The 115,343-nt window shown below is 40.6% G+C and carries 90 protein-coding genes and 4 pseudogenes (1 of these 94 running past the window's edge); 86 read left to right on the forward strand and 8 right to left on the reverse strand.

The window, feature by feature from the left end:
• The first annotated feature begins 147 nt into the window (after positions 1–147).
• The 6 genes from A6J31_RS03070 to A6J31_RS03095 all read left to right on the forward strand — a co-directional run bounded on the left by A6J31_RS03070 (position 148) and on the right by A6J31_RS03095 (position 6,742).
• Complete coding sequence (locus A6J31_RS03070; RefSeq protein WP_002884015.1) at positions 148–411, forward strand: phosphocarrier protein HPr; 264 nt, start codon at positions 148–150, stop codon at positions 409–411.
• A gap of 4 nt (positions 412–415) precedes the next feature.
• On the forward strand, positions 416–2,149 hold the full coding sequence (gene ptsP, locus A6J31_RS03075; RefSeq protein WP_080610417.1) for a phosphoenolpyruvate--protein phosphotransferase: 1,734 nt from the start codon (positions 416–418) through the stop codon (positions 2,147–2,149).
• 218 nt (positions 2,150–2,367) lie between these two features.
• Positions 2,368–3,801: an NADP-dependent glyceraldehyde-3-phosphate dehydrogenase gene (locus A6J31_RS03080; protein ID WP_002890682.1), complete on the forward strand. Its 1,434-nt coding sequence runs from the start codon at positions 2,368–2,370 to the stop codon at positions 3,799–3,801.
• A 115-nt stretch (positions 3,802–3,916) separates the two neighbouring features.
• Entirely contained in the window at positions 3,917–4,744 is an 828-nt protein-coding gene (locus A6J31_RS03085; protein WP_002884105.1) for an alpha/beta hydrolase, read from the forward strand.
• A 47-nt stretch (positions 4,745–4,791) separates the two neighbouring features.
• Positions 4,792–5,532: an esterase family protein gene (locus A6J31_RS03090; protein WP_002884014.1), complete on the forward strand. Its 741-nt coding sequence runs from the start codon at positions 4,792–4,794 to the stop codon at positions 5,530–5,532.
• Positions 5,533–5,578: 46 nt separating this feature from the next.
• On the forward strand, positions 5,579–6,742 hold the full coding sequence (locus A6J31_RS03095) for an ATP-grasp domain-containing protein (protein WP_048790747.1): 1,164 nt from the start codon (positions 5,579–5,581) through the stop codon (positions 6,740–6,742).
• Between the two features lie 52 nt (positions 6,743–6,794).
• Here A6J31_RS03095 and A6J31_RS03100 read toward each other — a convergent pair whose 3' ends face one another.
• On the reverse strand, positions 6,795–7,877 hold the full coding sequence (locus A6J31_RS03100) for a DEAD/DEAH box helicase (RefSeq protein WP_080610418.1): 1,083 nt from the start codon (positions 7,875–7,877) through the stop codon (positions 6,795–6,797).
• 91 nt (positions 7,878–7,968) lie between these two features.
• Between A6J31_RS03100 and udk the strand changes: the two genes are divergently transcribed.
• From udk to mprF, 5 genes are all read left to right on the forward strand, one after another.
• On the forward strand, positions 7,969–8,604 hold the full coding sequence (udk, locus tag A6J31_RS03105) for a uridine kinase (protein WP_002890688.1): 636 nt from the start codon (positions 7,969–7,971) through the stop codon (positions 8,602–8,604).
• A gap of 36 nt (positions 8,605–8,640) precedes the next feature.
• Positions 8,641–10,560: an ABC-F family ATP-binding cassette domain-containing protein gene (locus tag A6J31_RS03110; protein WP_048790749.1), complete on the forward strand. Its 1,920-nt coding sequence runs from the start codon at positions 8,641–8,643 to the stop codon at positions 10,558–10,560.
• A gap of 89 nt (positions 10,561–10,649) precedes the next feature.
• A complete protein-coding gene (locus A6J31_RS03115; protein ID WP_002883990.1) occupies positions 10,650–10,910 on the forward strand; it encodes a YiaA/YiaB family inner membrane protein in 261 nt (86 codons plus the stop codon).
• Between the two features lie 195 nt (positions 10,911–11,105).
• Entirely contained in the window at positions 11,106–11,825 is a 720-nt protein-coding gene (locus tag A6J31_RS03120) for an alpha/beta fold hydrolase (RefSeq protein WP_022495803.1), read from the forward strand.
• Positions 11,822–14,377 (forward strand): bifunctional lysylphosphatidylglycerol flippase/synthetase MprF, encoded by a 2,556-nt coding sequence (mprF, locus tag A6J31_RS03125; RefSeq protein ID WP_080610419.1) that lies wholly within the window; start codon positions 11,822–11,824, stop codon positions 14,375–14,377. The genes A6J31_RS03120 and mprF overlap by 4 nt, the downstream gene beginning before the upstream one ends.
• Positions 14,378–14,429: 52 nt before the next feature.
• Here mprF and gatD read toward each other — a convergent pair whose 3' ends face one another.
• Entirely contained in the window at positions 14,430–15,218 is a 789-nt protein-coding gene (gene gatD, locus A6J31_RS03130; protein WP_080610420.1) for a lipid II isoglutaminyl synthase subunit GatD, read from the reverse strand.
• Entirely contained in the window at positions 15,218–16,561 is a 1,344-nt protein-coding gene (murT, locus tag A6J31_RS03135; protein WP_013990772.1) for a lipid II isoglutaminyl synthase subunit MurT, read from the reverse strand. The genes gatD and murT overlap by 1 nt, the downstream gene beginning before the upstream one ends.
• A 101-nt stretch (positions 16,562–16,662) precedes the next feature.
• Between murT and cdaA the strand changes: the two genes are divergently transcribed.
• From cdaA to A6J31_RS03295, 32 genes are all read left to right on the forward strand, one after another.
• A complete protein-coding gene (gene cdaA, locus A6J31_RS03140; RefSeq protein ID WP_080610421.1) occupies positions 16,663–17,514 on the forward strand; it encodes a diadenylate cyclase CdaA in 852 nt (283 codons plus the stop codon).
• Complete coding sequence (locus A6J31_RS03145; protein ID WP_080610422.1) at positions 17,511–18,476, forward strand: YbbR-like domain-containing protein; 966 nt, start codon at positions 17,511–17,513, stop codon at positions 18,474–18,476. Before cdaA ends, A6J31_RS03145 begins: the two co-directional genes overlap by 4 nt.
• A 222-nt stretch (positions 18,477–18,698) precedes the next feature.
• Positions 18,699–20,051: a phosphoglucosamine mutase gene (gene glmM, locus A6J31_RS03150; RefSeq protein WP_013990769.1), complete on the forward strand. Its 1,353-nt coding sequence runs from the start codon at positions 18,699–18,701 to the stop codon at positions 20,049–20,051.
• A gap of 2 nt (positions 20,052–20,053) precedes the next feature.
• Complete coding sequence (locus tag A6J31_RS03155; RefSeq protein WP_013990768.1) at positions 20,054–20,494, forward strand: GtrA family protein; 441 nt, start codon at positions 20,054–20,056, stop codon at positions 20,492–20,494.
• A 98-nt stretch (positions 20,495–20,592) separates the two neighbouring features.
• Positions 20,593–21,279 carry a tRNA (adenine(22)-N(1))-methyltransferase gene (locus tag A6J31_RS03160; RefSeq protein ID WP_080610423.1) on the forward strand — a complete coding sequence of 229 codons (687 nt, stop codon included), beginning with the start codon at positions 20,593–20,595 and terminating at the stop codon, positions 21,277–21,279.
• Positions 21,269–22,057, forward strand: a complete 789-nt coding sequence (locus A6J31_RS03165; protein ID WP_080610424.1) for a Nif3-like dinuclear metal center hexameric protein — start codon at positions 21,269–21,271, stop codon at positions 22,055–22,057. The genes A6J31_RS03160 and A6J31_RS03165 overlap by 11 nt, the downstream gene beginning before the upstream one ends.
• A 12-nt stretch (positions 22,058–22,069) precedes the next feature.
• Positions 22,070–22,897 carry a ZIP family metal transporter gene (locus A6J31_RS03170; protein ID WP_080610425.1) on the forward strand — a complete coding sequence of 276 codons (828 nt, stop codon included), beginning with the start codon at positions 22,070–22,072 and terminating at the stop codon, positions 22,895–22,897.
• 64 nt (positions 22,898–22,961) lie between these two features.
• Complete coding sequence (locus A6J31_RS03175) at positions 22,962–24,050, forward strand: NAD(P)/FAD-dependent oxidoreductase (protein WP_080610426.1); 1,089 nt, start codon at positions 22,962–22,964, stop codon at positions 24,048–24,050.
• 184 nt (positions 24,051–24,234) lie between these two features.
• Positions 24,235–25,581 carry an acyl-CoA thioester hydrolase/BAAT C-terminal domain-containing protein gene (locus tag A6J31_RS03180; RefSeq protein ID WP_080610427.1) on the forward strand — a complete coding sequence of 449 codons (1,347 nt, stop codon included), beginning with the start codon at positions 24,235–24,237 and terminating at the stop codon, positions 25,579–25,581.
• A 213-nt stretch (positions 25,582–25,794) separates the two neighbouring features.
• The gene (gene rfbA, locus A6J31_RS03185; protein ID WP_002883992.1) at positions 25,795–26,664 is read left to right on the forward strand and encodes a glucose-1-phosphate thymidylyltransferase RfbA; all 870 of its coding nucleotides are present in this window, start codon (positions 25,795–25,797) and stop codon (positions 26,662–26,664) included.
• Positions 26,664–27,257 carry a dTDP-4-dehydrorhamnose 3,5-epimerase family protein gene (locus tag A6J31_RS03190; RefSeq protein WP_013990761.1) on the forward strand — a complete coding sequence of 198 codons (594 nt, stop codon included), beginning with the start codon at positions 26,664–26,666 and terminating at the stop codon, positions 27,255–27,257. Before rfbA ends, A6J31_RS03190 begins: the two co-directional genes overlap by 1 nt.
• Before the next feature lie 203 nt (positions 27,258–27,460).
• Positions 27,461–28,507, forward strand: coding sequence for a dTDP-glucose 4,6-dehydratase (gene rfbB / locus A6J31_RS03195; protein ID WP_080610428.1), 1,047 nt, complete (start codon positions 27,461–27,463; stop codon positions 28,505–28,507).
• Positions 28,508–28,571: 64 nt separating this feature from the next.
• Positions 28,572–29,687, forward strand: a complete 1,116-nt coding sequence (locus A6J31_RS03200; RefSeq protein WP_037600546.1) for a hypothetical protein — start codon at positions 28,572–28,574, stop codon at positions 29,685–29,687.
• A 208-nt stretch (positions 29,688–29,895) separates the two neighbouring features.
• Complete coding sequence (locus tag A6J31_RS03205; protein ID WP_080610429.1) at positions 29,896–30,636, forward strand: hypothetical protein; 741 nt, start codon at positions 29,896–29,898, stop codon at positions 30,634–30,636.
• A 96-nt stretch (positions 30,637–30,732) separates the two neighbouring features.
• Positions 30,733–31,869, forward strand: coding sequence for a radical SAM family heme chaperone HemW (hemW, locus tag A6J31_RS03210; RefSeq protein ID WP_080610430.1), 1,137 nt, complete (start codon positions 30,733–30,735; stop codon positions 31,867–31,869).
• The gene (locus tag A6J31_RS03215; protein WP_080610431.1) at positions 31,870–32,613 is read left to right on the forward strand and encodes an acyl-ACP thioesterase domain-containing protein; all 744 of its coding nucleotides are present in this window, start codon (positions 31,870–31,872) and stop codon (positions 32,611–32,613) included.
• Between the two features lies 1 nt (position 32,614).
• A complete protein-coding gene (locus A6J31_RS03220; RefSeq protein ID WP_070575028.1) occupies positions 32,615–33,388 on the forward strand; it encodes a TIGR01457 family HAD-type hydrolase in 774 nt (257 codons plus the stop codon).
• Entirely contained in the window at positions 33,378–34,022 is a 645-nt protein-coding gene (locus A6J31_RS03225; RefSeq protein ID WP_070575029.1) for a TIGR01906 family membrane protein, read from the forward strand. The genes A6J31_RS03220 and A6J31_RS03225 overlap by 11 nt, the downstream gene beginning before the upstream one ends.
• 8 nt (positions 34,023–34,030) lie before the next feature.
• Positions 34,031–34,765, forward strand: coding sequence for a PHP domain-containing protein (locus A6J31_RS03230; RefSeq protein ID WP_070575123.1), 735 nt, complete (start codon positions 34,031–34,033; stop codon positions 34,763–34,765).
• Positions 34,766–34,925: 160 nt separating this feature from the next.
• On the forward strand, positions 34,926–35,849 hold the full coding sequence (locus A6J31_RS03235) for a phosphodiester glycosidase family protein (protein ID WP_070575032.1): 924 nt from the start codon (positions 34,926–34,928) through the stop codon (positions 35,847–35,849).
• Positions 35,830–36,219 carry a hypothetical protein gene (locus A6J31_RS03240; protein WP_070575035.1) on the forward strand — a complete coding sequence of 130 codons (390 nt, stop codon included), beginning with the start codon at positions 35,830–35,832 and terminating at the stop codon, positions 36,217–36,219. Before A6J31_RS03235 ends, A6J31_RS03240 begins: the two co-directional genes overlap by 20 nt.
• A 749-nt stretch (positions 36,220–36,968) precedes the next feature.
• Positions 36,969–38,021, forward strand: a complete 1,053-nt coding sequence (gene hisC / locus A6J31_RS03245) for a histidinol-phosphate transaminase (RefSeq protein WP_080610432.1) — start codon at positions 36,969–36,971, stop codon at positions 38,019–38,021.
• On the forward strand, positions 38,018–39,037 hold the full coding sequence (locus A6J31_RS03250) for an ATP phosphoribosyltransferase regulatory subunit (protein ID WP_080610433.1): 1,020 nt from the start codon (positions 38,018–38,020) through the stop codon (positions 39,035–39,037). Before hisC ends, A6J31_RS03250 begins: the two co-directional genes overlap by 4 nt.
• Positions 38,991–39,641 carry an ATP phosphoribosyltransferase gene (hisG, locus tag A6J31_RS03255; protein WP_021144333.1) on the forward strand — a complete coding sequence of 217 codons (651 nt, stop codon included), beginning with the start codon at positions 38,991–38,993 and terminating at the stop codon, positions 39,639–39,641. Before A6J31_RS03250 ends, hisG begins: the two co-directional genes overlap by 47 nt.
• Positions 39,638–40,921: a histidinol dehydrogenase gene (gene hisD, locus A6J31_RS03260; RefSeq protein ID WP_080610434.1), complete on the forward strand. Its 1,284-nt coding sequence runs from the start codon at positions 39,638–39,640 to the stop codon at positions 40,919–40,921. Before hisG ends, hisD begins: the two co-directional genes overlap by 4 nt.
• A gap of 19 nt (positions 40,922–40,940) precedes the next feature.
• Positions 40,941–41,525 (forward strand): imidazoleglycerol-phosphate dehydratase HisB, encoded by a 585-nt coding sequence (gene hisB / locus A6J31_RS03265; protein WP_002884025.1) that lies wholly within the window; start codon positions 40,941–40,943, stop codon positions 41,523–41,525.
• Complete coding sequence (gene hisH, locus A6J31_RS03270) at positions 41,522–42,130, forward strand: imidazole glycerol phosphate synthase subunit HisH (protein WP_080610435.1); 609 nt, start codon at positions 41,522–41,524, stop codon at positions 42,128–42,130. The genes hisB and hisH overlap by 4 nt, the downstream gene beginning before the upstream one ends.
• A 48-nt stretch (positions 42,131–42,178) precedes the next feature.
• Complete coding sequence (gene hisA, locus A6J31_RS03275) at positions 42,179–42,898, forward strand: 1-(5-phosphoribosyl)-5-[(5-phosphoribosylamino)methylideneamino]imidazole-4-carboxamide isomerase (RefSeq protein ID WP_080610436.1); 720 nt, start codon at positions 42,179–42,181, stop codon at positions 42,896–42,898.
• A 1-nt stretch (position 42,899) separates the two neighbouring features.
• Positions 42,900–43,658: an imidazole glycerol phosphate synthase subunit HisF gene (hisF, locus tag A6J31_RS03280; protein ID WP_073689296.1), complete on the forward strand. Its 759-nt coding sequence runs from the start codon at positions 42,900–42,902 to the stop codon at positions 43,656–43,658.
• Positions 43,655–43,993, forward strand: a complete 339-nt coding sequence (gene hisI, locus A6J31_RS03285) for a phosphoribosyl-AMP cyclohydrolase (protein ID WP_073689295.1) — start codon at positions 43,655–43,657, stop codon at positions 43,991–43,993. Before hisF ends, hisI begins: the two co-directional genes overlap by 4 nt.
• Before the next feature lie 8 nt (positions 43,994–44,001).
• Entirely contained in the window at positions 44,002–44,316 is a 315-nt protein-coding gene (hisE, locus tag A6J31_RS03290; protein ID WP_002884043.1) for a phosphoribosyl-ATP diphosphatase, read from the forward strand.
• Between the two features lie 213 nt (positions 44,317–44,529).
• Positions 44,530–45,324, forward strand: a complete 795-nt coding sequence (locus tag A6J31_RS03295) for a hypothetical protein (protein ID WP_080610437.1) — start codon at positions 44,530–44,532, stop codon at positions 45,322–45,324.
• A 134-nt stretch (positions 45,325–45,458) separates the two neighbouring features.
• On the opposite strand, the gene A6J31_RS03300 is transcribed toward A6J31_RS03295, so the two are convergent.
• Complete coding sequence (locus tag A6J31_RS03300) at positions 45,459–46,142, reverse strand: DUF4956 domain-containing protein (protein WP_048790767.1); 684 nt, start codon at positions 46,140–46,142, stop codon at positions 45,459–45,461.
• Positions 46,135–46,914: a polyphosphate polymerase domain-containing protein gene (locus A6J31_RS03305; protein ID WP_080610438.1), complete on the reverse strand. Its 780-nt coding sequence runs from the start codon at positions 46,912–46,914 to the stop codon at positions 46,135–46,137. The genes A6J31_RS03300 and A6J31_RS03305 overlap by 8 nt, the downstream gene beginning before the upstream one ends.
• Positions 46,915–47,235: 321 nt before the next feature.
• Between A6J31_RS03305 and A6J31_RS03310 the strand changes: the two genes are divergently transcribed.
• The 4 genes from A6J31_RS03310 to A6J31_RS03325 all read left to right on the forward strand — a co-directional run bounded on the left by A6J31_RS03310 (position 47,236) and on the right by A6J31_RS03325 (position 59,286).
• Entirely contained in the window at positions 47,236–48,495 is a 1,260-nt protein-coding gene (locus A6J31_RS03310) for a carbohydrate-binding domain-containing protein (protein WP_073685408.1), read from the forward strand.
• Between the two features lie 33 nt (positions 48,496–48,528).
• Entirely contained in the window at positions 48,529–49,551 is a 1,023-nt protein-coding gene (locus A6J31_RS03315) for a glycosyltransferase (protein ID WP_080610439.1), read from the forward strand.
• 273 nt (positions 49,552–49,824) lie between these two features.
• A complete protein-coding gene (locus A6J31_RS03320) occupies positions 49,825–54,306 on the forward strand; it encodes a glycoside hydrolase family 70 protein (RefSeq protein ID WP_080610440.1) in 4,482 nt (1,493 codons plus the stop codon).
• A 426-nt stretch (positions 54,307–54,732) separates the two neighbouring features.
• Positions 54,733–59,286 (forward strand): glycoside hydrolase family 70 protein, encoded by a 4,554-nt coding sequence (locus tag A6J31_RS03325; protein ID WP_080610441.1) that lies wholly within the window; start codon positions 54,733–54,735, stop codon positions 59,284–59,286.
• Positions 59,287–59,396: 110 nt separating this feature from the next.
• Here the strand turns inward: A6J31_RS03325 and A6J31_RS03330 are convergent.
• A pseudogene (locus tag A6J31_RS03330) lies at positions 59,397–60,527 on the reverse strand (ISL3 family transposase); the annotation flags it as partial.
• Here A6J31_RS03330 and A6J31_RS03335 point away from each other — a divergent pair.
• Both A6J31_RS03335 and A6J31_RS03340 read left to right on the forward strand, forming a co-directional pair.
• Positions 60,512–60,634: pseudogene (locus A6J31_RS03335) on the forward strand (Holliday junction branch migration protein RuvA); the annotation flags it as partial. The pseudogenes A6J31_RS03330 and A6J31_RS03335 sit on opposite strands and share 16 nt — an antisense overlap.
• Positions 60,635–60,641: 7 nt before the next feature.
• Positions 60,642–61,190, forward strand: a complete 549-nt coding sequence (locus A6J31_RS03340) for a DNA-3-methyladenine glycosylase I (protein WP_064521287.1) — start codon at positions 60,642–60,644, stop codon at positions 61,188–61,190.
• Between the two features lie 96 nt (positions 61,191–61,286).
• On the opposite strand, the gene A6J31_RS03345 is transcribed toward A6J31_RS03340, so the two are convergent.
• Positions 61,287–61,550 (reverse strand): SemiSWEET family transporter, encoded by a 264-nt coding sequence (locus A6J31_RS03345; RefSeq protein WP_064521289.1) that lies wholly within the window; start codon positions 61,548–61,550, stop codon positions 61,287–61,289.
• 131 nt (positions 61,551–61,681) lie between these two features.
• On the opposite strand from A6J31_RS03345, the pseudogene A6J31_RS03355 reads away from it, so the two are divergent.
• The 24 genes and pseudogenes from A6J31_RS03355 (at position 61,682) to A6J31_RS03470 (ending at position 87,215) form a co-directional block, all read left to right on the forward strand.
• Positions 61,682–62,105 (forward strand): annotated as a pseudogene (locus A6J31_RS03355) (transposase).
• A gap of 208 nt (positions 62,106–62,313) precedes the next feature.
• A complete protein-coding gene (locus A6J31_RS03360) occupies positions 62,314–67,113 on the forward strand; it encodes a glycoside hydrolase family 70 protein (protein ID WP_080610442.1) in 4,800 nt (1,599 codons plus the stop codon).
• A 140-nt stretch (positions 67,114–67,253) separates the two neighbouring features.
• Positions 67,254–68,423 (forward strand): annotated as a pseudogene (locus A6J31_RS03365) (FtsW/RodA/SpoVE family cell cycle protein); the annotation flags it as partial.
• Positions 68,424–68,801: 378 nt separating this feature from the next.
• Positions 68,802–70,040, forward strand: coding sequence for a GTPase HflX (hflX, locus tag A6J31_RS03370; RefSeq protein WP_080610444.1), 1,239 nt, complete (start codon positions 68,802–68,804; stop codon positions 70,038–70,040).
• A complete protein-coding gene (locus tag A6J31_RS03375) occupies positions 70,033–70,674 on the forward strand; it encodes a hypothetical protein (protein WP_021144310.1) in 642 nt (213 codons plus the stop codon). The genes hflX and A6J31_RS03375 overlap by 8 nt, the downstream gene beginning before the upstream one ends.
• Before the next feature lie 31 nt (positions 70,675–70,705).
• Complete coding sequence (gene rnz / locus A6J31_RS03380) at positions 70,706–71,635, forward strand: ribonuclease Z (protein ID WP_002884122.1); 930 nt, start codon at positions 70,706–70,708, stop codon at positions 71,633–71,635.
• The gene (locus A6J31_RS03385; RefSeq protein ID WP_080610445.1) at positions 71,635–72,402 is read left to right on the forward strand and encodes an SDR family NAD(P)-dependent oxidoreductase; all 768 of its coding nucleotides are present in this window, start codon (positions 71,635–71,637) and stop codon (positions 72,400–72,402) included. The genes rnz and A6J31_RS03385 overlap by 1 nt, the downstream gene beginning before the upstream one ends.
• A 12-nt stretch (positions 72,403–72,414) precedes the next feature.
• Positions 72,415–74,616 carry a single-stranded-DNA-specific exonuclease RecJ gene (recJ, locus tag A6J31_RS03390; protein ID WP_080610446.1) on the forward strand — a complete coding sequence of 734 codons (2,202 nt, stop codon included), beginning with the start codon at positions 72,415–72,417 and terminating at the stop codon, positions 74,614–74,616.
• A gap of 118 nt (positions 74,617–74,734) precedes the next feature.
• Positions 74,735–75,253, forward strand: coding sequence for an adenine phosphoribosyltransferase (locus A6J31_RS03395; protein ID WP_048790968.1), 519 nt, complete (start codon positions 74,735–74,737; stop codon positions 75,251–75,253).
• Between the two features lie 172 nt (positions 75,254–75,425).
• Positions 75,426–76,370, forward strand: a complete 945-nt coding sequence (gene metA / locus A6J31_RS03400) for a homoserine O-acetyltransferase MetA (RefSeq protein WP_080610447.1) — start codon at positions 75,426–75,428, stop codon at positions 76,368–76,370.
• A 72-nt stretch (positions 76,371–76,442) separates the two neighbouring features.
• Positions 76,443–77,141, forward strand: a complete 699-nt coding sequence (locus A6J31_RS03405; protein WP_014634316.1) for a DnaD domain-containing protein — start codon at positions 76,443–76,445, stop codon at positions 77,139–77,141.
• Positions 77,141–77,785: an endonuclease III gene (gene nth / locus A6J31_RS03410; protein WP_080610448.1), complete on the forward strand. Its 645-nt coding sequence runs from the start codon at positions 77,141–77,143 to the stop codon at positions 77,783–77,785. The genes A6J31_RS03405 and nth overlap by 1 nt, the downstream gene beginning before the upstream one ends.
• 127 nt (positions 77,786–77,912) lie before the next feature.
• On the forward strand, positions 77,913–78,674 hold the full coding sequence (locus tag A6J31_RS03415) for a hypothetical protein (RefSeq protein WP_080610449.1): 762 nt from the start codon (positions 77,913–77,915) through the stop codon (positions 78,672–78,674).
• A gap of 186 nt (positions 78,675–78,860) precedes the next feature.
• Positions 78,861–80,189: an exodeoxyribonuclease VII large subunit gene (xseA, locus tag A6J31_RS03420; protein WP_080610450.1), complete on the forward strand. Its 1,329-nt coding sequence runs from the start codon at positions 78,861–78,863 to the stop codon at positions 80,187–80,189.
• The gene (locus tag A6J31_RS03425; RefSeq protein ID WP_080610451.1) at positions 80,179–80,394 is read left to right on the forward strand and encodes an exodeoxyribonuclease VII small subunit; all 216 of its coding nucleotides are present in this window, start codon (positions 80,179–80,181) and stop codon (positions 80,392–80,394) included. The genes xseA and A6J31_RS03425 overlap by 11 nt, the downstream gene beginning before the upstream one ends.
• Positions 80,394–81,266 carry a polyprenyl synthetase family protein gene (locus A6J31_RS03430; RefSeq protein ID WP_080610452.1) on the forward strand — a complete coding sequence of 291 codons (873 nt, stop codon included), beginning with the start codon at positions 80,394–80,396 and terminating at the stop codon, positions 81,264–81,266. The genes A6J31_RS03425 and A6J31_RS03430 overlap by 1 nt, the downstream gene beginning before the upstream one ends.
• Positions 81,259–82,086 (forward strand): TlyA family RNA methyltransferase, encoded by an 828-nt coding sequence (locus A6J31_RS03435; RefSeq protein ID WP_080610453.1) that lies wholly within the window; start codon positions 81,259–81,261, stop codon positions 82,084–82,086. The genes A6J31_RS03430 and A6J31_RS03435 overlap by 8 nt, the downstream gene beginning before the upstream one ends.
• Positions 82,073–82,519, forward strand: a complete 447-nt coding sequence (locus A6J31_RS03440; protein ID WP_080610454.1) for an arginine repressor — start codon at positions 82,073–82,075, stop codon at positions 82,517–82,519. The genes A6J31_RS03435 and A6J31_RS03440 overlap by 14 nt, the downstream gene beginning before the upstream one ends.
• 8 nt (positions 82,520–82,527) lie before the next feature.
• Complete coding sequence (gene recN / locus A6J31_RS03445; RefSeq protein WP_004182651.1) at positions 82,528–84,198, forward strand: DNA repair protein RecN; 1,671 nt, start codon at positions 82,528–82,530, stop codon at positions 84,196–84,198.
• A gap of 69 nt (positions 84,199–84,267) precedes the next feature.
• Complete coding sequence (locus tag A6J31_RS03450; RefSeq protein WP_021144300.1) at positions 84,268–85,110, forward strand: DegV family protein; 843 nt, start codon at positions 84,268–84,270, stop codon at positions 85,108–85,110.
• The gene (locus A6J31_RS03455) at positions 85,103–85,978 is read left to right on the forward strand and encodes an SGNH/GDSL hydrolase family protein (protein ID WP_080610455.1); all 876 of its coding nucleotides are present in this window, start codon (positions 85,103–85,105) and stop codon (positions 85,976–85,978) included. The genes A6J31_RS03450 and A6J31_RS03455 overlap by 8 nt, the downstream gene beginning before the upstream one ends.
• Entirely contained in the window at positions 85,971–86,543 is a 573-nt protein-coding gene (locus tag A6J31_RS03460) for a YpmS family protein (RefSeq protein ID WP_080610456.1), read from the forward strand. The genes A6J31_RS03455 and A6J31_RS03460 overlap by 8 nt, the downstream gene beginning before the upstream one ends.
• Before the next feature lie 136 nt (positions 86,544–86,679).
• A complete protein-coding gene (locus tag A6J31_RS03465) occupies positions 86,680–86,955 on the forward strand; it encodes an HU family DNA-binding protein (RefSeq protein ID WP_002884048.1) in 276 nt (91 codons plus the stop codon).
• A gap of 59 nt (positions 86,956–87,014) precedes the next feature.
• Complete coding sequence (locus A6J31_RS03470; protein WP_002883994.1) at positions 87,015–87,215, forward strand: hypothetical protein; 201 nt, start codon at positions 87,015–87,017, stop codon at positions 87,213–87,215.
• Between the two features lie 61 nt (positions 87,216–87,276).
• Here A6J31_RS03470 and A6J31_RS03475 read toward each other — a convergent pair whose 3' ends face one another.
• Entirely contained in the window at positions 87,277–88,212 is a 936-nt protein-coding gene (locus A6J31_RS03475; protein WP_021144297.1) for a dihydroorotate oxidase, read from the reverse strand.
• A 255-nt stretch (positions 88,213–88,467) separates the two neighbouring features.
• On the opposite strand from A6J31_RS03475, the gene A6J31_RS03480 reads away from it, so the two are divergent.
• From A6J31_RS03480 to A6J31_RS03540, 13 genes are all read left to right on the forward strand, one after another.
• Positions 88,468–89,160 carry a phosphoglycerate mutase gene (locus A6J31_RS03480; protein WP_002884137.1) on the forward strand — a complete coding sequence of 231 codons (693 nt, stop codon included), beginning with the start codon at positions 88,468–88,470 and terminating at the stop codon, positions 89,158–89,160.
• A 346-nt stretch (positions 89,161–89,506) separates the two neighbouring features.
• Positions 89,507–91,063: a 2-isopropylmalate synthase gene (locus A6J31_RS03485; protein WP_014634328.1), complete on the forward strand. Its 1,557-nt coding sequence runs from the start codon at positions 89,507–89,509 to the stop codon at positions 91,061–91,063.
• A gap of 18 nt (positions 91,064–91,081) precedes the next feature.
• The gene (leuB, locus tag A6J31_RS03490) at positions 91,082–92,119 is read left to right on the forward strand and encodes a 3-isopropylmalate dehydrogenase (protein ID WP_014634329.1); all 1,038 of its coding nucleotides are present in this window, start codon (positions 91,082–91,084) and stop codon (positions 92,117–92,119) included.
• Positions 92,120–92,123: 4 nt separating this feature from the next.
• Complete coding sequence (locus A6J31_RS03495) at positions 92,124–92,405, forward strand: DUF1294 domain-containing protein (protein WP_037601120.1); 282 nt, start codon at positions 92,124–92,126, stop codon at positions 92,403–92,405.
• Positions 92,406–92,435: 30 nt separating this feature from the next.
• Positions 92,436–93,827: a 3-isopropylmalate dehydratase large subunit gene (gene leuC / locus A6J31_RS03500; protein ID WP_013990716.1), complete on the forward strand. Its 1,392-nt coding sequence runs from the start codon at positions 92,436–92,438 to the stop codon at positions 93,825–93,827.
• 11 nt (positions 93,828–93,838) lie between these two features.
• Positions 93,839–94,429, forward strand: coding sequence for a 3-isopropylmalate dehydratase small subunit (gene leuD, locus A6J31_RS03505; protein WP_002884116.1), 591 nt, complete (start codon positions 93,839–93,841; stop codon positions 94,427–94,429).
• A gap of 214 nt (positions 94,430–94,643) precedes the next feature.
• Positions 94,644–97,754 carry a DNA polymerase III subunit alpha gene (locus A6J31_RS03510; protein WP_080610457.1) on the forward strand — a complete coding sequence of 1,037 codons (3,111 nt, stop codon included), beginning with the start codon at positions 94,644–94,646 and terminating at the stop codon, positions 97,752–97,754.
• Positions 97,755–97,845: 91 nt separating this feature from the next.
• Entirely contained in the window at positions 97,846–98,865 is a 1,020-nt protein-coding gene (gene pfkA / locus A6J31_RS03515; RefSeq protein WP_014634333.1) for a 6-phosphofructokinase, read from the forward strand.
• Positions 98,866–98,935: 70 nt separating this feature from the next.
• Entirely contained in the window at positions 98,936–100,438 is a 1,503-nt protein-coding gene (pyk, locus tag A6J31_RS03520; protein WP_080610458.1) for a pyruvate kinase, read from the forward strand.
• 738 nt (positions 100,439–101,176) lie between these two features.
• Positions 101,177–113,266 (forward strand): GEVED domain-containing protein, encoded by a 12,090-nt coding sequence (locus tag A6J31_RS03525; RefSeq protein ID WP_080610459.1) that lies wholly within the window; start codon positions 101,177–101,179, stop codon positions 113,264–113,266.
• 183 nt (positions 113,267–113,449) lie between these two features.
• Positions 113,450–113,671, forward strand: coding sequence for a DUF4649 family protein (locus A6J31_RS03530; RefSeq protein ID WP_002890796.1), 222 nt, complete (start codon positions 113,450–113,452; stop codon positions 113,669–113,671).
• A gap of 136 nt (positions 113,672–113,807) precedes the next feature.
• Positions 113,808–114,809, forward strand: a complete 1,002-nt coding sequence (trpX, locus tag A6J31_RS03535) for a tryptophan ABC transporter substrate-binding protein (RefSeq protein WP_037601128.1) — start codon at positions 113,808–113,810, stop codon at positions 114,807–114,809.
• A 9-nt stretch (positions 114,810–114,818) separates the two neighbouring features.
• A protein-coding gene (locus A6J31_RS03540; RefSeq protein WP_002883493.1) for an ABC transporter permease crosses the window boundary here: on the forward strand, positions 114,819–115,343 show its 5' portion. It continues 345 nt past the right edge of the window; only the first 525 of its 870 coding nucleotides appear in the window; its start codon is at positions 114,819–114,821; its stop codon lies beyond the right edge, outside the window.

Below are 115,343 nucleotides of genomic sequence, written 5' to 3' on the forward strand. Positions count from 1 at the left end.
GAGCAGTAAAATGAGAGACAGGCTTTTGAAAAACTTGTAGAAAGTACGTTTTAACCTTGATAATCTCAATTAGCTATGTTATAATTCTAAATTGTAAGGGTTATCATTGATAACTCAAATATTCCAAACTAAGAAGGAGAATCCATTATGGCTTCTAAAGATTTCCACATTGTTGCAGAAACAGGTATCCACGCACGTCCAGCTACTTTGCTTGTTCAAACAGCTAGCAAATTTGCTTCAGATATCACTCTTGACTACAAAGGTAAAGCAGTTAACCTTAAATCTATCATGGGTGTTATGAGCCTTGGTGTTGGTCAAGGTGCTGACGTAACTATCTCTGCAGAAGGTGCTGATGCTGATGATGCAATCGCAGCAATCGCAGAAACAATGACAAAAGAAGGATTGGCATAAGAATATGACAGAAATGCTTAAAGGAATCGCAGCATCTGATGGTGTTGCAGTTGCTAAGGCATATCTGCTTGTTCAACCGGACTTGTCATTTGAAACTGTAACAGTTGAAGATACAAGTGCAGAAGAGGCTCGTCTAGATGCTGCTCTAGCGGCGTCACAAGACGAGCTTTCTGTTATCCGTGAAAAAGCAGTTGAAAGCCTTGGTGAAGAAGCGGCAGCCGTTTTTGATGCTCACTTGATGGTTCTTGCTGACCCAGAAATGACTGGTCAAATTAAAGAAACTATCCGTGCTAAACAAGTTAATGCTGAAGCTGCTTTGACAGAAGTAACAGACATGTTTATCGCTATTTTTGAAGGTATGGAAGATAACCCATACATGCAAGAACGTGCAGCGGATATTCGTGACGTTACAAAACGTGTGCTTGCTAACTTGCTTGGTAAGAAATTGCCTAACCCAGCAACAATTAACGAAGAATCAATCGTTGTTGCTCATGACTTGACACCATCTGATACAGCTCAGTTGAACAAAAAGTACGTAAAAGCTTTTGTTACTAATATCGGTGGACGTACTAGTCACTCTGCAATCATGGCTCGTACACTTGAAATCGCAGCCGTTCTTGGTACAAATAACATCACAGAACTTGTCAAAGATGGCGACATTTTGGCGGTTTCAGGTATTACTGGTGAAGTTGTTATCAACCCAACTGAAGAGCAAATTGCTGAGTTTAAAGCAGCTGGTGAAGCTTACGCTAAACAAAAAGCTGAATGGGCTCTCCTTAAAGATGCTCAAACAGTTACTGCTGATGGAAAACATTTCGAATTGGCTGCTAACATCGGTACACCTAAAGACGTTGAAGGTGTAAATGATAACGGTGCAGAAGCAGTTGGTCTTTATCGTACGGAATTCTTGTATATGGATTCTCAAGACTTCCCAACTGAAGATGACCAATATGAAGCATACAAAGCAGTTCTTGAAGGTATGAACGGTAAACCTGTTGTCGTTCGTACAATGGATATCGGTGGGGATAAAGAACTCCCTTACTTCGATCTTCCTAAAGAAATGAACCCATTCTTGGGTTACCGTGCTTTGCGTATTTCTATCTCTGAAACTGGTAACCAAATGTTCCGTACACAATTGCGTGCTTTGCTTCGTGCATCTGTTCACGGTAAATTGCGTATCATGTTCCCAATGGTTGCTTTGTTAACTGAGTTCCGTACTGCCAAAGGTATTCTTGAAGAAGAAAAAGCTAAATTGGTTGCTGAAGGTGTTGCCGTTGCAGACGATATCGAAGTAGGTATCATGATTGAAATCCCTGCTACAGCTATGCTTGCTGACCAATTTGCTAAAGAAGTTGATTTCTTCTCAATTGGTACAAACGACCTTATCCAATACACTATGGCTGCTGACCGTATGAACGAACAAGTTTCATACCTTTACCAACCATATAACCCATCAATCCTTCGTTTGATTAACAATGTTATCAAAGCGGCTCATGCTGAAGGTAAATGGGCTGGTATGTGTGGTGAAATGGCCGGTGACCAAACTGCTGTTCCACTTCTTGTCGGAATGGGCTTGGATGAGTTCTCAATGTCAGCGACATCTGTTCTTCGTACACGTAGCTTGATGAAGAAACTTGACACAGCTAAAATGGAAGAATACGCTAACCGTGCGCTTACTGAATGTTCAACAATGGAAGAAGTTCTTGAACTTTCAAAAGAATACGTTAACGTAGACTAATCATAAAAAGTGGAGGCTTAGGCTTTCACTTTTTTTATAGCTAAACAGAGACAAAATAATTGACTCATTCTTTGCTTAGGAGTAGAATACGGCTAACCTAGGTTAATAATTAAAACTATTTTTTGTCAAAATTTTCTGAATAATTCTCGTTTAAATCTTGGATTATTTCTAAAAAAATGATAAAATAGGTCTTATAATAGATAAAAGGAGTTACTATCTTGGCTAAACAATACAAAAACTATGTCAATGGTGAGTGGAAAACATCTGAAAACGAAATTACTATCTACGCACCTGCAAACGGTGAGGAACTTGGATCAGTTCCAGCGATGAGCCAAGCTGAAGTAGACGAAGTCTACGCAGCAGCTAAAGCAGCACTTCCAGCATGGCGCGCGCTTTCATATGCTGAACGTGCAGCTTACCTTCATAAAGCAGCAGATATCTTGGAACGTGATGCAGAAAAAATCGGTCAAGTTCTTTCTAAAGAAATCTCTAAAGGTTTGAAATCTGCAATCGGTGAAGTTGTTCGTACTGCTGAAATCATCCACTATGCAGCTGAAGAAGGTTTGCGTTTGGAAGGTGAAGTGCTTGAAGGTGGTGCATTTGACGCTGGTAGCAAGAAAAAAATCGCTGTTGTTCGTCGCGAACCAGTAGGTCTTGTCCTTGCTATCTCTCCATTTAACTACCCAGTAAACTTGGCTGGTTCTAAAATTGCTCCTGCCTTGATTGCTGGTGACGTTGTTGCCTTCAAACCACCTACACAAGGTTCTATCTCAGGTCTTCTTTTGGTTGAAGCATTTGTTGAAGCTGGTATCCCTGCAGGTGTCTTGAACTCTATCACAGGTCGTGGTTCTGTTATCGGTGACTATATCGTTGAACACAAAGCAGTTGATTTCATCAACTTCACAGGTTCAACACCAGTTGGTGAAAACATCGGTCGTTTGGCAGCTATGCGTCCAATCATGCTTGAACTTGGTGGTAAAGATGCCGCTATCGTTCTTGAAGATGCTGATCTTGACTTGACTGCTAAAAACATTGTTGCTGGTGCCTTTGACTATTCAGGTCAACGTTGTACAGCTATCAAACGTGTCCTTGTAATGGATAGCGTTGCAGATGAATTGGTAGAAAAAGTAACTGCTTTGGTAGGTAATATCACTGTTGGTATGCCTGAAGAAAGTGCAAGCGTTACACCACTTATCGATACAAAAGCAGCTGACTTCGTTCAAGGTTTGATTGATGATGCCGTTGAACAAGGTGCTACTGCTAAAACTGAATTGAAACGTGAAGGTAACCTTATCTACCCAGCTGTCTTTGACCATGTAACAACTGACATGCGTCTTGCTTGGGAAGAACCATTTGGTCCAGTATTGCCATTCATCCGTGTATCTTCAGTTGAAGAAGCAATCAAGATTTCTAACGAATCCGAATTTGGTCTTCAAGGTGCAGTCTTCACTCAAGACTACCCACGTGCGTTTGCAATTGCTGAACAACTTGAAGTTGGTACAGTTCACATCAACAACAAAACACAACGTGGTACAGATAACTTCCCATTCCTTGGTGTTAAAGGATCTGGTGCCGGAACTCAAGGTGTGAAATACTCTATCGAAGCTATGACTCGTGTGAAATCAACAGTATTTGATATCGCAAACTACTAAGAGTTTAGCTATTCAATCATTAAAAAAGTGTAAAGAGTCCCCATTATAGGGGCTCTTTTTCTTTTAAAATATGGTATAATAGAACTAAATTTCGAATATAGAGAGTTTTCTGACAATGAATAAATCTTATTTTTACTTGGTTATGAAGACGCATGAGTTAGAGGTGCCATACACTGGGAAACTTCGTCGTGTGCGTGTTCTTCTACCTAAGAACTATGAAACGGATACAGATCGTTCTTACCCTGTCGTGTATTTCCATGATGGTCAGAATGTTCTTTATAGTAAGGAGTCATTTTCTGGCTATTCTTGGAAGATTATCCCAACAATCAAGCGTAATCCTGATATTTCGCGCATGATTGTTGTAGCCATCGATAATGATGGCCCTGGCCGTATGAATGAGTATTCTGCGTGGAAGTACCAAGAATCGAATATTCCTGGTGTTCAGTTCGGAGGCAAGGGAGTAGAGTATGCGGAGTTTGTCATGGATGTGGTTAAACCCTTTATTGACAAGGAGTACCGTACCCTCTCAGATCGTCAGCATACAGCTATGATTGGATCATCTCTTGGTGGTAATATCACTCAGTTTATGGGGCTTGATTATAAGGAGCAGATTGGTTGTCTTGGGGTATTTTCTTCAGCTAACTGGTTGCATCAAGATGCCTTTGATCGTTACATGTCGCGTCAAAAGCTCGATGCAGATCAACGTGTCTACATTTATGTAGGGACTGAGGAAGCTGATGATACTGACAAGACCTTGATGGCTGGTAACATTAAGCAGGCTTACATTGACTCTTCATTGAGCTATTACCATGATTTGATTGCTCGTGGGGTTGATTTGGAAAATATCAAGATTCACATTCAATCTGGCGCTGAACACAATGAAGAAGCTTGGGCTGAGAATTTACCAGACTGTCTTCGCTTTTTCGCTGAAAAGTGGGACTAGTCTATATTAACGCAAAATATTTTTAATTTAGGAAAAGGAATATAAATATGAATATCGAACATCTTAGCCACTGGAGTGGTCAACTTAATCGTGAAATGTATGTTAACCGTTACGGGCACGCTGGTATCCCTGTTGTGGTTTTTGCCTCATCAGGTGGTAGCCATAACGAATACTATGACTTTGGTATGATTGATGCTTGTGCACGTTTTATCGAAGAAGGACGCGTACAATTCTTTACGCTTTCAAGTGTGGACAGTGAAAGCTGGCTTTGTGATTGGAAAAATCCACACGATCGTGCTGAAATGCATCGTGCTTATGAACGTTATGTTATTGAAGAAGCTATTCCATTTATCAAACACAAAACTGGTTGGTTTGATCCAATGATGACAACAGGATGTTCAATGGGTGCTTACCATGCGCTTAATTTCTTCTTGCAACACCCTGATGTTTTCAATAAAGTAGTAGCCCTTAGTGGTGTCTACGATGCTCGTTTCTTTGTGGGTGAGTTTGGAGGGGATGAAGCTATTTACCAAAATTCCCCATCAGATTATATCTGGAACCAAAATGATGGTTGGTTCATCGACCGTTACCGTCAAGCTGAGATCATCGTATGTACAGGTCTTGGTGCTTGGGAACAAGATGGTCTTCCTTCTTACTATAAACTTAAGGAAGCCTTTGAACAAAAGAATATTCCAGCTTGGTTCTCTGAGTGGGGCCATGATGTCGCTCACGATTGGGAATGGTGGCGTAAACAAATGCCTTATTTCCTTGACAATATGAACCTATAATTTCTTTGTCTATCCTATCTAAATAACTATAAAAGAGGAATCACTAATGAATTATCTTGTTATTTCACCATACTATCCACAAAACTTCCAACAGTTTACAGTTGAACTTGCAAATAAGGGTATTAACGTTCTTGGTATTGGTCAAGAGCCTTATGAACAGTTAGATCAACCTTTGAAAGATGCTTTGACAGAGTACTTCCGTGTAGATAATCTGGAAAACTTGGATGAAGTTAAACGTGCGGTAGCCTTTCTTTTCTACAAACATGGCCCAATCGACCGCATCGAATCTCATAACGAATACTGGTTGGAATTAGATGCTGCACTTCGTGAACAGTTCAATGTTTTTGGTGCTAAGCCAGAAGATCTTAAGAAGACTAAATTCAAGTCTGAAATGAAGAAACTCTTCCAAAAAGCTGGTGTTCCAGTTGTGCCAGGTGCTGTCATTAAAACTGACAAAGATGTGGATAAAGCTGTGAAAGAAATCGGTCTTCCAATGATTGCTAAGCCAGATAATGGGGTTGGTGCAGCTGCAACCTTCAAACTTGAAACAGAAGATGATATCAATCATTTCAAGGCTGAGTGGGATCATGAAACAGTTTATTTCTTTGAAAAATTTGTAACTTCAAGTGAAATCTGTACTTTCGATGGTTTGATTGATCATGATGGTAATATTGTCTTCTCAACAACTTTCGATTATGCCCACACTCCACTTGACTTGATGATTTACAAGATGGACAATTCTTACTACGTTCTTAAGGATATGGATCCTAAGTTACGTAAGTATGGTGAGGCAATTGTCAAAGAATTTGGTATGAAGGAACGTTTCTTCCATATTGAGTTCTTCCGTGATGGTGATGATTATATTGCTATTGAATATAACAACCGACCAGCAGGTGGCTTCACAATCGATGTCTATAACTATGCTCATTCGTTTGATTTGTACAAGGGCTATGCGGATATCGTTGCTGGTGAACCATTCCCAGCTTCTCAGTTTGAGCCACTTTACTGTTTGGCAACTTCACGTCGTGCAAGCTCTCACTATGCTTACTCAGAAGAAGAACTTTTCGATAAGTATCGTGAACAACTTAAAGTTAAGAAAATCATGCCTGCAGCCTTTGCAGAGTTGCAAGGTGACTTCCTTTATATGTTGACAACTCCAAGTCGTGAGGAAATGGAACAAATGATTGAGGACTTTGGTAAAAAAGCCTAATCTGTATATGTTAAAAGCACTTCAGAGTAAACTGAAGTGCTTTTGTCGTGCCTTATTTTTCGTAGAGTTCTTGGTTTTTAAGAACCAGTTCTGATACTTTAGCGAATTTTTTAAGTTTTTTGAGGTCTTCTGGATGGGTTACCAAGCTAATGACGCTACCTTCATTTCCCATACGGCCGGTACGACCTGCACGGTGAGTGTAGGCTTCACGGTCTCGAGGAATATCGAAGTTGATGACCACTTCCAGATTTTCAATATCGATGCCTCGTGCCAAGAGGTCAGTACCTAGTAAGAGTGAAATCTCATGGTTCTTGAATTTTTCCAAGATAACCTTACGGAATTTGACGTTGATGTCACTAGCCAATGATACTGCTGAAGCTCCGTTAAATTGGAGGCGCTCTTCAGTAGCACCAAGGTCAGAAAGAATGTTGAAAAAGACAAGGCCACGGAAGTCAGGAATATTGGAGAACTTACGGAGAAGTTCGACACGGTTACGTTTATCAACACTGATATAATAATGTTTAATGGTGTCTAGTTCCTGATCAGATAGGTCATAAACGATAGTATTTTCGACAAGAACTTGATCGTCAATTTTGTTGGTTGCTGAAATATAGATCATTTGATGATCACGAGGAACATGGTGGCTGATTTTTGTCACAAAGTGGTATTGGCTATCACTGAGAAGCTCATCAAATTCATCGAGGACGATAGTATTGACGTTCATCATCTTGATCTTTTTGAGTTTAATCAGCTCAAAGACACGGCCAGGGGTTCCGATGAGAATTTCTGGTCCTTTCTTCAGGCGTTCAATTTGTCGCTTTTGACTAGAGCCAGAAAGGAAGAGCTGGGCAGTAAGTCCTAGTGGCTCAGCCCACTGTTTGGTTACGTCGAAAATCTGTCCAGCAAGTTCAGAATTAGGTGCTAGGATAAGCAATTGCTGAGCTTTTTTTGGCTTGAGTGTGAGGAGCAGTGGAAGAAGGTAGGCAAGGGTCTTACCTGTTCCTGTAGGACTGATACCTAGGACATTGTCTCCTTCAGTGATTGGTGCAAACAGTTCTTTTTGAATGGCAGTCTCTGTAGTGATTCCTTTTTCTTTAAGGAGGTCTTGCCATTGTTCAGGAAAGTTTTTAAACATAAAAGTCTCATTTTCTATATGGATTTGCTTTTATTATATCATGATTTAGTGTAGAATAGATGAGAAAGACTATATTAGATAGGAATTTACCATGCCTAAAAAACCGATTATTATTGGGGTTACGGGTGGCTCTGGTGGTGGTAAAACCAGTGTTTCTCGTGCCATTCTATCAAATTTTCCAGATGAGAAAATTGCCATGATTGAGCATGATTCTTATTATAAGGATCAGTCACATTTGACTTTTGAAGAGCGTGTGTCAACGAACTACGACCATCCCTTTGCCTTCGATACAGATCTTATGATTGAACACATCAATGAGCTGATTGCTGGGCGTCCTGTGGATATTCCGATTTATGACTACACCCAACACACACGTAGTGAAAAGACTTATCGTCAGGAACCACAGGATGTCTTCATTGTTGAAGGGATTTTGGTACTTGAGGATAAACGTTTGCGAGATTTGATGGATATCAAGCTTTTTGTAGATACTGATGATGACATTCGTATTATTCGTCGTATCAAACGTGATATGGAAGAGCGTGGCCGTAGCTTGGATAGTATCATTGAGCAATATATCAGTGTGGTTAAACCTATGTACCACCAGTTTATCGAACCTACGAAACGCTACGCAGATGTGGTGATTCCTGAAGGTGTCACAAATACTGTTGCTATCGATTTGATTAATACTAAGGTAGCAAGCATTTTGAAAGAAAGTCAGAAAGCCTAAGCAGGAGCTTGGCTTTTTTGGTATAATTGAAACGTTATGATTATTTTACAAGGAAACAAGATTGAGCGCTCTTTCTCAGGAGATGTGCTCTTTGATAATATTAATATTCAGGTAGATGAACGCGATCGTATTGCATTGGTTGGCCGTAACGGTGCTGGAAAATCAACCTTATTGAAAATCTTGGTTGGAGAGGAAGCGCCGACGAGTGGTGAAATCAACACAAAACGTGATTTGAATTTGTCTTACTTGGCTCAGGATAGTCGATTTGAGTCTAGCAATACCATCTATGCGGAAATGTTAAATGTCTTTGCAGACCTACGTGCAGATGAAAAACGTCTACGTGACATGGAAATGAAGATGGCCGAGTTGACTGGGGCTGATTTGGACAAGTTAATGACTGACTACGATCGACTTTCCGAGGATTTCAGACAGCGAGGTGGATTTACCTATGAATCTGATATCAGAGCTATTCTCAATGGTTTTAAGTTTGATGAAAGCATGTGGGAGATGCCTATTTCAGATCTTTCTGGAGGGCAAAACACGCGCCTGGCTTTGGCGAAAATGCTGCTTGAGAAGCCTGAGCTCTTGGTACTGGACGAACCGACCAACCACTTGGATATCGAGACCATTGCCTGGTTGGAAAATTACTTGGTCAATTATCAGGGAGCTCTAATCATTGTCAGTCACGACCGTTATTTTTTGGACAAGGTGGCGACAGTGACCCTGGATTTGACCAAACATAGTTTAGATCGTTATGTCGGAAACTATTCAAAATTCATGGACCTTAAGGCTGAAAAGTTGGCCACTGAAGCAAAGAACTTCGAAAAGCAACAAAAGGAAATTGCTAAGCTGGAGGATTTTGTTAATCGTAATATTGTTCGTGCTTCTACAACTAAGCGTGCTCAAGCCCGTCGCAAACAGCTAGAGAAAATGGAACGCCTGGATAAGCCAACAGAAGGCCAGAAGTCAGCCAATATGACTTTCCATGCAGACAAGGTCTCTGGAAATGTAGTTTTGACTGTTAGGGATGCTGCTATTGGTTATGACGATGAGATTCTCTCAGAGCCTATTTCTCTCGATGTTAAGAAGATGGATGCCATTGCCATTGTGGGACCTAATGGTATCGGAAAAACAACCTTTATCAAGTCGGTAGTAGGTAAACTGCCATTTATCAAGGGAACATCAACTTATGGTGCCAATGTTGAAGTGGGTTACTATGACCAAACCCAATCTGCCTTGACACCGTCAAACACTGTTCTTGATGAGTTGTGGAATGATTTTGCGACAACTCCAGAAGTTGAGATTCGTAACCGTCTGGGGGCCTTTCTCTTCTCAGGTGATGATGTCAAAAAGTCGGTTTCCATGCTTTCGGGTGGTGAGAAGGCTCGCTTGCTCCTAGCTAAATTATCAATGGAAAACAACAACTTCCTCATCCTAGATGAGCCGACCAACCACTTGGACATTGATAGTAAGGAAGTCTTGGAAAATGCCCTCATCGACTTTGATGGAACGCTTCTTTTTGTCAGCCACGACCGTTACTTTATCAACCGAGTGGCAACCAAAGTGATGGAAATTTCTGAGGATGGAGCGACCATTTATCTTGGAGACTACGATTACTACCTTGAGAAGAAAGCGGAGCTTGAAGAGTTAGCACGTCTTGAGGCAGAGGAAAATCAAGTTTCAGAGGAAGTCCAAGTAGCTTCAGCGGGAGCTAGTGATTATCAAGCTCAAAAAGCCAATCAAAAAGAGATGCGTAAACTAAGTCGACGCATTGAGCAAATTGAAAATGAGCTAGAGACGATTGAAGAACGCTTGGAGGAAATCTCTGCTGCCATGCTTGAAACAAATGATGTGGCAGAATTGTCTGACTTGCAAAAAGAGCTCGATGACTTATCAGTTTCTCAAGAAGCTCTGATGGAAGAGTGGAGTGACTTATCAGAACAAATGGAAGGTTAAGGGATGATGAGAACCTTTTCATGTTTTGAGTTGTGAAAGGCTTACATTGTTGGTATAATAGTCTTAGTATATAAAAGGAGACTAACTTTATGAACAAAGTAAAGAAAAAAGTGTATCGTAACACAACATCTTTCAACATGATGGCATGGGGATCATTTGCCTTCTTCGTAATCTTGATGTTGGTAGGCCTCTATACCCTTAAAGAGCCTTTGATGGTTAAGGGTTACTACCTCATGGGATGTGTTGGCTTGATTTCATCTTCCTTTACAGTATCTAAGGTTGTCCGTGATAATCAAGAAGATGAAGAAAACTATAACAAACTCATCGCTCAACAAACTTTCGAACAATAAGAAGAGAAGCCTGAAAAGGCTTTTTCTTTTTGCAGAAAATGTACAAATATTCTGCCTCTTCCCTAGTGGAAGTGTTATAATGGAGTGAAGAGGGTTAGATGATTTTGGAATGGGATAAGTCCAATTCATCAGCCTCAATGCCTTATAAGACTAATTATCGTATAAGAATGCGTTAGTGAAAAGGTAGGTAATATTATGGAATTCAAAGTGAAAGATGGTCAAATCATCTATTATCGTGATCTCGGTAAAGGCTTTCCAATTGTGTTTTTGCATGGCAATAATTTGTCAGGAAATTACTTTGGTAAGCAAGGAATTCTGTATCGAGACTATCGTTTAATTTTCATTGATAGTCGTAATCACGGCAGGTCCAGTCGTCAGAGTGTTAAGATGACCTTTGAACAGATGGCTGCCGATTTGGAGGAAATTTTGCAATATTTGAATATCAAGAAGGCCTTATTTGTCGGTCATAGTGACGGTGCTAATTTGGCTATGGTTTATGCTAGTCGTTATCCTGACCGGATTGCAGGGCTCTTGCTTAATGCGGGAAATATGACCTTTAATGGGTTGACGAGACGCTCAAGATTCGCGGTCTATATACAATATCTTTGCTTAAAAGCCTTGTCACCATTTTCATCTAAAATGGATATCATGGCTCAGGTAACGGGTCTTATGCTTCATGACTTGCCACTAGATAGGGAACGTCTACATCAGGCTGCCTATCCTGTTTGGGTAGTTATGGGGCAAAGGGATGTTATCAGTATCAGGCATTCTAGAGAGATTTCAGAGCTCTTTCCGATTCATAAGCTCTATGTCCAACGTCGTGAAGGGCATCGTCTAGCTCAACGTAAATATAAGGTCTTCAATCAAATGATTCGTGAGCTTGTGAGAATTAGTCGAAAAGAGGTGGTGGCATGAAGCGTCTTTTAGAGAGACTTCAACCTTTAAAAGCGGCCGTTAAATCTATCTTCTTTATCTCGATTACGGTTCTTGTAGTCATAGAATTGGTTCGCCTCAAACGGACCATCACTCTAGAGTCACTTGAGTCAGCCCTGTCCGGTTTGTCTATTTGGCATCTTGTTTTGATGGCTATCATCGGACTAGTCGCTGTCTCCCCTATGCTCTTTTATGACATCATACTGAATAAGGAGCTAGAAACGGATTATTCCAAATCCTATATCTTAGAAACAAGTTGGGCTGTTAATACCATTAATAACTTGGCTGGTTTTGCTGGTTTGGTCGATGTGGGTCTGCGATATTCCTTTTATTCTGAGGATGGGCAGGAAAAGACGGGTGTTAAGGCACTTTCTCGCTTATTGCCTTACTTTATGTCGGGCCTATCCCTTTTAAGTGGTTTGGTATTCGCTGTCTTTTGGTTCTTCCCTCTAAGTCCAGATTTAAGAAAGTATTGGTTACTGTTATTGGGGATTTTCCTTTATCTACCTTTTATTTTCTTTGTTTCTAGTCGTGAAAAATTAGCCTATTTTGGTCAAGTACCATTGAAAACGAGGCTAAGTCTTCTTTTAGCTTCGACAGCTGAATGGGGAACGGCCCTTGGGAGCTTTGTAAGTGTAGCTTATTTAATGGGCTTACATGTTCCTCTTTATAATCTGATTCCTCTTTATTTCCTAGCGGTTATTATTGGTATCTTCTCAATGATTCCAGGTGGGATTGGTAGTTTCGATTTGATTGTGATTACCGGTCTGACCTCTATGGGGGTTAGTAATGCTCTTGCGGTTAGTCTGCTCTTGCTCTTTCGTTTAACTTACTACGTTATTCCCTTCTTGTTAGGTGTTGTCTTCTTTTTCAAACACATGGGAGGGAGTATCAACGAGAAATACTTCAAACTTTCTTCACGAGTATTTGGTGGAAGTCTCCACCGCTTTCTTGTGTATTTGCTGCGTTTTTCAGGGATTTTCTTGATTTTGTCAGCCTTAATCCCAGAACGCTTGGCAAATGTCTACTTTATTAGCCGTTTTAATCCTATTCAGGAACAGTTGATTTGGCAATTCCCAAGTATCCTATTTGGAACTCTATTCATTTTCATGGCTCGTCTCATCAGACGTCGGGTGAAGGGAGCTTTCATTGCTTCCTTAATAACCTTTGTCTTGACCTTGATTTATGTCAATCTCAATGGTATTTCTTGGGCCATGTCTTTCCTAATTGTACTCTCTTTGGTGCTTATGTTGATCATCAGAAAGAGGTTGTATCATCGTTACTTTGTTTATAGTTGGGAAGACAAAACAAAGGATTTCCTTTTCCTAGCCTTTACTATTCTGGTTCTTCTTGTTCTGGGTGGCAGCGGTTTTTGGTCTCATTTATTGCCACCTAAGAACCGGGATGTTCTTGGACATTTTGTTCATATTTGGTTTGATATTTTACTGGCATCAGTTATCATTGCAACTATTGTTTGGGGAGTCTTGAGAATTTTGGCACCCCGTAGGCCTTTTGGTCAAAGCATGGATGATGAGCGCTTCACAGCTCTCCTTGAGAAATATGGGGGTGCATCAGAAAGTGCCTTGGCTTATTTACATGATAAACGCCTCTTTTGGTATCGTGTCGATGGACAAGACCAGGTCGTTTTCCAATTTGCACAAACCAGCAATAAGTGTGTGGTTATGGGAAATCCAATTGGTAATGAAAATTATTATCGTCCAGCTTGGGAATCTTTCTTGAAGACACTATCAGATTGGAATTTACAAGCCTTGTTTTATGAGGCAGACGAGAGTATTACCCTGATGCTTCATGATTATGGCTTTGATTTTATGAAATTTGGGGAAAACGCCATGGTTGATTTGACGACATTCTCTGTCGATGGTAAGCATGGTAAGAAGTTCCGTAAACCAACCAATCGTGTCGAAAAAGCAGGTTTCCAGTTTAAGTTACTTGATCCTCCATTTTCAGAGACTCAGATGCAAGAAATGAAGGCTGTCTCAGATATTTGGCTTAACGGCCGTAAGGAGAAGGGTTTCTCTCTTGGTTTCTTTGATGAAGCCTATCTGCAGCAGGCACCGATTGCTATTGTGGAGAGTGAGGAAGGAGAAATTGTAGCCTTTGCTAATATCATGCCAACCAAAAACAAACGGGTGGCGACGATTGACCTTATGCGTTATGATTTTGAAAAGGCACCTGAAGGTATCATGGATTATCTCTTTGTCAAACTCTTCCAGTACTTCCAAGCAGAAGGAAAGCAATACTTTGATATGGGAATGGCTCCACTCGCGAATGTGGGTACTGAAGAAGATAGTTTCTTGGAAGAGAAGGTTGCCAATTTGGTCTATGTCTTTGCGCAGCGTTTTTACTCTTTTAGTGGCCTCCAACGTTATAAGGAGAAGTTCTCTCCAATTTGGTCTCCAAAATACATTGTTTATCCTAAACGAACTTGGCTCTTGTTTGATATGATTGCCATTTTAAGGATTGATAATCGTAAAATTGAAGACAGATTGAAGAAAAGACGTCTTTGGAAATAGATATAAAAAATAGCGAAACCTTTGGGTCTCGCTATTTTGCTATGTCATAGAATTATTTCTCAAATTCTGCTTTTGATTTAGTATCTGCGTATTCTTCAGCAATCTCACTTGAGAGAATGTCATCATAACTTGGCAATTCAATGTCTTGGCCATATTTGTTACGAAGGGCAGTTGTGACCAAGCGGTAGGCAAGGTTGGCGTTACGAGAAAGAATTGGTCCATGGAAGTAGCTACCATAAACATTTTTATAGTGGACCCCTTCAGTACCATCTTCCTTGTTATTACCATTACCGTAGACCACTTTGCCAAGTGGTTTTTCATCATCAGAAAGGAAGGTACGCCCTTGGTGATTTTCAAAACCATAGTAAGTTTCATCAAACTCTTCGTTATGGATTTTGATGTCACCGATGTAACGGTTATTTTCTTGATTAAGGGTGTAGTGGCCCATGACGCCGATACCATCAATGCGGACACCGTTAGCCTGGATGTAATATTGTCCGAGAAGTTGGAAACCACCACAGATAGCTAGGATTACTTTATTATCTTGGATGAATTGACCAATGGCATCACGTTTAGTTGGAAGGTCTTTAGCAACGATGGACTGTTCGTAGTCTTGACCACCTCCAAAGAAGACCATGTCGTAGTGGTCCTTGTCGAAGTCATCTCCAACTGAAACGATGTCGAAGGTCATCTTAGCACCAAGTTTTTCCCCCACGTATTTGATCATAAGGACATTACCGTTGTCACCATAGGTATTGAGCAGATTCCCATAAAGGTGGGCAACATTTAGGTCATAGGTGTAGTCACGATTTTCTGGAGATTTGAGTGAAGTATAGGTCATTAGTTCATCTCCTTTCCAACAGCATGACGTTGAGCAAGAATATCACGGAATTCAAGCATGGCAGTATAGGTCGCCAAGATATAGGCATGGTCGCAATCTTGTTTTTCAATCAAAGCCATAATATCTTCAAGTTTTTCTGCTTGCGTAATCTTATCCTCTGGATAGCCAGTCACACGAAGGCGGCGAGCAATTTCAGAATGGCGAACACCACCAGCATTAATCTCAGGGATATCCATCTCGAGAATGCTTTCAAAGTTGGCATCCCAAATCCAGCTGGTGTCAATACCATCAGCATAGTTAGCATTAAGAAGGACTGACAAGCTAAATGGATAATCTGCAAGTTTAATCATGTCAAGAGCTTGGCTGGCTCCTACGGGATTCTTAATTAGTACGAGGGTACATGATTTGTCACCAATCTTAAAAGTTTCTTGGCGTCCAAAGACAGCACGGCTCTTATCAAAACCAGCTTTGATTTGCTCTGGAGCTACTCCGAAGAATTCAGCGACAGAAACAGCAGCAAGGGCATTGTAGATGTTATAAAGACCACCGACATTAATCTTGTAATCTTGTCCATCAATGACAAATTCAGAAGTAGTGTTGGTGATTTTAGTCAACTCTGTCAGCTTATAATCTAATTCTGGACGGTGGAAGTCGCAGTTAAGGCACACATAGTCACCCAAGTTAGCGTAAGTATTAAGGCGATACTGAAGAATACTCTCACATTTAGGGCAGACAATACCTTCAGTATTATAATGAGCCAGCTCAGGATCATGTTTTTCAGTGTCAAAACCGTAGAAGCGCACGGGATTGACTACCTCTTTAGAATTGAAAAGAGGACTGTCTCCATTAGCCAAAATAGTAGCCTCAGGCGCCTTAGCAGCACCATCTAAAATCATCTGATAAGTGGTATAGATTTCACCATAGCGGTCCATTTGGTCACGGAAAATATTTGTGAAAACAAAAAGACTTGGAGTGATGTACTCAGTGATTTTTGGAAGGCTGGCCTCGTCAATTTCCAAGACAGCAATTTTCTTACCAGACTTGGCTTTTTTAGCTGTTAGGAAAGTAGAAGTGATCCCTGTGATCATGTTGGCTCCGCTAGGATTGGTCACAATCTCACCAAAAGCTTCTTTAAGAATACCTACTGTCAAAGCCGTTGTCAGAGTCTTACCGTTGGTTCCAGTAACAACGACAATTTCGTAGTCCTTGGCTAAAGTGTCTAAAATATCTTTGTCAAATTTAAGGGCAATTTTTCCAGGCAGGGTTGAACCACGTCCCAATTTTGAAAGGACGAAATGGCTAGCTTTACCCGCCAGAATTCCCATGGTAGTTTTCATAGTCATGAATTTATTTTATCACAAAAAGTAGTGATTGTAGTCTCAAAATAGTTAGAATTCGTGGTATAATAGAAACTGTTTAAAAATTAAAAGAAAGTGTGATATGTATGGGAATACTTTCGTCCATTGATATTGATTTTTGGCGGTCACTCTTTGATAGTCCGCTGAAAGTTATCGTCAATAGTTTGGACATATTGATTGTTGCTTTTTTAATTTATCGCTTTATTAGGGCCCTACGAGGGACAAAAATTATGACCCTTGTTCAAGGGGTTGTCTTATTTATTTTAGTCAAACTGATTTCTGATTTTATAGGCTTCACAACGATTTCTTATTTGATGAATCAGGTCATCAACTATGGAGCTATTGCGGCGGTTGTAATCTTTGCACCAGAGCTTCGTTCTGCACTTGAAACCTTTGGACGGACACCTCAGCATTTTTTGCAAAATAAAGAGGTTAGCTCAGACGAGAAGTTGGTTCAAGCCTACGTTAAAGCTGTTAAATACATGAGTCCTCGTAAGATTGGGGCCTTGGTTTCTATTGAACAGACTCAGACCTTACAAGAGCAGATTGCGACTGGGATTCCGCTTGATGCGGTGGTGACTGGGGAACTATTAATTAATATTTTCATCCCAAATACACCGCTTCATGATGGAGCAGTTATCATCAGAGATAACAAGGTTGCGACGGCTTGTTCTTATCTGCCATTGACAGAATCTAATAAGATTTCCAAAGAATTTGGAACTAGACACAGGGCTGCCATTGGTCTTTCAGAACAAACAGATGCGCTTACCTTTGTTGTGTCAGAGGAGACTGGTGCGATTTCCATTGCTTACAAGGGAAATTTCATCCATGATCTTTCTATTCAAGAATTTGAAGAAGAGTTGAGTCTTGTCTTGTTGAAAGAACAAGAACCACGTCAGTCATTCTTCCAACGTTGGATTGGAGGTAGCAAAAAATGAAGCGTTTTGTAAATTTCTTTAAAAACGATCGTTTATGGCAGATGCTAGTTGCTCTCTTCTTTGCCGTGGTACTCTTTTTCACAGCTTGGTCGGGGAATACGCAAAATAAAAACAATAGTTCAAGTGCATCTAATACCTTTACACAAACCGTTGAGTCGGTTCCTGTGGATATTAAATATGATAGTGATAAGTACTTTATCAGTGGTTATTCCTATGATGCTGAAGTCTATTTGACGGCGACAACACAGCTGGCGTTAACGACTGAGACAAGTAGTGATACGCGTCACTTTAAATTAGTTGCTGATTTGTCAAATTTAGGCCAAGGAACTAGTCGAGTACCTATTCAGGTTAAGGATCTTCCGGCCGGAATGTCTGCGCAAGTATCACCATCAACCTTGACGGCAACTATTGGTAAAAAAGCCAGCAAGACCTTTGACGTCGTAGCTAACATCACATCAGATAAGTTGGCAAATGGCTATGAAGTAAAAAAAGTTAGCCTGGATAACACCAAGGTAGAAGTGACCTCGAGTGAAGATATCATTAACCAGATTGACCATGTTCAAGCAGTTTTGGAAGGTGATTCCAACCTGTCTGAAGATTATGATGGTAACTTGGTCCTTCAAGCAGTTTCGGCAAACGGTACAGTCCTAGCAAGCTCTATCTCACCAGCTAAGGTACATGCTAAGATTAGTTTGAGAAAATTAAGCAAATCTGTTCCTGTCAAGGTAGAACTGACTGGAGATAAGGCTAGCAATGTGTCTAGTATCAGCTATAGCTTTGATCGTGGACATGTGACTATTGTTGGTAGCCAAGAAGCTATGGATAAGATTGATAGCATTACAGTCCCTGTGGACATTAGCCAAGTGACTAAGGACACTTCAAAAACAATAGACCTTAAGGCAGAAGGTGTTACGGTTCAGCCTGGCACTGTTAAGGTTAACTTAAAAGTCACGCAAAAATAGGGGGAGTTACATTTTCTCCCAAATTCATGTATAATGGATGGGATTGAGAGGGACTAATCTCATAAAAATGTAACCAATTAAAAATATTTAAAATCAAGGGTTGAAAATATTGGCGAAATCTTATAAAGTTAGATTATCTAGATAGATTTCACTAGATTGACTCTTGCTAAACAGCATCACAGTTTAAGGAGGATTTAGTGCTCAAGCACTAATAATAAAATTATGGGTAAATATTTTGGAACAGACGGTGTTCGTGGAGAAGCAAACGTTGAACTTACGCCTGAATTGGCCTTTAAATTAGGTCGTTTTGGTGGTTATGTGCTTAGCCAACATGAGACTGGCCGTCCTAAAGTTTTTGTGGCACGTGATACACGTATCTCTGGTGAGATGTTGGAATCTGCCTTAGTAGCAGGTTTGCTCTCAGTGGGTATTGAAGTCTACAAACTTGGAGTACTTGCAACACCTGGCGTCTCATACTTGGTTCGTACAGAAAATGCAAGCGCTGGGGTTATGATTTCAGCCAGCCATAATCCAGCTCTTGATAATGGTATCAAGTTCTTTGGTGGTGATGGCTTTAAATTGGATGATGCGCGTGAAGCGGAAATTGAAGCCCTTCTCGATGCTGCAGAAGATACACTTCCACGCCCTTCAGCTGAAGGACTTGGAACACTTGTTGATTATCCAGAGGGTCTTCGTAAATACGAAAAATTCTTGGTAGCTACAGGTGTTGACCTTGGTGGTATGAAAGTTGCTTTGGATGCGGCTAATGGTGCGGCTGCGGTATCTGCACGTAATATTTTCCTTGACTTGAACGCAGAAATCGCTGTCATTGGTGACCAACCTGATGGCCTTAACATCAATGCTGGTGTTGGTTCGACACACCCAGAGCAGTTGCAAGCCTTGGTTAAAGAAACTGGCTCAGCAATTGGTCTTGCCTTTGATGGAGACAGTGACCGTCTCATCGCTGTTGATGAAAATGGTGATATTGTTGATGGTGACAAGGTGATGTACATCATCGGTAAACATTTGTCACAAAAAGGCGAGTTGGCTAAAAATACCATTGTAACGACAGTTATGTCAAACCTTGGTTTCCACAAGGCACTTGACCGTGAAGGCATTAACAAGGCAGTGACTGCTGTTGGTGACCGTTACGTTGTTGAAGAAATGCGTAAAAACGGGTACAACCTTGGTGGTGAACAATCTGGACACGTTATTATCATGGATTACAACACAACTGGTGATGGCCAATTGACAGCAATCCAATTGACTAAAGTCATGGTTGAAACAGGTAAGAGCTTGTCTGAATTGGCTTCAGAAGTGACTATCTATCCACAAAAATTGGTTAATATTCGTGTGGAAAATAGCATGAAAGATAAGGCTATGGAAGTTCCTGCCATTGCCGCGATCATTGAAAAAATGGAAGCTGAGATGGCTGGAAATGGCCGTATCTTGGTTCGTCCAAGTGGTACCGAACCTCTCCTTCGTGTTATGGCAGAAGCACCAACAGATGATGAAGTAAACTATTACGTTGATACGATTGCTGATGTTGTTCGTGCAGAAATTGGATTGGACTAAGTATGATAGCTAAACTGAGAGCCTTCATGGCTACCGAAGTTTTCAAGTACCTTTTCTTTGGTGTCTTGGCAACTTTGGTCTATATGGTTAGTCGTACTTTGATTTTCCAGTTTACCCAACAAGGAACACTTTCAGCAGTCTTAGCAAATGCGATTGCCATTATCTTTGCCTTTTTTACAAATGACATGTTTGTCTTTAATCAGGAAAAGACAGGTATGGTCACGCGCTTTGTTAAGTTCGTGGGAGCCCGCCTATTGACCTTGGTCTTGGATTTGGCTCTGGCCTATTTCTTGGTCGATACCTATCCAGAAATTATTGGTCAATTTGTTGGGCATAGTCATGCTTGGGTAAACGGTATCGAGAGCCTTTTCTCTCAGGTCCTTATCATTGTATTGAACTACATTATTTCTAAATTTTTCGTCTTTACAGGCGAGAAAGTATAAACAAAAAGGAAGTTGTTAGGAAATGTGTTAAAACCATTTCTTACCAACCTCCTTTTTTGATATAATTGAAGAGACTTAAAAAAATAGAAAGATGAAACATGTACGTACAATTATCTCAACGCCTCAAGGACGTAGCAACCTACGTTCCGAAAGGCGCAAAACTCTTGGATGTAGGCAGTGATCATGCCTATCTTCCGATTTATTTACTTGAAAAAGGTTTGATTACTTCAGCTATTGCTGGTGAAGTGGTAAAAGGCCCTTATGAATCTGCTCTTGCTAATGTCTCAGCTTCTGGTTTCCAAGATAAAATAGATGTGCGCTTGGCTAATGGCTTGGCTGCCTTCGAACCTGCTGATGAGGTAACAACTATCACGATTTGTGGCATGGGAGGACGTCTTATTGCGGATATCCTAGATGCTGGAAAGGACAAACTAACAGGCGTAGACCGTCTGATTTTACAACCAAATAATCGTGAAGATGATCTCCGTATTTGGTTGATGGAAAATGGTTTTGAGATTATTGCCGAATCCATCATGACTGAAAATGGCAAATATTACGAAATCATGGTGGCAGAAGCTGGCCACATGAGCCTTTCGGACAAGGAAGTGCGTTTTGGTCCTCATCTCATGAAAGACCAATCTCAGGTTTTCCAGCTCAAATGGCAACGTGAAATCAATAAATTAGAGATTGCTTTAGGATCCATTCCACTGGCCAATCAGGCTGATCGTACAGCTATTGAAGATAAAATTCAAACCATTAAGGGGGTTTTGAATCATGTTAGCTAGTGAACTTATTAAGACTTATGAAGAATTTTGTCCACAGGAGCTTTCTATGGAAGGTGATGTGGTTGGCTTGCAGATTGGTAGTCTGGACAAAGAGATTCAGAAGGTCATGGTTACCTTGGATGTTCGTGAGAATACGGTAGCCGAAGCCATTGAAAAAAATGTGGACCTCATTATTGCTAAACATGCTCCAATTTTTCGTCCAGTTAAGGATTTGGTGTCTTCGCCTGACCGAGATATTTTACTTGACCTGGTTAAGCATGATATTGCGGTCTATGTGAGTCATACTAATATTGATGTTGTTAATGATGGCCTTAATGATTGGTTCTGTGACTTACTTGACATTAAAGACACCACATATTTAACGCAGACTTCTGAAAATCATGGAATCGGTCGAGTGGGTGATATCGCGCCACAGACCATTGAAGAACTTGCTCTCAAAGTAAAAGCAGTTTTTGGCTTGGACAGTGTTCGCTTGGTTCGTTATGACCATGATAATCCTCTTGTTAGCCGTGTGGCTATTTGTGGGGGTAGTGGTCAAGGATTTTCCAAGGATGCTTTGAAAAAGGGTGCACAAGTCTTTATCACTGGTGATGTTTACTACCATACTGGTCAGGAAATGATTACTAACGGTCTTTTGGCAATTGATCCTGGGCACCATATTGAAGCCCTCTTTATCTCAAAGATTGCTGAGAAACTTGAGGCTTGGAAACGTGAGCATGATTGGAATGTGACCATACTTGAAAGTCAGTCCTCAACCAATCCTTTTGACCATTTGTAGGAGGATGTGTCTTTGACTTGGCTTTTACATCAAAATGTGGTCTTTTTGGCCTTACTTGCAGGTCTTTTTACTTGGGGCTGTACCATTGTCGGCTCGGCCATTGTTTTCTTCTTCAAGAATATTAGTCGTAAATTATTAGATATCATGATGGGGTTTGCGGCTGGAGTCATGATTGCGGCCTCTTTTTGGTCACTTTTGGATCCCTCTTTAACATATGCAACTCAAAATGGCTATGGGAAATGGTCCTGGTTCCCTGCGGCAGCTGGTTTCTTGCTTGGTGGTGTGGCCCTTCGTTTGATTGATGCCGTCGTTCCCCATTTGCATTTGGGAAATGATATCTCAAAAGCAGAAGGTATTCAACCTCGTAAGAAAAAGTTGTCCAAGACTGCCCTGCTCTTTTTGGCTATCACGATTCATAATTTTCCAGAGGGATTAGCAGTTGGTGTTACCTTTGGTGCCCTAGCTGGTGGGAATATGACACTTGCTGGTCTTATGGGAGCTATTGGTCTAGCTATAGGTATTGGTTTGCAGAATGTCCCTGAAGGTGCAGCCCTCTCTATTCCTATTCGAGCAGATGGAAAATCTCGTATCAAGGCCTTTTATTGGGGCTCGATGTCAGCTATCGTGGAGCCTACAGGAGCTGTTATGGGAGCTGCTCTAGTCTTGTGGATGATGGTGATTATTCCTTATGCTTTGGCTTTTGCGGCTGGTGCCATGATCTTTGTGGTAACGGAGGAATTGATTCCTGAATCACAAACCAATGGTAATACTGACGTCGCCACCTTAGGGCTCATGGTTGGCTTTGTTGTTATGATGGTCATGGACGTGGCCTTAGGTTAAAAATACTAGAGAGCTGTGCCTATTGATATAGGACTCAGCTCTTTTCAAATAGATGGAGTAAAAAATGAAAATTGCAATTGTTGGTGCAGGTATCGTCGGCTCAACGGCTGCCTACTACTTATCAAAAGAAAAAGACGTAGAGGTTACAGTATTTGATCATGGTCTTGGGCAAGCAACCAAGGCAGCAGCAGGGATTATCAGTCCCTGGTTTTCTAAGCGTCGTAATAAGGCCTGGTATCGAATGGCCCGTTTGGGAGCCGATTTTTACCAAGATTTAGTTTCAGATCTTGAAAATGATGGTTATGACACGATCTTCTATGATCAGTCTGGTGTAGCCCTTCTCAAGAAAGATGATAATAAGTTGGGAGGTTTGTATCAGCATGCAGAAACTAGGCTAGAAGAATCACCCATTATTGGTGAACTCTCTATAAAAAATGCTGCCGACCTCCCGGAATTTACTGGATTTGACCGTTATCTCTATGCTTCTGGAGGTGCCAGAGTGGAGGGAGCAGAATTGACAGCGACTTTGATTGAGGCCTCAGGTTTTGAAAAGGTAGAGGGTCTAGTCACACTATCTCCTCTTGATAATGGCACTTACGAGATTAATGGTCAAACTTTTGATAAGGTTATTCTTTCTTGTGGTGCCTGGCTAGGTCAAACACTCGAACCTCTTGGTTTCGAAGTAGACGTTCGCCCCCAAAAGGGGCAATTGCGTGACTATTTCTTTGAGGGCATGGATACTGGTAGATTACCTGTTCTGATGCCAGAGGGCGAATTGGATGTCATTCCTTTTGCTGGTGGAAAGATTTCGGTAGGGGCCAGCCATGAAAATGACCAAGGCTTTGATTTGACAGTTGATGGAACTGTACTTGCAAGTCTGGAGGAAGAGGCTAAGACCTATTTCCCTGACTTAAGTACTGCCAAGTCCTTCTCAGAACGTGTGGGAACTAGAGCCTACACGAGTGATTTCTCACCTTTCTTTGGAGAAGTTCCAGAACTTGAGGGTGTCTTTGTCGCCTCTGGTTTAGGATCTTCAGGGCTTACGACAGGGCCACTGATTGGAAAGAATCTGGTTGATTTGGCCATGAATCGACCTGGCAGCTTGGACAGTGCAGATTATCCAGTGGCTCAGTACGTTAAGAAAAAAGACTAATAGTATTAAAGCCCTCCAATATATTGAAATTTATGAATCAGTTAGCTATTTCTCCTTATTGAGGGATACTAGCTGATTCTTTTTATTAGAGTACTTTATATCTATTTCTTATTTAATTAGAAAATGATAAAATAGTAACTGTTCATCGATTGTAGGTGAATACTAATAAAAAAGGGGAGGGACTATGTTCCAAAAAGTTAAAGTATATGTGACAGTCATTGTTACTTTGCTAGCCATAAATTTAGGCCTGTCTGTCAAAGCAGGGGCAGCAGAAGACTTGGCTGTAACAAAGACAAGTATTGTTCTAGAAAGTTATGAGTTTGGACCGGCTGTAACCAAAGTTATTTTTGAATTTAATCAGAAGGTCACGCCAGAGGTTGTCCACAGCTCAACTCAGGTTACAACAGCAGGAGTCAGTCGTCAGGTAACGAACTCTTATGTGTCTGATGATCAGGGGCACGTGGTCTATTATGACAATAGCAAGTACGTGACGCTTGAATTGAGCCTACCGTCTTATAACCGCTACAACATGGGTGGGAATGCTGAACCTATGTATTTTAACCTTACTACTTGGACCAATCAATGGCTGGAAAGTTATATGGTGTCGATGAAAGATTTGTCAGTAGTGGCAGAAGGTAGTAGTCAGTCGCAGATGGTTTCATCTGAGCAAGATGCCATCAACAATCGTTTGATGCCAACGACGGAGGTTTTCGGCGAGCGAGGACAGGTAGGTAACATGCAGTATGCGGCTTATAGTGCCCAGACTGGTACGGGGAATAGCACCAAACCATTGATTGTCTGGCTACACGGCATTGGTGAAAGAGGGACAGACATGAATATTCCGCTTCTTTCAAATGACGTCTATGCCCTTACCCAGCCTGAGATTCAAGGTCATTTCTTAACAACTGGTGATCAGGCGCGTGGGGTTAATGTTCTAGCTGTTCAAACACAGACACCTTGGGGGTCAGATAATGCAGCACAACTCAAAGAGACCATTGATACCTACCTAGCTAATCACCCTGAGGTAGATAAGGGACGAATCTATCTTGCGGGAGTTTCAAATGGTGGTGGTATGGTTTTGACCATGGGAGCAACCTATCCAGATTATTTTGCAGCTCTCGTTCCAATTGCAGCGCCCTTAACTGTTGATCAATCTGGGATTGATAAACTGAAGAACCAGCCTATGTGGTTGATTCACACGAAATCAGATACAACAGTACAACCAGAAAATAGTGTCTTGCCTTTATATAAGAGCTTGATTACCTCTGGAGCTACTAACAAGTGGTTCTCATACTTTGAAACAGCGACTGGGACTGATCTTCCTGGTACAGAGTATGATGGGCATTGGGCTTGGATTTACTTCTTCCATGACCAGGTGATTGGCGTTCAGCATCCTGAAAATACGAAAAATTGGGATGGTTATAGTGGTATGGTAGCCACTGATCCAACTAATGGAGGAGGCTCTCGTGCCAGTGTCAATGGACAAACTTATAACAGTATCTTTGACTGGATGAGTGCACAAAGGCACTGAAGAAGATGATGATTACGCTTTCTAAGGAAAGTGCTACAAGAGGTTATCTTCAATCTAAAAGGGTTTCAAGCGAAATCCTTTTTTCATTGGATTAAGAAAATGGAAACTTGTGATTTTCTTAATGAAAGCTTAAGAACATAGGGTTTACCGTGACAAGAGGGCTGAAAAATGCTAAAATATAGGTAATATATTAGAGAAAAAAGGAGCCTTCTTATGAAAGGTATTATTCTTGCAGGCGGTTCAGGGACGCGTTTGTATCCATTGACACGTGCTGCATCAAAACAACTGATGCCGATTTACGATAAACCAATGATTTACTATCCACTTTCAACGCTTATGTTGGCTGGTATTAAGGAAATCCTCATCATCTCAACACCACAGGACCTTCCACGTTTTGAAGAGCTCCTTGGTGATGGTTCTGAGTTCGGTATTTCCCTTTCTTACGCAGTACAACCAAGTCCAGATGGCTTGGCTCAAGCCTTTATCATTGGTGAAGACTTCATTGGTGACGATAGTGTTGCCCTTGTCCTCGGGGACAACATTTTCCATGGCAATGGTCTTTCTGCCATGCTTCAACGTGCTGAAGCTAAGGAAAAAGGCGCTACAGTCTTTGGTTATCAAGTTAAGGACCCAGAACGTTTTGGAGTTGTTGAGTTTGACGACAATATGAATGCCATCTCAATTGAGGAAAAACCTGAGCATCCAAAATCAAACTTTGCTGTAACTGGTCTTTATTTCTATGACAATGATGTTGTGGAAATTGCCAAAAATATCAAGCCAAGCCCTCGTGGCGAACTTGAAATCACGGATGTTAACAAGGCTTACCTAGAACGTGGTGACCTCTCTGTTGAGCTTATGGGACGTGGCTTTGCTTGGTTGGATACAGGCACTCATGAAAGTCTATTGCAAGCTGCTCAGTACATCGAGACAGTTCAACGTTTGCAAAATGTCCAAGTAGCTAACCTTGAAGAGATTGCCTATCGCATGGGTTATATCACTAAAGAACAGGTTCTTGAGTTGGCACAACCACTTAAGAAAAACGAATACGGACAATATTTGCTCCGTTTGATTGGAGAAGCATAATGACTGAACAATTTTTTGGTAAAGAACTAGCTGCCCGCAAGATTGATGCTATTCCAGGTCTGCTTGAATTTGATATTCCTGTTCATGGAGATAACCGTGGATGGTTCAAGGAAAACTTCCAAAAGGAAAAGATGTTGCCACTTGGTTTTCCAGAATCATTCTTTGCAGAAGGAAAATTGCAAAATAACGTTTCTTTCTCACGTAAAAATGTTTTGCGTGGCTTGCATGCTGAGCCTTGGGATAAATACATCTCAGTAGCAGATGAAGGAAAGGTTCTTGGAACATGGGTTGACCTTCGTGAAGGCGAAACGTTTGGAAATACCTACCAAACAGTGATTGATGCCTCAAAAGGAATCTTTGTTCCTCGTGGTGTTGCCAATGGTTTCCAAGTTTTGTCTGACAAAGTATCATACAGCTACCTCGTAAACGATTACTGGGCACTTGAACTTAAACCTAAATACGCCTTTGTCAACTACGCTGACCCAAGCCTTGATATCAAGTGGGAAAACTTGGAAGAAGCAGAAGTCTCAGAAGCAGATAAAAATCACCCATTGCTCAAAGACGTTAACCCCCTCAAACCAGAGGATTTGTAAGAATATAGCTTGCACAGCATTTTTGCGACTGCAAGGAGCCTGGTAGGATCGTTCCTGCGCTAGTGGAAACAAGATTCCCTTAGGGAATCTTGTAGGGAAATCCGGAGACTTTGGCTCCGGATTTAGCCATGAAACCGAAGGGTTGCTGGCGTCCCTCACTAGCCAAAGGAACGATTAAGAAAAAAATATTTTTGGGAGAAAAAATGACTGAATATAAAAATATCATCGTAACTGGTGGCGCAGGTTTCATCGGTTCAAACTTCGTACACTATGTCTACAACAATCATCCAGACGTGCATGTGACTGTCCTTGACAAACTCACTTACGCTGGTAACCGTGCTAACATTGAAGAAATCCTTGGTGACCGTGTTGAATTGGTTGTTGGTGATATTGCTGACGCTGAATTGGTTGATAAATTGGCTGCTAAGGCTGATGCTATCGTTCACTACGCGGCTGAAAGTCACAATGATAATTCATTGAACGACCCATCACCATTTATCCACACAAACTTTATTGGTACATACACACTTTTGGAAGCTGCTCGTAAATATGATATTCGTTTCCACCACGTGTCAACAGACGAAGTGTATGGTGACCTTCCATTGCGTGAAGATCTCCCTGGACATGGTGAAGGTCCTGGTGAAAAATTCACAGCAGAAACCAAATACAACCCATCATCACCTTATTCATCAACTAAGGCTGCTTCAGACCTTATCGTTAAAGCATGGGTGCGTTCATTTGGTGTTAAGGCAACTATTTCAAACTGCTCAAACAACTATGGACCATACCAACACATCGAAAAATTCATCCCACGTCAAATCACCAATATCTTGTCAGGGATTAAACCAAAACTTTATGGTGAAGGTAAAAACGTCCGTGACTGGATTCACACTAACGACCATTCAACTGGTGTTTGGGCTATCCTCACTAAAGGTCGTATCGGTGAAACTTACTTGATTGGTGCTGATGGTGAAAAGAATAACAAGGAAGTGCTTGAGCTTATCCTTGAAAAAATGGGTCAACCAAAAGACGCATACGACCGTGTTACAGACCGTGCTGGTCACGATTTGCGTTACGCTATTGATTCAACAAAATTGCGTGAAGAACTTGGTTGGGAACCACAATTCACAAACTTCGAATCAGGTTTGGAAGAAACAATCAAGTGGTACACAGATCACCAAGACTGGTGGAAATCCGAAAAAGAAGCTGTTGAAGCTAACTACGCTAAGACACAAGAAGTGCTTAAATAATTGGGAAATCTATCACTTCCAAGCTAGTGATAGATTTTTCTATTAAGAAATATTAGGAGAGATGATGAATAGAAAAGAATGGATTGAATATTTTGAAGCGATTAATAATCGTAAGCCCACTATTCAGGAGTGTCAGCAGGCCCTTCTAAATGGTGAATTTGTTATGGAAGGAAAACAAGCTACTTTTTCCAACAGTGGAAAGTCTGTGACTGAAGGAGTCAGACCTTTACCGAATCAAATGACTGGTCAAATGGTCAACCCAGCTTATTCACAACAAATGGTCTTTGTTAAGAAGAAAAAGTTTGGCAAGAAGACTTTTATTGGTCTTGGGATTGCTTTATTTCTTGTTGTAGCAACAAGTCTTGGACTCTTTTTGTTTTCTTCCAAAGGAACAAACTTGGGAGGTTTGTGGGTAACTAATGATAATGTTGGTTTGGTTTATGATTTAAGTGGGAAGAAGTCAAAACTTGTTGCAGGCTATAGGGAAGAAGAAATCAAAGAAATCTCTATTGGTAATAAAGTTAGACAGGAGTTTGAAGCACGTTTAGAAGATGTCAGTAATTCAAAACTAAAAACGATTGCTGATTTTGACAAGAAATATCAATTACAGACCAAAGAGATAATACTGGTTAAGACGAAATGGGAATGGTTTGGATACTATAATCTGATTCAGAAAGATGGGACAAACTTAGTTCTAGATTTATTCTTATCAGACCTCTACTACGGATCAAGAAGTACCAAAGATTTAAAAAAGAAATGTCTTTTTCATAAGGCAGAGGTTCCAAAAGCCTTTGTTGGAAAATGGAAGACATATGATGATGAAAATGAATCAGAAGGAGAATTGACTATCTCTGAAAATGGTGTTATGACTACAGATTCTGATGATATAGATATCTTAAATGTTAAGCCTTTAGATATCTTAATTGCTAAGCCTTTAAAAGAATATCTGGCGGATCAATCAGGCAGCGCAGATAATGATAAGGTGCAAAAAGAGTTTGCTAAAATACAGAAGTCTCTTAAGTCACATGGTTATCAGGCTAAGAGTGTTAATGACATCTACCACGATGCGAGAAAGTCATACTATTATATCGTTGTAGATGGTGGTAAGCGCATTATTATCTTGGAGGATAGCTTCAACATTCTCTCCATAGGGGGTTATATTGAAAGAGAAGACAAATAGTAATTAGGATACCTCTAGCAGATAAGAAGTGCTTAGATCATATCCCAAAGTCTATCATTCCTCTAGGAGTGATGGACTTTTTTTACTTGTAAATACGACATTAACTTATGACAGCGATACAATAAATTACATAAATGTTACAAAAATTACATAAAATGCTTGATTTTTGTAACAAAATAGATATAATAGACATATAGAAAAGAGGTTTATGAAAATGAAAAGAAAAGTTATTCGTGTTTGTTCCCTTGTTTTGTTGTCTGTAGCTGTCTCTACAGCACTTGTAGGATGTGGCTCTAAGTCAGAAAAAGACACTGCAGCATCATCTACAACTTCAACTTCTAAAGTAGTGAAGTCATCTGCTAAAACAAAAACATCTGAGAAGAAGTCTGCTAAAAAGGCTAAGACAGAAGCTTCATCTTCAAAGGATTCTCAAGGTCAAGAAGAAGAGAGTTCTCCTGAAGCTAGCTCTTCAAAAAATCAAGCCTCAGCTGGAAATGATGCTCAAGCAGGGACAAATAGCAGTGCTGCTTCTGAGTCAAACAAGTCTAGTCAAGCAACAGCTGATACCCAAAGTGACGCTCCTGTCCCAGCAGCTTTGGTTGGAACTTGGACTGGTACAAGTCCTCAAGCAACAGACATTAGTTTTACAGTTGATGCTGATGGCAACATCACTTCGAAGGCAAATTTCAATGTCGATTACGAACCCTATCGTCAAAGCTCTACAACTGCAAAAGCTGTTCAAATTTCTGGAAATCTCTATGTTTGGGAGGGTGGCGATTTTTCTACCTTGCTTCCTGGTATTACAGGACTAGGGGGAGCTGGTTTCCAAGCTAAGCCTGGCTTTATTCTTGAAAATGGGACTTACACGCCAGTTCAATTCATCTCTGACTTGGGACCAACCTTTGATTATAGCAACTATAATGCTTTCCCATTCTCATTAACAAAATAAAGTAAAGAAGCGATCTGGAGAGATGGCTTCTTTTTTGGCTTTAAACTCTTATTTTTCAAGGTCTCATTTCTGCTTAAAAAATGGTAGAATAGTTACATGCAAACAAAACCAACGTCAGCCTATGTGCACATTCCATTTTGCACACAAATTTGTTATTATTGTGACTTTTCTAAGGTCTTTATTAAAAATCAGCCCGTTGATGACTACCTACGGGCTTTGATTCGTGAGTGGGAGCTTTTAGATATCAAGGAGCTTCGCACCCTTTATATTGGTGGTGGGACACCGACAGCTATTTCTGCGGAGCAATTGGACTACCTTTTAAGCAATCTTCAGAAGAACTTGGATTTGTCTAAGTTGGAGGAGTTTACTATTGAGGCTAATCCTGGTGATTTGACGGTTGATAAGATTGAAGTGCTCAAAAAATCTGCTGTTAATCGCGTCTCTTTAGGGGTTCAGACTTTTGATGATAAGCACTTGCGTCAAATTGGCCGTAGTCACAATCAAGCACAGATTTATGAAAGTATTGATAGCTTGAAGGCTGCTGGTTTTCATAATATTTCCATTGACTTAATTTATGCCCTTCCTGGTCAAACCATGGATCAGGTCAAGGAAAATGTGAGAAAGGCACTGGAACTGGATATTCCCCACCTAAGTCTCTATAGTTTGATATTGGAGCATCACACGGTCTTTATGAATAAGATGCGTCGGGGTAAGCTCAATCTGCCAACTGAAGACTTGGAAGCAGAGATGTTTGACTATATTATCCAAGAATTGGAAAACAATGGTTTTGAGCACTACGAGATTTCAAACTTTACCAAACCTGGGATGCAGAGTCGACATAATCTCATGTATTGGAATAATGATGAGTATTATGGTGTGGGTGCTGGAGCCTCTGGTTATGTCAATGGTGTTCGTTATCGCAATAGAGGGCCTATCCAGCATTATCTAAAGGCTATAGTTGAGGATGGTCATGCTAGACTTCACGAGGAGCATCTGACTAAGTCGGAGATGATGGAGGAGGAGTTCTTCCTTGGTTTGCGTAAAAAATCAGGTGTGTCTATTAAACGTTTTGAAGAGAAGTTTGGCTTATCATTCGCCGATACTTATGGGGATATCGTGAAAAAACTACAGGAAGATGGGCTCTTGGTTAAGGATTCTGAGGTGGTTCGTATGACCAAACGAGGACTCTTTCTGGGAGATAGTGTCGCTGAGCAATTTATCTTGGAGGATTAAATGGGATTAAAATTTAGTATTCCTTATCAGATTCCGTTTTATGAGACGGATATCATGCATCAGGTAAAATTACCACACTTACTGGCTTTTTCATTGCAAGTATCTGGTATGCAGTCAGAGTCTCTGGGTAATACGGATAAGGAAGTTTTTGATAAATATGGTCTAGTTTGGATTGTGACAGACTATGCGATTGAGATTGACCGTTTGCCTCGTTACAATGAAAAGGTGACCATTACAACGGAAGCCGTTTCCTATAATAAGATTTTTTGTTACCGTAATTTTTACATCACGGATGAGACTGGTCAACAAATCATGCTCTTTAAGACTACCTTTGCCCTTATGGATTATGAAACGCGTAAGGTAGCCGAAGTGCCAGATGAGGTGGTAGCACCTTATGGGGCTGATAAGATTAAAAAGTTGATTCGAGGGCCTCGCTATAAGGCTTTGGAAAATCCAATTGAGACGCTTTATCGTGTGCGTTATTTTGACCTAGACATGAATGGTCACGTTAATAATAGCAAGTACTTGGAGTGGATGTTGGATGTTTTCGATTTGGACTTTTTGACCAAGTATACACCAGCCCATATTGACCTCAAGTATGTTAAGGAAATTCATCATGGATCAGAAATTTATTCAGGTTACGAGTTTGACCAAGAAAGTTTGAGCAGTCAACACCAGATTTGTGTGGATGGCAATATTCATGCTCAGGCTATTATCCAATGGAAAGAAATAGGAGACGAGTAGGATGACATATAAAGGTTATTTGATTGATTTAGATGGAACTATTTACAAGGGGAAGGACCGCATTCCTGAGGGAGAAGCCTTCGTTAAGGAGTTGCAGAAGCGTCAGATTCCCTATCTTTTTGTGACGAATAACAGTATGCGTACACCAGAAATGGTCCAAGAACTTTTGCGTAATCAGTGCGAGTTGGAAACGCCTCTTGAGACCATTTACACAGCTACTTTGGCGACAGTTGACTACATGAACGATATGAATCGTGGCAAGACGGTTTATGTTATCGGTGAGACTGGGCTTAAATCTGCAATTGCGGAAGCGGGATATACGGTAGATGAGGAAAATCCTGCCTATGTTGTGGTGGGCTTGGATCGTGAAGTCACTTATGAAATGTTGGTAAAAGCAACGCTTGCTATCCACAAAGGGGCTATATTTATTGGAACTAACCCAGATTTGAATATCCCAACAGAACGTGGTCTTCTTCCAGGTGCTGGTTCCCTCTTGGCCCTTATTGAGGCGGCTACCCGTGTGAAACCAATCATTATTGGTAAGCCTAAAGCTATTATCATGAATAAGGCTCTTGAAATCCTTGGGACAGAACGTAGCCAAACTATTGTGGTTGGTGACAATTACTTGACTGATATTACAGCTGGCATTAAAAATGACTTTCCAACACTACTTGTGACAACTGGCTTCACCAAGGCGGAAGAGGTTGCAGGTCTACCTGTCAAACCAGACCACGTACTTGCTAGTCTATCGGAGTGGGATTTTGATGCGAACTAAGATTGAAGCTGTACTGACTCCGATTTGGCTCCTGGCCCTGTCTATCCTAGTGACGATTTATCTGGCATGGGGATTCTATTATTTTGATATTGATTGGATGCATCTTATGGATTATGTCATTATCGGAAAGACGGAGCTTTGGCATAATTTCAATGTCCTCATGCAGTACCTGACCTTTCCTTGGGTTGGTCATCTGGCCATGCCTGATTTTCCATCATCGGAGAGTGGGCTAAAGCATTTTCATGATGTGAAGTGGCTCTTTCATTTGGTACAGGGGCTTGTTATTCTACTGGCTTATCCCGCAGCAACTTCTCTCTGGCGAAATGTGAAGAAGGGCACCTTTGGTCTTTATCGTAGGCTTTATATGAGTCTAGTAATCTTGCCAGTCCTTATTGGGGTTGTGGGAGTTTTTCTCGGATTTGATGAGTTTTTTACGCTCTTTCATGAAGCCCTCTTTCCTGGAGATAGCAGTTGGCTCTTTAATCCAATCTTGGATCCGATTATCAATGTTTTACCAGAAGAGTATTTCCTTCAATGTTTTGTGATTTTCTTTATTATTTATGAGGGGTTGATGGTGAGTTTGACCTGGTTGGCCCATAAGCAGCTTACAATGTATTTGAAAAATAAGGAGTAGTTATGTCTATTCGTGATAACCATTTGCATACCCATCATTCCTATGATTCGGAAGCGAATTTTACTGATTATTTGACACATTTTGATGGTGAGATAGTAACGACTGAGCATTATGATCTCTCTAATCCTTATACCAAACAGGACGATGTGCCCGAGTACGAGGCTTATAGTCACGAAATCGAAAGTCTTAACCTCAAGTATGGCAATCGTATTAAACGTGGCATCGAGATTGGTTATTATCAGCCTAGGGAAAAGGATATTTTGGCCTTTTTGGATGGGAAGGACTATGATCTCAAGCTTCTTTCTGTTCATCATAATGGCGTCAATGATTATCTTGATGATGAGGTGGCTGATATGGACAAGGCTAGCATTATTCAAGAGTATCTGGACAAGTTGGAGTACGCTATTGGTCGTGTGGACGCAGATGTTCTGGCCCATTTTGACTATGGTTTCCGACTTTTTGACGTGACTGTTGATGAGTTAAAAGCCTATGAGGAGCAGCTCAAACGCATTTTCCAGAAAATGCTTGCTAATGATTTGGCTTTTGAACTGAATGCAAAGAGTATGTATCTCTATCATCACGAAGATCTTTATCGTTATGCCTTGGGCCTTGTTAAGGATTTGGGATGTTGCAAGTATTCTATCGGCTCTGATGGGCATAAGTTAGAGCATTTTCGTCTGAACTTTGATAAGATTCAGGTGCTCTTGAGAGAATTTGATATTACTGAAGATATGATTATATAGCGAAGATGGCTTCAACTGAAGCTGTCTTTTCTTAAGCTAACCTTAAAGAAAAGGCTTGGTTGTGGGATTTATAGAAGATTTTAAGCTTTGCTTGTTATGCTAATTTCAAGCAAAAGAAACTTATGGTTTCTATCTTATCTTTCAAAATTGGAGGTTTTCTATGAAATTTCTCAAAAGGCATGCCTATGCCTTACTCTTTACCCTTTTTCTGATGGGGGCAAATGTCTACTCTCTCTTAAAGGTCTTTGTCATTCCCTCAGCAGTCTCAACGGTTTCAGCCAATACGACTAGCTCAAGCACATCTTCGTCGACAGCATCTACCAGCACTGGTAAGGTAACTAAGACAGATACGACCTATAAAGATGACAATATGGATATCAAAATCACAACGGGTAAAACCAGTGATACTACCTACTATGTGGCAGATATCAAGCTGTCAAGTGCTGATTACCTTAAAACAGCTTTGGCGCAAAATACCTACGGGACTAACATCACCGACACGACATCTAGTATTGCCCAGCAAAATAATGCTATCTTTGCCATCAATGGTGATTACTATGGGGCTAATCAGTCAGGTTATGTGATTAAGAATGGGCAAGTCTATCGTGATACTGATCGAAACAGTGACTATGAAGACCTTGCCGTTTACTCAGATGGTAGCTTCAAGACCTTTAAGGAAAGCGATACAACGGCTCAAAAATTGGTTGATTCAGGTGTGGTGAATACCTTTGCCTTTGGTCCAACCTTGGTTGAAAATGGCAAGATAGCTGTATCGGAAAATGAAGAGGTTGGTCAAGCCATGGCTGACAATCCACGGACAGCCATCGGAGTCATCGAAGAGAGTGATGGCAGTGTGCACTATATTGTCATTGTCTCTGATGGTCGTACCAGTGAGTCGTCAGGATTGACTCTCTATGAAATGGCAGGGTTGATGAAATCCTATGGTGTGACGACAGCCTACAACCTTGATGGTGGTGGCTCATCAACCATGTATTTCAATGGTCAAGTCATTAACAAGCCAACCACAAACGGAAATAAAATCTCAGAAAGGGCGGTGAGCGATATTGTTTACATCGGTTACTAAAAAATCAGCCAGCAAACACTTTTTCACCTACATCGGTTTAACTATTTTTAGCCTAGTCTTTACCTTTGTCTATGAACGCTTTTCTTATGGCGAATCATCCATGTTTATGCGCATGATGTTCTTCGCACCATTGGCTGGAGCTTTGATTTATCTGCTAACAGGGATGGGAATGTCTTGGGTGAGAAATCGTGCCTCAAAACTTCTCTTTAATTCAGCCATCGCTGTTGTCGCTAGTGCTTGTTTAGTTAAAGGTATTGTTGAAGTCTCAGGACGTACAACTAGCGTGGACATGCCTTATTGGTATGTTGCTGCAGTGCTACTTTGTTTGAGTATTATGACAGGATTTATCAGACCTAGAAAATTGGCTTAACCATGAGAGCTTGGAGCTGTGCTTCAAGCTTTTTGTCTTGCTTTGAAAAATTATTTAGGATAAATATACAAATTATAGTATGAAGAAATGATTTCAATTTGGGAAATAGTAGAAAGAAATTGTCATAAAAAATAACTGAGCAAGATTTTTTGTGATAGGAATTTAGATAGAACGAGATCTTCTGTAGTGATGAAAGTACTTGAAAGAAGTGGTGTTTCCCAGTTAAGCTATCACACTCAGAAGTCTCTTTAGGGATCCACTTGGTTTGTAAAAAGATACCTCATCAACTTTTTATTTATTTGAACTCAATTTCACAGCAGTTTGTTTTGGCTATTAAATATACAATGATTTCAAGTTTTTATAAAAATATACAAAAAAGACTTGCTTTGTTCTAAATTTTCAGGTAAAATAAACTAAAATCAAAATCGTTGATAGAAAAAGTCAGATCGTTTCACAGAGAATGCGGGAAGCTGAGAACGCATGAGATCAAAGACGACACATTCTTGAGAGCGTATGCGAACTCTGGATGACAGTAGTGTACGACGGGTGGTTCCGTTAGAGACTGAGAGTTACAAGTGATACTTTGTGACTTCATGAGGAAGAGGGGGCGACCCCTGTTCGAATTAAGGTGGAACCACGTGCCAACGTCCTTGCAAAAGTTATTTTTGCGAGGACGTTTTTTGTTACACTTTTTTTAGAGTGTGTAGCGAGAAGTACACTTGGTTAGAGTCGAACAGAAAGGAAAAACTATGGAAATCAAAGGATTACGAAAGATTGAACCCTATGTAGCGGGTAGTCAGCCTGCTGAGAAAAATATCATTAAGTTGAATACTAATGAAAATGCTTATGGACCAAGTCCAGCAGTTCATCAAGCTTTAGCATCCTTTGATGCCCATCAGTTACGAAAGTATTCGACTTTGGATCAAGTAGCTTTACGTCAGGCTTTGTCTGAACAGTTGGGTGTGCCTGCCGATCAAGTGATTATCGGAAATGGCTCAGACGATATCCTGTCAATGGCTTTCCTAGCTTTCTTTAATAGCGAGGAAGAAGTTTTGTTTCCAGATTTGACCTATGGTTTTTACAAGGTTTGGGCAGATTTGTACCATATTCCTTTTAGAGAAGTGCCCTTGAGTTCTTCATTTGAGGTTAATACTCAAGATTATCTGGTTGAAAATGGTGGGATTGTCATTACCAATCCTAATGCGCCAACAGGTATTTATAAACCGCTTGATCAAATTGAGGAGATTGTAAAAGCCAACCAGTCGGTAGTTGTGATTATTGACGAAGCCTATATTAACTTCGGTGGGGAGACGGCCTTACCGCTCCTAGAAAAGTATGACAATGTGTTTATCACTAGGACCTTTTCTAAGGATGCCTCCCTTGCTGGTTTGCGTGTAGGTTACGGCATAGGAAGTCCTAAACTAATGGCTGTGATCAATGCTGTCAAGAATTCAGTCAACCCCTATAATGTGGATAGCATTGCGGAAGTCTTGGCGACTGCAGCGGTTAAGTCCTGGGACTACTATGAGGACACTTGCGCAAAGATTATGGCAACACGTGACTGGTTTAGCCAAGAATTGCAGGCGATTGGTTTTGATATCCTACCTTCAAAAACTAATTTTGTTTTGGTCAAACCTCACGGAGTGACTGCAGGTCAATTGTTTGACTACCTCCAAGGTAAGAAAATTTATGTCCGTTATTTTCCAAAAGTGGAGCGTATTTCAGACAGACTACGCATTTCTATTGGGACGCAGGATGAGATGGAGCGCGTATTAATGACAATACAGGAGTTACAAGCATGAAAAAAACGACATTAGCCTTAGGAATGCACGATAAACTTTTCAAACGTGCCCGTACCATGTATCAGATTGAACACCGTATCTGTGACTTGTTGATAACAAAGGGCTTTCTTCGGATTGAGACACCAACCTTAGAGCATTTCGAAGTCTTTAGTGATCTTGTGGACAATGGAAACTATAATTTCTTTGACAAAAATGGAGATCTTGTTAGTTTACGTCCTGATATTACCAGCCAAATTGGGCGCGTGATTGCTTCGACTCAAGTTCATACACCGATTAAATTTTCTTACTCTGGAAAAGTCTTTAACTACAATGAGGAGATGCGTGGCTTGTCCAATGAGCATACGCAGGCTGGTGTGGAAATCATTGGTTTTCCAGTTCATCAGGCATTGGAAGAAGCAATAGCTTCTGCTAAAGAGGCTCTAGATGCTGCAGGGGTCAAGAATTACAAGTTTGAATTTTCACATGCCCGCCTCCTACAACTCATTTTTGAAGAATTAAACCTTCCAGCTGTAAAAGAAGCAGAGTTGGCGGCCTATATCCGTGATAAATCGATTACCGGTCTTAAGGAGTTCACCAAAGAAAATCCAAGTCAATATGACAAGGTCTTGGAGCAGTTACCCTTCTTGTTTGGTGAGACAAATGCTGTCCTGACTAAGGCTAGACAGTTAACAGACAGTGAAGCCTTTTTGACGGCCTTGGATAGTTTGGAAGTTTTAACTAATCGTTTATCAGATAGTCTCCCAGAGACGACGCTTGATTTGGCTCAATTGCCAGCAGTGCCTTACTACACGGGCATGATGTTTAAGGTCTTCGGTGACAAGGTACCAGATGCCTTTGTATCAGGTGGCCGTTACGATAAACTATTTGAACGTTTTGGGGCTACCGAGTTAACAGCGGTTGGCTGGGCCATTGATATCGACTCAGTTTATCAAGCAGTACATGACGATGTGGAATTTGGAGGTGACTTGGATGACCAGCAATCAAATCACAATTGCCTTGACCAAGGGACGTATTGAGAAAGATACGGTTAAATTACTGGAAAAAGCTGGCTTTGATATGTCTTTCATGGCCGATAAAGGACGTAATTTGATTTTCGAGAGTCCTGACAACCGGTTCCGTTTTCTCTTGGTCAAAGCTCCAGATGTGACTACCTACGTTAGACACGGTGTCGCAGATATTGGGATTGTCGGTAAGGATGTTTTGGTCGAACATCCGACAGGTTATTTAGAAATGTTAGACCTTAATTTTGGCCTTTGTAAATTCTCCGTAGCATCAACAGAAGATTATAACCCTGATGACCATAAGCGTAAACGTATTGCAACCAAGTATCCAACCATTGCGACGGATTATTTTAATCAAAAGGGTGAGGATGTCGAGATCATTTCGATTCAAGGGAGCGTTGAGATTGCCCCCGTCATTGGTCTAGCAGATGCCATTGTCGATATTGTGGAAACAGGGAATACCCTTGTTGCAAATGGCCTAAAAGTTTATGAAGATATTTGCCGTATTTCAGCACGAATGATTGTGAACAAGGCTTCTTTGAAAAATAACAAGGAAGTCCTGCCATTCATTCGTAAGATTGAATCACTTGTAGGGAACGAGGAGGTACCGTTCGAATGAAACGATTAACCGGAACAAATAAAGAAATTTCTGAGCTTCTTTATCAGGAGCAATTGGAACTTTCAAAAGAAAATAGAGACGTTGAAAGCACGGTTCAAGCCATTATTGAGGATGTCAAAAAACGAGGAGACGAGGCCCTTCGTGACTATTCAGCTAAATTTGATAAGGTTGACTTGACTGATTTTGAAGTAGGACAGGACTTGATTGATCAAGCCTTTAAAGAAATTGATCCAGAGGTTTACCAAGCCCTAGTTAATGCCAAAGAAAACATTGAATCTTACCACAAGCATCAGTTGGAGGCTGGTTTTGAGGACCAACCAAGTGAGGGTGTTATTCGTGGTCAATTGATTCGTCCCATCAATCGTGTGGGTGTTTATGTGCCTGGAGGAACTGCGGCTTATCCGTCATCAGTTCTTATGAATGTTATTCCTGCTAAAATTGCTGGGGTTAAAGAGATTATTATGATTACACCGCCTCAAGAGCACTTTGTTCCTGCGATTCTGGTAGCCGCCAAATTGGCTGGTGTGGATAGCATTTACCAAGTTGGTGGGGCTCAAGGGGTTGCGGCCTTGGCCTTTGGTACAGAAACGATTCCAAAGGTGGACAAGATTACAGGTCCTGGAAATATTTTTGTGGCGACTGCCAAGAAACAGGTTTACGGTATTGTCGGTATTGATATGATTGCAGGACCATCAGAAATTGGTGTTATCGCTGATAGTAGTGCCAATCCAACATATGTGGCAGCTGACCTCTTGTCTCAAGCAGAGCACGACACACGTGCACGCGCCATTTTGGTCACAGATTCTGAAGCCTTGGCTGATGCGGTTGAAAGTGAGATTGAACGTCAACTCAAGCTTTTGCCACGTGAGGCAATTGCTCGTCCATCTGTCGAAAATAACGGACGTATTATTATTGCCAATGATACAGATGCCATGTTCGAACTCATGAACCTGGTTGCGCCAGAACATTTGGAAATTGCTATGGACAATGCTTATGATTACTTGGAAAAAGTGGAAAATGCTGGTTCCGTCTTTCTTGGTCACTTTACTAGCGAACCAATTGGCGACTACTATGCAGGTGCCAATCACGTTCTTCCGACGACAGCGACTAGTCGCTTTTCATCAGCTTTAGGCGTGCACGATTTTGTCAAACGTATCCAATATACGCAATACGATAAGGCAGCAGTCAATAAGGCTCAGCACGATATCACAACCTTGGCTTATGCGGAAGGCTTGCAGGCCCACGCCAAGGCAATTGAAGTCAGAAACGACAATAATTGAGAGAGTAGAGGAAGAAGTTATGAGACAAGCAGAAATTGAACGTAATACCTTTGAAACCAAAATTAAGTTAAGCCTCAATTTGGATGCTCAAGAACCAGTAGATATTCAAACAGGTGTCGGATTTTTTGACCACATGTTGACCTTGTTTGCCCGTCACGGCCGTATGTCTTTGGTGGTGAAGGCCGATGGCGACCTTTGGGTTGATAGTCACCACACCGTTGAAGATGTCGGTATTGTCCTTGGTCAAGCTCTTAAAGAGGCCTTGGGCGATAAAGCAGGTATCAACCGTTATGGAACGGCTTTTGTACCTATGGATGAAACCCTCGGAATGGCAAGTTTAGACTTGTCTGGACGTAGTTTCTTGGTCTTTGATGCTAGTTTTGATAATCCAAAATTGGGTAATTTTGACACAGAATTGGTTGAAGAATTCTTTCAAGCCTTGGCTTTCAATGTTCAGATGAATCTCCATCTCAAGATTCTCCACGGAAAAAACAATCACCACAAGTCAGAAAGTCTCTTCAAGGCAACAGGACGTGCCTTGCGTGAGGCTATCACAGTTAATCCTGACATTCACGGCGTAAACTCAACAAAGGGGATGCTATGATTATCGTCATTGATTACGATGCGGGGAATACCGCCAATGTTCTGCGTGCCCTTGAAAAGATCGGTGTGACTGCAGAATTGTCTGCCGATAAAGAAAAAATCCTAGCTGCAGATGGTTTGATTTTACCTGGTGTGGGTGCTTATCCAACAGCCATGACAGAGCTTGAGCGAAGAGGCTTGGTAGCTGTTATCAAAGAGGCCGTAGCAAAGGGAGTTCCACTTTTAGGAATTTGCTTAGGCATGCAGATTTTAACGGAAAAAGGACTGGAACATGAGGAAACAAATGGTCTTGGTTTTATTCCAGGTGTTTGCCGTGCTATTCCTGCTAGCAAGGAGCAACCTGTCCCACATATGGGGTGGAATGATTTGGCTGTTAAGCAAGCCAGCCCTTTGACAGATGGTTTAGACGGCCAAGCTGTCTACTTCGTTCACAGTTATTTCACGGATGTCCCTAGCCAATATATTGATGTTACCGCAGATTATAGTATCGAGGTGCCAGCCATGATTCATAAAGACAATGTTTATGGTGCCCAATTTCATCCCGAAAAATCAGGTGATATTGGTTTAGGTATTATTGAACAATTTGTAGGTTTATGCAAAGCCTAAAAGCTCTTGAGAGCAAATTTTTTTCACTTAGAAAGGATGGTAGGGGAGATGCAAATTCTACCAGCAATTGATATTAAGGATGGACAGGCTGTTCGTCTCTTCAAAGGAGATTTCAACCAACAAACCATTGTTAATCCAGACGTTATTGAGCAAGCAAAGACCTTTAAGGATGCGGGCATTCAATTTATTCACGTCGTCGATTTGGATGGTGCCCTTGATGGTCGTGCCACTAACCGTGACTTGATTGCAGAGGTCAAGAAGGTTTCTGGACTTGGCATCGAAGTTGGTGGCGGTATCCGTACCTTGGAGCAGATTCGTGATTATTTGGCAGTTGGCATCGACCGTATCATTATCGGTTCAATGGCCGTTAAGAATCCTGATTTCGTTCGAGCAGCTTTAGGGGAATTTGGTGCTGATAAAATTGTCGTAGGTATTGATGCCAAGGCAGGGTTTGTCGCTACTGAAGGCTGGTTGGAAACCAGCAATGTGGACTATATTACCTTGGCCAAGGAAATGGAAAAGATGGGCGTAACCCTCTTTGTCTATACTGATGTTAATCGAGATGGCACACTGACAGGACCCAATCTTGATCACTACAAACGTTTGGTATCTGAACTCACAACCGCCAAAGTCATCGCTTCCGGTGGGATTGCAGAAGTAGCCGACTTAGATCACCTACAAGAGATTGGTGTGGCAGGAACCATTGTCGGTAAAGCTTACTATAACGGCAATATCACATTAGACCAACTCAAGTCTTTCGGAGGTTAAGATGCTTAAAAAACGTATTATTCCTTGTTTGGATGTCAAGGATGGTCGTGTCGTTAAGGGAGTCAATTTTGTGAATTTGACAGACGTTGGAGACCCTGTTGATTCTGCGCGTGCCTATTATGAGGCTGGTTGTGACGAACTTGTTTTCTTGGACATCACAGCGACTTCAGACAATCGTGAAACAACGGTTGACATGGTGCGCCGTGTTGCCGACCAGGTCTTTATTCCTTTCACGGTTGGTGGTGGTATCCGTTCAGTTGAAGACATGAACAAGATGCTCAAAGCCGGTGCTGACAAGGTTGCGGTCAATTCCTCAGCCCTTGCCAACCCTCAACTAATCGCTGATTGTGCTCAAAAATTTGGCAATCAGTGTGTGGTCGCTGCGATTGATGCTAAAAAGATGTCTGATGGGAGCTGGCATGTTTTTGTGGCAGGTGGCCGTAAGGATACAGGTAGGGACCTCATCCAATGGGCTCAAGAAGTCGTCGCCTTGGGGGCTGGAGAAATTCTCTTAACCAGCATGGACAAGGACGGCACTAAGTCTGGTTTTGATTTGGAAATGCTAAATCGTGTGGCGGAAGTCGTTGATGTTCCGATCATCGCTTCTGGTGGCGCGGGAAATATTGAGGACATTGTAGAGGTCTTTGAAAAGACAACAGCAACGGGTGCACTGGCAGCCTCTATCTTCCACTTTGGTGAGGTAAATATAGGCGAAACCAAACAAGTCTTGGCAAATGCAGGAATTGAGGTGAGACGATGACAGAGGTTAAACTTGATTTTGATAAACAAGGGGGACTTGTACCAGTCATTGTGACCGATTACAAGACGGGGCAGGTGCTCATGTTGGCCTATATGAATGAGGTGTCCTATCAGTTGACCCTAGAGACCAAACAAATGCATTACTGGAGCCGTTCTAGAAATGAGCTTTGGCATAAGGGAGCCACATCTGGTCATTTCCAACATGTTAAAAGCATCAAGACTGATTGTGATCAGGACACCCTGCTTATCGCCGTGAAACAAGAAGGAGCAGCCTGTCATACAGGAACCTACAGCTGTTTCTTTACGGATATATATGATGACAGACAAGACAGATAGGAGGAGCTATGTTAGAAACACTTTATAAGGAAGCCTTAGATCGTAAAAAGAATCCCAAAGAAGGGTCTTATACCAATTACCTTTTTGACAAGGGGCTAGACAAGATTCTTAAAAAGGTTGGCGAAGAAGCGACAGAAGTTGTGATTGGGGCCAAAAATGCTGATAAAGAAGAAATTGCCAACGAGACAGCAGACGTCCTCTATCACCTAGCAGTCATGCTCGTTGAAACAGGAGTTAGCCCTGAAGACGTGGAAGCTGTTCTTAAAGCACGTCAAGGCAAACAAAGCAATGTCCATGACCGAAAAGAAGTAACAGATTATTAAGGATTATCTCAACCGATTTGAACTAAGATGAAAAGCCTGAAGTGATGATTAATTTCAGGCTTTTTTGCTATGAGGAATTTTAATTATTTTGTTCCTCTAACTACCATGAGAAAGCGCTTTAAAATGCTATGATAGGAGTGAAGGAAGCTCGTTTTATTTGAAGGATTTGGTGTGCTTATTTATACAAATCATTGAGGAAAGGAAGGATGTACTATGAAGAAAAATACTCCTAATATTTTAAAGCTTTCTTGCTTAGCTATTCTCCTCCTCTGTTCTATTCTTTTAGTTGGTTGTAAAGTTGTACTGCCAAATTCTTACTTCAAGGCTAGGGAAAAAACGCAAAAGATCTTGGCTCATAATGGTTTTAAGGGAAAGGTCCAAGTTAAGCTTATCAAAAAGGTGTTTCTAGATTCAGATGGTATTTATGTCGATTATACCTATTCAGAGGACACCTACGATAATCAAACCATATCATTAGATTCACAAATTACTTTTAACCTGGACTGGACAGTTAATGGTGAAGAATATGTGACCCCAAGTCATTACTGGGAAAGCTACTTACAACAAAAATCTGTAAAAAAAGAAGAGCAGAAACTCTTTAAGGAACTTAAAAAGCAATCGTTAGGCCTTGATATCGAAGAATTCTCCTTCAGCGATAATACTACGATTGATCAAGAGGCTGGTAATCGTAAAAAGCATTTAGCTGAGGAAAACCGTAAAAACGGGAAGGATGATTTTTATGGGTATTATCAAATTCCCTACCAAACAATGATTGAAGAACACCTTGTTACTATGAGAATAGAAGTAGGCGATACAGAAAATACTAGTAAGAAAGATTTAGAAGAGGCCGCAACTAAACTGGATGCTAGCAAGATTCCTAACGGAGAGTACGAATTTTATTTTTTCACAACTGATAAAGAAAATTCCGCTTACTATGACAATTCCGGATATATTGGCTATACCTTTAACATACAAGATGGTAAGGTTGTCCAAGATGAAGATGATTAGATGATACTTTGATTCCTGCGATAATCTCGCACTCCATACTGGTGGCATAGAGGTATAGGCTATAGCTTAGTGAAAATATTAACCTCAAAACATGCAAAGACATCTCCGAAATAAGTCGGAGATGTCTTTTTGTCTTACAAATTCTTTTTCTTTTTAGCTTTTTTGGTTAGGGAAAGGTCACAATTTTCAATACTAGAGATAAGGTGATTGGCCAATTGGAAGTCATCCACTTGGGGATTCAAGTCCACTTCATAGACCAGTTGTATGCTTTCGCCTCCACCTGTGGTGTTAAGGGAAATCAGGTCGCATTCACTTGTGAAATTGAGCAAGGTTTTAGTGATTTTTTGGTCAATCATGTCCTGATGTGAGACATTAATGGTCAGGAGCCTACGACGTTGGTTGTCGGTACGACTTTGACGATTTTCCAAAAGAAGCCAAACAGCTAGAAGGAAAATGGTAAAGAGGACAGCCAGTAAGAGATAGCCTGTCCCAGATGCCAGACCAATAATCATGGCCATGAAGACAGCGATTAGTTCTCTAGAACCGCTGGTGGCAGAACGAAAACGAATGAGACTAAAGGTCCCCGCCACGGCGATAGAGGTTCCCAAACTCCCATTGACAAGGAAGATAACTAGGGTCATCAAACATGGAAGTAGGGTCAAACTAATGACAAATTCTCTGGTGTAGAGGGTTCGGTATTTGTAAGTCCAGGTTAGGGCCAAACCCAAAACAAGGCTGACCAGTAAGGCCAGCATGAGTTGAAGGGGACTAGCGGTTGCGGTCGCATCATTAAAGATAGAATTGAAGAGATTAGACATAGGCAGCAGCTCCTTTTTCTTGTGCTGGACGTGGTCCGTAGTCTAGACCTTGAGACTTATGATAGGCACAGCTGTATTTTGAGAATTTTTGCTCTTCCAAACCATGTTTGTCTAAGATAGCTTGAAGCCAGTCAGGCTGTTTGCCAGGTGCCTTGATTTCCATGATAATCGTATCTTCATCAAGAAGGGGAAAACCATGATTTCCCTTAAAGAGACTGACGTCTTCATCACGGTAAGTCAAATTTTGGTCAAGGGTAACACGTACTTTATTGTAAGCATAGCCTTCGATAGTCTCTTTTTCTTTCATCGAAAAACGGTCGTAGTAGATATACATACGAGGTTTGAGCCCCTCATCATAGCGTTGACGTAAGTGGTGGATATCCTGTAATAGCTGGCGGTCAGTGATTTGACCATGATTCTTACCGTCTGTCAGCAAGTTAGTGATGGCAAGCGGTGTTGAAACGAGACGAAACTTATGACCGATTCCTTCATCATCTTTGGCTTTAACCTCTAAAAAGACCTTACTATCAATTTGGGGATTGGCTAGGTAGGTACGCATGCGGATTTTCTCTTGACGGTGATTACCATCTAAGGCATCTTGGATGACGTCAAAATTATCCGTATCAAAGTAAATATTTGAAATGGTAGATGTCGGATAATCATCCTCTACCAAATACTCCTTAAGATCAGTGAGCAGGTCTTCAAGATTTTCCTTTGAGACCACATATTTTGTTTCAATACGTTTAAAACGTGTTTCCAATTGTTTAACCATGAAAAAACTCCTTTTATAGATAATATACAAAGCCGTAAAGCAACTCCCAGGAAAATAGGGAATTTGTTGCAGGACCATCTGTTTTCAAACAGTCGACTTATTGTTTTAATTCTTTTTTATAGTAGAAAAGTTGAGCGAAAATGTACTATTTCTATATAGCACTAACTTGCTCGTCTATTAGTCTATGGGACTTTTCTGAAAGTTTTCCTAAGCCAAACTTTCACCAAACTTAACTTAAGATAAGTTTTAGTTAACCTTTAGAAATGTTTTAGCTAAGTCCCGTAAACTGTAATCATCCAAACGAACACGAGAGGAAAAAATATGAAATCAAAAAAACTAAAAAAATGGACGACTTTATTGACCTGTGCGACTGCCCTAACAGTCATGACAGCTTGTAGTCAATCAAGCAGTCAGTCAACTGGGACGACGACTACAAGTTCCAAAACAAGTGCTGTAACATCAACGACCAGTAAGAAAACAAATAAGAGCAACAGCAACTACTTTACTTCTAAAGATTCTGATACCTCTTATAACGAAAGCTCAGCTACTAAGATTAAGTTATCAGGCTCATCTGCGGATGTTTCAGGTGATGGTGCAGCCCTATCAGGTTCAACTGTAACCATCTCCAAAGCTGGGACCTACGTCATTTCAGGAAAATCCGATGGTGTGCAAATCAAGGTAGACGCTGGAGATTCAGACGATGTCCATATTGTTCTAGATGGTGCTACCATGACAAATACAAATGCAGCAATCAATGCCACAAAAGCTGGTCATGTCTATCTGACACTTAAAGATGGCACTACAAATACACTTTCTGATTCAAGTTCTAATAGTGATGAAGATGCGGATGCTGTGATTTTTTCTAAAGGAGATTTGACCATTAACGGTTCAGGTACTCTAAACATTGATGCCAAGAAAAATAACGGTATTAAAGCCAATGACAGCCTTCATATGACTGGCGGTACCTATAAGATTTCCTCAGTCGGTGATGCCTTCAATGTCAATGATGAACTCAACATCACAGGAACAACTATGACCATTGAAGCGGAAGAAGATGGTGTTAAGGTCGATAATGATGACGACACCTCAGTAGGTACCATGTATCTGTCTGACAATACCATGACCATTAAGGCTGGTGACGACGGTATTCATGCGTCCGGGGACCTGATTATTGATAGTGGTACTTACAAGGTTGAAAAATCAACCGAAGGTATCGAAGGTAAATCTGTGACCATTAATGGTGGAAACATCGACGTCTATGCAACGGATGATGGTGTCAATGCGGCCAATGCTAATGCCAGTCAAAGTGAGATTTTCTTCAAGATGACCGGTGGAACACTAAATGTTGAGGTTGGTGAGGGTGATACAGACCCAATCGATTCTAACGGCGATATTTTTGTATCGGGTGGAACGATTAATCTGACTGGCCAGTCTGGCTTTGACTTCGATGGTTCAGCGACCTATACTGGTGGTGACATTACTATCAATGGTGAGAAACAAACTAAGATTGAAAACTCAATGCCTGGCGGCGGTGGTCCCCAAGGTGGTGGGCAACCAGGTGGCTTTGGAGGAGGTCACTAAAGAGTCATAGGATGAGACAGAAAGGAAGTGCCTATGTATATTATTATTCCAGCTTATGAACCAGACAAACGCCTGATTCAGGTGGTTCAAGATATTACCATAAAACTCCCTAAAGCCCGTATTATTGTTGTTAATGATGGGAGTGGCCCAGGCTATAACGACTATTACGACGAAACGGCTTTTATTGGAGCGACTGTCCTTACCCATCCTATCAATAAAGGAAAAGGAGCTGCTCTCAAAACTGCCTTTGCTCACATTCAAGAAGAAGTAGTCAGTCAGCACCTTTCGGCTCAACCTATTGTCACAGTTGACAGTGACGGTCAACATCTGATTAAAGATATTGTCCGTGTGGCCAAGGCAATCGAGGAAAATCCCAGTCATCTTGTTTTGGGTGCGCGTGCCTTTGTTGGTAAGGTACCAGCACGTAGTCGCATCGGCAACAAGGTGACTGCAGGGCTCTTCCATCTGATAACTGGTCAGAAGGTAACAGATACTCAGACAGGACTTCGAGGTATGTCAACCGACCTGATTCCATGGCTTCTTAACCTGGACGGCAATCGATTCGAGTACGAGTTTAATATGCTACTTGAAGCCAAAAAGTCAGGCTACCAAATCTCTGAAGTTCCTATCGAAACCGTTTATCTGGAGGAAAATAAAAGTTCGCACTTTCGGCCCGTTCGTGATTCCATCCGTATTTACAGCCCTTTTTTAAAGTTCTCTGGCACGGCCGTTTTGGCCTCAGTCATTGATGCAACAGCCTTATTCGTGCTCTTTGCCTTGACGAAAAATCTGCTCCTTTCGGTCGTGTTAGCTCGTGTGATTTCGGCTTCCAGCCAGTGTCTACTGAACGCTAATGTGGTCTTTAATCCGACAAGCTCCCTCTTTAGGTCGAGTGTTCGCTACTTTATGTTGGTCCTAGTCCTCCTGGCCTGTAATTATTTTTTACTTAGTAGTCTAGTTGCTATTGGTTTAGGCCTGGTTCTGGCAAAATTGGTTACAGAAACCTTGCTCTTTTTAGTCAGCTATAGGGTCCAACATAACGTCGTTTTTGCTTAATAGCTGACTTGAAAATCGCTAACTGATTGAATAGAGATAGTTTATTTACCTCTCAATTACCTCTAAAAATTTTCCTAAAAATATAGAAAAAACTACCGTTTTCGACATTCGGTAGTTTTTAATGATTGTCAAAATGTTTTTCAATTTACATTATGATTAAAAATTGAAATGACTTGATAAAGACTCGAAATGGCTGAAAAAAATATGCTATAATGAAATTGTTTGAATTATGTAGATTTCATTCAAACTAGGAAAATGAAAAGAGGACCTAAAATGGGAAAAAAGGTACATTATAAGCTTCACAAAGTTAAGAAGCAGTGGGTGACGATTGCCGTCACTTCGGCAGCACTTGCCTCTATCGTAGGTGGTGCTACAGTAGCTAATCAAAAGGTTTCAGCCGATGAAACAACGAAACCAGTTGCCTCTACGACAGCTGAAAGCGATGTTGTCGTTGAAACGCATGAAGTAGCCGCTCCAGCAGCAACTGCTACGACAGATGCGACAGCAGTAACAACTGACAAGGCTGCTGATACTACAACAGTCGAAACTCCTGCGGCAGCAACCACTGCAGCAGATACAACTACTAATACTGCAGTACCAGCAACAACTGATCGTGCAGCAGTAGTAAATGATGCAACAACAGAAGCACCAGCTTCAACTGCGACTGCGACAGATACAACGCTTACAGTAGCTGAAAAACCAAAATCTGGTGTTACTGAAAAAGAAGAAACAGCAGCACTCTCTTTGGACAACATCAAACAAGTTGATGGTAAATACTATTATGTCAAAGAAGATGGTTCATACAAAACAAACTTTGCTGTTTCAGTTAATGGCCAGTTGCTTTACTTTGGTAAAGATGGTGCTTTGACAAGCACATCAACACACTCGTTCACACCAGGTACAACTAATCTAGTTGATGCTTTCTCTTCACATAACCGTGCTTACGATTCTAAGAAAGAAAGCTTTGAGTTGGTAGATGGTTATTTGACACCTAATAGCTGGTACCGTCCAGTCACTATTTTGGAAAATGGTGAAAAATGGCGTGTATCAACTGAGAAAGACTTCCGTCCACTTTTGATGGCATGGTGGCCTGATGTAGATACACAAGTTGCCTACCTCAATACTTTCTCTAAACACTTTAACCTTAACGCAACTTATTCAACCAGCCAAAGTCAATCTGAATTGAATGCAGCTGCTAAGACAATTCAAATTAAGATTGAACAAGAAATTTCAGCTAAAAAATCAACTGAATGGCTTCGTCAAGCAATTGAGTCTTTTGTAAAAGAACAAGACCAGTGGAATACTACAACTGAAAACTATACCCTTGCTGACCACCTTCAAGGGGGAGCTCTTCTTTATGTCAATAATGACAAGACCCCTTGGGCAAATTCTGATTACCGTTTGCTTAACCGTACACCAAGTAACCAAGATGGTTCTCTAAATGGTACAGGAAGATACTTGGGTGGTTATGAATTCCTACTTGCCAATGACGTTGATAACTCAAATCCAGTTGTGCAAGCTGAGCAGTTGAACCAAATTCACTATCTTGTGAACTGGGGATCAATTGTTATGGGTGATAAGGATGCTAACTTTGATGGTATCCGTGTTGATGCAGTTGATAATGTTGATGCAGACCTTCTCCAAGTTTATACAAACTACTTCCGAGCAGCCTTTGGTGTGGATAAATCTGAAGCTAATGCACTCGCTCACATTTCTATCCTTGAAGCTTGGGATTTAAATGATAATGCTTATAATCAAAAACATGATGGTGCAGCCCTTGCCATGGACAATAACCTTCGTTATGCAATTATGGGTGCACTTTATGGATCGGGCTCTTCATTGAAAGATTTGATTACTAGCAGTTTGACAGACCGTACAAATAATAGTAAGTATGGAGATACACAAGCTAACTATATCTTTGCGCGTGCTCATGATAACCTTGTTCAAGATATCATTCGTGATATTGTTCAAAAAGAGATCAATCCAAAATCAGATGGTTATACCATGACTGATGCTGAATTGAAACGTGCCTTTGAAATCTATAATGAAGATATGAAGAAGGCAGAAAAACGTTATACTATTAACAATATTCCAGCTGCCTATGCTTTGATTCTTCAAAATATGGAGCAGGTAACTCGTGTTTATTATGGAGATCTTTATACGGATAACGGCCAATATATGGCTACCAAGTCTCCTTACTACGATGCTATCACAACGCTCTTGAAGAACCGTATGAAATATGTTTCAGGTGGACAATCGATGAAAGTCGACACGTTCAATGGAAAAGAAATCTTGTCATCTGTTCGTTACGGTAAAGATATTATGACTGCTGACCAAACTACGGGTGTAGCAGAAACAAGTAAACATTCTGGTATGTTGACCCTTATTGCCAATAATCAGGATTTCTCACTGGGTGATGGTACTTTGAAAGTTAACATGGGTAAACTTCATGCTAACCAAGCCTACCGTCCATTACTTCTTGGTACTGATAAGGGAATTGTCACTTACGAAAATGATGCAGCAGCAGCTGGAAAAATTAAATACACTGATGCTGAAGGGAACTTGACTTTCAGTGGAGATGAAATCAAGGGGTATCGAACTGTTGATATGAGAGGTTATCTTGGTGTTTGGGTACCAGTAGGTGCGCCTGATAACCAAGATATCCGTGTTAAAGGTTCAGATAAGAAACTTGACAAGACATTTTCTGCTACTGAAGCATTGGACTCACAAGTTATCTATGAAGGTTTCTCAAACTTCCAAGATTTTGTTGAAAAAGATAGCCAATATACTAATAAATTGATTGCAGAAAATGCAGAACTCTTCAAGTCATGGGGAATCACATCATTCGAGATGGCTCCTCAATTTGTATCGGCTGATGACCGTACCTTCCTTGATTCTGTTATCCAAAATGGTTATGCCTTTACTGACCGATATGACCTTGCCATGAGCAAGAATAACAAATACGGTTCTAAAGAAGATCTTCGTGATGCCCTTAAAGCCCTTCACAAGCAAGGTATTCAAGCAATTGCTGACTGGGTACCAGATCAACTTTACCAATTGCCAGGACAAGAAGTTGTAACAGCAACACGTGCTAATAGTTATGGTACTCCAAAGGCCAATGCTTATATCAATAACACTTTATATGTTGCAAATTCTAAATCATCAGGTAAGGACTTCCAAGCTCAATATGGTGGTGAGTTCCTTGATGAGCTCCAAAAGAAATATCCACAGTTGTTTGAAGATGTGATGATATCAACTGGTAAGAAGATTGATCCATCTGTTAAAATCAAGCAATGGTCTGCTAAGTACATGAATGGTACTAATATCCTTGGTCGTGGTAGTCGTTATGTTCTCAGTAACGATGCTACTGGTCGCTACTATCAAGTTTCTGATAATGGCATCTTCTTGCCAAAACCTTTGACAGATCAAGGTGGTAAGACAGGTTTCTACTATGATGGTAAGGGTATGGCCTACTTTGATAATAGTGGTTTCCAAGCTAAGAATGCCTTCATTAAATATGCTGGAAATTACTATTACTTCGATAAAGAAGGTTATATGTTAACTGGTCGTCAAGATATCGATGGTAAGACTTATTTCTTCTTGCCAAACGGTATCCAGCTTCGTGATTCTATTTATCAACAGGATGGTAAATATTATTACTTTGGTAGCTTTGGTGAGCAGTACAAAGATGGTTACTTTGTATTAGATGTACCGAAAGAAGGTACTTCAGAAACAGAAGCTAAATTCCGTTATTTCTCACCAACTGGAGAAATGGCTGTTGGCTTGACTCATGCTGGTGGAGGATTGCAATACTTTGATGAAAATGGCTTCCAAGCTAAAGGTACTAAGTATGTTACTCCAGACGGAAAACTCTACTTCTTCGATAAAAATTCAGGTAATGCCTACACAAATCGTTGGGCTGAAATTGATGGTATCTGGTATGAATTCAATGATCAAGGCTATGCACAAGCTAAGAAGGGTGAATTCTACACAACAGATGGCTCAACATGGTTCTACCGTGATGCAGCTGGTAAAAATGTGACAGGTGCCCTTACTTTGGATGGTCACGAATACTACTTCCGTGCAAATGGTGCCCAAGTTAAAGGTGAATTTGTTACTGAAAATGGCAAGATTAGCTACTACACTGTAGATAATGGTTACAAGGTTAAAGACAAGTTCTTCGAAGTAAACGGCAAGTGGTACCATGCTGATAAGGATGGTAACCTCGCCACAGGTCGTCAAACAATTGACCACCTTAACTATTACTTCAATGCTGATGGAAGCCAAGTCAAATCTGATTTCTTCACTCTTGATGGTGGTAAGACATGGTACTATGCCAAAGATAATGGTGAAATCGTGACAGGTGCCTATAGCATTGGCGGTAAAAACTATTACTTCAAAGAAGATGGTAGCCAAGTTAAAGGTGACTTTGTTAAGAATGCTGATGGTTCACTTTCTTACTATGATAAAGATTCAGGGGAGCGTCTCAATAACCGTTTCTTGACAACTGGTAACAATGTTTGGTACTACTTCAAAGATGGTAAGGCTGTAACAGGACGCCAAAATATCGATGGTAAAGAGTATTACTTTGATCATTTGGGACGTCAAGTTAAAGGTAGCCCAATCAGCACACCAAAAGGAGTGGAATACTACGAATCAGTTCTTGGAGAACGTGTGACAAACACATGGATCACTTTCCAAGACGGTAAGACTGTCTTCTTCGATGAAAATGGTTATGCTGATTTTGATAAATAATCAATCAATCTAATCTTAATCTGAGAGATTAAGTGAAAAACGATATGATTTGACATGAATTTATAGGTGAAATTTCTTGAAAACGAGAATCGTTTAAAGAAATTTTGCCTTTTTTTGCTCCTTAAAGAAAAAAATCTGACAAATATCAATTTTGAGTCAGAATCGTTGTAAAAGCCATTGTATCAAGGGTTTTAGTGGTTTTTATAGAAAATAGTTTTACTTATCAAATGATATGAAAATGAGAATTGAAAGCCTATGAAATAGGTGTGTTACAAAACTTTTCTAATGTTGCTGTTATGTTACATATAATTTATAAAAAAACAATTAATTCGAGAAATAGTTAGAAAATAATGATATAATGTAATTGTTTGAAATCGGATAGATTTCAGTCTGATTTTGACAAATAAAATCACGGGGAAAATTATAATGGAAAATAAGGTACACTATAAGCTTCATAAAGTTAAGAAGCAATGGGTCACAATTGCAGTTGCCTCTGCAGCACTTGCTACTGTCGTAGGAGGATTGTCTGCAACAACATCTTCAGTTTCAGCGGATGAAACTCAAGATAAGATAGTAACTCAACCAAATTTAGATACAACAGCCGATTTAGTTACTTCTACAGAAGCAACCAAAGAAGTCGATAAACGTACAAATACAAAAGAAGCAGATGTTTTAACGCCTGCTAAAGAAACAAATGCCGTCGAAACAGCAACTACAACGAACACACAAGCAACAGCTGAAGCAGCTACAACAGCAACAACTTCTGATGTAGCAGTGGCAGCTGTTCCAAATAAAGAAGCAGTTGTGACAACAGATGCACCAGCTGTTACAACTGAAAAAGCAGAAGAACAACCAGCAACAGTGAAGGCTGAAGTTGTAAACACAGAAGTTAAAGCGCCAGAAGCTGCTTTGAAAGATTCAGAGGTTGAGGCAGCTCTCTCTTTGAATAACATCAAAAACATTGATGGTAAATATTACTATGTTAATGAAGATGGTTCACACAAAGAAAACTTTGCCATTACTGTAAATGGTCAATTGCTTTACTTCGGTAAAGATGGTGCCCTTACAAGCTCATCAACATACTCTTTCACACCAGGAACAACAAATATTGTTGATGGTTTCTCAATAAATAACCGTGCCTACGATTCATCTGAAGCTAGCTTTGAATTGATTGATGGTTATTTGACTGCAGATAGCTGGTACCGTCCAGCTTCTATCATCAAAGATGGTGTAACTTGGCAAGCATCAACTGCAGAAGATTTCCGTCCACTTTTGATGGCTTGGTGGCCAAATGTAGATACACAAGTTAACTACTTGAACTACATGTCTAAAGTCTTCAATTTGGATGCTAAATATTCAAGTACAGATAAGCAAGAAACTTTGAAAGTTGCTGCTAAGGACATTCAAATCAAGATTGAGCAAAAGATTCAGGCTGAAAAATCAACACAATGGTTGCGTGAAACTATCTCTGCCTTTGTTAAGACACAACCACAATGGAACAAAGAAACTGAAAACTACTCTAAAGGTGGCGGCGAAGATCACCTTCAAGGTGGTGCCCTTCTTTATGTAAATGATTCACGTACACCATGGGCTAACTCTAACTATCGTCTTTTGAACCATACGGCTACTAATCAAAAGGGTACAATTGATAAGTCAGTTCTTGATGAGCAGTCAGATCCAAACCACATGGGCGGTTTCGACTTCTTGCTAGCTAATGACGTAGATTTGTCAAACCCAGTTGTTCAAGCGGAACAATTGAACCAAATCCACTACCTTATGAACTGGGGTTCAATCGTTATGGGTGACAAGGATGCTAACTTCGATGGTATCCGTGTCGACGCGGTAGATAATGTCGATGCAGACATGCTTCAACTCTACACAAACTACTTCCGTGAGTACTATGGTGTTAACAAATCTGAAGCAAACGCTCTTGCTCACATCTCAGTCCTTGAAGCATGGAGTCTTAATGACAACCACTACAATGACAAGACAGATGGCGCTGCGCTTGCTATGGAAAACAAACAACGTTTGGCTCTCCTCTTCTCATTGGCTAAACCAATCAAAGAACGTACACCGGCTGTAAGTCCTTTGTATAACAATACTTTCAACACGACACAACGTGATGAAAAGACTGATTGGATTAACAAAGATGGAAGCAAGGCCTATAACGAAGACGGAACAGTTAAACAGTCTACAATCGGTAAATACAACGAGAAATACGGAGATGCGTCAGGAAACTACGTCTTTATCCGTGCCCATGATAACAACGTTCAAGATATTATTGCTGAAATCATCAAGAAAGAAATCAATCCAAAATCAGATGGTTTCACAATCACTGATGCTGAAATGAAGAAAGCCTTTGAGATTTATAACAAAGACATGCTCAGCAGCGACAAAAAATATACCTTGAACAACATCCCAGCAGCATACGCTGTTATGTTGCAAAACATGGAAACAATCACTCGTGTCTACTATGGAGACCTTTATACAGATAATGGTAATTACATGGAAACTAAGTCTCCATATTACGATACCATTGTTAACTTGATGAAGAGCCGTATCAAGTATGTATCTGGTGGACAAGCACAACGTTCATACTGGTTGCCAACTGATGGTAAGATGGACAATTCAGATGTTGAACTCTACCGTACAAATGAAGTCTACGCTTCAGTACGTTATGGTAAAGACATCATGACTGCTGATGATACGGAAGGTTCTAAATACAGCCGTACATCTGGTCAGGTAACACTTGTAGCTAACAATCCAAAATTGACTTTGGATCAATCAGCTAAACTTAATGTTGAAATGGGTAAAATCCATGCCAACCAAAAATACCGTGCTTTGATTGTTGGTACAGCTGATGGTATCAAGAACTTTACATCTGATGCAGATGCAATCGCAGCAGGTTATGTGAAAGAAACAGACAGCAACGGTGTCTTGACTTTCGGTGCTAATGACATTAAGGGTTATGAAACATTTGATATGTCTGGTTTCGTAGCAGTTTGGGTTCCAGTTGGAGCTTCAGATGATCAAGATATCCGAGTAGCGCCTTCAACAGAAGCTAAAAAAGAAGGAGAGTTGACTCTTAAAGCGACTGAAGCTTATGATTCACAATTGATCTACGAAGGATTCTCTAACTTCCAAACTATCCCAGATGGTTCAGATCCTTCAGTTTATACTAACCGTAAGATTGCTGAAAATGTTGATTTGTTCAAGTCATGGGGCGTAACATCATTTGAAATGGCACCTCAATTTGTATCTGCTGATGATGGTACTTTCCTTGACTCAGTTATCCAAAATGGTTATGCCTTTGCGGACCGTTATGACCTTGCTATGAGTAAGAACAATAAATACGGTTCTAAAGAAGACCTTCGTGATGCTCTTAAGGCACTTCACAAAGCTGGTATCCAAGCAATCGCTGACTGGGTTCCAGACCAAATTTACCAATTGCCAGGTAAGGAAGTCGTAACAGCGACTCGTACTGATGGTGCTGGACGTAAGATTGCGGATGCCATCATTGATCACTCGCTTTATGTAGCTAATACTAAGTCATCAGGTAAAGATTACCAAGCTAAATACGGTGGTGAATTCTTGGCTGAGCTTAAAGCTAAATACCCTGAAATGTTCAAGGTAAACATGATCTCAACTGGTAAACCAATTGATGATTCTGTTAAATTGAAACAATGGAAGGCTGAATACTTCAACGGAACAAACGTTCTTGAACGTGGTGTTGGCTATGTACTTAGCGATGAAGCAACTGGTAAATACTTCACAGTCACTAAAGATGGTGACTTCATTCCTCTTCAATTGACAGGCAATGAAAAGGTTGTTACTGGATTCTCAAATGACGGTAAAGGAATTACTTACTTCGGTACAAGTGGTACTCAAGCTAAGTCTGCCTTTGTAACCTTCAATGGTAATACTTATTACTTTGATGCGCGTGGTCACATGGTTACCAATGGTGAATATTCACCAAATGGTAAAGACGTTTATCGTTTCTTGCCAAATGGTATCATGTTGAGCAATGCCTTCTACGTTGATGCTAATGGTAATACATACCTTTATAACTCTAAAGGTCAAATGTACAAGGGTGGTTACACTAAATTTGACGTTACTGAAACTAAAGACGGTAAAGAGTCTAAGGTTGTGAAATTCCGTTACTTCACTAATGAAGGTGTCATGGCCAAAGGTGTTACGGTTATTGATGGCTTCACACAATACTTTGGAGAAGACGGTTTCCAAGCTAAAGATAAATTAGTAACCTTTAAAGGTAAAACTTATTACTTTGACGCACACACTGGTAATGCTATCAAGAACACTTGGAGAAACATTGAAGGTAAATGGTATCACTTTGATGAAAATGGTGTTGCCGCTACAGGTGCTCAAGTTATCAATGGTCAAAAACTTTACTTTAATGAAGATGGAAGTCAAGTTAAAGGTGGCGTTGTTAAGAATGCAGATGGTACTTATAGTAAGTACAAAGAAGGTTCTGGAGAATTAGTTACTAACGAATTCTTCACAACTGATGGAAATGTATGGTACTATGCAGGCGCTGACGGTAAGACTGTTACAGGTGCTCAAGTTATCAATGGACAACACCTCTACTTTAAAGAAGATGGAAGTCAAGTTAAAGGTGGCGTTGTTAAGAATGCAGATGGTACCTATAGCAAGTACGATGCTGCAACAGGTGAACGTTTGACTAATGAATTCTTCACAACAGGTGATAACAATTGGTATTATGTTGGTTCTAATGGTAAGACAGTAACTGGTGAAGTTAAAATCGGTGCTGATACCTATTACTTCGCTAAAGATGGTAAACAAGTAAAAGGACAAACGGTAACTGCTGGCAATGGTCGTATTAGCTATTACTATGGTGATAGTGGTAAGAAAGCCATCAGCACATGGATAGAAATCCAACCAGGAATCTACGTTTACTTTGATAAGACTGGTATTGCTTACCCACCTAGAGTGTTAAACTAATAGAATAAAATAAAAAGGAGAACTTCGGTTCTCTTTTTTCATGTCTATTTTATATCAGGAAAACCTTTTGGACTTTTTGTCAACTGTAGTGGGTGACGAAAAGCTAACATCTAGAGAGGACCTGATAGGTCTTCTCTTTTTGTATGTTCAGAGTGATGAAAACACGCTTCCTAAAGTTAATAAAGTTTCTAAAACCGAAGCCCAGACGTTTGATGTCTTTGATAAGCTTATTGGTCCCCTCCAATTTTGCATTTGAGTAATGTGTTTCTAGCGCATTTTTGATGTATGGTTTGTGTTTAAGGAAGGTCCTAAAGACAGTTTTGAAGTAATGATTGACCTTGCTTACATTCTCCTCTATGAGCTCAAAAAACTCATCTACCCTCTTCTCTTGAAAGTGAAACAGCAACAGCTGATAGAGGTTATAATAATTAGCGAGTTCTTCTGAAAAGTCTAGTGTCTTCCTAACGACTTCATGTGGACTTAAGGTTTGAGCAAAGGTCTTCGAGTGAAATGATTTACAAGATAACTTACGGCTGTCCTTTTGGAAGAGTCTCCAGTGATTTTTCAAGGCTTGGTAGGGTAGTGACTTCTTATCAAACTGATTCATAATGGCAATTCTTGTCTTCAAAAAGGCTCGACCAAGGTGTTGGATGATGTGGAAACGATCAATAATGATTTCGGCGTTTGGGAAAAGTCTACGAGCTAGTGGGATATAGGCTCCTGACATATCCATTGTAATAAACTGCACTTTTTGGCGAACCTTCAATGGATACTTCAAAAAGTGGTTTCGAATAGTGGTTTGACGGAGATTATCAAGGATGGTTATGAGTTTGTTGGTCTCATAGTTTTGCGCCACAAAAGCGAGTTCACCTTTCTTGAACTCAAACTCATCCCAAGACATAACAGCTGGGAGCTTGTCATAATGCTCCTTGAAAGTAAACTGGTTAAGCTTACGATAGACAGTGGACGTCGACACACGAAGTCTTCTGGCAATATCCGTTAGAGATACCTTCTCAGTTAGAAGTTGAGCAACCTTTTGTCGGACAAGGTTGGAGATTTGGTGGTTTTTCTCAATGATTGATGTCTCAGCTACCATGACTTTCCTACAATTTTTACACTGGAAGCGATTTTTTCAAGCGTAGTAGTGTTGGAGTTCCAGCTTGTTCAAGGAGAGGAATTTTAGAAGATTTTTGAAAGTCATATTTGATCATCTTTCCTTGGCAATGAGGGCATGGTGGTGCTAGACTACAAGGAAACAGAGCTAAAGAAAATCAAGAAATTCTTCGAAGGAACGACGGATACAGCTGAGAACTATATCAAATCTGCCCTTAAGATGTTGGTGAAATAGAAAATATATGCCGAAACGTTGTGGTTGGGTAAAAATGAATAACCCTTTATATGTAGCCTATCATGATGAAGGGTGGGGCCAACCCCTTCATGATGACCGTGCTCTTTTTGAGTTACTTTGTTTGGAAACTTATCAGGCCGGTCTTTCTTGGGCAACGGTTCTCAACAAGCACCAAGCTTTCAGAGAATCATTTTACAACTACCAAGTCCAAGGTGTTTCGGAGATGACGGATGCAGAGTTGGAGGACTTGTTAGACAATCCAGCCATCATTCGAAATCGATCCAAGATTTTTGCTACGCGTGCCAATTCTCAAGCATTTCTACAAGTCCAGAAAACCTACGGTTCCTTTGATGCCTACCTCTGGTCTTTTGTCGAGGGAAAAACTATCGTGAATGATGTCCCTGACTATCGCCAGGCACCTGCTAAAACACCTTTGTCTGAAAAGTTATCTCAAGATCTCAAAAAACGAGGCTTCAAGTTTACAGGTCCAGTCGCAGTTTTAGCTTTTCTACAGGCGGCAGGCCTAGTTGATGACCATGAGAATGATTGTGAATGAAAAAGCGGAAGTTAATGAGTGCAGCGTTTAATTATCTGAGAATAGAGAAAAAGCTGAGAAACTCATCTCAGCTTTTTATACATACTATTAGATTTGTTAAAATGAAGTCAAAAAAGTGATTCCACCTAAAATAACACCAGCTGAATTTGGAATGATTAGTACCCAATCCTTTTTAGGTTCTTTTGTCCATCCATAAATAACCCAGATTAAGCAAGATATAGCAGCTGATAAAGGTTGAAATGGTTGAGCTTTATATCCCTGTAAATTGGCGATAATTTGAGGAATGTAGGCAACAAATACTATAATTCCAATAAAAGCACCAATGGAACCTACAATTCGATTAATTTTTTGTTTTGTCATATCATATTCACCTCTGATTGTAGAATATCAAAATAATTGTAAATAGGCAAGGAATATAGTCATTTGTTGTTATTTTCTGTACAAAATAGATTAAAATGTCTATATTTATATTTTTCAGGGGGTAGTATGCAATAAGTTGTGTAAACACAAAAAGGAATAAATCCGTTATAGTAGAGTTGCAACACATTACTAGAAAGAGATTTATTCCCATTCGTGCTGAAAATTTAGAAATGGCAGTGCAAGCTTTAGAGGACTTTATCGCCGAATGGAAACCAAAGTATAGTAAAGTCATGGAAAATCTGGAGAATACGGATAATCTTTTAACTTTTTATCAGTTTCCCTATCAGATTTGGCACAGCCTTTATTCGACAAACCTCATTGAGTCTCTCAACAAAGAAATCAAACGTCAAACGAAAAAGAAGGGGGGGTCCTAACGAGGATGCTCTGGAACGTTACTTAGTTACTTTGTTTGAAGATTATAATTTCAACCAAAGTCAACGAATCCATAAAGAGTTTGGCCAATGTTCTGACACACTTGAAAGCTTATTTGATTAAAACTCCGTAACTCTACTTGAGTATTTACACAAAATTATTGACAGTATCCAATTCGATTACATGACAATTGTTTAATCTATCATTAAGATAGTAAAAAACTCATTAAAATAAGATCTATCAAGTTTGTTTGGCGCTAAAAAATGATATAATAAATGAGTCTTTAAGGTGTAGATTTTAAGACAAAAAATATATTGGGGAAAAATTGAATATGGAAAATAAAGTACGCTATAAACTGCACAAAGTGAAGAAGCAGTGGGTTACTTTGGCTGTTGCTTTAGCAGCTTTGGCTACCATTGTTGGTGGTAGTGTTACCACAACTTCACTCGCTTCTGCAGAAGAAACAAATAACTCTAACGGATCACCTTCAACAACTACAGTGGGGGAAAATACAAATCCTGTGGTTGAAAAAGAGGTAGGAGCAACAACTGAAGTGGCAAATACTTCAAATGCCACAACAACAGACCGAGCAGCAGTTACTGCTGATAAACCAGCTGAAACGACAGTTCAACCAAATTCAGGAGCAACTAGTGATAGAGCTGCAGCAGTAGAGGTTGAAGCCAAACCTGAAACGACTGCTAAGCCAGAAGTAGCCGCTAAACCAGAAACAGCTACAACATCTGAAGTAGCTGCAAATGCTGGAGTAGCCGCTCCAACGACTGAGAAGTCTAAAGAGCTTTCTGAAGCTGAAATTAAAGCTGCAGTCTCACTCGATAATATTAAAAAAGAAAAAGATGGTAAATATTACTATCTTTTAGAAGATGGATCACATAAGAAAAACTTTGCCATTACTGTAAATGGTCAGGTCCTTTATTTTGATGAGAATGGTGTCCTTTCAAGCACATCAACGTATTCATTCACACAAGAAACAACAAATCTTGTCACTGATTTTACTAAAAACAATGCTGCCTACGATTCAACAAAAGCAAGCTTTGAACTTGTTGATGGTTATTTGACAGCTGATAGTTGGTACCGTCCAAAAGAAATCCTTGAAGCAGGAACAACTTGGAAAGCGTCAACTGAAAAAGATTTTCGCCCACTTTTGATGTCTTGGTGGCCTGATAAGGATACTCAAGTAGCTTACTTGAACTACATGACTAAGGCTCTTAGCAATGGTGAAGAAACAAAAGATGTCTTTACGATTGAAAATTCTCAAGCTAGCTTGAATGCCGCTGCTCAAATCATTCAACGTAAGATTGAGGTTAAGATTGCTGCTAATAAGTCAACAGACTGGTTGCGTCAGTCAATCGAGGCCTTTGTTAAAGACCAAGATAAATGGGACATTAACTCTGAATCTCCAGGTAAAGAACACTTCCAAAAAGGGGCTCTCCTCTTTGTTAATAGTGATTTAACGAAGTGGGCTAACTCAGACTACCGTAAACTTGACCAAACGGCAACAAGTCGTTTGGCAAACGATAAGATCAAGAGTGGTAGTGATGCTGGTTATGAGTTCTTGCTTTCAAGCGATATCGACAACTCAAACCCAATTGTGCAAGCTGAAATGCTTAACCAATTGTATTACTTCATGAACTGGGGACAAATCGTCTTTGGTGACAAGGACAAAGATGCTCACTTTGATGGTATCCGTGTTGATGCTGTGGACAATGTCAGCATCGATATGCTTCAATTAGTGTCTTCATACATGAAGGCTGCTTACAAGGTCAATGAGTCTGAAGCACGTGCCCTTGCTAATATCTCAATTCTTGAAGCTTGGTCTCAAAACGACCCATATTATGTGGACGAACATAATACAGCTGCCCTTTCTATGGATAATGGTCTCCGTTTGTCTATTGTTCATGGATTGACTCGTCCAGTAACTAATAAAGGTACAGGTGCTCGTAATGCATCAATGAAGGACCTTATTAACGGTGGTTATTTCGGTCTTTCAAACCGTGCGGAAGTTACATCATATGATCAACTTGGTTTTGCAACCTATCTCTTTGTTCGTGCACACGACTCAGAAGTTCAAACGGTTATCGCAGACATTATCAGCAAAAAAATTGATCCTACAACAGATGGATTTACTTTTACATTAGATCAATTGAAACAAGCTTTTGACATTTATAATGCTGATATGTTGAAAGTGGATAAGGAATATACGCATTCAAATATTCCTGGAGCTTATGCTTTGATGCTTCAAACAATGGGTGCAGCAACACGTGTTTATTATGGAGACTTGTATACTGATAATGGTCAGTACATGGCTAAGAAATCACCATACTTTGATCAAATCACAACTCTTCTTAAAGCGCGTCCTAAATATGTAGCTGGTGGACAAACATCTTATATCCACAATCTTGCTGGAGATGGCGTATCGTCTGCTAAAGACAATAAAGAAGTTTTGGTTTCTGTCCGTTATGGTCAAGATTTGATGTCTAAGACTGATACAGAAGGTGGAAAATACGGTCGTAATTCTGGTATGTTGACCCTCATTGCTAATAACCCAGATTTGAAATTAGCAGATGGTGAAACAATTACTGTAAATATGGGTGCAGCCCACAAGAACCAAGCCTACCGTCCACTCTTGCTTGGTACGGATAAAGGTATCGTGTCCTCATTGAATGATTCAGATACTAAGATTGTTAAATACACAGATGCACAAGGAAATCTTGTCTTCACAGCTGATGAAATCAAAGGCTTTAAGACTGTTGATATGAGTGGTTACCTTTCAGTTTGGGTACCAGTAGGTGCGACTGAAGATCAAAACGTTCTTGCTAAACCATCAACAAAAGTCTACAAAGAAGGGGATAAGGTTTATAGCTCTTCTGCAGCCCTTGAAGCACAAGTGATTTACGAAGGTTTCTCAAACTTCCAAGACTTTGTTAAAGAAGACAGTCAATATACTAATAAATTGATTGCAGCTAATGCAGACCTCTTCAAGTCATGGGGCATTACGTCATTTGAAATTGCACCTCAATATGTCTCATCTAAAGATGGCACTTTCCTTGATTCTATTATTGAAAATGGTTATGCCTTCACAGACCGTTATGACTTTGCCATGAGCAAAAACAATAAATACGGTTCAAAAGAAGACCTTCGTGATGCCCTCAAGGCTCTTCACAAACAAGGTATTCAAGTCATTGCTGACTGGGTTCCAGACCAATTGTATACTCTCCCAGGTAAAGAAGTAGTGACAGCTACTCGTACAGATACACATGGTAAGGTGCTTGATGATACTAGCTTGGTTAATAAACTCTATGTGACAAATACTAAGTCATCAGGAAATGATTTCCAAGCACAGTATGGTGGTGCCTTCCTCGACAAACTTCAAAAACTTTATCCAGAAATCTTCAAAGAAGTTATGGAAGCGTCAGGTAAGACAATTGATCCATCTGTGAAGATTAAACAATGGGAAGCTAAGTACTTTAACGGTACAAATATCCAAAAACATGGTTCTGACTACGTTCTCAGCGATGGTAAATTGTACTTCACCGTTAACGATAAAGGTACCTTCCTTCCAGCAGCCTTGACTGGTGATACAAAAGCTAAAACTGGATTTGCTTATGATGGTACAGGGGTAACTTATTACACAACATCTGGTACTCAAGCTAAGAGTCAATTTGTGACATATAATGGCAAACAGTACTACTTTAACGATAAGGGTTACCTTGTAACTGGTGAACAAGCTATCGACGGTTCAAACTATTTCTTCTTGCCAAATGGTGTTATGTTTACTGATGGTGTTATTAAAAATGCCAAAGGTCAATCATTGGTTTATGGTAAGTCAGGTAAATTGACGACTCAAACTGGTTGGAAAGAAGTTACCGTTAAAGATGACAGTGGTAAGGAAGAGAAATTCTACCAATACTTCTTCAAGGGTGGCATCATGGCTACTGGTTTGACTGAAGTAGAAGGTAAGGAAAAATACTTCTATGACAATGGTTACCAAGCTAAAGGTATCTTCATTCCTACAAAAGATGGACATTTGATGTTCTTCTGTGGCGATTCAGGTGAACGTAAGTACTCAGGCTTCTTTGAACAAGATGGTAATTGGTACTACGCTAATGATAAGGGCTATGTTGCCACTGGATTTACTAAGGTAGGTAAACAAAACCTTTACTTCAATGAAAAAGGTGTTCAACTTAAGAACCGCTTCTTCCAAGTTGGTGATGCTACATACTATGCAAATAACGAAGGTGATGTTCTTCGTGGTGCGCAAACCATCAATGGTGACGAGCTCTACTTTGATGAGTCAGGTAAACAAGTTAAAGGTGAGTTCGTGAACAATCCTGATGGAACGACTTCATACTACGATGCCATTACAGGTGTGAAACTTGTGGATACATCACTAGTAGTTAATGGTCAAACCTTTAATATCGATGCTAAGGGTGTTGTGACTAAGGCACATACACCAGGCTTCTATACTACAGGGGACAACAACTGGTTCTATGCAGATTCACATGGACGTAATGTCACAGGTGCTCAGATCATCAATGGTCAACATCTCTACTTTGATGCAAATGGTCGTCAAGTTAAGGGTGGCTTCGTAATGAACACTGACGGTAGTCGTTCATTCTACCATTGGAATACTGGTGATAAATTGGTATCAACCTTCTTCACTACCGGTCATGATAGATGGTATTATGCTGATGATAAGGGAAATGTCGTTACAGGAGCTCAAGTGATTAACGGTCAAAAACTCTTCTTTGCTACTGATGGTAAACAGGTTAAAGGTGACTTTGCAACAAATGCGAATGGCAGCCGTTCATACTACCATGGAGCTACTGGTAATAAGTTAGTTTCAACCTTCTTCACTACTGGAGACAACAACTGGTATTATGCTGATGCCAAGGGTGAACTTGTTGTTGGCGAACAGACGATCAACGGCCAAAACCTTTACTTTGACCAAACTGGTAAGCAAGTGAAAGGTGCAACAGCTGCGAATCCTGATGGCTCAATCTCTTACTATGATGTTCATACAGGGGAAAAGGCTATTAATCGTTGGGTTAAAATTCCTTCAGGGCAATGGGTATACTTCAACGCTCAAGGAAAAGGCTACGTGTCAAATTAAGATTAATGAATGAAAGAAGTCAATCACTTTTGTGGTTGCTTTTTTCATAAAAAATTGTCTAACTTTTATACATTCAGGTCATTTGTCTGGCCAAAAAAGTGGTATAATAACTCTTGCTAAATCTTTATTTTGGAGTACACATGGCTAAGTCAAAAAATACTATTGAAAGTCGGATAGATTACTCGATTCTCCTGCCAGTTCTCATATTACTACTGGTTGGCCTGGTTTCGATATTTATCGCGACAAGTTTTGATTACCCAAAGAATCTTGTGCAAGTCATGTCTCAGCAAGTACTATGGATTTTTCTAGGTTCAGTACTTGCTTTTGTTGTCATGTTATTTAATACAGAGTTTCTTTGGAAGGTAACCCCCTGGCTCTATATTTTCGGTCTGGGGCTTATGGTTCTACCTCTCGTTTTCTATTCGCCTGCTTTGGTGGCCTCGACAGGGGCAAAAAACTGGGTCAGTATTGGATCGGTCACCCTTTTCCAACCATCAGAATTTATGAAGATATCCTACATTCTTTTCCTATCGAGAATAGGTGTTTGGGCTAAGCAAGGTAAGGAAGTGACCAACCTTCAGGATGACTGGTTATTGCTCTTCCAATATGTTGCAGTCACGCTCCCTGTTTTAGGTTTACTGGTTCTTCAAGGAGATATGGGGACTGCCTTAGTCTTTCTGGCTATTTTAGCCGGTATTGTAGTGGTCTCGGGGATATCCTGGCGTATTATCTTGCCGGTAGTTCTAGCTTTTGCAACAGGATTAGCCTTGTTTGTAATGGTATTTACCACAGATTGGGGTAAGGAAGCCTTGCTCAAGATGGGAGTGCAAACCTACCAGATTAACCGTATCTCAGCTTGGTTGGATCCCTTCACCTATGCAGATGGTATCGCCTTTCAACAGACACAGGGCATGATTTCAATTGGTACTGGTGGAATTTACGGTAAAGGTTTTAATCACCTGGATTTGAACGTACCTGTTCGTGAGAGTGATATGATTTTCACAGTTATTGCGGAAGATTTTGGTTTGGTAGGTGGTGGATTGGTTCTTTTAACCTATCTCTTCCTTATTTACCGCATGTTGCGAGTGACGTTCAAATCTAACAATCGTTTCTATACCTTTATTTCGACAGGTTTTATCATGATGATTGTCTTCCATATTTTTGAAAATATTGGGGCAGCAGTTGGGATTCTTCCTTTGACAGGTATTCCTTTGCCCTTTATTTCTCAAGGGGGATCATCGCTCATCTCTAACTTGATTGGTGTTGGTTTGGTGCTTTCAATGGCTTATCAGACTAACCTCAACGAGGAAAATAAAATTCTCTTGGCTATGTCTCGCCGTATGCGTACGTCTGGAACTAGTCAAGTGAAACCTATTTCTAAGAGTAAGTCTAAGAAAAACAAGCCTTCGAAGAGTGTTACTATGGCCACTCAAGAATTGGGAAAGGCTAAAGATAAGGTTGATAAGGCCACTGAGAAAATGCGTCAAACCATTTCTCAAAATACGCCAAGCATTCATCAAGGGAAGCGTCGTAAGGGTTCGAAAAAGAAACCGACACGTAAACATTAAGAAGAAGCAAGTTGGTTAATCCAACTTGTTTTTCTTTGAAAAAAAATTAAGGTCTGTGACCTTTTCTTTGCCCCTGCCTGTGGTATAATAGAAGTTGACTATTTTGAAAAGGGGTTTGCTATGATAGAGACAGCCAAACAGCAAGAACGTGCTATTTTAGTAGGTGTTGAATTGCAAGAAACAGAGCATTTTGACATGTCAATGGAGGAACTTGCCAGTCTTGCCAAAACTGCAGGAGCAGAGGTTGTAGCTAGCTATACCCAAAAACGTGAACGCTATGATAGTAAGTCTTTCGTAGGTTCAGGAAAATTAGAAGAAATCAAGGCCATGGTGGATGCGGATGAGATTACTACAGTCATTGTCAATAACCGTTTAACGCCTCGTCAAAATACCAATCTTGAGGCGGCATTTGGCGTAAAAGTTATTGATCGTATGCAATTAATTTTGGATATCTTTGCCATGAGGGCTAGAAGCCATGAAGGGAAACTTCAGGTTCACCTAGCTCAACTTAAATACATGTTGCCCCGTTTAGCTGGTCAAGGGATTATGCTCAGCCGTCAAGCAGGGGGCATTGGTAGCCGTGGACCTGGTGAAAGTCAATTGGAGCTTAATCGTCGTTCGATTCGTAACCAGATTGCTGATATTGAACGCCAGTTAAAGGTTGTTGAGAAGAACCGAGAAACCATTCGTGAAAAGCGTGTTGATTCAACTACCTTTAAAATTGGTTTGATTGGTTATACCAATGCTGGGAAATCAACGATCATGAACCTTATGACGGATGATAAGCAATATGAGGCTAATGAACTTTTCGCGACCTTGGATGCAACGACTAAGAAAATTTACTTAAAGGATCAGTTTCAAGTGACCTTGACAGATACGGTTGGTTTTATCCAGGACTTGCCAACAGAATTGGTTGCTGCCTTTAAGTCAACACTTGAAGAAAGTCGTAATGTGGACCTTCTTTTGCATGTCATTGATGCGAGTGATCCTAATCACGAAGAGCATGAAAAGGTGGTCTTAGACATTCTCAAAGACTTAGACATGACTGATATCCCTCGTCTAGCAATTTACAATAAGATGGATGTAGCTGATAATCTAGTAGCAACGGTCTTTCCTAATGTGCGCCTCTCTGCACGTGACAAGGGAAGTCGTGAGGCCCTCAGAAGACTCTTGATTGACGAAATTCAACAGATTTTTGAACCTTTTAGTATTAAGGTACATCAGAATCAAGCTTATAAACTTTATCAGTTGAGTCAATTAGCCTTGCTAGATAGCTACACTTTTGAGACAGAAGTGGAAGAAATTACAGGTTATATTTCACCGAAAAATAAATGGAAATTGGAAGAATTTTATGACTGATTATATGGATTTAGCTTTAAAATATGGTGGTTTTACAAGTTTAGATAAGGTCTATTTAGAAAATACCTTGTCAGACCTTTCTGACAGTCAAAAATTGGCTTTCATTACGCCACCACCAAGCGTGATTAATGCTTATTTTGCAGAGATTTACCAAAAACAATCTCCTGAAGCAGCGACGGAATACTATTTGGACCTTTCAAAGGAGTTGAACCTCTTTAACCCTGAACCATCTTTTGATGAGCACAAGCCTTTTATTCGTCTCAATCTGTCAGGAAAATCTTATGGATTTTGCTATGAAAATGCTGATGAGGTGGCCTTAGTCTTTGCCGAGCATTTAGAGGTTCCAACGGCTAGCATTTTGTTTGAGCTAGCTCAAGTTTTCCCGCAGTATAAGGTTTATCTTGAAGGCACTCAAATTAAGATGACCAAGGTTGATTTTGATGAAGAAGTATTGGAAGAGTTAACACCTGAGACACAGTTACTTAGTCGTGTAACTAAATTGAAGGGAAATGTCATTAAGTTGGCTAGCTTCAATCAAGACGAATTAGTGGAACTTTTGTCTCAATATAAAGGGCAAACTGTTTATTATGGCTTTGCTCAGCGTGAATGCCTGGCTTATATTGTCCAGAAATAAGAAGAACGATAGATAGAAAGTATAGGAAGTCATGGAATTACAATTTTTAGGGACGGGTGCCGGGCAGCCCTCCAAGGCCCGTAACGTGTCGAGTCTGGTTCTGAAGTTACTCGATGAAATCAATGAGGTCTGGATGTTTGACTGTGGAGAAGGTACCCAACGTCAGATTTTAGAAACAACAATCAAACCTCGTAAAGTTAAAAAAATCTTTATCACACATATGCATGGAGACCATATCTTTGGCCTACCTGGTTTCTTGGCTAGCCGTTCTTTCCAATCGAGTGAAGAACAAACAGATTTAGAGGTTTATGGTCCAGTCGGCATTAAACAATATGTTATGACTAGTCTTCGTACCTCTGGAACACGCCTCCCTTACCATGTGCATTTTAAGGAAATTGATGAGCATAAGCTTGGCTTGGTTATGGAAAATGACAAGTTCGCTGTTTATGCAGATAAGTTGGATCATACCATTTTTTGTATTGGTTACCGTGTGGTTCAAAAGGATCTTGAAGGAACCTTGGATGCTGAGGCCCTTAAAGCAGCAGGTGTACCATTTGGTCCGCTTTTTGGTCAAATTAAGAATGGGCAAGATGTGGTCCTTGAAGATGGAACAAAAATCATTGCCAAGGACTTTATTTCCGCACCTAAGAAAGGTAAGGTTATCACTATCTTAGGTGACACTCGTAAGACGAATGCCAGTGTTCGTCTTGGCTTGGGAGCAGATGTCTTGGTGCACGAGTCTACTTATGGTAAAGGTGACGAAAAAATTGCCAAGAGCCATGGGCATTCAACCAACATGCAAGCAGCACAGGTCGCTAAAGATGCGTCAGCTAAACGTCTTCTTCTAAATCACGTATCAGCACGTTTCTTAGGGCGTGATATCGGTAAGATGGCAGCAGATGCTAAAACAATTTTCGAAAACACCCACATCGTTCGTGACCTAGAAGAGGTAGAGATTTAATGGCTAAACAACGTATTATCGCTATTACTGGTGCCTCAGGAGGGCTTGCACAAGAAATTGTCAAGCAGCTCTCACCCAGTGATGGCATTATCCTCTTAGGAAGAGACAAGGATAAACTTGAGAAATGTTATCGCCATGTGGAAAATAAAACCTGCCTTGCCATTGACCTTAGAGACGACAATGCCATTAAAAAAATGGTCGATTATCTCTATCAACGATTTGGACGTATTGATGTTTTTATCAATAATGCTGGTTTTGGTGAATTCAAGTCTTATGATCATTACACTAGCCAAGAGGTACGTGATATGTTTGATATCAATACCTTTGCGACGATGAGCTTTTCACGTCTGATGGCTGAGAAAATGGTGGAACAAGGCCATGGCCATATCATCAACATCGCCAGTATGGCGGGGAAAATTGCGACAGCCAACTCAAGTGTTTATGCAGCGACAAAGTTTGCGGTAATTGGCTTCTCAGATGCCCTGCGTCTAGAGCTGGCTGATAAAGGAGTCTATGTGACAACAGTCAATCCTGGTCCAATTGAGACAGGTTTCTTCAATCAAGCTGATCCCTCTGGAGCTTATCTTGAGAGTGTTAAAAAGTTTGTCCTCAGTCCTAAATACGTGGCTAAAAAGATTGTCCGTATTCTGGGCAAAAACAAACGCGAAGTCAATCTACCACGACTATTAGCGGTTGCGCACAAAGGATATACGCTATTTCCCAAGATAGCCGATTATCTTGCACGAACAAGTTTTAATTATAAATAAAGAAAGAAGAACATGATTACATCAACGTATGATTGGAAAATAAACACAAAAGAGCCAGATGCTGGCTTTTTTAAACTTGCTAAAGAACATGGGCTGGAAGAGACAGCAGCCAAGATTGCCTATGAACGTGGCGTGACGACAGAAGAGGCTCTTGAAGATTTTCTTAAGGCTGATTTATCACACCTTCATGATCCATATCTTCTTCATGATATGGACAAGGCAGTGGCTAGAATTCGTCAGGCCATTGAAAATTATGAGCAAATCTTAGTCTATGGAGACTATGATGCGGATGGGATGACGTCAGCATCGATTGTCAAGGAAGCTCTTGAAATGATGGGAGCTGAGGCTCGAGTCTATTTGCCTAACCGTTTTACAGATGGTTATGGGCCAAATGAAAGTGTCTACAAGTATTTCATTGAGCAGGAAGGCATTTCACTCATTGTTACAGTGGATAATGGGGTAGCGGGTAATGAGGCTATTGCTTATGCGCAAGAGCAAGGTGTGGACGTTATCGTTACAGACCACCATAGTATGCCGGCACAACTTCCAGATGCCTACGCCATTGTCCATCCAGAGCATCCGGATGCCGATTATCCTTTTAAGTATTTGGCAGGATGTGGTGTAGCTTTCAAATTGGCAACTGCCCTCCTTGAAACTATTCCTACAGAGATGTTGGACTTGGTAGCCATTGGTACCATTGCTGATATGGTTAGCCTAACGGATGAAAATCGTATTATGGTAAAGGTCGGCCTAGAAATTCTCAAGACTACTGAGCGTATTGGGCTTCAAGAATTGCTCCGCATTTCAGATGTGGACCCAACAACGATTTCCGAAGAAACGGTAGGCTTCAAACTGGCTCCTCAACTCAATGCCTTGGGACGCTTAGATGATCCAAATCCAGCCATTGAATTGCTGACCGGATTTGACGATGAGGAGGCTCAAGCCATTGCTTTGGAAATCAATGCTAAAAATGAAGAACGTAAGGAAGTTGTTCAAAAAATCTTTGATGAAGCTATGACCATGGTAGACTTGGACAAACCAGTTCAGGTTTTAGCCAAGGAAGGTTGGCATCCTGGCGTTCTAGGTATTGTGGCGGGGCGCATCATGGAACAAATCAGCCAGACAGTAGTGGTTTTGAATATTGAAGATGGCTTGGCTAAGGGTTCGGCCCGTAGTTTGGAATCTATCAATATCTTTCATGCCCTTGATGACCACCGAGACATCTTTACTGCTTTTGGAGGACATGCTGGAGCGGCTGGGATGACCCTTCCAGAGGAAAATCTTGGTCAACTCTCAGATATTTTGTGTCATTATGTCTATGATAATGACATTGATACAAGTGCCAAAAATACGCTTAATTTAGACGAGGAGCTCCAACTCAGCGAGCTTAGCTTGGATACCATTAAGAGCCTTGAAAAACTAGCACCTTTTGGTATGGATAATAAAAAGCCAGTCTTTTGGCTACATGATATTACCGTTACTCAAGCTAGGACAATGGGACAAAATGGGGCCCATCTTAAGTTTAAGGTTAAGCAAGGCAAGGATAGCTTTGACGTTGTCGCTTTTAATAAAGGTAATCTGCTTCAAGAATTTCAACAAGCTCAGGGTCTGGAATTGGCAGTGACCTTATCTGTTAATGTTTGGAATGGTCAGACAATGCTACAGCTCATGCTAGAAGATGCGCGTGTAGATGGTGTTCAATTATTTGATTTCCGCTCAAAAAATATGGCACTGCCTGAGGGCCTACCAACGGTAGAAGAAGCAGCAGACACAGAGCCTGCGGTTGTCCTCAACACCCTACCTGAATCAGCGACAGAATTAAAAGAGTGGTTTGAAGGTAAAGATTTCCAGGCTATCTATTTTAAAAATAATATAAAGGAAGCCTATTATCTGACAGGTTATGGAACAAGAGAGCAATTTGCCAGGCTCTATAAAACCATTTATCAATTCCCAGAGTTCGATGTCCGTTATAAATTGGATGAACTCAGTCATTACCTTAAAATCGACAAGATTCTTCTGATTAAGATGATTCAAATCTTTGATGAATTGGATTTTGTGACTATTGATAATGGTGTCATGACAGTCAATAAAGAAGCTGAAAAACGTGAGATTGAGGACAGTCAGATTTTTCAAGATCTGAAACGACTAGTTAAGTTCCAAGAACTCATGGCTCTGGGAACACCACAGGAAATTTATGATTGGCTGTATAAGTAGGGAAGTCTTAATCCAAAGTATTCGTCTCGAAATGAGGGTTAGCATTTTCTAAATTTACTAATTCATGCTATAATGGTATGTAAATATTTTTTTGGCGAAAAGCCTATAGGAAGAACAAATGAAATTAGAAGATTATATTGCATCTATTGAAAACTACCCGAAAGAAGGGGTTACTTTCCGTGATATTAGTCCTTTGATGGCTGATGGAAATGCTTATAGCTATGCTATCCGTGAAATCGTTCAGTATGCGACAGATAAGAAGATTGACATGATTGTTGGTCCCGAAGCGCGTGGTTTCATCGTTGGTTGTCCAGTTGCTTTTGAACTTGGTATTGGTTTTGCTCCTGTTCGTAAACCTGGTAAATTGCCACGTGAAGTGATTTCAGCCGATTACGAAAAAGAGTATGGTGTCGATACACTTTGTATGCATGCCGATGCAATCAAGCCAGGCCAACGTGTACTTATCGTAGATGACCTTTTGGCAACTGGTGGTACCGTTAAAGCTACAATTGAAATGATTGAGCGCCTAGGTGGTGTCGTTGCTGGTTGTGCCTTCTTGATTGAGCTTGATGGTCTTAATGGACGTGATGCTATCGAAGGTTACGATACTAAAGTATTGATGAACTTCCCAGGATAAATCTATCTATGAATTAACAAAAGGCCTTAGGGCCTTTTTAACTCTTTTAAAACAAAGGTGCCCTCTAAATATAGTTTAAAGCTATAGCTAACTAGAGAAAATATATATTTGATAACAATACCTCCCCGGTTTATAATATGAAGATAGAATAAATAAGGATGGAGATATTGTTATGCCTATAAAACTTGATAATAAGTTACCAGCTCTTGATGTATTGCGTTCGGAAAATGTCTTCATCATGGATGAGAATAGAGCTAGTAGCCAGGATATTCGACCAATGGAGGTCTTAATCCTTAACCTTATGCCTACTAAAGAAGTGACAGAAACTCAATTACTACGTCTTTTGGCTAATACACCACTACAAATTAACGTTGAGTTTCTTTATATGGCTAGTCATAAATCAAAAAATACCCATGCAGAGCATATGGAAACCTTCTATAAGACTTTTGATGAAATTAAGCATAAGTATTATGATGGTCTCATTGTAACAGGTGCTCCGGTTGAGCAAATGCCATTTGAAGAAGTGGATTATTGGCAAGAATTGACACAGGTTTTTGATTGGTCTAAGAAGCATGTTTATTCAACCCTACATTTGTGCTGGGGTGCCCAAGCAGGTCTCTATTATAAGCATGGAGTCGACAAGGTTCCATTGCCAGAGAAATTATCTGGTATCTATAAACAAACGGTTGACATGCCTGAAAACTTCCTTATGAATGGCTTTGATGATAGCTTTGTGTCACCACATTCACGCTATACTGAGGTTACGCTCGAGGATATTAAAGATAAGACGGATTTAGATATTGTTGTGTCAGGACCAGAGGTTGGTTTATCCATTCTTGCAAGTAAAAATCTTCGTGAAGTATATAGTTTTGGTCATTTTGAATATGACCGTGATACTCTGGCAAGAGAATACCGAAGAGATTTGGATGCCGGTATTAATCCAGACGTACCAGCGAACTATTTCCCAGGGGACGATCCAAATCAGGAGCCTAAACTTCGTTGGAATCTTGCGGCATCTGCCTTCTTTAGCAATTGGATTAACTATGCGGTATATCAAGAAACACCTTATCGTTTAGAAGAGTTGGAAGACGATTTTTCATTCTACGGTTATTTGTAGTAGACAGTCTCAAAAGATTTATGTGAGCGCATAAAGACTTTTTGGGGTGTCTAGCTACTCTGAAAGGTAAATATGAGTTTTTTTGAACAGTATCGATCAGGCAATCTGGTCCTTCCTAATGCTTTATTTTTCCACTTTAAGGATATTTTTCCATCTGCGGATGACTTTCTAGTTTGGCAGTTTCTCTATCTACAAACGACAACTCAGATTGGAGAAGTGGCTTCAAGCCAGATAGCGCAAGCAACTGGAAAAACACCAACTGAGGTTAATAAAAGTATTACGACATTGACTGAGGCTGGGCTCCTTGATTTCACGACTATTAAGGTTAATAATGAAATTGAAATGGTTGTAGATGCTTCACCTGCCTTGGCAGTTTTGGATAAGTTAGTGAGCAATGAAAAGACAACGACGGGGCCTGTAGTAGGTCAGCCAACAAATACACAGCTCATTAAGCAGTTAACAGATGAGTTGGAACAAGCTTTGGGAATCTTGAATCCTATGGTTATCGAAGATTTAAACAAGGAAATCCAAGAAGAGCACACTGATCCCGAGCTTATCCGTGAGGCTTTGAAAGAAGCAGTATTTAACCGCAAGACAAATTGGAATTACATCAAAGGAGTTCTTCGTAACTGGAAATTGAGTGGTATTACGACGAAAATTCAAGTTGAAGAGCGTCGTTTGGAGCATCAAGGTAAGAAGCAACATCACCAAGTTTCGGATGACTTCAAAACAGGTATGGATGCAGCCCGTCAATTATGGGGTGGCCAATAATGTTAGGAAGAAAACGTGTTAATGAGGCTCTAGCTCTCATGGGGGAGATGTTTCCCAATGCTCATGGAGAGTTGGAGTGGGAAACTCCTTTCCAACTATTAGTTGCTGTTATTTTATCGGCCCAGACAACTGATAAGGCTGTTAATAAGATTACACCAGGCTTGTGGGCGCGTTATCCAGAAATTGAGGATTTGGCTTCGGCTAATCTTGATGACGTTGAGATGTGTTTGCGAACAATCGGTCTTTATAAGAATAAGGCAAAGAACATCATCAAGACTGCTAGAGCTGTTTTAATGAATTTTGATGGACAGGTTCCGAAAACGCATAAGGAATTGGAAAGTCTACCTGGTGTGGGACGAAAAACAGCTAACGTAGTATTGGCTGAAGTCTATGGCATCCCTTCTATTGCTGTAGATACGCATGTCTCACGTGTTTCTAAAAGACTAAATATCGTGCCAGAGGATGCTAGTGTAGAGGAAATCGAAGTAGAACTGATGAAGAAAATCCCAAAGAGAGATTGGATTATCAGTCATCACCGTATGATTTTCTTTGGACGTTATCATTGTTTGGCTAAGAATCCTAAGTGTCAGACATGTCCTCTTCAAAGTTATTGTAAGTACTATAAAGAAACAACCAAAAAATAAGCTGGAGAATGTGACTTTCTTCGGCTTTTTACAGCTGTAAGAATTTGTTACAAACTAGTAACTTGACAAAAGTCTCAGGCTTTAAGAAAATAGAAGAAACGATTTAGAAGCAGGAGCGATATAGTGAATGGCTGAATTCAGTAATGAAGAGTATCTGAGAGCCTTAGCTGATAATGGTGATAGAGAAGCAGCCAAAGAATATGAGCAAGCTTTGGATAATCGTATTTTTCAGTTGCAGATTTCATTGGCTCAAACGAGTGATCCGCAGGGGCGTAGGGAAGTGCAAAAACTCTTGGAACAAGAGGAAAAGAAAAAAAGGGACTACTTTCAAGAAAAAGAGGAAAAAGCTGTGAGCGAATTTAGACGTCGTAAAAATGAAACTACAAAGGGAAGAAAAGTTTCGAGTTTTGATAAACTCAAAGATCCTAAAATCATTAGATGGGTAATTGGAGTTGTTGCAGTACTTGCAGTGGTTATTCCTGTGGTTACTTTAATGTGGTATAGTAATAACCAAAAAGAGAGTGTAACAAATCCATGGAAAAATGGTCAGTTAGCTAAAAGTAAGGAACAAGCAGCATCATCATCTGATAATCAATCCTCTCAAGTTGATACTTCATCCTTGTCTGACCAGCAGTTGGAGGACTGGGTAGTTTCTACCTATGCTAAAGAACAAGGGTCAACAGGAGAAAATTATAAAAATCTAGGTTGGAAAGTCTATTCTTGGACCGATGATGATGATAACCTAGTTTATGCTCAACTTTATGATGCCTATGGTAATGATGTTCTTCTTTTCCGTGTGGATAAGAAGGGACAACTCGAAGCCTATGGTGGTATTGATGGTTCAAGCGATTCTTGGGACGTCGTTTCAAAAAAATATACAACCGATTAATGAAACCATATAAAACACCTGACAATGGTGGTTGAGACTGTCTTTTGACAGTCTTTTTTGGTATAATTTTAAGTAATCGTGTATACAATTAAAAAGCCGACTGAGAAGATTTGGGGATGATAGTTCTGCAGAACTTTTTTAATGTCTTCAGGTTTTCAAGGATAGCTTAAATAAAGGAGAGTTGTCGTGTCAGACTATTTATCGGTCACATCCTTAACCAAATATTTGAAAATGAAATTTGACCGTGATCCTTATCTAGAGAGGTTATATTTGACGGGGCAGGTTTCAAATTTTCGTCGACGCCCTAGTCACCAATATTTTTCGCTTAAGGATGAAGGAGCTGTTATTCAGGCGACGATTTGGGCTGGAGTATTCAAAAAACTTGGTTTTGAACTCGAAGAAGGGATGAAGATCAATGCCGTTGGTCGTGTCCAGATTTATGAACCTAGTGGTTCTTATTCCATTATTATCGAGAAGGCTGAGCCTGATGGTATTGGGGCTTTGGCCATCCAGTTTGAACAGCTTCGTAAAAAATTAACTGCTGAAGGCTATTTCGATGATCGTCATAAGCAAGCTCTGCCTAATTTTGTCAAAAAAATTGGGGTTGTCACTAGTCCTAGTGGTGCGGTTATTCGAGATATTATTACGACCGTTAGTCGTCGTTTTCCTGGGGTAGAAATCTTACTTTTCCCTACCAAGGTTCAAGGTGAAGGAGCTGCACAGGAAATTGCTGAAAATATTCAAAAAGCCAATCAAAGAGATGACCTAGATTTACTTATCGTTGGCCGTGGTGGAGGTTCTATTGAAGATCTCTGGGCTTTTAACGAGGAAATTGTAGTTCAGTCGATTTTTGAGAGTCGTCTACCTGTGATTTCAAGCGTTGGTCACGAAACAGATACGACTTTGGCTGATTTTGTTGCAGATCGTAGGGCTGCTACGCCTACAGCAGCGGCAGAACTTGCGACTCCGGTATCAAAGGCTGATACCTTGGTTTGGATTCGTGAAAGACAAAATAGAGCCTATCAAGCCTGTTTGAGACGTATACAGTATAACCAGAAACGCTTGGCCAAATTGTCACAATCTGTTGTCTTTAGGCAACCGGAGCGCCTTTATGATGGTTATCTACAAAAGTTGGATCGACTAACAACAAGGATTGAAACCTTCATGAGTCAAGATTTCGCACGCAAACAAAAAGAAGCAGAGCTTTTGAGACAACGATTACAAGGCTTAAATCTTCTGACTAGTGTTCAGAACTACCAAGACCGTCGAGAGTCTTTGCATCGTTTATTGGTGACTACAACCAAGAATACCATTAATGGTAAGCGTGTGAGATTAGAAAAGGCACAGGATGCCTTATTGTCTCTAGATACTAGTCGTATTGTTGCAAGGGGCTATGCCATTGTCAAGAAAGATGATAAACCTTTAACAAGTACTAAGAATATTACCGAAGGTGATCAATTAACCGTCCAAATGAGAGATGGAGAACTAGAAGTAGAGGTGAAAAATGTCAACTAAAAAAACATTTGAGGAAAATTTACAGGACTTAGAAGCCATCGTCACTAAGCTCGAAACAGGTGATGTTGCTCTTGAGGATGCTATTGCTGAGTTCCAAAAAGGTATGGCCTTGTCTAAAGATTTGCAGAAGACTTTGGAAGATGCCGAAAAAACACTAGTTAAGGTCATGCAAGCAGATGGTACAGAAATGGAAATGGATGCCTAATGAGCAAGCTAAATAAAATTGATGCGGCTATCCGTGATTACTACCAAAAAAAGAATATTCCTGTATCAAGTGATTTAATCACTGCCATCCTTTATTCAGTTGATAGTGGAGGCAAGCGCATTCGTCCACTGATTTTCTTAGATTTACTTGAAGGATTTGGTTTAGAGCTTACTCCTAGTCATTTCGATGTCGCAGCGAGTCTTGAGATGATTCATACTGGAAGTCTGATTCACGATGATCTGCCGGCCATGGATGATGATGATTACCGTCGAGGACGTTTAACCAACCATAAGAAATTTGATGAAGCAACAGCAATCTTGGCTGGAGATTCTCTCTTTTTGGATCCGTTTGATCTCCTAGCACAAACAGAGCTATCAGCAGAAATTCGAGTTCAATTGATTCAAGCATTGTCTCATTCTTCAGGAACCTTCGGTATGGTAGGTGGACAAATGTTGGATATGAAGGGAGAAGGTCAGAAACTTGATTTATCGCAACTGGCTAAGATTCATGAGCATAAGACAGGTAAGCTTTTAACCTTTCCTTTTGTGGCGGCTGGTATTGTTGCTCAAAAAGATCAACAGGTCTTGGAAAATCTTCAAGAAGCTGGTCGCTTGATTGGTCTTGCTTTTCAAGTTCGTGATGATATTTTGGATGTGACTGCTGATTTCGAAGAACTTGGAAAGACTCCTGGAAAAGATGTAGTTGCTGGGAAATCAACCTATCCGGCTCTTCTTGGTTTGGAAAAATCATATGCTATTCTGGAGGAATCACTTAATAAAGCTGAGGCTATTTTCCAAAATCTAGCTGAGACTCAAAGCTTTAAGAAAGACAGTATTATAGAAATCATAGAAAGGTTACGACTCCATGCCTAAGGAAAGAGTAGACGTCTTGGCTTATAAACAAGGCCTTTTTGAAACACGTGAACAGGCTAAACGTGGCGTTATGGCTGGTTTAGTTGTGAATGTTATCAATGGTGAGCGTTACGATAAGCCTGGTGAAAAAATCGACGATGGTACAGAGTTGAAGCTCAAGGGTGAAAAACTCAAGTATGTGAGTCGTGGAGGGCTTAAACTTGAAAAAGCCTTGAAGGTTTTTAATCTGTCAGTTGAGGGCATGACGACCATTGATATTGGAGCTTCAACAGGTGGCTTTACCGATGTTATGCTTCAAAATGGTGCTAAATTGGTTTATGCTGTAGATGTCGGTACCAATCAGTTGGTTTGGAAATTGCGTCAAGATGAGCGTGTTCGTTCCATGGAGCAATATAATTTCCGTTATGCTGAACCTGTCGATTTTACGGAAGGGTTACCGTCTTTTGCATCAATTGATGTCAGCTTCATCTCTCTTAATCTGATTCTGCCGGCCTTGGCTAAGATATTGGTAGATGGAGGTCAAGTTGTTGCCCTTGTGAAACCCCAATTCGAGGCGGGGCGTGAACAAATTGGAAAAAATGGGATTGTTCGTGAGAGCAGTGTCCATGAAAAAGTGTTAGAAACAGTGACAGCTTTTGCGGTTGACTATGGCTTTTCAGTTAAGGGGCTGGATTTTTCACCTATTCAAGGTGGCCATGGTAACATTGAGTTTCTCGCACATTTGGAGAAGACAAATTCTCCTCAAAATGATGCTCAAACCTCTATTAAGGAAGTTGTAGCACAAGCACATAAGGAGTTTAAAAAGAATGAAGAAGAATGATCGTTTGGAGTTAATCCGAAAGATTGTCCAAGAAAATAAAATTACGACTCAGGGAGAATTAGTTAAATTACTCCAAGCTGAGGGCTTGAAGGCTACTCAAGCTACAGTGTCACGTGATATCAATGAAATTGGTATTACTAAAGTGCCAACAGAAGACGGCTCCTATATCTACGGGCTTTCAACTGCTCCTAGAAGAGTCAGCGGAACATCTGTTGCGCCCCGTCGCTTGTTGCGTGTTGATCGTCAACATGCCTTTATGAATATCGTTGTTCAACCTGGGACAAGCCGCCTCATCAAGAAGATTCTTTTGGATGAGTACAAGCATTTGATTTTTAGTGTCATTGCTGACGATGATACCCTCTTTTTAGTGGCTCAGTCAGAGTTAGCAGCCATCGAACTACAGGGGCAAATCATTAAGTGGGTTGAAGAATAGGAGGGCCTATGCTTCTCGAAATTACGATAAAGAATTTCGCAATTATTGAAGAGATTTCTCTAAACTTTGAGAATGGTATGACCGTCCTTACTGGTGAAACAGGTGCTGGTAAGTCCATTATTATAGATGCCATGAATCTTATGTTGGGCGCACGTGCTTCTAGTGAAGTCGTCCGTCATTCAGCATCTAAGGCTGAAATTCAGGGCTTCTTTTCAATCGAACAAAATCCTGCCTTGGTTAGTATCTTGGAAGATAATGGGATTCCTGTCGAGGATGAATTGATTATCCGTCGTGAAATCTTCCAAAATGGTAGAAGTGTTAGTCGTATCAATGGACAGATGGTCAATTTAACGACGCTTAAAGCCGTTGGGCACTTCTTGGTAGATATCCATGGACAGCATGACCAGGAAGAACTTATGAAACCTGCTCTGCATATTACCATGCTTGATGCCTTTGGTGACAAGGAATTTTTCCAGACTAAGAAAGAGTACCAAGAGTATTTTGACCGCTATCGTGAGTTAAGAAAAGCCGTTCTTGAAAAGCAGAAAAATGAGCAGGAGCATAAGGCTCGAATTGAAATGCTAGCTTTTCAGATTGCAGAAATTGAAGCAGTCTCTCTAAAATCAGGAGAAGATTTGGCATTGATGAAGGAGCGAGACAAGCTTCTTAACCATAAGCAGATTGCTGATACCTTAACCAATGCCTATGTCATGCTGGATAATGAAGATTTTTCAAGCCTTTCAAATGTTCGTTCTGCTATGAACGACCTCCAGTCTCTTGAAGAGTATGACTCTGATTACAAAGAACTCTCTGGAAATTTATCAGAAGCCTATTATGTTCTGGAAGATGTCACTAAGCAACTCGGTGACCTTTTGGATAATTTGGACTTTGATGCTGGGCGTTTGCAAGAGATTGAACACCGCTTAGATACGATTAATGCAATTACTCGTAAATATGGTGGAACTGTTGATGATGTCTTAGATTATCTGGAAAATTCAAGTAAAGAGTACAATCTTCTGACTGGCAATTCCAGCTCGTCAGATGCCATGGAACAAGAGCTTAAGCAACTTGAAAAAGACTTGCTTGCGTCTGCAGAGACCCTACAAACGGCACGCCATCAAATTGCTACCGCCCTTGAAGCTGAGATTAAGAACGAGTTATGCGACCTTTACATGGATAAGGCTGATTTTAAAGTTACCTTTACAAAAGGGAAATTTAACCGTGATGGCAATGAGCAGGTTGAGTTTTACATCTCAACCAATCCAGGTGAAGGCTTTAAACCGCTTGTTAAGGTTGCTTCAGGAGGAGAATTATCTCGACTCATGTTAGCGATTAAGTCAGCCTTTGCCCGCAAAGAAGACAAAACAAGTATCGTCTTTGATGAGGTTGATACTGGCGTTTCAGGTCGTGTTGCCCAAGCCATCGCTCAGAAAATTCATAAGATTGGGAGTCATGGTCAGGTTTTGGCTATCAGTCATCTTCCGCAAGTTATTGCAATTGCTGATTATCAGTTCTTTATTTCTAAGGAAAGCGATAATGAGACGACTGTCTCTCGTGTTCGTCTTTTGACACCTGAGGAAAGGGTGCAAGAAATCGCTAAGATGTTAGCAGGTGATAATGTGACAGAGGCTGCCTTGAGCCAAGCAAGAGCCTTGTTAAAGGTGGATGACTCTCTTTAGGAAAAGACTTGGGAAAAGCTTTCCAGTCATGCTATAATAGAATAAAAATTTGTGTTAAGCGAGAAAAATATGAGTAAAATCAGAATTGTAACCGATTCGTCAATTACGATTGAACCAGAATTGGTTGAAAAATATAATATCACTGTTGTTCCATTGTCGGTTATGGTGGACGGTGTCATCTATTCAGATAGTGATCTTCGAGAAGAAGGCCGTTTCTTGGATATGATGAAGCATAGTAAAGAGTTACCAAAGACAAGCCAACCACCAGTAGGTTTGTTTGCTGAGACATATGAAAAACTTGTCAAAGAAGGTGCAGAACAGATTGTGGCTATCCACATCATGCACACACTCTCTGGGACATGTGAAGCTTCACGTCAAGGCGCTAGCCTTTCAGGAGCAGATGTAACCGTCATCGATTCAGGCTTTACAGATCAGTGTCTAAAGTTTCAGGTTGTTGAAGCAGCTAAACTAGCCGAAGCAGGAGCTAGTCTTGATGAGATTGTAGCACGTGTGGAAGAAGTGAAAAGTAAATCTGAACTTCATATCGGTGTGTCTACCCTTGAGAATCTTGTCAAAGGCGGCCGTATTGGACGTGTAACAGGTCTACTATCTTCATTGCTCAATATCCGTGTCATTATGGAGTTGAAAGACTATCAGTTGAATACGATTGCGAAGGGTCGTGGTGCTAAGACTTTTACAAAATGGTTGGATTCTTATATTAATGGTATCAAGGATAAGGACCGCAAAGTGGCAGAGATTGGTATTTCTTATGCAGGGACACCAGATTTTGCACATGAAATGGCTGAAAAACTTGAAGTTTTGGGCGCTCCAATTTCAATCCTTGAGACTGGTTCCATCATTCAAACGCACACTGGTGAAGGTGCCTTTGCCGTAATGGTTCGCTATGAATAAGTGGAAAGAATCAGAATTAGTTAGAAGCCTCCTAGGCTTCTTCTTGCTTTTTCTCTTATTTGTCGGCCTCTTCATTTTTGTAGTTCCTAGTACGCATCAGTCATCAAAAATTGCAGGAAAGATCAAATCTATCAAAAATGAAAAGGTCACCTATGTTGCTATCGGTGATTCCCTTACGCAAGGTGTAGGTGATAGTAGTAATCAAGGGGGCTTCGTTCCTGTTTTGTCTCAGGCCTTAGAGTCAGATTTTGACTGGCAAGTGACCTCTCGCAACTATGGTATCGCAGGAAATACGAGTAATCAAATTCTCAAGAGAATGCAAGAAAAGAAGGATATTCAAAGAGATCTCAAGAAGGCTAAAGTGATGACTCTTACAGTTGGTGGTAATGATGTAATCCATGTCATTAAGGACAATATCACAAATCTTAATGTAGACACCTTCACTAAGCCAGCTCAGGACTATCAAAAGAGACTAGGACAGATTATTGAGTTAGCTCGTAAGGATAATAAAACATTGCCAATTTATATTGTTGGTATTTACAATCCTTTTTATCTTAATTTTCCAGAGATGACAGAAATGCAAACCATTGTAGATAATTGGAACCAATCTACTGAAGAAGTGTGCAAGAAGTACGATAATGTCTACTTTGTTCCTGTAAATGATTTGCTTTATAAGGGAATTGACGGTAAGGGCGGTGTTACAAGCTCTGATGATACGTCTCAGTCTAGTAACTCTTCTCAAGATAACCTGAATGATGCTCTTTTTGAGGATGATCATTTTCATCCAAATAATACAGGTTATCAAATTATGTCAGATGCCATTTTGAAGCGTATTAACCAAACAAAGAAGGAGTGGTCAGGTGAGTAAGATATGGAAGTGGTTATTTTTAGGACTCTTGGCCTTAAATCTAGCCTTAGTTAGTGTTGTGGCCTATAGAATCATGACTCCAGTGGAGACGACGAGTTCTGTATCCCTACCTAAGGGAGCAACTAAAATTGGAAAGTATAGTATGACTAGGGAGGAGCTTGACGCTGCTCTTACAGGCTTTGCCCAAGATTATTCGACCGATAAGATGCGTTTTAAGGTCAAGGTTACCAATTCTAAAATTGTTTTTGAAAGTAGCTATAAGGTTTTAGGTCACCCTGTCCCTCTTTATGTCTACTTTACGCCGGTTGTTAGTGAATCAGGAGCAATTGTACTTCATGTTTCTGAACTTTCGGCTGGAACCTTGAAACTGCCTGTTTCGGATGCCCTTAAGATGATTAAACGTTCAACTAACCTTCCTGATTACATCTCCATCGATAGTAAGAAGGGAAAGGTTACCCTAAATATTCAGTCTATGAAGAATGTGAAGGGGATTACAGCACGTGCTCAAAGCCTTGATTTGGTTAATGACCGTATCGAATTTGACATCTATAAGACAATAAATTAAAAAGCCTTTACTTTTTGCAAAAAAGCGATTAAATTAGCGTTTATTACTTGACCTCATAGGCCTTTTAGGATAAGATAATACTTGTTCAAGCGCTAAAAAAACTATTCGCTTAGAAATAAATTGGAGGATTGTTACAATGGCTAACAAACAAGATTTGATCGCTAAAGTTGCAGAAGCAACTGAGCTTACTAAAAAAGATTCAGCAGCAGCTGTAGATGCAGTTTTCGCTTCTATCGAAGAATTCCTTGCTGCAGGTGAAAAAGTACAATTGATTGGTTTCGGTAACTTTGAAGTACGCGAACGCGCTGCTCGTCAAGGTCGTAACCCACAAACTGGTGAAGCTATCTCAATCGCAGCTTCTAAAGTTCCTGCATTTAAAGCTGGTAAAGCTCTTAAAGACGCAGTTAAATAATGTAAAAACCCCTAAGATTTTAGGGGTTTTGATTTATACGAAATAAGTTAAGGAAATCTATGAAAACCATAACAGTGGTATTGATTTTTCTTTTGGTTTTTACTGTTATTAAACTATCAGGTATTGTTGCTATCAGCAAACTGATGAAGCCAAGTGAAAAACAAATCGAAGAAGCTCGTCAGAAACGTCTTCAAGCTGAGAAAGAGGGCAAGGATCCTTTTGAAGACTGGGATGAACGTGACGATGATGGTCTTGTCTAATAAGAGAATCCTCATCAAATAATAAAAAAGTTTGGAAGACCTTCCAAACTTTTTTTGTAGACTAGTCAATGTAGTGAAGTTTTCCTCGGAAGTCTTCAAGAGTTTCGTAACCTTTTTCTTCCATGATTTCTTTAAGTTCTTTAGTAATACGGTCAAAAACAGTGACACCTTCTTTTTGAAGGGCAGTACCCACTTGTACCATACTTGCACCACAAAGGATGTGTTCAAAGGCATCACGACCAGATTTGACACCACCAGTACCAATAATTTGGATTTCAGGTTTCAGACGTTGGTAGAAAGCGTGAACGTTTGCCAAGGCAGTAGGTTTGATATAGTCACCACCGATACCACCGAAACCATTCTTAGGTTTGATGACAACAGATTCATCTTCAATGTAAAGGCCATTACCAATTGAGTTCACACAGTTAACAAAGACAAGTGGAAATTGGTTAAACACTGCAGCAGCTTGGTCAAAGTGCACAATATCAAAGTATGGTGGTAATTTCACACCAAGAGGTTTTGTAAAGTAAGAGAAGACTTCAGTAAGGATCTCGGTTGTTGTTTCAAAATCGTAAGCGATTTGAGGTTTTCCTGGAACGTTAGGACATGAAAGGTTGAGTTCAACCAGCCCCTCGTAGTCGCTATCTTGAACTTTTTTAAGAATAGTGTGCGTTTCCTCAGGTGAGAGACCAACAAGTGAAAGAAAATGATTTTTTGTATTGGGTTGCTTTTGCAATTCAATGACATAGTCAAGGTAGTATTCAAAACCATTATTTGGCAATCCCATTGAGTTGATTGACCCAAGAGGTACATTCACATAACGTGGTTCAGGATTACCAGGGCGGGCCTCAAGTGTCCCAGTTTTTGTGACAAATGAGCCTGCGGCTGAAGCCTCAACCTCTGCCAATTCTTCCTTAGTCATACAATGAACACCAGCAGCATTCATGAGACAGTTAGCAAATGTAAACTGACCAACTTTTGTAGCAGTAGAAACCATAAGATCCTCCTTAAAGATCACAAAGTAAAATGTTACTATTTCATCTCATTTTAGCATGAAAAGAGGCCTAAAACAAGGAAATGTTGGACAGCTAAAAGCATCTAAAACAAAATTCTGATACCGTCTCTTTTAGCTAAGGCAAGAAGCGATAGAATTTTACAGAATTTTTTGGATTTTGCTAGCTTTTTCAAGGTTTTTTGGGTAGAATAGATAGAGTAAATGGGTATAACCCAAAATAAAAAGGAGACATAACTAATGGTAAAATTGGTTTTCGCTCGCCACGGTGAGTCTGAATGGAACAAAGCTAACCTTTTCACAGGTTGGGCTGACGTAGATCTTTCTGAAAAAGGTACTCAACAAGCTATTGACGCTGGTAAATTGATCAAAGAAGCTGGTATCGAATTTGACCAAGCATACACTTCAGTATTGAAACGTGCGATCAAAACAACTAACTTGGCTCTTGAAGCATCTGACCAACTTTGGGTTCCAGTTGAAAAATCATGGCGCTTGAACGAACGTCACTACGGTGGTTTGACTGGTAAAAACAAAGCAGAAGCTGCTGAACAATTTGGTGATGAGCAAGTTCACATCTGGCGTCGTTCATACGATGTATTGCCTCCAGCAATGGATCGTGATGATGAGCACTCAGCACACACTGACCGTCGTTACGCTTCACTTGACGACTCAGTAATTCCAGATGCTGAAAACTTGAAAGTTACTTTGGAACGTGCCCTTCCATTCTGGGAAGATAAAATCGCTCCAGCTCTTAAAGATGGTAAAAACGTATTCGTAGGTGCACACGGTAACTCAATCCGTGCCCTTGTAAAACACATCAAACAATTGTCAGACGACGAAATCATGGATGTTGAAATTCCAAACTTCCCACCATTGGTATTCGAATTTGACGAAAAATTGAACGTTGTTAACGAATACTACCTCGGAAAATAAGCTGAGATAAGTAGTTATCATTAACAAATAAAAAGTTGACTTTGGTCAGCTTTTTTCTTTTCTTGAAAATAAATGTAAATAGTGGTCAGAAAAGTCAGTCAATTCAGTAATTTTTCCTTGACTTTCAAGTTGGAAAGATGTATCATATTAACCAAGATACATCGAAAGGAAATGAGTCAAATGACATTCGCAACTACAACTGTTTTGCTATTGCGTAATGAGGGCTAGTGCAAAAGCATTAGTCCTGTTTGGCTTACCAAGCGGGAGGTAAAAACATCTCGCTTGGGTTTCCGAGTGAGATGTTTTTTTACTACTATCGTTTTTACTTTTAGAAAGAGGATTGTCTATGCGTAAAGTTGAATTTTTTGATACAAGTCTTCGTGATGGGGAACAAACACCTGGTGTTAACTTCTCAATCAAAGAAAAAGTTGCTATTGCTAAGCAACTTGAAAAATGGGGAATTTCTGTAATTGAAGCTGGTTTCCCTGCAGCTAGCCCAGATTCATTTGAAGCAGTAAAACAAATTGCAGAAGCTATGACAACAACTTCTGTTACTGGCTTGGCTCGCTCAGTAAAATCTGATATTGATGCTTGTTATGAGGCTTTGAAAGATGCTAAGTATCCACAAATTCATGTCTTTATCGCAACCAGTCCGATTCATCGTGAGTTTAAATTGAAGAAATCAAAAGAAGAAATTCTTGAAGCTGTAAAAGAACATGTGTCATATGCACGTTCAAAATTTGAAGTTGTTGAGTTTTCTCCTGAAGATGCTACTCGTACTGAGCTTGATTTCTTGACTGAAGTTGTTCAAACAGCAGTTGATGCTGGTGCCTCATATATTAATATTCCTGATACAGTTGGCTTTACGACTCCGGAAGAGTTTGCACGTATTTTTGATCACTTGACTGAAAATATTAAATCAGATCATAAAGTTGTCTTTGGTGTTCACTGTCACGATGACCTCGGTATGGCAACTGCAAATACTTTGACAGCAATTAAACACGGTGCTGGACGTGTACAGGGAACAGTCAATGGTATTGGTGAGCGTGCGGGTAATGTTGCTCTTGAAGAAGTAGCTGTTGCTTTGAAAATTCGTGAAGACTTTTTCCAAGCAACAAGTGATATTGTTCTTAACGAAACAATGAATACTTCAGAGCTTGTTTCTCGCTTCTCTGGAATTCCTGTTCCTAAAAATAAAGCAGTTGTTGGTGGAAATGCCTTCTCTCATGAATCAGGTATCCACCAAGATGGTGTTCTTAAGAACCCACAAACTTATGAAATCTTCACACCAGAATTGGTAGGTGTGAAGAGTAACAGTCTTCCTCTTGGTAAATTGTCAGGACGTCATGCCTTTGTTGAAAAATTAAAAGAACTTAAGCTTGACTTTGTTGAAGAAGATATCAAACCACTTTTTGCTAAATTTAAAGTCTTGGCTGGGAAAAAACATGATATCACAGATGCAGACATTCGTGCCCTTGTTGCTGGTACTAGTGTAGATAATCCAGAAGGTTTCCACTTCGAAGATCTTCGCTTGACTACTAATGCTGATGAAACAATCACTGCTACAGTAAGCTTGGCTAATGAAGACGGTGAATCTGTAGAATTTTTGGCCAATGGACAAGGGTCAGTTGAAGCTATCTTTAATGCTATTGATAAATTCTTCAACCAAACAGTTCGCTTGACTTCTTATAATATTGACGCTGTAACTGATGGTATTGATGCGCAAGCGCGTGTACTTGTAACTGTTGAAAATGTAGATACAGATACTATTTTCAATGCATCTGGTTTGGACTTTGATGTTTTGAAAGCATCAGCAATTGCCTATATCAATGCTAATACATTGGTTCAAAAAGAAAATGCTGGTGAGATGGCACGTAAGGTTTCTTATCGTGACCTTCCATAAGCCAAAGAGGAGTTAAACATGACAAAGAAAATTGTAACACTTTCAGGTGATGGAATTGGACCTGAGATTATGGCAGCAGGTCTTGAAGTTCTTGAAAAAGTAGCTTCAAAAATTAGATTTGATTATGACATTGATGCTAAACCATTTGGTGGTGCTGGTATTGATGCTGAAGGTCATCCACTTCCTAAGTCAACTTTGGATGCTGCTAAATCAGCAGATGCTATCCTCTTGGCTGCAATTGGTGGACCAAAATATGACAATGCGCCAGTTCGTCCTGAACAAGGACTTTTAGCCATTCGTAAAGAGCTAAATCTCTTTGCTAATATCCGTCCTGTCCGCATCTTTGATGCTTTGAAACACTTGTCACCTCTTAAACCAGAGCGTATCGAAGGCGTAGATTTTGTCGTTGTTCGTGAGCTTACAGGTGGGATTTACTTTGGTGAGCATATTCTCGAAGAAGATAAGGCTCGTGATATCAATGATTATTCAGCAGATGAGATTCGTCGTATCATGCGTCGTGCTTTCAAGATTGCCCAAGGTCGTGGCAAAAAGGTCACTAGCATTGATAAACAAAATGTTTTGGCAACTTCTAAATTGTGGCGTAAGATTGCCGATGAAGTTTCTTTGGAGTTTCCAGATGTAACTCTTGAACACCAGCTCGTTGATAGTGCGGCAATGATTATGATTACCAACCCAGCTCGTTTTGATGTGGTTGTGACAGAAAATCTTTTTGGAGATATCTTGTCTGATGAATCAAGTGTCCTTCCAGGAACTTTAGGTGTTATGCCATCTGCCAGTCATTCTGAAAATGGTCCTAGTCTTTATGAACCTATTCATGGTTCAGCACCAGACATTGCCGGTCAAGGTATTGCCAACCCAATTTCAATGATTTTATCAGTAGCTATGATGTTGCGTGAAAGTTTCAATGAAACTGAAGGGGCAGAATTGATTGAAAATGCTGTTGATAAGACCTTGAACCAAGGTATCTTGACACGTGATTTGGGTGGTCAGGCTTCGACTGCTGAAATGACAGCAGCTATTATTAGCAATCTCTAAACTCATGACACTAAAACTAGTGTTACTCAGTGTTTTGTTGGTATGGAATATCCTTGTTTTGTGTGCTTATGGACTTGATAAAAGTAAGGCCATTCAACATAAAAGACGGATTTCTGAGAAGGCATTATTATTACAGACTCTGATTTTTGGTGGTATTGGTGCATTTCTAGGTGGAAAACTTTTTAGACATAAAATTAACAAATGGTATTTTAAGCTATGTTGGCTTATAGGCATTGTTATTGATGTCGTTATTTTATACCTTATTCTAACAAGACTTTCGGATTAGCTAATCCTTAGATTATATTTGGAGTATTTTATGAGCGGAAAATCAATTTTTGATAAACTTTGGGAACGCCACGTCGTTACTGGAAACGAGGGCGAACCACAATTGATGTATGTGGATCAGCATTATATTCATGAGGTAACAAGTCCACAGGCCTTTCAAGGACTTCGTGATGCTGGACGTAAAGTTCGTCGCCCAGATTTAACTTTCGGTACGACAGACCACAACGTTCCTACAGTTGATATTTTTAACATTCGTGACCTTATTTCTAAAAACCAAATTGACACTTTGGCGAAAAACGTTGAAGAATTTGGTATTGATGCGGCTACTCACGGTACTGCTCGTCAGGGGATTGTCCATATGGTTGGTCCTGAAACAGGTCGTAGTCAACCCGGTAAATTTGTAGTTTGTGGGGATAGTCATACGGCTACGCACGGTGCCTTTGGTGCCATTGCCTTTGGTATTGGTACATCTGAGGTAGAACATGTCTTTGCGACACAATGTTTGTGGCAAGTAAAACCTAAGAAAATGAAGGTTGAATTTGTTGGTAAACCTCAGCCAGGTGTCTATTCAAAAGACTTTATTCTTGCACTTATTGCACGCTATGGCGTTGATGCTGGTGTAGGATACGCGGTTGAATATTGTGGTGAAGCTATTGATGCACTTTCAATGGATGAACGCATGACTATCTGTAACATGTCTATTGAATTTGGTGCTAAGATGGGTCTTATGAATCCAGACCAAAAAACTTATGATTATGTTGAGGGGCGTCCATGCGCACCTAAGGGTGAGAAGTTTGAAGAAGCAGTAGCTGACTGGAAAACGTTGGTTTCAGATCCAGATGCTGAATATGATAAAGTAATCACTATTGATGTTTCAGAATTGGCACCTATGGTTACATGGGGAACTAACCCTGAAATGGGTGTTGAGTTTGACCAACCATTCCCAGAAATCAAAGACTTTAATGATGAACGTGCCTACGAGTATATGGACGTTAAGCCTGGCGAGTATGCTAAAGATATCGATCTTGGCTATGTCTTTATTGGTTCTTGTACTAACGCACGTCTTAGCGACCTTGAGTTAGCTGCTAAATTCGTCAAAGGAAAACATATTGCACCAACATTGACAGCTATTGTTGTTCCAGGTTCACGTCCAGTTAAGAAAGAAGCTGAACGTCTTGGTTTGGATAAAATTTTCTTGGATGCAGGATTTGAATGGCGTGATCCAGGTTGCTCAATGTGTCTTGGTATGAACCCAGACCATGTTCCAGAAGGCGTTCACTGTGCATCTACAAGTAACCGTAACTTTGAGGGACGTCAAGGATATGGAGCTCGTACTCACCTTTGTAGTCCAGCAATGGCTGCAGCTGCGGCAATCGCTGGTAAATTTGTAGATGTACGCGATATGCCAGAAGTTCAAGCATAAGGGAGAAGATAATGGAAAAATTTACCGTCTATACAGGGAAATCAGTACCTTTGATGAATGATAACATCGATACGGACCAACTCATTCCCAAACAATTCTTGAAAGCTGTTGATAAAAAAGGCTTTGGTAAGAATTTGATGTTTGAATGGCGTTATCTTAATGATGACTACGAAGAAAATCCTGATTTTGTCTTCAACAAACCTGAGTATCGCGATGCGACTATTTTGGTTACTGGTGATAACTTTGGTTCAGGATCATCTCGTGAACACGCTGCATGGGCATTGGAAGACTATGGTTTCCGCTGTGTTATCGCTGGATCATTTTCAGATATCCACTATAACAACGAATTGAAGAATGGTATGTTGCCAATCGTTCAACCCTTGGAAGTACGTCAAAAATTGGCTGCTCTTCCTGCGGGTGAAGAAATCACGATTGACCTTCCAAACCAAGTCATTAAATCTTCAGCAGGAGAGTTTCCATTTGATATCGATCATGAGTGGAAACGTAAATTGGTTGAAGGGCTTGATGATATTGGCATCACTCTTCAATATGAAGATTTGATTGCTGCCTATGAAAAACAACGCCCATCATATTGGCAATAAGGGACTAAGTTGTTTCTCTAAGCTTTGATATTCAATCTCGCTATCAGAAGCAATGATGTGTTAGTAAAAAAATAATAATCACTTAAAAGAATGGGATAAGGACAATGTCTAAAATGTTGTTCTATCTCATTCTTTTTGTTTGAAACAGTTGATATGGTAGAGGCGTTTTTACTAGTGTCGTATGCTATAATAGAAAGATAGAAAGGAGGCCTTCATGTTTGCACAATTGGATACAAAATCTGTCTATAGTTTCATGGATAGTGTCGTAGATTTGAACAGCTACGTTGCGCGTGCCAAAGAGCTTGGCTATCAATCCCTTGGTTTGATGGATCGTGACAATCTTTATGCTGCTTATCATTTTGCCCAGCTTGCAAGTGGAAACGGTTTACGTCCTTTGATTGGTATGGAAGCTAATCTATTTTACGAGGGAAGAAAAATTCCTTTTCGTCTATTAGCTAAAAATAATCAGGGCTATAAAAATTTGATGAAGTTGGCAACAGAGCTCTCCTCAGGACAGCGTGAATTTACAGCTTTTTCGGACTATCTAAATGCTATTGCCCTCATCCTTCCGAGTGAAGACTGGGAGCCAGGGATGACTCTTGGTTCAGAGGTTTTCATTGGGGTAAGGCCAGAAGATGCTGGCAAAGAGTTTGATTATCCTGTAGTTCCCTTACATACAGTGCGTTACTTTGAGAATGCAGACCGCTCGACGATTCAGATGTTGCATGCCATCTTACAAAACGTTTCCTTGTCAGAGGCCTCTATTTGCCCTATGAATCAGCTTCTTTTCTCGCCTCAAGAAATGGAAAGTGCCTATAGTGATATTCCAGAGGCTTTGAACAATTTGGAGCAACTTGTTTCAGACATTACTTATCAATTTGATACGGATTTGAAGCTTCCACGTTTTAATCGAGATATGCCAGCAGTTGACCAATTACGTCAATTAGCTCAATCTGGATTGGAGTCTAAAAAGTTAACCTCAGCAGTTTATCAGGAACGTTTAGACAAAGAATTGTCTATTATTCATCAGATGGGCTTTGATGATTATTTCTTGATTGTCTGGGACTTGTTACGCTTTGGGCGTAGCCGTGGTTATTATATGGGAATGGGACGTGGATCTGCTGCAGGAAGCTTGGTGGCCTATGTCCTTGATATTACTGGAATTGATCCCGTTAAAAATGACTTGCTTTTCGAGCGTTTCCTAAATGAAGAGCGTTACAGCATGCCTGATATTGATATCGACTTGCCTGATATCTATCGAAGCGAGTTTCTTCATTATGTTAGGGACCGTTATGGTAGTAAGCACTCTGCTCAGATTGTTACCTTTTCAACCTTTGGAGCCAAGCAGGCTATTCGAGATGTTTTTAAACGTTTCGGAGCTAAGGAATTTGAACTGTCCCAACTAAGTAAAAAGATTTCTTTTCGTGATAACTTGACCTCTGTCTATGAGAAGAATATGTCATTTAGACAGTTGATTAATCAGAGACAGGAATTTCAGAGGGCTTTTGAGATTGCTAAGGCTATTGAAGGCCAGCCAAGACAGACCTCAATCCATGCAGCTGGTATAGTGATGAGTGATGACGATCTGACCAACCATATTCCTCTAAAAGCTGGTGAGGATATGATGGTTACTCAGTACGATGCCTCCGCAGTTGAGGCCAATGGCTTGCTTAAGATGGATTTTTTGGGCCTTCGTAATCTGACCTTTGTTCAAAAAATGAAGGAGAAACTTGAAGAAGAGCAGGGAATTACTATTGATATCAAATCCATTGACTTGGAAGATCCACAGACCCTAGCACTTTTTGCCAGTGGTAAGACAAAGGGAATTTTTCAGTTTGAGCAGGCAGGTGCCATAAACCTCCTTAAACGGATTAAACCGGCTAAGTTCGAAGAAGTCGTAGCGACAACCTCTCTTAACCGTCCCGGAGCTAGCGATTATACAGATAATTTCATTGCTCGTAAATACGGTAAGGAAAAAGTAGATCTCATTGATCCAGTAGTTGCACCAATCCTTGAGCCTACTTATGGCATCATGCTCTATCAGGAGCAGGTTATGCAGATTGCCCAAGTATTTGCGGGCTTTACACTCGGAAAAGCCGATTTGCTTCGTCGAGCGATGTCTAAAAAAGATGCCAATGAAATGTCTAAGATGTCCGAACAATTCATGGAAGGAAGTCGTCAGTTAGGACGTGACCCACAGATTGCTGAACGCCTCTTTAGTATGATGGCTAAGTTTGCAGGTTATGGCTTTAATAGAAGTCATGCCTATGCCTACTCAGCTTTAGCCTTTCAGTTAGCCTATTTCAAAACGCACTACCCACAGATATTTTATGACGTCATGTTGAATTATTCGTCTAGTGATTACATTAAGGATGCAATTGAAAATGGCTTCTCCCTAGCTAGTCTCGATATTAATAGGATTCCCTATCTGGACAAGATTTCAGATGGCAAGATCGTATTAGGTCTTAAGACTATCAAAGGCTTGCCAAGAGATTTTGCCCTTTGGATTATTGAGGATCGCAAACAAAATGGAAAATACATTTCTATAGAAGACTTTTTAACACGTATTCCTAGCAAATATCAGAAAGTCGATATTTTGACACCTCTTATTCAAATTGGTTTGTTTGATATTTTTGAACCAAACCGTCAGAAAATCATTGGCAATTTAAACAACCTCTTTACTTTTGTCAATGAGTTAGGAAGCTTGTTTGCAGAGTCCTCTTATTCTTGGGTTGATTATGAAGACTATAGCCAGACGGATCGTTATAATTTAGAACAGGAGTTACTAGGAGTTGGGCTTAGTCCGCATCCCTTACACCTTGCTCAAAAAATGGCCTCTCGTCCCTATCAACCAATTTCTGATTTGACTGTTAATAGTAAGGCGACGGTTTTGGTTCAGCTAGAGTCCGTTCGAATTATCAGAACTAAAAAAGGTGATCAGATGGCCTTTCTGAACGTCACTGATGGGATCAATAAACTTGATGTCACCCTTTTCCCAGAAACCTATTTCTATCATAAGGATAAGTTGAGTGAAGGTGGTCTCTTTTATCTTGATGGACGGACCCAGGAGCGTGATGGACGCATTCAGTTAATTTTGTCCAACATGGAGGAAGCTAGTACGGAGCGTTTCTGGATTTTACTTGAGAATCATGATAAGGACTTAGAAGTTTCTCAAATCTTAGCTAAGTATCCCGGGAACATTCCTGTCATTATTCGTTATCAAGGAAGTAAGGAAACTATCGTTAGTCAAAGATATAAAGTAGCTAAGAACGAGGAACTTAATCAGGAATTAGCACCTTATGTGTTGAAAACGGTTTTACGATAAAAAAACAATAAATCTTTTCAAATTTAAAGCCATTTAGAATTCTTTGTGTTATAATGAAAATGTTAAATATATAAAAGGAGTATCAGGAATAATGAAACGTATTGCTGTTTTGACTAGTGGTGGAGATGCCCCTGGTATGAACGCTGCCGCTCGCGCAGTTGTTCTCAAAGCAATTTCTGAAGGAATTGAAGTATTCGGCATTAACCGTGGATACGCTGGTATGGTTGAAGGAGATATCTTCCAACTTGATGCTAAAGGCGTAGACAACATCCTAAGCCGTGGTGGTACTTTCCTTCAGTCTGCTCGCTATCCTGAGTTTGCCCAACTTGAGGGTCAACTTAAAGGTATTGAGCAACTTAAAAAACATGGAATCGAAGGTGTAGTAGTTATTGGTGGAGATGGTTCTTACCATGGTGCTATGCGTTTGACTGAACATGGTTTCCCAGCTGTTGGTCTTCCAGGAACTATCGATAACGATATCGTTGGTACAGACTATACAATTGGTTTTGATACTGCTGTTGCAACTGCAACAGAAGCTATCGATAAGATTCAAGACACTGCTTTCAGTCACGGACGTACTTTTGTCGTTGAAGTTATGGGACGTAACGCTGGTGATATCGCACTTTGGGCTGGTATTGCTTCTGGTGCAGACCAAATTATCGTACCTGAAGAAGAGTACGACATCAACGAAGTTGTCCGTAAAGTTAAAGAAGGTTACGAATCAGGTGCTAAAACTCACCACGTAATCGTACTTGCTGAAGGTGTTATGGGTGCTGACGAATTCGCAGCTAAAATGAAAGAAGCTGGAGATACTTCAGATCTTCGTGCAACAAACATTGGACACGTGGTTCGTGGTGGTTCACCAACTGCGCGTGACCGTGTTCTTGCTTCATGGATGGGTGCACATGCGGTTGACCTCCTTAAACAAGGTATTGGTGGTGTAGCTGTTGGTATCCACAATGAAGAGCTTGTTGAAAGCCCAATCCTTGGTACAGCAGAAGAAGGCGCTTTGTTCAGTCTTACTGAAGACGGTAAAATTATCGTTAACAATCCACACAAAGCTCGTCTTGACTTTGCAGACCTTAACCGTTCATTGTCTAACTTGAGCTAATCTCAGTTACTTAAATTATTGTTAATCCGTCGCTAAGGCGACAAAAAATATAAGGGAGTTTTTATTTATCATGAATAAACGTGTAAAAATCGTTGCAACACTTGGTCCTGCGGTTGAAATCCGTGGCGGCAAAAAATTTGGTGAAGATGGTTACTGGGGCGAAAAACTTGACCGTGAAGCATCTGCTAAAAACATTGCTCAATTGATCAAGGAAGGTGCCAACGTTTTCCGTTTCAACTTCTCACATGGTGACCACGCTGAACAAGGTGAACGTATGGATGTCGTTCGTATGGCAGAAGACCTTGCTGGTCAAAAAGTAGGTTTCCTTCTTGATACAAAAGGACCTGAAATCCGTACTGAATTGTTCGAAGGTGATGCTAAAGAGTATGCATACAAAACTGGTGAACAAATTCGTGTTGCTACTAAACAAGGTATCAAATCAACTCGCGACGTTATCGCATTGAACGTTGCAGGTGCACTTGACGTTTTTGACGATGTAGAAGTTGGTAAACAAGTTCTTGTCGATGATGGTAAACTTGGTCTTCGTGTTGTAGACAGAGATGCTGAAAAACGTGAATTCATCGTTGAAGTTGAAAATGATGGTATCATCGCTAAACAAAAAGGTGTAAACATCCCTTACACTAAAATTCCTTTCCCAGCACTTGCTGAACGTGATAACGCTGATATCCGTTTTGGTCTTGAACAAGGTCTTAACTTTATCGCTATCTCATTCGTACGTACTGCAAAAGACGTACAAGAAGTTCGTGCTATCTGTGAAGAAACTGGTAACGGTCACGTTCAATTGTTGGCTAAAATCGAAAACCAACAAGGTATCGATAACATCGATGAAATCATCGAAGCTGCTGACGGTATCATGATCGCTCGTGGTGACATGGGTATCGAAGTACCATTCGAAATGGTTCCAGTTTACCAAAAAATGATCATCACTAAAGTAAACGCTGCTGGTAAAGTTGTTGTTACAGCTACTAACATGCTTGAAACAATGACAGAAAAACCACGTGCAACTCGTTCTGAAGTATCTGACGTATTTAACGCAGTTATCGATGGTACAGATGCTACAATGCTTTCTGGTGAGTCTGCAAATGGTAAATACCCAGTTGAATCAGTTCGTACAATGGCTACAATTGATAAAAACGCTCAAACTCTTCTTAAAGAGTATGGTCGTCTTGATTCATCAACATTTGACCGTTCAACTAAGACTGAAGTAGTTGCGTCTGCAGTTAAAGATGCTACTAACTCAATGGATATCAAACTTGTTGTTGCTCTTACTGAATCAGGTAACACTGCTCGTTTGATTTCTAAATACCGTCCAGAAGCTGATATCTTGGCTGTAACATTCGATGAAATTACTCAAAAATCATTGATGCTTAACTGGGGGGTTATTCCAGTAGTTACTGAAAAACCAAGCTCAACTGATGATATGTTTGATGTTGCTGAAAAAGTTGCATTGGAATCAGGTCTTGTAGAATCTGGTGACAACATTGTTATCGTTGCTGGTGTTCCAGTAGGTACAGGTGGTACAAACACTATGCGTATCCGCACAGTAAAATAATTTAAGTATAACTTAAATAGAAAGAAGATCCTTGGGATCTTCTTTTTTTGCTCTATAATCTTTTTAGTGGTTTAGCTATTGAAGTGATTATAGAGTTTTTTTCATAGGTAGGTAAATTAATCGGATAATAATAAGAAATGAAGAAGTGGCGAATTAATATTTATTACATTTGGCATTTTAAACAGATTTTGTCCTAAATGTCGATAAAACGAGAATCTGTGTCATAGGCCTAGAAGATTTTAGAGAAGAGGGAAATTATCTTTTCTAAGAGTTTTGTTTTTCTTGAAAACTACGAGTTACAGAAAGGCGCTAAATAGGCTTTTAAACTATAGTTAGGTCAATTGTAAACATTATTTTTTTAGGTAGACTTCTTAAATAACTATCAATTTATCTTTAAATAATGACTTACTAATTTAAAATGTCTAATAAAATCTTAATTATGAAAATTGATTTTTGAAAAAAATGAAATCATAATTTTCTTTTTACTGACAATTCTAAAGATAAATAATTATGAAATCTTGCATTGAAATCCTTATAATTAAGTAATATATATACAATTATTCTATTGTTTACTTGATTTTATTTAAGTAAATTTTTTAAAATATTTGAAAATATGAGCAAAACTTTTCACAAATATTAGGAAATTTGTTAGAATGTTTAACGATTAGTATTTTTAAATACTTTTAATCTCATTGAGGGGTGAGATACTTAATTGTATATGTGTGGAGGATTACCAAAGTGGGTAAAGATTTATTTAATGATCGTATAAGTCGATTTTCGATTCGTAAGTTGAATGTAGGCGTTTGTTCGGTCTTGCTTGGAACACTTGTTATGGTTGGTACTGCTAGTCAAGTATCTGCCGATGAAACAGCTAACCAAGTGCAAGCAGGAGATGTAACAAGCACTACTGCAACAGTGAGTGAAGAGTCATCTTCACAGACTGCTGTTGCTGCTCAAGCTTCAACGGAAGTCGCAAATATTTTATCTAGTACTGAGACTAATAGTCAGTCTCAAACTGTTTCAAATGCTAGCTCAGCTAATTCTGAAACGTCGACAACACAAGCTTCTAGTGAAACAACATCTCAAGCAGCTTCGTCAACGTCAGCAACTACTGCAGCATCTACCACTAGTGTTGCTGGCTCTACAAGTGTAGGCAATACTACGGGAGTTTCAACGACAGCCTCTGTTACATCAGCATCATCTGAGACACCTGCTTCAGAAACAGCATCTGAAGCACAAGGTGTGGACGTTCAAGCAGAAGCTTCTACAACGAATGCTCTTTCAAGTGGAGCCGAAGCGTCTGCTGTAGAGCAACCTGTTGTAACAGCAGAAACTTCTGGTCGACGTCGTACACGTCGTGCATTAGGTAATCCTAATGACGAAAGCTTGATTGGGGATGATGTTGAAGATGCAACTTCAACACCAAAAGTTGAAAAACCAGGCTTTACAACAAATGTTGATGCCAAATCTATGGCTAGCCAAATCTCATGGTTGGACTTTGGAGATGTAGCTAACTGGACAGGAACTACTACAGTACTAGTTCCTAAAAGTGAAGTTAAACCAACTGAGAACTTAGAAGAAAAATTGGCTCTTCAAGTTGGGTCTACCTATACCAAGGAAATTATGCCTGGTTATGTAGTTACTGTAAAAGTCAAATCCTTGAAACCTTTCCAAGCGACTGAAATCTATAAGAAACGGATGGAAAATCAAGGGGCTACAGAAGCTGAAAAAGCAACCTATGATCCAAATGCAAAAAATGGTTATGTAAGTGGAGTCACTTCAAATGCTGCTAGGCAAGCTTTTAACAATGGTGAAGAGGCCAAAATCGTTGCTGATGCCCAAAATAATTGGACTGAAATCAGATTTGAGAATATTGATACGAAAACCAAGAAGACTACCATAAGTTCAGCTTTGAATGGTGGAAATATTGGAGTTCAGTTTGAAATCTCTGCAACCTTCCGTGGTAAGACAGTTAAGCCAGCTATTGTTATGGCTGATGGGGAGTCTGCTAACCCAGGTGAATTAGTTATGTTTACTACCAATGGAGAAGGTTGGCAGCATATTGGAGAATGGAAAAAGTTTACCAGACCAACTACTTCTGTAACATATTCACCACAAGATACTGAAAATCTTTTTGGACCTAATCCTAAATTTAATAATACCAACTTAAACCAACTTCGTAGATCTACTCAAGTTGGACCAGAAAAGAAACCAGTAGCTTGGAAGTATTTTGGAAATCCTGACAAAGTTACAGGTGGTCTAGGAACCGGTATCTTTGGACCAAACATTTCTGAAGGTAATTATACTGTTCCAATCGTTATGACGCGTGGTGCCTCTGAAGTTGGACTTTATGTCGCTTCAGGTGGTAAACAGTCAGCAATGCTAGGATTCTTCCCAATTGATGAAGGGGACGCTCCTGAGTCATACGGAAAAGCTATGCATACCATTGCAACTGTAGATGGTATAACTGGTGCTAAAGTAAATCAACCATATATTGGTAATGTGAGCCCAGATATGGATGAGAATACTGTTCTTGACTGGTTCGGTGATGATAAGGCAACTACGGCCGATGAAGGAATTGACCAATTGCTTCCAGATGAGCTTAAAGGTACAACCAATGAGATGATCAAGATGGATCGTACACGCCCAGGTAACTACAAGCTGTCAATAGAAGCCCATACAGATGGAGCTTCAGAAGCTTATATCTACGGTTGGATAGACTTTAACCAAAATGGTACCTTTGATGAAGATGAACGCTCTGATCTTGCAAGAATCACAAATGACGGTACAGTTGAGTTGACTTTTGCAAATAGCAAGACTTATATCGACCCTAGCGTTAAAGAACTAGGTGCTCGTGTTCGTATTGCCAAGAAAGCTAACGAGATTGAGAGCCCAACTGGTATGGCCCTCTCAGGGGAAGTGGAAGACTTCAGAACTCAAATTACGCACCCACCAAAAGGGGAATTCAAGGAAACAAGTGGTCCTCAAGGGGCGAAGCAAACTGCAACTGTAACCTTTACAGCACGTGGAGAACACAAGTATGAGCTTAATTCTAGTGCCGTTATTGACGAAATGGTAGAACCATACATCGTTGATAAAGATGGCAACCGTGCTACTCTTGATGGGGACGGTTACTATGTCGTTCCAGGACAAGGTAAGTACAAGATTACTGCCAACGGTAAAGATGTCGATGTTGAATTTATTCCTGAAGATAACTTCCTTGGAACAGCTGATGGTATTTCTATCCGTCGTTCAGATAACAACGGTTATGATACTGGTTGGTCAACAAAATTCCCAGATCAAGAACCAAACATTAATGGTCAGTTGAATACCATGGATGGTCAATACGTTCCAACAGTCACTCCAATTGAAATCGAAGGAGTTGACAAAACTTCGACGGATGTTCAAGGGGCGACTCAAAAAGAAACTCCGACCTTTAACACAACTGAGACTAACTCAAATGGTGACAAGATTGCAATCACTCCAAGTGCAGAATATCCTGCTAAGTTGGTGGATCCTGCCACAGGTCTCACTACTGATGCGCCATCTGTAACAGTTGAAGGGGAAGGAACTTATACGATTAATCCTTCAACGGGTGAAGTAACCTTCACTCCAGATCCAAGCTTTACTGGTACAGCAAAAGGTGTGGAAGTTACATTGTCAGCGCCAGTTGGTAGAAACAAAGATGGTAAGATCCAACAGGATTACATCAAGACTGCAACAGCTAAGTACACACCAACAGTCACACCAATCACAGTGACTCCTACAGACAAGGTTTCTGCGGATGTTCAAAACGTTCCTCAAACCCAAACACCAACCTTTGATTTGAGTAATGATAAGACTGCTGAAATCACAAGCAAGAAATTGGTGGATCCAGCAACTGGTCAACCGACTGATGAAACAACTGTAACAGTAGCAGGAGAAGGTAGCTATACTATCAACCCAACGACTGGAGCAGTAACATTTACGCCAGAAAAAGACTTTGTTGGTACTGCAAAAGGAGTAACTGTTCAGGCAACTGCTACTATTACAAATGCTAATGGTAAGACTGCAACCATTACTTCAGATGCGACCTACACACCAACTGTTGTGCCAGCAGTTCCAACTGCAAACCCTGCAACTTCTAAAGATGTTCAAGGTGCAACGCAAACAGGGACACCAACCTTCGCAGGTACAACTGTTCAAGTGAATGGTGAAGATAAAGCTATTACGATCAAAGATAATAGCTACACGCTTTTGGATAATGATGGTAATGAAGTGACAAGTACACCAGCTTATGCCGCTGATGGTACAACTGAAATTGGTACTTACTCAATTGATTCAGCTACTGGTCAAGTCACTTTCACACCGACTGATAAATCATACACAGGTGTAGCAACACCGGCCAAGGTTCAAGCTGAAAGCTCAAACGGTATCAAGGTGGATACAACTTACACACCAGAAATCGTTCCAGTAACCCCAACAGCTACACCAGCTGAAACAACTGATATTCAAGGTGCTACACAAACTGGTAAACCTGAATTCAAGGGTGGAACTGTAACAGTAGATGGCGTTGAGAAAACAGTAGCGATTAATGAAGCTGTTCCAGCGACCTTCGATGATGGTTCAACGACTAAGACAGTAGACGGCGTTGGTACTTACACAGTAGCAGCAGACGGAACAGTTACATTCGTACCTGAAAAATCATTCGTTGGAACTGCACCAGCAGTGACGGTTGTTCGTGAAGATAAGAACGGAACCAAAGCCTCTGCAACTTATACACCAACTGTGACTCCAGTAACTCCAACGGCAACACCAGTTGAAACTACAGATATCCAAGGTGCTACACAAACTGGTAAACCTGTATTTACTGAGGGTAATAGCCGTGTGCCGATGAATGATGATGTTGCTGCAACATTTGACGATGGCTCAACGACTAAGACTGTTGACGGCGTTGGTACTTACACAGTGGCAGCAGACGGAACCGTAACCTTCGTTCCTGAGAAATCATTTACTGGAACAGCACCAGCAGTGACGGTTGTTCGTGAAGACATGAACGGTACTAAAGCTTCTGCGACATATACACCAACAGTAACCCCAGTAACACCGACTGCAGAAGATACAACATCTACAGGTAAACAAGGACAAACCCAAACAGGTAAGCCTAAATTTACTGAAGGCAACAGCCGTGTGCCAATGAATGATGACGTTCCAGCTACTTTTGATGATGGTTCAACTACCAAGACAGTCGATGGCGTTGGTACTTACACGGTGGCTTCAGACGGTACAGTTACATTCGTCCCTGAAAAATCATTCACAGGTAAAGCACCAGCCGTAACAGTTGTTCGTGAAGATAAGAACGGAACAAAAGCTTCTGCAACTTACACACCAACTGTAACTCCAGTAACTCCAACTGCAACACCTGCTGAATCTACTGGACCTCAAGGTTTGGTTCAAACAGGTACAGTAACCTTCACTGAAGGTGATGAAGTAGCACCAATCGACAAGGATACCATTACTCTTCTTGATGAAAATGGTCAACCAGCAACATCTGTAGTTGCTAAGTCACCAGAAGGTAAAGAAATTGGTACCTTCACCGTTGATAAAGATACAGGTGTTGTGACCTTCACACCAACGGATAAATCTTATTCCGGCGATGTTGTCCCAGTTAAGGTTCAAGCTGCGGATACTAACGGTACAACAGTAGAAACAACTTACACACCTAAGATTACTCCAGTTGTTCCAACATCTGAAGATGCTACATCAACTGATATCCAAGGTCAAACTCAAACAGGTAAACCAACCTTCACGGAAGGCAATCCAAATGTTCCAATTGATGAGGATACACCAGCTACCTTCGAAGATGGTTCAACGACTAAGACAGTAGATGGAGAAGGTACATACACTGTTTCTCCAGATGGAACCGTAACTTTCGTCCCAGAAAAATCATTCACTGGAACTGCTTCAGGCGTAACAGTGAAACGTGTTGATAAGAACGGTACTGAAATCACAGCTAAATACACACCAACTGTGACACCAGTAACCCCAACAGCTGCACCAGCTGAATCAACAGACATCCAAGGGGCAACCCAAACAGGCAAACCTGAATTCACTGAAGGCGATAGCCGTGTGCCTATGAACGACTCTGTTCCAGCAACATTTGATGATGGATCAACTACGAAGACTGTAGATGGTGTTGGTACTTACACAGTGGCAGCAGACGGTACAGTAACCTTTGTACCAGAAAAATCATTTGTTGGAACTGCACCTGCTGTAACTGTTGTTCGTGAAGATAAGAACGGAACCAAAGCTTCTGCGACTTACACACCAACAGTTACACCGGTAACACCAACTGCGACACCAGCTGAAACAACAGGTGTTCAAGGTGCAACCCAATCTGGCAAACCAACCTTCACTGAAGGTAATAACCGTGTACCAATGAATGATGACGTTCCAGCAACCTTCGATGATGGATCTACTTCTAAGACTGTTGATGGCGTTGGTACTTATACAGTAGCTGCAGACGGAACTGTAACATTTGTTCCAGAACCAAGCTTTACTGGTACTGCACCAGCTGTAACAGTAGTTCGTGAAGATAAGAACGGAACTAAAGCATCTGCAACTTACACACCAACTGTTAATCCAGTCACTCTTACTCCAACAAATAAAGTTTCTGAAGACATTCAAAATATTCCTCAAACTGAAACTCCAACATTTGCTTTGAGTGATGATGAGACTGCTCAAATTACAAGTAAGAAATTGATTGACCCTGCAACAGGTCAACCAACAGATGAAACAACTGTAACAGTAGCAGGTGAAGGTACTTACACAATCGATCCTACTACCGGAGCAGTAACCTTTACTCCTGAAAAAGACTTTGTCGGAACTGCAACTGGCGTGAAAATTCAAGCAATAGCGACGATTACAAATGAAGATGGTAAGACTTCAACCATCACTTCAGATGCAAGTTACACACCAACAGTTGTAGCAGCTGTTCCAACAGCTAAACCAGCTACATCTAAAGATATCCAAGGTGCGACACAAACTGGAACACCAACCTTTGAAGGTGCAACTGTTCAAGTAAATGGTCAAGATAAAGCTATTACAATCAAAGATAATAGCTACACACTTTTGGACAAAGATGGTAATGAAGTGGCGACTACGCCAGCCTATGCTGAAGATGGTACAACTGAAATCGGTACGTACTCAATTGATCCAGCAACTGGACAAGTGACCTTCACACCAACTGATAAATCTTATACAGGTAAGGTAACGCCTGTTAAGGTTCAAGCTGAAAGCTCAAATGGCATCAAGGTGGATACAACCTACACACCTGAAATTGTTCCAGTAACCCCAACAGCTACACCAGCTGAAACAACGGATATTCAAGGTGCTACTCAAACAGGTAAACCTGAATTCAAGGGTGGAACCGTAACAGTTGATGGCGTTGAGAAAACGGTAGAAATCAATGATGATGTTCCAGCAACATTTGATGATGGCTCAACTACCAAGACTGTTGACGGCGTTGGTACTTACACTGTAGCAGCAGACGGAACCGTAACCTTTACCCCTGAGAAATCATTCACAGGTAAAGCACCAGCCGTAACGGTTGTTCGCGAAGATAAGAACGGAACTAAAGCTTCTGCAACGTACACGCCAACAGTAACTCCAGTCACACCGACAGCGACACCAGTTGAAACAACAGGTAAGCAAGGTCAAACTCAAACAGGTAAGCCTGAATTTACTGAAGGCGACAGCCGTGTACCAATGAACGATGATGTTCCAGCTACTTTCGACGATGGCTCAACGACTAAGACAGTAGACGGCGTTGGTACTTACACAGTAGCAGCAGTCGGAACGGTAACCTTTGTTCCTGAGAAATCATTCACAGGTAAAGCACCAGCCGTAACGGTTGTTCGTGAAGATAAGAACGGAACCAAAGCTTCTGCAACTTACACACCAACTGTAACTCCAGTAACTCCAACAGCGACACCAGTTGAAACAACAGGTAAGCAAGGTCAAACTCAAACAGGTAAGCCTGAATTTACTGAAGGCGACAGCCGTGTACCAATGAACGATGATGTTCCAGCTACTTTCGACGATGGCTCAACGACTAAGACAGTAGACGGCGTTGGTACTTACACAGTAGCAGCAGACGGAACGGTAACCTTTGTTCCTGAGAAATCATTCACAGGTAAAGCACCAGCCGTAACGGTTGTTCGTGAAGATAAGAACGGAACCAAAGCTTCTGCAACTTACACACCAACTGTAACTCCAGTAACTCCAACAGCAACACCAGCTGAATCTACTGGACCTCAAGGTCTTGTTCAAACTGGCACTGTAACCTTTACTGAAGGTGATGAAGTAGCTCCAATTAACAAGGATTCGATTACTCTTCTTGATGAAAATGGTCAACCAGCAGCATCAGTAGAAGCGAAATCACCAGCAGGTGATGTGATCGGTACATACACAGTTGATAAAGATACAGGTTTAGTTACTTTCACACCAACAGATAAATCTTATTCAGGTGATGTTGTCCCAGTTAAGGTTCAAGCAGCTGATACAAACGGAACTACAGTTGAAACAACTTATACACCGAAAATTACTCCAGTTGTTCCAACTTCTGAAGATGCTACATCGACTGACATCCAAGGTCAAACACAATCTGGTAAACCAACCTTTATTGAAGGTGATCCAAATGTTCCAATCGATGAAGATACTCCAGCGACCTTTGAAGATGGTTCAACCACTAAAACAGTAGATGGTGAAGGAACTTACACTGTTTCTCCAGATGGAACAGTAACCTTCGTACCAGAAAAATCATTCACTGGAACCGCTACAGGCGTAACAGTGAAACGCGTGGATAAGAACGGTACTGAAATCACAGCTAAGTACACACCAACTGTGACACCAGTAACTCCAACAGCTGCACCAGCTGAAACAACAGATATCCAAGGTGCGACACAAACTGGTAAACCTGAATTTACTGCAGGCGATAGCCGTGTACCAATGAACGATGATGTTCCTGCAACCTTCGACGATGGCTCAACGACTAAGACAGTAGACGGCGTTGGTACTTACACAGTAGCAGCAGACGGAACGGTAACCTTTGTTCCTGAGAAATCATTCACAGGTAAAGCACCAGCAGTGACAGTTGTCCGCGAAGATAAGAACGGAACAAAAGCTTCTGCAACCTACACACCAACTGTAACACCGGTAACACCAACTGCAGAAGATACAACATCTACTGACAAACAAGGTCAAACGCAAACAGGTACACCAACCTTCACACCAGGTAATCCAAATGTTCCAATGGATGATGATACACCTGCAACATTTGAAGATGGCTCAACAACCAAGAACATTCCAGGTGAAGGAACTTACACTGTTGCTCCAGACGGAACCGTAACATTTGTTCCAGAAAAATCATTCACAGGAACAGGTACAGGCGTAACTGTGAAACGTGTTGATAAGAATGGTACACCAGTTACAGCTAAGTACACACCAACTGTAACTCCAGTAACTCCTACAGCAACTCCAGCTGAATCAGAAGCCCCTCAAGGTGTGGTTCAAACTGGAACTGTAACCTTCACAGAAGGTGATCCAGTTGCGCCAATCGACAAAGATACCATTACTCTTCTTGATGAAAATGGCCAACCAGCAGCATCAGTAGATGCGAAATCACCAACAGGTGATGTGATCGGTACCTTCACAGTTGATAAAGAAACTGGTGTTGTAACCTTCACACCAACTGATAAATCATACTCAGGTGAAGTCGTTCCAGTTAAAGTTCAAGCCAAAGACACAAACGGAACTGTTGCTGAAACAACCTACACACCTAAGATTACTCCGGTTGTACCAACTGCTGACCCTGCAACATCTACAGATATCCAAGGTAAAACTCAAACAGGTACACCAAGCTTCAAACCTGGTAACCCTGCAATCCCAATGGATGATGATGTTCCAGCAACCTTTGAAGATGGAACAACTACGAAGACCATTCCAGGCGAAGGAACTTACACAGTTGCTCCACACGGAACAGTAACCTTCGTACCAGAAAAATCATTCACAGGAACAGGTACAGGTGTAACCGTGAAACGTGTTGATAAGAACGGTACTCCAGTTACTGCAACATACACACCAACTGTAACTCCAGTTACACCAACTGCTGAACCAACAACATCAACAGGTAAACAAGGTCAAACTCAAACAGGTAAGCCTGAATTTACTGAAGGTGACAGCCGTGTACCAATGAACGATGATGTTCCAGCAACCTTCGAAGATGGCACAACGACTAAGACAGTTGACGGTGTCGGTACATACACAGTAGCAGCGGACGGAACTGTAACCTTTGTTCCAGAAAAATCATTCGTCGGAACTGCACCAGCAGTGACTGTTGTTCGTGAAGATGTAAATGGTACTAAGGCTTCAGCGACTTACACACCAACCGTAACTTCAGTCACACCGACTGCAACACCGGCAGAATCAACAGGACCTCAAGGAGTAGTTCAGACGGGAACTGTAACCTTCACTGAAGGTGACCCAGTTGCACCAATCGACAAAGATACCATTACCCTTCTTGATGAAAATGGTCAACCAGCAGCGGCGGTGTTTGCGAAATCACCAGCGGGCAATATTATTGGTACCTTCACAGTTGATAAAGACACAGGTGTCGTAACCTTCACACCAACGGATAAATCTTATTCAGGTGATGTTGTTCCAGTTAAGGTTCAAGCAGCCGATGCAAATGGAACAACAGTAGAAACAACATACACACCTAAGATTACTCCAGTTGTCCCAACTTCTGAAGATGCGACATCTACCGATATCCAAGGTGCGACTCAAACTGGTAAACCTGAATTCACTGAAGGTGACAGCCGTGTGCCAATGAACGATGATGTTCCAGCAACCTTCGATGATGGCTCAACCACTAAGACAGTAGAAGGCGTTGGTACTTACACAGTAGCCGCAGATGGAACAGTAACCTTTGTTCCAGAAAAATCATTCGTTGGAACTGCACCAGCAGTGACTGTTGTCCGTGAAGACATGAACGGCACAAAAGCCTCAGCAACTTACACACCAACAGTAACACCGGTAACGCCAACTGCTGCCCCAACAACATCTACAGATATCCAGGGTGCAACACAAACTGGTAAGCCTGAATTCACCGAAGGTGATAGCCGTGTGCCAATGAACGATGACGTTCCAGCGACATTTGATGATGGCTCAACTACCAAGACAGTAGAAGGCGTTGGTACATACACAGTAGCCGCAGATGGAACAGTGACATTCGTACCTGAGAAATCATTCGTAGGAACTGCCCCAGCAGTGACAGTTGTCCGTGAAGACATGAACGGCACTAAAGCCTCAGCAACCTACACACCAACTGTTACACCAGTCACACCGACTGCAACTCCAGCAGTATCTACTGACATCCAGGGTGCAACACAAACTGGTAAACCTGTATTCACCGAAGGTGATAGCCGTGTGCCAATGAACGATGACGTTCCAGCAACATTTGACGATGGTTCAACAACTAAGACAGTAGAAGGCGTTGGTACTTATACAGTAGCAGTAGACGGAACAGTTACATTCGTACCTGAGAAATCATTCGTTGGTGAAGCTCCAGCAGTGACAGTTGTTCGTGAAGATGTGAACGGAACCAAAGCCTCAGCAACCTACACACCAACTGTAACTCCTGTAACACCAACTGCTGAGCCAGCAACATCTACAGACATTCAAGGTCAAACCCAAACAGGTAAGCCAAGCTTCATGCCTGGTAACCCAAGTGTACCAATGGATGATGATGTTCCAGCAACCTTTGAAGATGGATCAACTACCAAGACTATTCCAGGTGAAGGAACTTACACCGTTTCTCCAGACGGAACAGTAACCTTTGTTCCAGAAAAAGCATTCACAGGAACAGGTACAGGCGTAACAGTGAAACGTGTTGATAAGAACGGTACAGCTATTACAGCTACCTATACACCAACCGTTACACCAGTAACACCAACTGCAGAATCAGTTACTTCAATTGGTAATAAGGGTCAAACGCAAACAGGTAAGCCAAGCTTCACTGAAGGCGATAGCCGTGTACCAATGAATAACCAAGTTCCATCTACCTTTGAAGATGGTTCAACAACCAAGACGATTTCAGGTGTTGGTACTTACACAGTAGCTGCAGATGGAACTGTAACCTTCACACCAGAACCTGAATTTACAGGAACTGCCCCAGCAGTAACAGTTGTTCGTGAAGATGTCAACGGAACTAAGGCTTCAGCTACCTACACACCAACTGTCCTTCCAATCACTAAGTTTGTCGATAAAGAAGGTAAGGAAATCCCAGGATATCCTACAGTTGATGGTGAACAGCCAAAAGTTGAGATCCCAGGTTACCGCTTCGTAGAAACTAAGAAATTACCTAATGGTGATATCGAACATGTCTACGAGCAAGTAACGACATCATATGTAGATGAAAATGGTACTCCAATCCCTGGTTATCCAACTGAAGATGGTCAACAACCTAAGAAAGAAATCCCTGGTTATGAATTTGTGAAGACAGTTGTAGATGAAAATGGTAATACTCAACACATCTACAAACAAATTGTGACTCCAACACCAGTGCCGGATACAACTCCGACACCAGAGCCACAGCCAGCTCCACAAACAGAAGAGCCTAAGGCTCCAGTACTTCCAGAAACAAAAGAAGAAGCTCACTTTATCAATCCAAGTGATAAGACAGCTCAACTTCCAGAAACTGGTAGTGAGGATTCAAACCTTGCAATCTTTGGTTTGGCAAGTCTTCTAGCTGGATTTGGACTCTATGGCGCAAAACGACGCAAACGTTAAGATGATTTAACGGTCGTATAGGACCTTAAGAATCCAGATTTCAATTAAAATAGACCTCATGGTATTTGCCATGGGGTCTATTTGTATGGTCCAGCCTGCTGTTTTTCAAGTCGTCATGATTGACTTTGCTCTCTAGGAAGCGTAATCTAGACCTTAGGTAAAGGATTATAAGGAGGTCCCTCGATGATTGAAGTAACTTATTTAAATACCGCTAAGCAAGAAAAACACACTTCCTTTGAAGATTACAATGAATTTGTTAGGGCACAGCAAGCTTGTTGGATTGCCTTACCAGATTCAACGCCAGTCACTAAGGTGACAATCAACGGACATGATATTGGCTACAAGGGACAATATGGTGACCTTTACTTTTATATTATGAAGTTAGACTTGGCACAATATCAGTAATAGTAAGGGAAAAGAATTAGACATCGTGTTCTGGTTCTTTTTCTTTAATCAAGGTAATTTTTATAAATTAAGAATATTGCTAATTGACTGAAAATGACTTACAATAGAAAGGAAGAATTTATAGAAGGAGACACATATGAAAAACAAGCGTTTAATTTGGACTTTGGTTTTCTTAGCTATCTTGACGCTCGGTTCTATTGGGACAGATCTTTTCAAAAAAGAACACCAAGATGCCAATAAGGTCGTCAAAGTAGGGATCCTCCAGTTCGTGACTCACGACGCCCTGGATCAAATCGAGAAGGGAATTGAGGATGGCCTTAAGGAAGCTGGTTATAAGGGGGACAAGGTTAAAATCACCCTCCTAAATGCCGAAGGAGACCAGTCTAAAATTCAAACCATGTCTAAACAATTGGTTAATGACAAGAACGATGTTGTTATCGGTATTGCCACACCAGCAGCACAGGGGCTAGCGGCAGCTACCAAGGATATTCCAGTCATTATGGGGGCTATCTCAGACCCTGTTGGGGCCAAATTGGTTAAGAATCTCAAGCATCCGGAAGGCAATGTTACTGGTACCTCTAACCAAGTGCCGATTAAGCAAACAGTAGACTTGGTCAAATCACTGACACCAAATGCCAAAACTATTGGTATTCTCTACGCTTCAAGCGAGGACAATTCCAAATCACAGGTTGAAAGCTTTAAGAAATACGCAGAAAAAGATGGCCTGAATGTGGTCGAGTACGCCGTTCCATCAACCAATGAAATCAATACAACCATGTCAGTCATGACTGGTAAGGTAGATGCCATCTGGACGCCTCAAGATAATACGATTGCCTCAGCCTTTTCAACAGTAATCTCATCAGCCAACCAGGCTAAGATTCCAGTTTATACGACGGTTGATACGATGGTGAAAGAAGGTGGTTTGGCTTCAGTTGCTCAAAGCCAATATGAACTTGGAAAGGCTACAGCTCGTAGTGCCGTTAAGGTTCTTAAGGGTAAGAAAGTAAAGGATGTTCCTGTAGATGTTATCGATGATGGCACACCAACGCTTAACCTTAAAGTTGCTCAAGACCTCAACATCACCATCCCTGACGATGTGCTTAAACAGTCAGACATCGCTGTTAAAGCTGATAAATAAGGAGGACTTATGATTATTTCATCTATTTATCAGGGGCTTCTATACGGAATCCTAGGTCTTGGGATTTACATGACTTTCCGTATCTTGGATTTTCCTGATTTGACAACAGAAGGTTCCTTCCCTCTTGGTGGGGCAGTAGCAGTAACCCTTATGAACTTTGGTTGGAACCCTATCTTGGCAACCTTGGTTGCCGTTTTGGCCGGCTGTGGTGCTGGACTTGTGACTGGTCTCCTCTATACTAAGGGAGAGATTCCTACTATTTTGGCAGGGATTTTGGTCATGACCTCTCTTAACTCAGTCATGCTTATGATTATGGGAAGGGCCAACTTGGGACTTCTTGATATTAAGACTATTCAAGATTTGCTTCCTTTCAGCAAGGACTACAATCTCTTGATTGTTGGTCTCATTGCTGTGACCATTGTTATCACTGCCTTGATTGCCTTTCTTAACACGCGCCTTGGTCAAGCTTATATTGCCACAGGTGATAATAGAGACATGGCCAAATCTTTTGGTATCAACACAGACAATATGGAA

It is taken from the genome of Streptococcus sp. FDAARGOS_192 (assembly GCF_002073815.2).
Taxonomy (GTDB): domain Bacteria; phylum Bacillota; class Bacilli; order Lactobacillales; family Streptococcaceae; genus Streptococcus; species Streptococcus salivarius_H.

Excerpts from the sequence above, each read along its gene's own strand:
- A6J31_RS03225 (WP_070575029.1), top strand. The coding sequence starts at position 33,378 with ATGCGAACTAAGATTGAAGCTGTACTGACTCCGATTTGGCTCCTGGCC.
- leuD (WP_002884116.1), top strand. The coding sequence starts at position 93,839 with ATGGAAAAATTTACCGTCTATACAGGGAAATCAGTACCTTTGATGAAT.
- A6J31_RS03215 (WP_080610431.1), top strand. The coding sequence starts at position 31,870 with ATGGGATTAAAATTTAGTATTCCTTATCAGATTCCGTTTTATGAGACG.
- mprF (WP_080610419.1), top strand. The coding sequence starts at position 11,822 with ATGAAGCGTCTTTTAGAGAGACTTCAACCTTTAAAAGCGGCCGTTAAA.
- A6J31_RS03345 (WP_064521289.1), bottom strand. The coding sequence starts at position 61,550 with ATGACAAAACAAAAAATTAATCGAATTGTAGGTTCCATTGGTGCTTTT.
- A6J31_RS03090 (WP_002884014.1), top strand. The coding sequence starts at position 4,792 with ATGAATATCGAACATCTTAGCCACTGGAGTGGTCAACTTAATCGTGAA.
- hisG (WP_021144333.1), top strand. The coding sequence starts at position 38,991 with ATGACCAGCAATCAAATCACAATTGCCTTGACCAAGGGACGTATTGAG.
- leuB (WP_014634329.1), top strand. The coding sequence starts at position 91,082 with ATGACAAAGAAAATTGTAACACTTTCAGGTGATGGAATTGGACCTGAG.
- A6J31_RS03120 (WP_022495803.1), top strand. The coding sequence starts at position 11,106 with ATGGAATTCAAAGTGAAAGATGGTCAAATCATCTATTATCGTGATCTC.
- A6J31_RS03405 (WP_014634316.1), top strand. The coding sequence starts at position 76,443 with ATGAGTTTTTTTGAACAGTATCGATCAGGCAATCTGGTCCTTCCTAAT.
- A6J31_RS03180 (WP_080610427.1), top strand. The coding sequence starts at position 24,235 with ATGTTCCAAAAAGTTAAAGTATATGTGACAGTCATTGTTACTTTGCTA.
- A6J31_RS03340 (WP_064521287.1), top strand. The coding sequence starts at position 60,642 with ATGCCGAAACGTTGTGGTTGGGTAAAAATGAATAACCCTTTATATGTA.
- A6J31_RS03300 (WP_048790767.1), bottom strand. The coding sequence starts at position 46,142 with ATGTCTAATCTCTTCAATTCTATCTTTAATGATGCGACCGCAACCGCT.
- A6J31_RS03100 (WP_080610418.1), bottom strand. The coding sequence starts at position 7,877 with ATGTTTAAAAACTTTCCTGAACAATGGCAAGACCTCCTTAAAGAAAAA.
- A6J31_RS03295 (WP_080610437.1), top strand. The coding sequence starts at position 44,530 with ATGAAGAAAAATACTCCTAATATTTTAAAGCTTTCTTGCTTAGCTATT.
- A6J31_RS03205 (WP_080610429.1), top strand. The coding sequence starts at position 29,896 with ATGAAAATGAAAAGAAAAGTTATTCGTGTTTGTTCCCTTGTTTTGTTG.
- A6J31_RS03530 (WP_002890796.1), top strand. The coding sequence starts at position 113,450 with ATGATTGAAGTAACTTATTTAAATACCGCTAAGCAAGAAAAACACACT.
- A6J31_RS03475 (WP_021144297.1), bottom strand. The coding sequence starts at position 88,212 with ATGGTTTCTACTGCTACAAAAGTTGGTCAGTTTACATTTGCTAACTGT.
- A6J31_RS03110 (WP_048790749.1), top strand. The coding sequence starts at position 8,641 with ATGATTATTTTACAAGGAAACAAGATTGAGCGCTCTTTCTCAGGAGAT.
- A6J31_RS03070 (WP_002884015.1), top strand. The coding sequence starts at position 148 with ATGGCTTCTAAAGATTTCCACATTGTTGCAGAAACAGGTATCCACGCA.
- A6J31_RS03220 (WP_070575028.1), top strand. The coding sequence starts at position 32,615 with ATGACATATAAAGGTTATTTGATTGATTTAGATGGAACTATTTACAAG.
- recJ (WP_080610446.1), top strand. The coding sequence starts at position 72,415 with ATGATTACATCAACGTATGATTGGAAAATAAACACAAAAGAGCCAGAT.
- A6J31_RS03430 (WP_080610452.1), top strand. The coding sequence starts at position 80,394 with ATGAGCAAGCTAAATAAAATTGATGCGGCTATCCGTGATTACTACCAA.
- hisA (WP_080610436.1), top strand. The coding sequence starts at position 42,179 with ATGCAAATTCTACCAGCAATTGATATTAAGGATGGACAGGCTGTTCGT.
- rnz (WP_002884122.1), top strand. The coding sequence starts at position 70,706 with ATGGAATTACAATTTTTAGGGACGGGTGCCGGGCAGCCCTCCAAGGCC.
- A6J31_RS03165 (WP_080610424.1), top strand. The coding sequence starts at position 21,269 with ATGTTAGCTAGTGAACTTATTAAGACTTATGAAGAATTTTGTCCACAG.
- A6J31_RS03160 (WP_080610423.1), top strand. The coding sequence starts at position 20,593 with ATGTACGTACAATTATCTCAACGCCTCAAGGACGTAGCAACCTACGTT.
- A6J31_RS03235 (WP_070575032.1), top strand. The coding sequence starts at position 34,926 with ATGAAATTTCTCAAAAGGCATGCCTATGCCTTACTCTTTACCCTTTTT.
- A6J31_RS03465 (WP_002884048.1), top strand. The coding sequence starts at position 86,680 with ATGGCTAACAAACAAGATTTGATCGCTAAAGTTGCAGAAGCAACTGAG.
- rfbA (WP_002883992.1), top strand. The coding sequence starts at position 25,795 with ATGAAAGGTATTATTCTTGCAGGCGGTTCAGGGACGCGTTTGTATCCA.
- A6J31_RS03320 (WP_080610440.1), top strand. The coding sequence starts at position 49,825 with ATGGGAAAAAAGGTACATTATAAGCTTCACAAAGTTAAGAAGCAGTGG.
- A6J31_RS03325 (WP_080610441.1), top strand. The coding sequence starts at position 54,733 with ATGGAAAATAAGGTACACTATAAGCTTCATAAAGTTAAGAAGCAATGG.
- leuC (WP_013990716.1), top strand. The coding sequence starts at position 92,436 with ATGAGCGGAAAATCAATTTTTGATAAACTTTGGGAACGCCACGTCGTT.
- nth (WP_080610448.1), top strand. The coding sequence starts at position 77,141 with ATGTTAGGAAGAAAACGTGTTAATGAGGCTCTAGCTCTCATGGGGGAG.
- hisF (WP_073689296.1), top strand. The coding sequence starts at position 42,900 with ATGCTTAAAAAACGTATTATTCCTTGTTTGGATGTCAAGGATGGTCGT.
- A6J31_RS03175 (WP_080610426.1), top strand. The coding sequence starts at position 22,962 with ATGAAAATTGCAATTGTTGGTGCAGGTATCGTCGGCTCAACGGCTGCC.
- A6J31_RS03145 (WP_080610422.1), top strand. The coding sequence starts at position 17,511 with ATGAAGCGTTTTGTAAATTTCTTTAAAAACGATCGTTTATGGCAGATG.
- A6J31_RS03155 (WP_013990768.1), top strand. The coding sequence starts at position 20,054 with ATGATAGCTAAACTGAGAGCCTTCATGGCTACCGAAGTTTTCAAGTAC.
- ptsP (WP_080610417.1), top strand. The coding sequence starts at position 416 with ATGACAGAAATGCTTAAAGGAATCGCAGCATCTGATGGTGTTGCAGTT.
- A6J31_RS03085 (WP_002884105.1), top strand. The coding sequence starts at position 3,917 with ATGAATAAATCTTATTTTTACTTGGTTATGAAGACGCATGAGTTAGAG.
- A6J31_RS03200 (WP_037600546.1), top strand. The coding sequence starts at position 28,572 with ATGAATAGAAAAGAATGGATTGAATATTTTGAAGCGATTAATAATCGT.
- hemW (WP_080610430.1), top strand. The coding sequence starts at position 30,733 with ATGCAAACAAAACCAACGTCAGCCTATGTGCACATTCCATTTTGCACA.
- A6J31_RS03485 (WP_014634328.1), top strand. The coding sequence starts at position 89,507 with ATGCGTAAAGTTGAATTTTTTGATACAAGTCTTCGTGATGGGGAACAA.
- A6J31_RS03395 (WP_048790968.1), top strand. The coding sequence starts at position 74,735 with ATGAAATTAGAAGATTATATTGCATCTATTGAAAACTACCCGAAAGAA.
- A6J31_RS03415 (WP_080610449.1), top strand. The coding sequence starts at position 77,913 with ATGGCTGAATTCAGTAATGAAGAGTATCTGAGAGCCTTAGCTGATAAT.
- pfkA (WP_014634333.1), top strand. The coding sequence starts at position 97,846 with ATGAAACGTATTGCTGTTTTGACTAGTGGTGGAGATGCCCCTGGTATG.
- glmM (WP_013990769.1), top strand. The coding sequence starts at position 18,699 with ATGGGTAAATATTTTGGAACAGACGGTGTTCGTGGAGAAGCAAACGTT.
- A6J31_RS03495 (WP_037601120.1), top strand. The coding sequence starts at position 92,124 with ATGACACTAAAACTAGTGTTACTCAGTGTTTTGTTGGTATGGAATATC.
- A6J31_RS03360 (WP_080610442.1), top strand. The coding sequence starts at position 62,314 with ATGGAAAATAAAGTACGCTATAAACTGCACAAAGTGAAGAAGCAGTGG.
- metA (WP_080610447.1), top strand. The coding sequence starts at position 75,426 with ATGCCTATAAAACTTGATAATAAGTTACCAGCTCTTGATGTATTGCGT.
- A6J31_RS03385 (WP_080610445.1), top strand. The coding sequence starts at position 71,635 with ATGGCTAAACAACGTATTATCGCTATTACTGGTGCCTCAGGAGGGCTT.
- hisD (WP_080610434.1), top strand. The coding sequence starts at position 39,638 with ATGAAACGATTAACCGGAACAAATAAAGAAATTTCTGAGCTTCTTTAT.
- cdaA (WP_080610421.1), top strand. The coding sequence starts at position 16,663 with ATGGGAATACTTTCGTCCATTGATATTGATTTTTGGCGGTCACTCTTT.
- hflX (WP_080610444.1), top strand. The coding sequence starts at position 68,802 with ATGATAGAGACAGCCAAACAGCAAGAACGTGCTATTTTAGTAGGTGTT.
- A6J31_RS03450 (WP_021144300.1), top strand. The coding sequence starts at position 84,268 with ATGAGTAAAATCAGAATTGTAACCGATTCGTCAATTACGATTGAACCA.
- A6J31_RS03190 (WP_013990761.1), top strand. The coding sequence starts at position 26,664 with ATGACTGAACAATTTTTTGGTAAAGAACTAGCTGCCCGCAAGATTGAT.
- udk (WP_002890688.1), top strand. The coding sequence starts at position 7,969 with ATGCCTAAAAAACCGATTATTATTGGGGTTACGGGTGGCTCTGGTGGT.
- hisB (WP_002884025.1), top strand. The coding sequence starts at position 40,941 with ATGAGACAAGCAGAAATTGAACGTAATACCTTTGAAACCAAAATTAAG.
- trpX (WP_037601128.1), top strand. The coding sequence starts at position 113,808 with ATGAAAAACAAGCGTTTAATTTGGACTTTGGTTTTCTTAGCTATCTTG.
- hisI (WP_073689295.1), top strand. The coding sequence starts at position 43,655 with ATGACAGAGGTTAAACTTGATTTTGATAAACAAGGGGGACTTGTACCA.
- A6J31_RS03250 (WP_080610433.1), top strand. The coding sequence starts at position 38,018 with ATGAAAAAAACGACATTAGCCTTAGGAATGCACGATAAACTTTTCAAA.
- pyk (WP_080610458.1), top strand. The coding sequence starts at position 98,936 with ATGAATAAACGTGTAAAAATCGTTGCAACACTTGGTCCTGCGGTTGAA.
- hisH (WP_080610435.1), top strand. The coding sequence starts at position 41,522 with ATGATTATCGTCATTGATTACGATGCGGGGAATACCGCCAATGTTCTG.
- A6J31_RS03435 (WP_080610453.1), top strand. The coding sequence starts at position 81,259 with ATGCCTAAGGAAAGAGTAGACGTCTTGGCTTATAAACAAGGCCTTTTT.
- rfbB (WP_080610428.1), top strand. The coding sequence starts at position 27,461 with ATGACTGAATATAAAAATATCATCGTAACTGGTGGCGCAGGTTTCATC.
- A6J31_RS03470 (WP_002883994.1), top strand. The coding sequence starts at position 87,015 with ATGAAAACCATAACAGTGGTATTGATTTTTCTTTTGGTTTTTACTGTT.
- A6J31_RS03425 (WP_080610451.1), top strand. The coding sequence starts at position 80,179 with ATGTCAACTAAAAAAACATTTGAGGAAAATTTACAGGACTTAGAAGCC.
- A6J31_RS03440 (WP_080610454.1), top strand. The coding sequence starts at position 82,073 with ATGAAGAAGAATGATCGTTTGGAGTTAATCCGAAAGATTGTCCAAGAA.
- A6J31_RS03455 (WP_080610455.1), top strand. The coding sequence starts at position 85,103 with ATGAATAAGTGGAAAGAATCAGAATTAGTTAGAAGCCTCCTAGGCTTC.
- recN (WP_004182651.1), top strand. The coding sequence starts at position 82,528 with ATGCTTCTCGAAATTACGATAAAGAATTTCGCAATTATTGAAGAGATT.
- murT (WP_013990772.1), bottom strand. The coding sequence starts at position 16,561 with ATGACTATGAAAACTACCATGGGAATTCTGGCGGGTAAAGCTAGCCAT.
- hisE (WP_002884043.1), top strand. The coding sequence starts at position 44,002 with ATGTTAGAAACACTTTATAAGGAAGCCTTAGATCGTAAAAAGAATCCC.
- A6J31_RS03115 (WP_002883990.1), top strand. The coding sequence starts at position 10,650 with ATGAACAAAGTAAAGAAAAAAGTGTATCGTAACACAACATCTTTCAAC.
- A6J31_RS03095 (WP_048790747.1), top strand. The coding sequence starts at position 5,579 with ATGAATTATCTTGTTATTTCACCATACTATCCACAAAACTTCCAACAG.
- A6J31_RS03375 (WP_021144310.1), top strand. The coding sequence starts at position 70,033 with ATGACTGATTATATGGATTTAGCTTTAAAATATGGTGGTTTTACAAGT.
- A6J31_RS03315 (WP_080610439.1), top strand. The coding sequence starts at position 48,529 with ATGTATATTATTATTCCAGCTTATGAACCAGACAAACGCCTGATTCAG.
- gatD (WP_080610420.1), bottom strand. The coding sequence starts at position 15,218 with ATGACCTATACTTCACTCAAATCTCCAGAAAATCGTGACTACACCTAT.
- A6J31_RS03510 (WP_080610457.1), top strand. The coding sequence starts at position 94,644 with ATGTTTGCACAATTGGATACAAAATCTGTCTATAGTTTCATGGATAGT.
- A6J31_RS03310 (WP_073685408.1), top strand. The coding sequence starts at position 47,236 with ATGAAATCAAAAAAACTAAAAAAATGGACGACTTTATTGACCTGTGCG.
- A6J31_RS03480 (WP_002884137.1), top strand. The coding sequence starts at position 88,468 with ATGGTAAAATTGGTTTTCGCTCGCCACGGTGAGTCTGAATGGAACAAA.
- hisC (WP_080610432.1), top strand. The coding sequence starts at position 36,969 with ATGGAAATCAAAGGATTACGAAAGATTGAACCCTATGTAGCGGGTAGT.
- A6J31_RS03305 (WP_080610438.1), bottom strand. The coding sequence starts at position 46,914 with ATGGTTAAACAATTGGAAACACGTTTTAAACGTATTGAAACAAAATAT.